Annotated in this window: 97 protein-coding genes and 1 riboswitch (2 of these 98 running past the window's edge); of the genes, 59 read left to right on the forward strand and 38 right to left on the reverse strand. The window is 45.6% G+C overall.

Annotated elements, in window-relative coordinates; genetic code table 11:
• The 23 genes from HRU69_10375 to HRU69_10485 all read left to right on the forward strand — a co-directional run.
• A protein-coding gene (locus HRU69_10375; protein ID QOI97863.1) for a lipopolysaccharide biosynthesis protein crosses the window boundary here: on the forward strand, positions 1-374 show its final stretch. It extends 1,108 nt beyond the left edge of the window; only the last 374 of its 1,482 coding nucleotides appear in the window; its start codon lies beyond the left edge, outside the window; it ends in the stop codon at positions 372-374.
• Between the two features lie 5 nt (positions 375-379).
• Positions 380-1,453 carry a DegT/DnrJ/EryC1/StrS family aminotransferase gene (locus HRU69_10380; GenBank protein ID QOI97864.1) on the forward strand — a complete coding sequence of 358 codons (1,074 nt, stop codon included), beginning with the start codon at positions 380-382 and terminating at the stop codon, positions 1,451-1,453.
• 8 nt (positions 1,454-1,461) lie between these two features.
• Positions 1,462-2,163: a WbqC family protein gene (locus tag HRU69_10385; GenBank protein ID QOI97865.1), complete on the forward strand. Its 702-nt coding sequence runs from the start codon at positions 1,462-1,464 to the stop codon at positions 2,161-2,163.
• A gap of 3 nt (positions 2,164-2,166) precedes the next feature.
• Positions 2,167-3,126: a glycosylase gene (locus tag HRU69_10390; GenBank protein ID QOI97866.1), complete on the forward strand. Its 960-nt coding sequence runs from the start codon at positions 2,167-2,169 to the stop codon at positions 3,124-3,126.
• 2 nt (positions 3,127-3,128) lie between these two features.
• Positions 3,129-4,085, forward strand: coding sequence for a hypothetical protein (locus HRU69_10395; protein ID QOI97867.1), 957 nt, complete (start codon positions 3,129-3,131; stop codon positions 4,083-4,085).
• 5 nt (positions 4,086-4,090) lie between these two features.
• On the forward strand, positions 4,091-4,537 hold the full coding sequence (locus HRU69_10400; GenBank protein ID QOI97868.1) for a GNAT family N-acetyltransferase: 447 nt from the start codon (positions 4,091-4,093) through the stop codon (positions 4,535-4,537).
• A 9-nt stretch (positions 4,538-4,546) separates the two neighbouring features.
• Positions 4,547-5,299 carry a class I SAM-dependent methyltransferase gene (locus HRU69_10405; protein ID QOI97869.1) on the forward strand — a complete coding sequence of 251 codons (753 nt, stop codon included), beginning with the start codon at positions 4,547-4,549 and terminating at the stop codon, positions 5,297-5,299.
• Positions 5,296-6,210 (forward strand): glycosyltransferase, encoded by a 915-nt coding sequence (locus HRU69_10410; protein ID QOI97870.1) that lies wholly within the window; start codon positions 5,296-5,298, stop codon positions 6,208-6,210. The genes HRU69_10405 and HRU69_10410 overlap by 4 nt, the downstream gene beginning before the upstream one ends.
• A gap of 72 nt (positions 6,211-6,282) precedes the next feature.
• Positions 6,283-6,927 (forward strand): class I SAM-dependent methyltransferase, encoded by a 645-nt coding sequence (locus HRU69_10415; protein QOI97871.1) that lies wholly within the window; start codon positions 6,283-6,285, stop codon positions 6,925-6,927.
• Entirely contained in the window at positions 6,924-8,021 is a 1,098-nt protein-coding gene (locus tag HRU69_10420; GenBank protein QOI97872.1) for a glycosyltransferase, read from the forward strand. Before HRU69_10415 ends, HRU69_10420 begins: the two co-directional genes overlap by 4 nt.
• 163 nt (positions 8,022-8,184) lie before the next feature.
• Entirely contained in the window at positions 8,185-9,237 is a 1,053-nt protein-coding gene (locus HRU69_10425) for a glycosyltransferase (protein QOI98897.1), read from the forward strand.
• A gap of 41 nt (positions 9,238-9,278) precedes the next feature.
• Entirely contained in the window at positions 9,279-10,187 is a 909-nt protein-coding gene (locus HRU69_10430) for a GNAT family N-acetyltransferase (protein ID QOI97873.1), read from the forward strand.
• Positions 10,151-11,416 (forward strand): hypothetical protein, encoded by a 1,266-nt coding sequence (locus tag HRU69_10435; GenBank protein ID QOI97874.1) that lies wholly within the window; start codon positions 10,151-10,153, stop codon positions 11,414-11,416. The genes HRU69_10430 and HRU69_10435 overlap by 37 nt, the downstream gene beginning before the upstream one ends.
• A 76-nt stretch (positions 11,417-11,492) precedes the next feature.
• The gene (locus HRU69_10440; protein ID QOI97875.1) at positions 11,493-12,542 is read left to right on the forward strand and encodes a polysaccharide deacetylase family protein; all 1,050 of its coding nucleotides are present in this window, start codon (positions 11,493-11,495) and stop codon (positions 12,540-12,542) included.
• Complete coding sequence (locus tag HRU69_10445; GenBank protein ID QOI97876.1) at positions 12,523-13,680, forward strand: glycosyltransferase family 4 protein; 1,158 nt, start codon at positions 12,523-12,525, stop codon at positions 13,678-13,680. The genes HRU69_10440 and HRU69_10445 overlap by 20 nt, the downstream gene beginning before the upstream one ends.
• A gap of 10 nt (positions 13,681-13,690) precedes the next feature.
• Positions 13,691-14,296: a sugar transferase gene (locus HRU69_10450; protein ID QOI98898.1), complete on the forward strand. Its 606-nt coding sequence runs from the start codon at positions 13,691-13,693 to the stop codon at positions 14,294-14,296.
• An 11-nt stretch (positions 14,297-14,307) separates the two neighbouring features.
• On the forward strand, positions 14,308-14,922 hold the full coding sequence (locus HRU69_10455) for an acetyltransferase (protein QOI97877.1): 615 nt from the start codon (positions 14,308-14,310) through the stop codon (positions 14,920-14,922).
• The gene (locus HRU69_10460; protein QOI97878.1) at positions 14,915-15,538 is read left to right on the forward strand and encodes an acetyltransferase; all 624 of its coding nucleotides are present in this window, start codon (positions 14,915-14,917) and stop codon (positions 15,536-15,538) included. The genes HRU69_10455 and HRU69_10460 overlap by 8 nt, the downstream gene beginning before the upstream one ends.
• A 7-nt stretch (positions 15,539-15,545) precedes the next feature.
• On the forward strand, positions 15,546-16,094 hold the full coding sequence (gene xrtF, locus HRU69_10465; protein QOI97879.1) for an exosortase family protein XrtF: 549 nt from the start codon (positions 15,546-15,548) through the stop codon (positions 16,092-16,094).
• Positions 16,081-16,491, forward strand: coding sequence for an exosortase F system-associated protein (locus tag HRU69_10470; protein ID QOI97880.1), 411 nt, complete (start codon positions 16,081-16,083; stop codon positions 16,489-16,491). The genes xrtF and HRU69_10470 overlap by 14 nt, the downstream gene beginning before the upstream one ends.
• A gap of 33 nt (positions 16,492-16,524) precedes the next feature.
• Complete coding sequence (locus HRU69_10475) at positions 16,525-17,667, forward strand: aminotransferase class I/II-fold pyridoxal phosphate-dependent enzyme (protein ID QOI97881.1); 1,143 nt, start codon at positions 16,525-16,527, stop codon at positions 17,665-17,667.
• Positions 17,668-17,820: 153 nt separating this feature from the next.
• Complete coding sequence (locus HRU69_10480) at positions 17,821-22,554, forward strand: T9SS type A sorting domain-containing protein (GenBank protein ID QOI97882.1); 4,734 nt, start codon at positions 17,821-17,823, stop codon at positions 22,552-22,554.
• A 235-nt stretch (positions 22,555-22,789) separates the two neighbouring features.
• Complete coding sequence (locus tag HRU69_10485; GenBank protein QOI97883.1) at positions 22,790-24,676, forward strand: polysaccharide biosynthesis protein; 1,887 nt, start codon at positions 22,790-22,792, stop codon at positions 24,674-24,676.
• A 2-nt stretch (positions 24,677-24,678) separates the two neighbouring features.
• On the opposite strand, the gene HRU69_10490 is transcribed toward HRU69_10485, so the two are convergent.
• Complete coding sequence (locus HRU69_10490) at positions 24,679-25,548, reverse strand: hypothetical protein (GenBank protein QOI97884.1); 870 nt, start codon at positions 25,546-25,548, stop codon at positions 24,679-24,681.
• Positions 25,549-25,601: 53 nt separating this feature from the next.
• Positions 25,602-26,813, reverse strand: a complete 1,212-nt coding sequence (gene sucC, locus HRU69_10495) for an ADP-forming succinate--CoA ligase subunit beta (protein QOI97885.1) — start codon at positions 26,811-26,813, stop codon at positions 25,602-25,604.
• A gap of 56 nt (positions 26,814-26,869) precedes the next feature.
• Between sucC and HRU69_10500 the strand changes: the two genes are divergently transcribed.
• Complete coding sequence (locus HRU69_10500; protein QOI97886.1) at positions 26,870-27,535, forward strand: ABC transporter ATP-binding protein; 666 nt, start codon at positions 26,870-26,872, stop codon at positions 27,533-27,535.
• 7 nt (positions 27,536-27,542) lie between these two features.
• On the opposite strand, the gene HRU69_10505 is transcribed toward HRU69_10500, so the two are convergent.
• From HRU69_10505 to hppD, 5 genes are all read right to left on the reverse strand, one after another.
• Positions 27,543-27,704 (reverse strand): hypothetical protein, encoded by a 162-nt coding sequence (locus HRU69_10505; GenBank protein QOI97887.1) that lies wholly within the window; start codon positions 27,702-27,704, stop codon positions 27,543-27,545.
• A gap of 336 nt (positions 27,705-28,040) precedes the next feature.
• Complete coding sequence (gene mtaB, locus HRU69_10510) at positions 28,041-29,360, reverse strand: tRNA (N(6)-L-threonylcarbamoyladenosine(37)-C(2))-methylthiotransferase MtaB (protein ID QOI97888.1); 1,320 nt, start codon at positions 29,358-29,360, stop codon at positions 28,041-28,043.
• A gap of 42 nt (positions 29,361-29,402) precedes the next feature.
• On the reverse strand, positions 29,403-29,855 hold the full coding sequence (locus tag HRU69_10515) for a DUF1572 family protein (GenBank protein QOI97889.1): 453 nt from the start codon (positions 29,853-29,855) through the stop codon (positions 29,403-29,405).
• Between the two features lie 4 nt (positions 29,856-29,859).
• Entirely contained in the window at positions 29,860-31,590 is a 1,731-nt protein-coding gene (locus HRU69_10520) for a phospho-sugar mutase (GenBank protein ID QOI97890.1), read from the reverse strand.
• 41 nt (positions 31,591-31,631) lie between these two features.
• Complete coding sequence (hppD, locus tag HRU69_10525) at positions 31,632-32,726, reverse strand: 4-hydroxyphenylpyruvate dioxygenase (GenBank protein ID QOI97891.1); 1,095 nt, start codon at positions 32,724-32,726, stop codon at positions 31,632-31,634.
• Between the two features lie 201 nt (positions 32,727-32,927).
• Here hppD and HRU69_10530 point away from each other — a divergent pair, with 201 nt between their 5' ends.
• Entirely contained in the window at positions 32,928-33,284 is a 357-nt protein-coding gene (locus HRU69_10530; protein ID QOI97892.1) for a hypothetical protein, read from the forward strand.
• Positions 33,285-33,381: 97 nt separating this feature from the next.
• On the opposite strand, the gene trpS is transcribed toward HRU69_10530, so the two are convergent.
• Positions 33,382-34,353: a tryptophan--tRNA ligase gene (gene trpS, locus HRU69_10535; protein ID QOI97893.1), complete on the reverse strand. Its 972-nt coding sequence runs from the start codon at positions 34,351-34,353 to the stop codon at positions 33,382-33,384.
• Positions 34,354-34,421: 68 nt separating this feature from the next.
• Between trpS and HRU69_10540 the strand changes: the two genes are divergently transcribed.
• Complete coding sequence (locus HRU69_10540; protein ID QOI97894.1) at positions 34,422-35,504, forward strand: DUF1573 domain-containing protein; 1,083 nt, start codon at positions 34,422-34,424, stop codon at positions 35,502-35,504.
• 17 nt (positions 35,505-35,521) lie between these two features.
• On the opposite strand, the gene HRU69_10545 is transcribed toward HRU69_10540, so the two are convergent.
• Positions 35,522-36,739, reverse strand: coding sequence for an acyl-CoA dehydrogenase family protein (locus HRU69_10545; GenBank protein QOI97895.1), 1,218 nt, complete (start codon positions 36,737-36,739; stop codon positions 35,522-35,524).
• Positions 36,740-36,883: 144 nt separating this feature from the next.
• Between HRU69_10545 and HRU69_10550 the strand changes: the two genes are divergently transcribed.
• The 4 genes from HRU69_10550 to HRU69_10565 are packed head-to-tail and all read left to right on the forward strand — an operon-like array spanning position 36,884 to position 41,585.
• On the forward strand, positions 36,884-37,756 hold the full coding sequence (locus HRU69_10550; GenBank protein QOI98899.1) for a tryptophan 2,3-dioxygenase: 873 nt from the start codon (positions 36,884-36,886) through the stop codon (positions 37,754-37,756).
• 49 nt (positions 37,757-37,805) lie between these two features.
• The gene (locus HRU69_10555; GenBank protein ID QOI97896.1) at positions 37,806-39,578 is read left to right on the forward strand and encodes a toxin-antitoxin system YwqK family antitoxin; all 1,773 of its coding nucleotides are present in this window, start codon (positions 37,806-37,808) and stop codon (positions 39,576-39,578) included.
• 40 nt (positions 39,579-39,618) lie between these two features.
• Positions 39,619-41,217, forward strand: a complete 1,599-nt coding sequence (locus tag HRU69_10560; GenBank protein QOI97897.1) for an FAD-binding protein — start codon at positions 39,619-39,621, stop codon at positions 41,215-41,217.
• A complete protein-coding gene (locus HRU69_10565; GenBank protein ID QOI97898.1) occupies positions 41,214-41,585 on the forward strand; it encodes a CoA-binding protein in 372 nt (123 codons plus the stop codon). Before HRU69_10560 ends, HRU69_10565 begins: the two co-directional genes overlap by 4 nt.
• Here the strand turns inward: HRU69_10565 and HRU69_10570 are convergent, their stop codons facing one another.
• Entirely contained in the window at positions 41,586-42,086 is a 501-nt protein-coding gene (locus HRU69_10570) for a nuclear transport factor 2 family protein (protein ID QOI97899.1), read from the reverse strand. It lies immediately after the preceding gene.
• A 204-nt stretch (positions 42,087-42,290) separates the two neighbouring features.
• Between HRU69_10570 and HRU69_10575 the strand changes: the two genes are divergently transcribed.
• The gene (locus tag HRU69_10575; GenBank protein QOI97900.1) at positions 42,291-43,286 is read left to right on the forward strand and encodes a polyphosphate kinase 2 family protein; all 996 of its coding nucleotides are present in this window, start codon (positions 42,291-42,293) and stop codon (positions 43,284-43,286) included.
• Positions 43,287-43,289: 3 nt separating this feature from the next.
• On the opposite strand, the gene HRU69_10580 is transcribed toward HRU69_10575, so the two are convergent.
• Positions 43,290-44,654, reverse strand: coding sequence for a leucine-rich repeat domain-containing protein (locus HRU69_10580; GenBank protein ID QOI97901.1), 1,365 nt, complete (start codon positions 44,652-44,654; stop codon positions 43,290-43,292).
• A 140-nt stretch (positions 44,655-44,794) separates the two neighbouring features.
• Here HRU69_10580 and gyrB point away from each other — a divergent pair, with 140 nt between their 5' ends.
• Complete coding sequence (gene gyrB, locus HRU69_10585) at positions 44,795-46,750, forward strand: DNA topoisomerase (ATP-hydrolyzing) subunit B (GenBank protein QOI97902.1); 1,956 nt, start codon at positions 44,795-44,797, stop codon at positions 46,748-46,750.
• Between the two features lie 56 nt (positions 46,751-46,806).
• Positions 46,807-48,933 (forward strand): polyphosphate kinase 1, encoded by a 2,127-nt coding sequence (ppk1, locus tag HRU69_10590; GenBank protein QOI97903.1) that lies wholly within the window; start codon positions 46,807-46,809, stop codon positions 48,931-48,933.
• A gap of 83 nt (positions 48,934-49,016) precedes the next feature.
• On the opposite strand, the gene HRU69_10595 is transcribed toward ppk1, so the two are convergent.
• The 5 genes from HRU69_10595 to HRU69_10615 all read right to left on the reverse strand — a co-directional run bounded on the left by HRU69_10595 (position 49,017) and on the right by HRU69_10615 (position 56,778).
• Entirely contained in the window at positions 49,017-50,246 is a 1,230-nt protein-coding gene (locus HRU69_10595; protein ID QOI97904.1) for a caspase family protein, read from the reverse strand.
• 49 nt (positions 50,247-50,295) lie between these two features.
• On the reverse strand, positions 50,296-51,090 hold the full coding sequence (locus HRU69_10600) for a hypothetical protein (GenBank protein ID QOI97905.1): 795 nt from the start codon (positions 51,088-51,090) through the stop codon (positions 50,296-50,298).
• A 1-nt stretch (position 51,091) separates the two neighbouring features.
• Complete coding sequence (locus HRU69_10605) at positions 51,092-52,969, reverse strand: hypothetical protein (GenBank protein ID QOI97906.1); 1,878 nt, start codon at positions 52,967-52,969, stop codon at positions 51,092-51,094.
• 6 nt (positions 52,970-52,975) lie between these two features.
• Positions 52,976-55,570 carry a tail fiber domain-containing protein gene (locus HRU69_10610; protein ID QOI97907.1) on the reverse strand — a complete coding sequence of 865 codons (2,595 nt, stop codon included), beginning with the start codon at positions 55,568-55,570 and terminating at the stop codon, positions 52,976-52,978.
• Between the two features lie 269 nt (positions 55,571-55,839).
• Positions 55,840-56,778: a phosphatase gene (locus tag HRU69_10615; protein ID QOI97908.1), complete on the reverse strand. Its 939-nt coding sequence runs from the start codon at positions 56,776-56,778 to the stop codon at positions 55,840-55,842.
• A 121-nt stretch (positions 56,779-56,899) separates the two neighbouring features.
• A riboswitch (SAM riboswitch) is annotated at positions 56,900-57,009 on the forward strand.
• A 47-nt stretch (positions 57,010-57,056) separates the two neighbouring features.
• On the opposite strand from HRU69_10615, the gene HRU69_10620 reads away from it, so the two are divergent.
• The 7 genes from HRU69_10620 to HRU69_10650 all read left to right on the forward strand — a co-directional run bounded on the left by HRU69_10620 (position 57,057) and on the right by HRU69_10650 (position 66,747).
• Complete coding sequence (locus tag HRU69_10620) at positions 57,057-58,097, forward strand: homocysteine S-methyltransferase family protein (protein ID QOI97909.1); 1,041 nt, start codon at positions 57,057-57,059, stop codon at positions 58,095-58,097.
• A 19-nt stretch (positions 58,098-58,116) separates the two neighbouring features.
• Positions 58,117-58,470, forward strand: a complete 354-nt coding sequence (locus HRU69_10625) for a four helix bundle protein (GenBank protein ID QOI97910.1) — start codon at positions 58,117-58,119, stop codon at positions 58,468-58,470.
• Between the two features lie 38 nt (positions 58,471-58,508).
• On the forward strand, positions 58,509-61,247 hold the full coding sequence (gene metH / locus HRU69_10630; GenBank protein ID QOI97911.1) for a methionine synthase: 2,739 nt from the start codon (positions 58,509-58,511) through the stop codon (positions 61,245-61,247).
• A gap of 7 nt (positions 61,248-61,254) precedes the next feature.
• Positions 61,255-62,211, forward strand: a complete 957-nt coding sequence (gene metF / locus HRU69_10635; GenBank protein ID QOI97912.1) for a methylenetetrahydrofolate reductase [NAD(P)H] — start codon at positions 61,255-61,257, stop codon at positions 62,209-62,211.
• Positions 62,212-62,932: 721 nt separating this feature from the next.
• A complete protein-coding gene (locus HRU69_10640; protein QOI97913.1) occupies positions 62,933-63,700 on the forward strand; it encodes a DUF1080 domain-containing protein in 768 nt (255 codons plus the stop codon).
• Positions 63,701-63,870: 170 nt separating this feature from the next.
• Positions 63,871-66,324, forward strand: a complete 2,454-nt coding sequence (locus HRU69_10645) for an ABC transporter permease (GenBank protein ID QOI97914.1) — start codon at positions 63,871-63,873, stop codon at positions 66,322-66,324.
• Between the two features lie 33 nt (positions 66,325-66,357).
• Entirely contained in the window at positions 66,358-66,747 is a 390-nt protein-coding gene (locus HRU69_10650) for an acyl-CoA thioesterase (protein QOI97915.1), read from the forward strand.
• A 22-nt stretch (positions 66,748-66,769) separates the two neighbouring features.
• Here the strand turns inward: HRU69_10650 and HRU69_10655 are convergent, their stop codons facing one another.
• Together HRU69_10655 and smc are read right to left on the reverse strand one after the other, a co-directional pair.
• Positions 66,770-67,297 carry a DUF4136 domain-containing protein gene (locus tag HRU69_10655; protein QOI97916.1) on the reverse strand — a complete coding sequence of 176 codons (528 nt, stop codon included), beginning with the start codon at positions 67,295-67,297 and terminating at the stop codon, positions 66,770-66,772.
• A 76-nt stretch (positions 67,298-67,373) separates the two neighbouring features.
• The gene (gene smc, locus HRU69_10660) at positions 67,374-70,910 is read right to left on the reverse strand and encodes a chromosome segregation protein SMC (GenBank protein QOI97917.1); all 3,537 of its coding nucleotides are present in this window, start codon (positions 70,908-70,910) and stop codon (positions 67,374-67,376) included.
• 152 nt (positions 70,911-71,062) lie between these two features.
• Here smc and HRU69_10665 point away from each other — a divergent pair, with 152 nt between their 5' ends.
• The 3 genes from HRU69_10665 to HRU69_10675 all read left to right on the forward strand — a co-directional run bounded on the left by HRU69_10665 (position 71,063) and on the right by HRU69_10675 (position 77,921).
• The gene (locus tag HRU69_10665) at positions 71,063-71,629 is read left to right on the forward strand and encodes a hypothetical protein (GenBank protein ID QOI97918.1); all 567 of its coding nucleotides are present in this window, start codon (positions 71,063-71,065) and stop codon (positions 71,627-71,629) included.
• A 188-nt stretch (positions 71,630-71,817) separates the two neighbouring features.
• Positions 71,818-72,165 carry a hypothetical protein gene (locus HRU69_10670; GenBank protein QOI97919.1) on the forward strand — a complete coding sequence of 116 codons (348 nt, stop codon included), beginning with the start codon at positions 71,818-71,820 and terminating at the stop codon, positions 72,163-72,165.
• A 5-nt stretch (positions 72,166-72,170) separates the two neighbouring features.
• Complete coding sequence (locus HRU69_10675; protein ID QOI97920.1) at positions 72,171-77,921, forward strand: gliding motility-associated C-terminal domain-containing protein; 5,751 nt, start codon at positions 72,171-72,173, stop codon at positions 77,919-77,921.
• On the opposite strand, the gene HRU69_10680 is transcribed toward HRU69_10675, so the two are convergent.
• The gene (locus HRU69_10680; GenBank protein QOI97921.1) at positions 77,918-78,925 is read right to left on the reverse strand and encodes an acyl-CoA reductase; all 1,008 of its coding nucleotides are present in this window, start codon (positions 78,923-78,925) and stop codon (positions 77,918-77,920) included. The two genes, HRU69_10675 and HRU69_10680, sit on opposite strands and share 4 nt — an antisense overlap.
• An 87-nt stretch (positions 78,926-79,012) precedes the next feature.
• On the opposite strand from HRU69_10680, the gene HRU69_10685 reads away from it, so the two are divergent.
• A complete protein-coding gene (locus HRU69_10685) occupies positions 79,013-79,372 on the forward strand; it encodes a 4Fe-4S binding protein (GenBank protein QOI97922.1) in 360 nt (119 codons plus the stop codon).
• A 7-nt stretch (positions 79,373-79,379) separates the two neighbouring features.
• Here HRU69_10685 and HRU69_10690 read toward each other — a convergent pair whose 3' ends face one another.
• Positions 79,380-80,282 (reverse strand): DUF58 domain-containing protein, encoded by a 903-nt coding sequence (locus HRU69_10690; protein QOI97923.1) that lies wholly within the window; start codon positions 80,280-80,282, stop codon positions 79,380-79,382.
• A gap of 127 nt (positions 80,283-80,409) precedes the next feature.
• Between HRU69_10690 and HRU69_10695 the strand changes: the two genes are divergently transcribed.
• From HRU69_10695 to HRU69_10705, 3 genes are all read left to right on the forward strand, one after another.
• Complete coding sequence (locus tag HRU69_10695; GenBank protein ID QOI97924.1) at positions 80,410-80,766, forward strand: DUF3276 family protein; 357 nt, start codon at positions 80,410-80,412, stop codon at positions 80,764-80,766.
• Positions 80,767-80,872: 106 nt separating this feature from the next.
• Positions 80,873-81,970, forward strand: a complete 1,098-nt coding sequence (gene ychF, locus HRU69_10700) for a redox-regulated ATPase YchF (protein QOI97925.1) — start codon at positions 80,873-80,875, stop codon at positions 81,968-81,970.
• Positions 81,971-82,094: 124 nt separating this feature from the next.
• Positions 82,095-82,898: a CRISPR-associated protein Cas6 gene (locus tag HRU69_10705; GenBank protein ID QOI97926.1), complete on the forward strand. Its 804-nt coding sequence runs from the start codon at positions 82,095-82,097 to the stop codon at positions 82,896-82,898.
• Position 82,899: 1 nt separating this feature from the next.
• Here the strand turns inward: HRU69_10705 and HRU69_10710 are convergent, their stop codons facing one another.
• A complete protein-coding gene (locus tag HRU69_10710) occupies positions 82,900-84,174 on the reverse strand; it encodes a DUF5103 domain-containing protein (GenBank protein ID QOI97927.1) in 1,275 nt (424 codons plus the stop codon).
• A 159-nt stretch (positions 84,175-84,333) separates the two neighbouring features.
• On the opposite strand from HRU69_10710, the gene HRU69_10715 reads away from it, so the two are divergent.
• Both HRU69_10715 and HRU69_10720 read left to right on the forward strand, forming a co-directional pair.
• Complete coding sequence (locus HRU69_10715; GenBank protein ID QOI98900.1) at positions 84,334-84,888, forward strand: sigma-70 family RNA polymerase sigma factor; 555 nt, start codon at positions 84,334-84,336, stop codon at positions 84,886-84,888.
• Entirely contained in the window at positions 84,869-86,158 is a 1,290-nt protein-coding gene (locus HRU69_10720; GenBank protein QOI97928.1) for an outer membrane beta-barrel protein, read from the forward strand. The genes HRU69_10715 and HRU69_10720 overlap by 20 nt, the downstream gene beginning before the upstream one ends.
• 120 nt (positions 86,159-86,278) lie before the next feature.
• Here the strand turns inward: HRU69_10720 and HRU69_10725 are convergent, their stop codons facing one another.
• Positions 86,279-88,180, reverse strand: a complete 1,902-nt coding sequence (locus HRU69_10725; protein ID QOI97929.1) for an ABC-F family ATP-binding cassette domain-containing protein — start codon at positions 88,178-88,180, stop codon at positions 86,279-86,281.
• Positions 88,181-88,449: 269 nt separating this feature from the next.
• Between HRU69_10725 and HRU69_10730 the strand changes: the two genes are divergently transcribed.
• The 3 genes from HRU69_10730 to HRU69_10740 all read left to right on the forward strand — a co-directional run bounded on the left by HRU69_10730 (position 88,450) and on the right by HRU69_10740 (position 91,307).
• Positions 88,450-89,625 carry a sorbosone dehydrogenase family protein gene (locus tag HRU69_10730; GenBank protein QOI97930.1) on the forward strand — a complete coding sequence of 392 codons (1,176 nt, stop codon included), beginning with the start codon at positions 88,450-88,452 and terminating at the stop codon, positions 89,623-89,625.
• A 74-nt stretch (positions 89,626-89,699) separates the two neighbouring features.
• Positions 89,700-90,470 (forward strand): prolipoprotein diacylglyceryl transferase, encoded by a 771-nt coding sequence (locus HRU69_10735; protein ID QOI97931.1) that lies wholly within the window; start codon positions 89,700-89,702, stop codon positions 90,468-90,470.
• 219 nt (positions 90,471-90,689) lie between these two features.
• A complete protein-coding gene (locus tag HRU69_10740; protein QOI97932.1) occupies positions 90,690-91,307 on the forward strand; it encodes an outer membrane beta-barrel protein in 618 nt (205 codons plus the stop codon).
• A 6-nt stretch (positions 91,308-91,313) separates the two neighbouring features.
• On the opposite strand, the gene HRU69_10745 is transcribed toward HRU69_10740, so the two are convergent.
• Both HRU69_10745 and HRU69_10750 read right to left on the reverse strand, forming a co-directional pair.
• The gene (locus HRU69_10745; GenBank protein ID QOI97933.1) at positions 91,314-91,835 is read right to left on the reverse strand and encodes a hypothetical protein; all 522 of its coding nucleotides are present in this window, start codon (positions 91,833-91,835) and stop codon (positions 91,314-91,316) included.
• Positions 91,832-92,383, reverse strand: coding sequence for a DUF2911 domain-containing protein (locus HRU69_10750; protein QOI97934.1), 552 nt, complete (start codon positions 92,381-92,383; stop codon positions 91,832-91,834). Before HRU69_10750 ends, HRU69_10745 begins: the two co-directional genes overlap by 4 nt.
• A 41-nt stretch (positions 92,384-92,424) precedes the next feature.
• On the opposite strand from HRU69_10750, the gene HRU69_10755 reads away from it, so the two are divergent.
• On the forward strand, positions 92,425-92,913 hold the full coding sequence (locus tag HRU69_10755) for a dCMP deaminase family protein (GenBank protein ID QOI97935.1): 489 nt from the start codon (positions 92,425-92,427) through the stop codon (positions 92,911-92,913).
• 24 nt (positions 92,914-92,937) lie between these two features.
• Here HRU69_10755 and HRU69_10760 read toward each other — a convergent pair whose 3' ends face one another.
• The 6 genes from HRU69_10760 to HRU69_10785 form a co-directional block, all read right to left on the reverse strand.
• Positions 92,938-93,174 (reverse strand): hypothetical protein, encoded by a 237-nt coding sequence (locus HRU69_10760; GenBank protein ID QOI98901.1) that lies wholly within the window; start codon positions 93,172-93,174, stop codon positions 92,938-92,940.
• A 462-nt stretch (positions 93,175-93,636) separates the two neighbouring features.
• On the reverse strand, positions 93,637-94,659 hold the full coding sequence (murB, locus tag HRU69_10765; protein ID QOI97936.1) for a UDP-N-acetylmuramate dehydrogenase: 1,023 nt from the start codon (positions 94,657-94,659) through the stop codon (positions 93,637-93,639).
• 45 nt (positions 94,660-94,704) lie between these two features.
• Positions 94,705-95,889, reverse strand: a complete 1,185-nt coding sequence (locus tag HRU69_10770; protein ID QOI97937.1) for a hypothetical protein — start codon at positions 95,887-95,889, stop codon at positions 94,705-94,707.
• Positions 95,890-95,894: 5 nt separating this feature from the next.
• Positions 95,895-96,773 (reverse strand): outer membrane beta-barrel protein, encoded by an 879-nt coding sequence (locus HRU69_10775; protein QOI97938.1) that lies wholly within the window; start codon positions 96,771-96,773, stop codon positions 95,895-95,897.
• 3 nt (positions 96,774-96,776) lie between these two features.
• The gene (locus tag HRU69_10780) at positions 96,777-98,486 is read right to left on the reverse strand and encodes a DUF1501 domain-containing protein (protein QOI97939.1); all 1,710 of its coding nucleotides are present in this window, start codon (positions 98,484-98,486) and stop codon (positions 96,777-96,779) included.
• 3 nt (positions 98,487-98,489) lie between these two features.
• A complete protein-coding gene (locus tag HRU69_10785; GenBank protein ID QOI97940.1) occupies positions 98,490-100,265 on the reverse strand; it encodes a DUF1800 family protein in 1,776 nt (591 codons plus the stop codon).
• Between the two features lie 146 nt (positions 100,266-100,411).
• On the opposite strand from HRU69_10785, the gene HRU69_10790 reads away from it, so the two are divergent.
• A complete protein-coding gene (locus HRU69_10790; protein QOI97941.1) occupies positions 100,412-101,263 on the forward strand; it encodes a hydroxymethylglutaryl-CoA lyase in 852 nt (283 codons plus the stop codon).
• 69 nt (positions 101,264-101,332) lie between these two features.
• Positions 101,333-101,953 carry a tetratricopeptide repeat protein gene (locus HRU69_10795; GenBank protein ID QOI97942.1) on the forward strand — a complete coding sequence of 207 codons (621 nt, stop codon included), beginning with the start codon at positions 101,333-101,335 and terminating at the stop codon, positions 101,951-101,953.
• Here HRU69_10795 and dprA read toward each other — a convergent pair whose 3' ends face one another.
• From dprA to HRU69_10820, 5 genes are read right to left on the reverse strand one after another with little or no spacing between them, the layout of a single operon-like run.
• Complete coding sequence (dprA, locus tag HRU69_10800) at positions 101,954-103,060, reverse strand: DNA-protecting protein DprA (GenBank protein QOI97943.1); 1,107 nt, start codon at positions 103,058-103,060, stop codon at positions 101,954-101,956. It lies immediately after the preceding gene.
• Between the two features lie 35 nt (positions 103,061-103,095).
• The gene (locus tag HRU69_10805) at positions 103,096-103,437 is read right to left on the reverse strand and encodes a MerR family transcriptional regulator (protein QOI98902.1); all 342 of its coding nucleotides are present in this window, start codon (positions 103,435-103,437) and stop codon (positions 103,096-103,098) included.
• Between the two features lies 1 nt (position 103,438).
• Positions 103,439-104,479 carry a CapA family protein gene (locus HRU69_10810; GenBank protein ID QOI97944.1) on the reverse strand — a complete coding sequence of 347 codons (1,041 nt, stop codon included), beginning with the start codon at positions 104,477-104,479 and terminating at the stop codon, positions 103,439-103,441.
• A gap of 46 nt (positions 104,480-104,525) precedes the next feature.
• Positions 104,526-105,491: a M23 family metallopeptidase gene (locus tag HRU69_10815; GenBank protein QOI97945.1), complete on the reverse strand. Its 966-nt coding sequence runs from the start codon at positions 105,489-105,491 to the stop codon at positions 104,526-104,528.
• The gene (locus HRU69_10820; protein QOI97946.1) at positions 105,491-106,324 is read right to left on the reverse strand and encodes a M23 family metallopeptidase; all 834 of its coding nucleotides are present in this window, start codon (positions 106,322-106,324) and stop codon (positions 105,491-105,493) included. Before HRU69_10820 ends, HRU69_10815 begins: the two co-directional genes overlap by 1 nt.
• Before the next feature lie 256 nt (positions 106,325-106,580).
• Between HRU69_10820 and alaS the strand changes: the two genes are divergently transcribed.
• From alaS to HRU69_10835, 3 genes are all read left to right on the forward strand, one after another.
• Positions 106,581-109,196 (forward strand): alanine--tRNA ligase, encoded by a 2,616-nt coding sequence (gene alaS / locus HRU69_10825; protein QOI97947.1) that lies wholly within the window; start codon positions 106,581-106,583, stop codon positions 109,194-109,196.
• Between the two features lie 10 nt (positions 109,197-109,206).
• Positions 109,207-110,652, forward strand: coding sequence for an Asp-tRNA(Asn)/Glu-tRNA(Gln) amidotransferase subunit GatB (gene gatB / locus HRU69_10830; GenBank protein QOI97948.1), 1,446 nt, complete (start codon positions 109,207-109,209; stop codon positions 110,650-110,652).
• A gap of 494 nt (positions 110,653-111,146) precedes the next feature.
• Entirely contained in the window at positions 111,147-111,785 is a 639-nt protein-coding gene (locus HRU69_10835) for a TlpA family protein disulfide reductase (protein ID QOI98903.1), read from the forward strand.
• A 111-nt stretch (positions 111,786-111,896) separates the two neighbouring features.
• Here HRU69_10835 and HRU69_10840 read toward each other — a convergent pair whose 3' ends face one another.
• From HRU69_10840 to HRU69_10850, 3 genes are all read right to left on the reverse strand, one after another.
• Entirely contained in the window at positions 111,897-113,372 is a 1,476-nt protein-coding gene (locus tag HRU69_10840; protein QOI97949.1) for a TonB family protein, read from the reverse strand.
• Positions 113,373-113,378: 6 nt separating this feature from the next.
• Complete coding sequence (locus tag HRU69_10845; protein QOI97950.1) at positions 113,379-113,735, reverse strand: BlaI/MecI/CopY family transcriptional regulator; 357 nt, start codon at positions 113,733-113,735, stop codon at positions 113,379-113,381.
• Between the two features lie 116 nt (positions 113,736-113,851).
• Entirely contained in the window at positions 113,852-114,514 is a 663-nt protein-coding gene (locus tag HRU69_10850; protein QOI97951.1) for a DUF4159 domain-containing protein, read from the reverse strand.
• 107 nt (positions 114,515-114,621) lie between these two features.
• On the opposite strand from HRU69_10850, the gene HRU69_10855 reads away from it, so the two are divergent.
• Positions 114,622-115,343 carry the 5' portion of a hypothetical protein gene (locus HRU69_10855; GenBank protein ID QOI97952.1) on the forward strand. The gene runs 181 nt beyond the window's last position, so only the first 722 of its 903 coding nucleotides appear in the window; it begins with the start codon at positions 114,622-114,624; the stop codon falls past the right edge of the window.

Genomic DNA, 115,343 nt, shown 5'->3' on the forward strand with positions numbered 1-115,343 from the left:
TGGTGGTGGCGATTGTATGGGGCTTTACACCATTTTTGTACTCGGTAGTTGTGGCGTCCATTTTAAGTTGGCTATTTTCCAACTGGTCGGTTACGTACTCTTTCCGAATATCCTTTATCCGGCAGTGTAAAATTATCGGTTTATATTTCCTGCTGTTTGCTAGTATCAGTCTTTTCATCTTTATGATTGTGGATTACGTTTTATCTCCGTTTGCGTTTCCGCTTTCTGGTATTCTTACAGGCGGTATATTTGCCGCTATTTATATTAGTGTAAATTTTGCCCTCAAAACCGCGGGTCACCAAACAACAATGGAGTATTTATTACCGGTTTTAAAGCAGGCAGGTAATCGGTTATTTTTTATTAACAAACGGTAAGTATTATGATTCAGGTAACCAAACCTTTTTTACCGCCCCGCGAAGAGTATGAGCGACTGTTGGAAGGCATCTGGCAGCGCAACATCCTTACCAACAACGGCCCGCTGGTGGTTGAACTGGAGCAAAAATTAAAAGAGTACCTCGGTGTACCCTACTTATTATATGTAACCAACGGGACAATAGCATTGCAACTTGCTATTAAAGCCCTGGGCCTGAAAGGCGAAATTATTACCACACCGTTTAGTTATGTAGCCACTACCAGTAGTATTGTGTGGGAAGGATGCCAACCGGTGTTTGTGGATATTGATGAACGTACATTAAATATTAATCCGGCTTTGATCGAGCAGGCCATTACCGAAAAAACATCAGCCATTCTGGCAACACATGTTTATGGTAATCCTTGCGACATTGATACCATTGAGCAGGTGGCCAGGAAGCACAATCTGAAAGTAATTTATGATGCAGCTCATTGTTTTGGCACAAGTTATAAAGGTGAATCAGTCTTTGCTTATGGAGATATAAGCACTACCAGTTTCCATGCCACTAAACTATTTCATACCGTTGAAGGTGGAGCTGTTTTCAGTCGGGATGAGAAGTTGATTAAAAAACTTGATTTCATGCGAAACTTTGGACACAATGGACCAGAAGATTTTGCTGAAGTTGGGATCAACGGTAAAAACTCAGAGTTCCATGCCGCCATGGGATTGGTTAACCTGAATTTCATGCCTTTCGTCTTAAAAAAAAGGAAGCTCCAGTGGGTAATGTATGACAACCTTCTCAACCATGTAAAAGTTCAGGCGTTATCAATAAATAAACTTGCCATATTCAATTATGCCTACTACCCGCTTATCTTGGAGAGTGAAGAGGTAACCCTCAGGATTTTAAACAGGCTGCAGGCCAATCAAATTTTCCCGCGGAGGTATTTTTATCCAGCTTTAAATACAGTAAGACTTTATGCTTCGGGTACTTTGCCGGTTAGTGAATCTGTAAGCAGGCGGATACTTTGCCTTCCAATATTCCATGAGCTTGCAGATGCTGATATTGAACGGATTTGCAAGATGATTTGTAATGCGATTTAACGGATACTATGAAGTTGGCCATTATGCAGCCTTACTTTTTCCCCTACATTGGGTATTTTCAGTTAATGAATGCTGTTGATCAATTTATTATTTATGACAATATTGAGTTCAGTCGCAAGGGATGGATCCATAGAAACAGGATTCTTATAAACAATAGTCCATCTTATATCAGCCTTCCTATTAAAAATGATTCGGATTACCTTTCCGTATGTGACCGCTACCTGGCTGAAAGCTGGCCTGTTGAGAAGAGTAAACTTATTAACCGAATTACAGAGGCTTATAGAAAAGCACCTTACTTTAAACCAGTAATGTCTGTAGTTGAGAGCAGCCTTGATTTTGATGATCACAATCTGTTCCGATTCATTTATCATTCTTTACAACAAATTAGGGCTTATTTGAATATTGTTACCCCAATGCAAATCTCCTCACAAATGGACATTGATCATTCGTTGAAGGCGCAAGATAAGGTCTTAGCATTGTGTAAAGCCAGTAGTACATCGGTTTACATAAATCCTATAGGAGGAGTAGATTTATATAGTCGCAGTCGTTTTGCAGAAGAGGGGATTGAACTTTTATTTCTTAAGGCTGATCCAATAACTTACAAACAGTTTAGCGGTGACTTTATTCCATCCTTGTCTATTATTGATGTGATGATGTTTAACTCTGTTGATGAGGTGCGTAATTTTTTGATGCGGTTTTCTCTAAATTGATTTATGTTTCGTTGGATAAAATTGGGAAGAATTTTTAATCCGCAGGAAGTTAAAGGTATAAATTGGTTGGCCGAGTTTGCCCAGGCGCCAAGTGTGTTGTTGTTTGATGACTTTGTGCGGGTGTATTTCTCGTGCCGGCCACCGGCAGATGAACTGGGAAGGTATGTAAGTTACACCGCCTACGTTGATTTAAAGAGGACTGACTTTTTCAAAGTTGTTGAACTTGCTAAACAGCCAGTAATGTCATTGGGTGAGCGGGGCACGTTTGATGAATTCGGTACTTACCCGTTTTCTGTAATTCGAAATGCAGATGAACTTTGGGGCTATTACGGGGGCTGGACACGTTGCGAATCGGTTCCGTTTAATGTGGCAATTGGGGTTGCCTGTAGTCGCGACAACGGGAAAACTTTTATTCGGCTTGGGAAGGGGCCTGTATTGTCCTATTCTCCAGATGAACCTTTTATTCTCAGCGGGCCAAAAATAAGGCGCTTTAATAATTATTTTGTGCTCTATTATATTGCCGGAAAAAAATGGATTTCTACTGAAAACAGGCCGGAACCTGTTTATAGGATAAGGATGGCAATATCTGATGATGGAATTAACTGGAAAAAACAAAATAGAGATTTAATTGATGTTCGCCTCGAAGAAAACGAGTGCCAGGCAAGTCCGGATGTATTCTATTCAAATGGTAGGTACCACATGTTTTTTTGTTATCGGTACAGTTTGAATTATCGCTCAAAGACCGGAGGTTACCGGATAGGGTATGCCGTTTCAGATGACGGCTTTAACTGGACGCGCGATGATAATAAAGCCGGTATTGCTGTTTCCGAGGAGGGTTGGGACTCTGAAATGATCAGTTACCCACATGTTTTTGAATTAGACGGATCTATTTACATGCTGTACCTCGGTAATCAGGTGGGTCGATATGGTTTTGGTTTGGCCCTGTTGGATGGATGTTTATAGCTATGAAATGGAAGAAAATCGGTAGAATTTTTAATCCCTTTGATCATCCTAGTTTGAACGACTATGCAGGATATGCTCAATCGCCTCAGGCACTTCCGCTCGTTGACCGGGTGAGGATCTATTTTTCTATTCGAAAGAAGGATCAACAAGGCAAATTTACCAGCCACATTCTGTTTGCTGACTTTGATAAAGAGTTTAAAAAGATTTTGCAGATAAGTTCTGAACCCGTACTTGAACCAGGTAAACTCGGTGCCTTTGATGAACACGGAATTTTTCCGTTTAGCCCATTACATGATGGTCAGCGAATTTTAGCCTATACTTGTGGCTGGAGTAGACGGGTATCGGTGTCTGTTGAAACATCAACCGGATTGGCAATAAGTACGGACGGTGGCATTACTTTCAATCGATTGGGTGATGGTCCTATAATGAGTTCATCTTTACATGAACCTTTTCTTGTTGGCGATTCGTTCGTTAGGAAGTACAGTAACCGATACCATATGTGGTATATATTTGGCACTAAATGGGTGCAGTTTGATGCAGGTGAATCCGCTGAAAGAGTTTATAAAATTGGGTATGCAGTATCAGATGATGGTATTAATTTTATGAGGGAGGGAAGAGCAATAATTAAGGATGTGATTAATGCAGATGAGTGCCAGGCACTACCCACGGTTATTCGGCAAAATGGAAATTATCACATGGTATTTTGTTTCAGGCATGTTAGGGGTTTTAGAACAGATAAGACAAAATCTTACCGATTGGGTTATGCAATGTCTACCGATTTAATTAACTGGGATCGAAATGATGATTTGTTGAACTTGCCGGTTACTGAAAACAGTTGGGATTCGGATATGATGTGTTATCCTAATTTGTTTGAATGGCAAGGTAGAACTTACCTCCTCTACAATGGAAACGAATTTGGTAAGTACGGTTTTGGATTGGCTGTGTTGGACGAGAATTGACTAAAATGGATTACGAGTTTACTGAAAATCGTGCAGGCAAAGATGAAGTGTATGAACATTTAGTAAAATGTAACAGATCATTTATCCCTGCTTTGAATTCGCGGGTAGATATTAAGCTTTATACCGAAAAGATTATGAATGGAGCCGTACGGTTTGAGGCGTGGTTTAATGACAGACTGATTGGGCTTGTAGCTGTTTATTTAAATGACAATACCCGTAAAGTTGCTTATGTGACCAATGTTAGCGTTGAGCCTGTCCATACAGGCAAAGGATTAGCAAAGAAACTAGTTATGAGGAGCATTAAAAGGGCTAGCCAAATGTCTTTTGAACAGCTGCAACTTGAAGTAAGTGTAAACAACCAACCCGCGGTTAACTTATATAAAGACCTTGGCTTTAAAAAGATAGAGGATACAACGGATGAATCTTATAAATTGGCGCTTAAACTAAACTGACATTGCAAAATGCCGCAAATAGAACGGGATTACGATAAGGAAATAAAAGACACGAAGGATCACCGGTATGCCTATAACTTTGATTTTGACGTTATGCATCCGTTTATGGTGCGTTCATTTGAGCCTTTTTTTAAGCCTGGTAATGTTTTGGAATTAGGCAGTTTTAAAGGTGACTTTACGCGGAGATTACTTCCATATTTTTCCGATATAACGTGTGTTGAGGCTTCCGGTGAGGCTATTAGTCAGGCAAAAGCCGAATTTGGCGATCACCTTAAGTTTGTACACGCTTTATTCGAAGAGGTAAGGCTTCCTGTAAAATATGAGAATATAATTTTAACCCATGTTCTTGAACACCTTGATGACCCGGTGAGGGTGATGAAGCGTGTTAACAATGAATGGTTAACAGATACCGGTAGGTTATTTTTGGTTTGCCCTAATGCAAATGCGCCCTCAAGACAGATAGCGGTAAAAATGGGATTGATTTCGCATAATAGTGCCATAACACCAGCTGAAAAGGAACATGGACACCGTATTACCTATACGCTTGATACGTTAGAGCGGGATGCCAGGGCAGCTGGCTTAAAAGTTGTGCAAAGGTCCGGTATTTTCTTTAAAGCCCTTGCCAACTTTCAATGGGATCGATTGCTGAATACGGATATTATTTCAAAGGAGTACCTGGAGGGTTGCTATCAGCTCGGGCAAATTTACCCAGATTTGTGTTCTAGTATATTTTTGCTTTGTGAGAAAGGAGATAATAGATGAATGAACCATTGGTTTCTGCATGCTTGATAACCTATAATCAGATAAGGTACATTCGTCAATCCATTGAAGGCATTCTGATGCAGCAAACAAATTTTCCATGGGAGTTAATTATTGCTGATGATTGTTCAACAGACGGAACTCAGGAAATATTGAAGGAATATAAAAATCGCCATTCTGACAAAATTAAATTACTTCTGCAATCAAAGAATAAAGGAGCCATGTTAAACTGGATAGATTTGGTAACTACTCCACGATCCAGATATATTACATTATGCGAAGGAGACGACTATTGGACTGATCCACTTAAGTTGCAGAAGCAGGTTGATTTTCTAGAATCCAACCCGGATTATGTTGCGTGCTTCCACTCGGTTATGGTTGTAGATGCCAATGGAAACGAAGTGCGGAAGTCAAAAAATTCATTTGTGCATAACCGTGATTTAACCAGGGAGGAACTTATCATGGGCAGAGTAATGTCAACTCTTTCGTTGTGCTACCGTAATGTAATTACAGAGTTTCCAGAGGAATTTTACAAGTCTCCAACGGGTGATAACTTTCTTTGTTCGCTGTTGGGTAATTATGGCAAGGCGAAATTTCTGAAGGACATTAAGCCCTCGGCTTATCGTATGCATGCAGGTGGTTCGTGGTCTCTTCAGAATGAGGATAAAAAGAAGATGACTTTGTTGTTATCTTATTTTTGGCTTTGGCAATACTATGCACGTATTGGCAGACCCGAATATGCACAAGGGTACTATCGTAAAATTCTTTTGGAAGGGTTTTACTCAAATCCATTCAAGGTACTGGTACCCGCTTGGCTGGGTCGTGCGGAGTGGCTTACTATCAAAACCATTCGAAGAGTATTCAGATTAGTCAGAAACTTGTTTGGTATGAAGGCTCCCCTGGTGCCGAAGTGAGCCTTATTTCTTGTTCAGACGACAGATGAAAGTAGCGTTTTCATTGCTTAATTTTAACTGATTCATTTTTTTATGCCAACCTCGTTTCTTCAGCCAAGTTGGGTTAAGAGTACAAAGTCTACTCGTTTTCAGCAACTTAAAAAGTTTTTTAATGGAAAAGATGTGCTGGATATTGGGTGTGCCGTAGGCTACCAAAAGGATGACTGGATGCATAAAAATATTGTATCTGTAGCCCGGTCGGTTTATGGTCTTGATTTAGATAATGACAGTGTTGAGGAAATCCGTAGGATGGGGTATGCTGTATGCCAGGGTAATGCCCAAAACTTTAGTTTGGATAGAAAGTTTAACTTGATACATGCTGGAGAGTTGATTGAACATCTGGATAACCCGGGTGGGTTTTTAGAATCTGTAAAGGAACACCTGACTGAGGATGGGGTACTGCTGATTACTACACCCAATGCCCTGCGAGTAAGCAATTTTATTTATGCCGCCACCGGAGGGCTTAAGGTAAACGTGGAGCATACTTGTTGGTTTTGCGAAACAACCATCGCTACGTTACTTGAGCGCAAAGGATTTGAAGTTGTTGAGGTTGGATACCTGAAGCATGAGACATTCAATTGGCTTAGGAGAATGTTGCTTTCATTGCGTGCGTTACTGTTGCCCGATCGGGTAGCCTGGAATACATTGTATGTGGTGGCTAAGATTAAAGCATTTTGAAAATCATCCAGCTAATTCAAAAAAAACAACTCCGCGGAGCTGAGATTTTTGCCAGCCAATTGAGCAATCACCTGACCGCAACCGGACATGACGTATTGCTGGTCAGTCTTTTTCCGGGCGATGCTGAATTGCCGTTTACCGGTAAACATTTTTCACTGAACAGGCCATTGAGTAAACGATTTTGGGATTTTTTTGGATGGAGGTTATTATCTGAACAAGTCTGTAACTTTCAACCCGATGTTGTGCAAGCTAATGCCGGAGATACGTTAAAGTTTGCCGTGATCTCAAAATTATTTTTTGGGTGGAAGGCAAAAATCATTTTTCGTAATGCTAACAAAGTCAGTGATTTTGTTACGTCCGTACCTAAGGTTTTGTTTAACAGGTTTTTGGTAAGGCAGGTTGATCAGGTTATATCGGTGAGCGAATTATGCCGAATGGATTTTATAAAAACCTATGGTTACCCATCACGCAAGGTAACCACAGTTCCTATCGGGTTAAACCTGGAGCCGGTAAGTCAATCTTTACCTCATGATTTGGTTCAGTTCCTTTCATCCGGCAAGGTATTGGTCCACGTAGCCAGTTTTGTTCCTGAGAAGAATCATAAGGGACTTTTACGGGTTATACAAAAGCTTGTTGCTCAGGGAAAAGATGTAAAAGTTATTCTTATAGGTGATGGCAAACTCCGGCCTGAAGTTGAAGAGCAGATCAAAAATATGGCATTAACAGACCGTGTTTTGGTAGCAGGCTATCGCAGCGAGGTGCTTTCAATTATGGCTACTGCGCATATGCTTGTGTTGCCAAGTTTAATTGAAGGTTTGCCCGGGGTAGTCCTTGAAGCCATGTATTGCAGAATTCCCGTAGTGGCTTATAATGTTGGCGGTATCAGCGAGGTGGTGAAGCCGCAGGAAACCGGCTGGTTGGTAGAGAAAAACGATGAGGCCGGTTTTATTGAAGCCGTAGTGGAAGTCTTGGAAGGAAGTAACGTTGAACGGATAACAGATAATGCATTTAATATGGTTGTTAATGATTTTGATAACCGGGTGATCGCAAAACGATTTGAGAAAGTTTATAAGGAAGTGGTGGAGAGGATGTAGCAGACTGCAGATTTGGGCTAACTGCTATTTGAAATAATTTATGAGGAAGTGATCTGGGAAATCAGAAAAAATTTATTCTTGTATAAAGGCTGAAAACTTTTCTGTGCAACAAAAAATTAAAGTCCTTCATCTCATCAAATCCCTGGGCAGGGGCGGAGCAGAGATGCTGTTGCAGGAAACCCTGAAACTGCATGATCAGAATATATTTGAATTTCATTATATCTACTTTTTACCCTGGAAAAACCAGATGGTGGATGCGCTTAAGCAGGCAGGTGGAAAAGTAACTTGCCTCGATGCCGCTAACAATATTCAGATCATCAGAAATGTTAACCAGGTTAAAAAGTACATTGTGCAACACAATATCGTACTGATACATTGCCATCTGCCGTGGGCAGGCTTTGTAGGAAGAATCATTCACCGTCAAATAGGAATACCGGTTGTATATACAGAGCATAATAAGCAGGAACGATATCACTTTGTTACACGCTGCATGAACAGGTTAACCTTCAACTGGCAAACAATGGCTGTGGGCGTCTCGGGCGATGTAACGGAATCGATTCAAAGGAATATTAAACCGCACATCCGGGTTGCAGAAATTCCCAATGGCGTCAATACGGAATTTTTTCAGCGGGATGAAACAGCAAGACGGTTGACGCGGGAGCGCTTAGGCATACCTAACAATGCTATTGTAATAGGAACCCTGGCAGTATTCCGTTTTCAAAAGCGGTTAAAAGAGTGGCTTGATGTTTTTTACCAGGTTTCACAGGATAATCCTAACCTGTATGGGATCATGGTTGGAGACGGCCCATTGAAAGAAGAGTTGTTGGAGCATCGCAGGCGGCTGAACCTTGATAAGAAAGTTGTGATGCCCGGTTTGCAAACAGATGTTAAGCCGTGGTATTCAGCAATGGATATTTTTATGATGACCTCGGTATTTGAAGGTTTGCCTGTTGCCTTACTGGAAGCCATGAGCATGCAATGTGCTATTGCCACCACGAATGCCGGAGGAGTTAAACAGATTGTTTGTAACCACAAAGATGGTATTGTAGTACCTGTGGAGGACTGGAAAGACCTCATAGAAGTGATTGAGCAGTTAGCTGCTAATGACGAAAAACGAATAGCATTAAGTAAAGCTGCCCGAGCACGAGTAACAGAAGCCTTTAATTTAAAACGAATGGTGTGGGAATTGGAAGATTTATACAGGTCGTTAACTTAGTGGTTTTAAGGTTAAGAGTTAATTACATAGGTAATTCAGAAATGGAAATCCGGCCAGCACAGGAGGGTGACATTCCCGCGATAGTTGAGTTACTAAAACTCAGCCTTGGTGAATCACGGATGCCTAAATCCGAGGCATTCTGGCGTTGGAAGCATCTTGAGAATCCTTTTGGTAAATCGCCTGTCTTACTGGCCATAGAGGGTGATAAGTTGATTGGAGTGCGAGCTTTTATTCGCTGGGAATGGAAACAGGGCGACAAAATTTACAAGACTGTACGGGCAGTTGATACAGCAACACATCCAGAACATCAGGGCAAGGGTATATTTAAGAAACTTACGCTTGACTTGGTGCATCAATGTCGTGAGGAAGGTATTGATTTTATTTTCAACACACCCAATACAAACAGTAAACCCGGTTATTTAAAGATGGGCTGGAGTGCATTAGGGCGACTAAACATTAATTTCCGACCTGTGTTCAGATTGTTAACCAGGACAGCGTCAGATTTTGAAGAACAGTTTAGATGGAACGAAGAGGCAGTAAATCGGTTACAGTACTTGTCATCAAGCAATGTTATGGTAACCCATCATAAACCTGGATTTTTTCATTGGCGTTATGGGTCTAATCCGAATGTGCGGTACTACATGGCTGGTAACGAGAAGGTCGGCTTGTATATTATATTCAGGATAAAACCAATCAGGTTAGGTACAGAGTTTAGGGTAGTTAATATGATAACGCCAAATGCAATAACAAAAAAACAGTTTGATGCAGTTCTGATGCCTGCTGTAAAACAAGTCGGCCCCTGTCTGATAACCTATGCAGGTGAGCAAATATTGCCAGGCTTTATTTCAATGAAAGTCGGTCCTGTGGTAACTATACATTCATTAAACATAGATAAACCATTATCTTTCGGTGTTTGGAAACCTTCGCTTGGGGACATGGAGGTGTTTTAATGCTACTAGGAATTATTATCTGGCTCTTGACACTGCTGCTTACCTATTTGTTTTTGGGGGCCAGCAGTCAGCAGCATCCTTCATTAAATAAACGTTTCCTGCTTATTCTGTTTCTCTATCATTCTCTGCTTGCCATTGCTTATTACGCATATGCCTTAGGGAATCCATCCGATTCAAAGGGGTATTATTTTAAGGCAAATACGAAGTTTCTGGGAGACGTCTGGTTCGATTACTTCGGAGTGAGCACATCCTTTATTGATTTTATAGCCTTCTTCCTTGTTAATCGGCTTGGCCTTAACTATGAGGGCAGCATGGTATTGTTTTCATGGTTTGGATATCTGGGCTTTGTTTTTTTCTATATTTTCTTTTCCGAAAGGATTAAAACCCGTCCTCGACTTTTTGGATTTAACGGAATACTAATTCTTTTGCTGCTACCCAATCTGCACTTCTGGTCTTCTTCACTTGGCAAAGGATCATTAATCTTCTTGGGATTTGGAATGTTTTTTTACGGATTGAACAGACCCGGCATGCGTTTTTGGGCTTTGCTATTGGGCGGTTGGATTATCTTTCAAATCAGACCCCACATTTTTTATGTTGTGCTAATTGCGCTGGGCTTGGGTTACACCTTTTCGACTCGGGGGGTAGCTTTTGGTTATCGGGTAATTATACTGATCATAGCAGGATTTCTCTTAAATGCCATTTACCTTGATGTGATTAAACTAACCGGTCTTGAAGATGACTCTATGCTTGATCCGCTAATATCTCACCGGGCCCGGGAACTTACCAAAGCAACTTCCGGTATTGATATTACCAACTATTCATTTCCGGAAAAACTTTTTGCATTTTGGTTCAGACCCCTCTTTTTTGATGCACCGGGAGCACTAGGATGGATAGTGAGTTTTGAAAACCTGTTTTACCTGGTTTTCTTTATGCGATTACTACAGCCCAAAGCACTTGCTTACCTGTTCAGAGCGGATGCCTTTGTAAAAACCTGTCTGTTAACTTTTGCAGGTGTGTCGGCCGCATTGGCTCAAATCAGCGGCAACCTCGGCCTTGCCATGCGGCAAAAAAGCCAGGTTATGATACTTATGCTATTTGTTATTCTGAAATACATGGATGAACGAAAAATAGTTGAGATGAAACTGATAACTCAACGTAAAAAATTGATAGCTAGCAGGAAGCAAAAACTTGAGTTGACTCAGACGTTAGACATAAGGCTTAAGACTTAAGACATCAGACGTATGATGTAAGACGAGAGGCATAAGGCTCGGGACATCGGAGGATACGTACATCTTACTATTAGGAATGAAGGGGATATTCACCATATCACTTGACTTTGAACTACATTGGGGTGGCTTTGAGAAATGGCCCTTGCGGGGTCGTCAGTTATCGGTTGCTGGTAACCGGCTACCGACCACTGGTAGCTATGAGAAATATTTTCTCAATACCCGAAACGTAATACCCCGTATGCTTGAATTGTTTGAAAAATATGGAGTGCATGTTACATGGGCCGGAGTAGGAATGTTAATGCATACGAATCGGCAGCAACTCGAAGGAAATTTTCCTGCACTAAAACCAGGGTACAGTCTTAATACGTTGTCAGCCTATCATTACATTGACCACGTGGGGATAGGTAACAATGAAGAAGAGGATCCGTTTCATTATGCACATTCACTTGTTCTGCAAATTCTCAAAACGCCACACCAGGAGTTAGGGTCACATACATTTGCTCATTTTTATTGTAATGAAGAAGGTCAGACACTGGCTCAATTCCGTGAAGATTTGATGTCTGCCCAAAAAGCTGCTTCGGCTTATGGAGTTAAACTACGTTCACTGGTATTTCCCCGGAACCAATTCAATGATGCATACCTGAAGATATGTTTTGAAGCAGGATTTAACAGCGTGAGGTCAAATCCATCTGATTGGTTCTGGAAAATTGACAGTACACTGGATGAGGGTAAATGGAAACGGTTAACGAGGGGTATGGATGCTTATTTTCCAATTGGGAACAAGAACACCTATCCGATCTCTGCGCTCAAGGTTCGTTTCGGTTTTCCTATCTGTATTCCGGCCAGCAGGCTATTACGGCCCTACCGTCCAGAAGAATTATTTCTTAATGAAATGAAAATAAATCGAGTGTTGACTGAGTTGAAGTACGCTGCCCGGAAAAATGAGATATATCATTTATGGTGGCATCCACATAATTTTGGCAATTATCCGGAAGAGAGTTTAAGGGGATTAGAAAAAATTCTTGCCGGATATGATTATTGCAGGCGTGAATTTGGTATGGCTTCCATGACAATGGGTGAGTTGACAGAGATGGTAATGGCATTACATGCGAATCAAATTGCTTAGAATAACTACCGTTCCTGAGTCCCTTCATGTGTTACTGAAGGGTCAGCTTGAATACATGCAACACCATGGGTTTGACGTGCTCGCTGTGAGTAGTAAGGGCATACAGGTTGAAAATATTATAAAAGCAGGCATTAACCATCGTTCTGTTTTATTTACACGCAGAATAACTCCTTTTACCGATCTTATTGCGCTTCTACAACTTGTCTGGATTATTATCCGTTTTAATCCGACAATCGTTCATACCCACACGCCCAAAGCCGGATTGTTGGGTATGATGGCCGCCTTGATTTGTCGCGTGCCCGTTCGCATGCACACGGTTGCCGGGTTGCCGTTGATGGAGGCTAAGGGAGCAAAACGATGGTTATTATACTTGTCAGAGAGAGTAACCTATTGTTGTGCGCACAAAATCTATCCTAATTCTAAAGGATTGATGGATTACATCAACTTGCAATTCAAAGTTCAAGATTCAAAAATGAAAATCATCGGCCATGGCAGCAGCAACGGCATTGATGCACGGTACTTCAGTAAAACACCGGAATTAGAAAGGGAAGCAAAAAAGATCAGGGAGCAGTTGAATGTTGATCCTAATGGAATGGTTTTCGGATTTGTGGGAAGGATTGTAAGAGATAAAGGATTGAAAGAATTAATAGCTGCTTTTCGGAATTTAAATAACAACCGGAATAAGCTCTATCTTCTTTTAGTTGGGCAGATGGAGGTTGACTTGGATCCGTTAGACGAAGTTGACAGGAGATACATTGATTCGGCTAACAATGTTTTTTTAGTTGGTTATCAAACAGATGTACGGCCTTGGATGATTGCCATGGATGTATTTGTATTTCCAAGCTACAGAGAAGGATTTCCCAACGTGGTAATGCAGGCAGCCTGTCTGGAGTTGCCCTGCATTGTTTCGGATATCAATGGTTGTAACGAAATCATTCAGCATCAGGTAACCGGCATTGTTGTTCCAGTAAAGAATGTGGATGCACTGATTAAGCGGATGACAGACTTTATAAACTCCTCAGGCCTCTGGCATCAATTTGGCGTAAGGGCAAGGGAATTTGTAGTCCAACACTTTGAACAAAGGTTGGTCTGGGATAATTTGTTGAAAGAATACAAATATCTGCTGGGCAATAAGTGAACTTTTTATGATGTATGTCATTTTTGTAAAGCCATTTTTCGACAAAATAGCCGCTTTAATTATCTTATTAATAACAAGCCCTGTTATGTTGGTTGTTATTTCGGCATTAGCAATTGCCAACAAAGGGAAAGTGTGGTTTGTGCAGGAACGACCCGGAAAGGATGAGCGAATATTCAAGCTGATTAAATTCAAAACGATGCACGATGCCGTGGATGCTTCGGGTGTTCCATTGCCTGATGAATATCGGCTGACTTCACTCGGTAAATGGGTAAGGAAAACCTCCATTGATGAGTTACCTCAATTAGTTAATGTCCTTTTGGGCGATATGTCAATTGTCGGGCCACGTCCTTTACTGACAGAATATTTGCCCTTGTATAATGCTTCGCAACGAAGGCGGCATAAAGTTAAACCCGGTATAACCGGCTGGGCACAGGTGCATGGGAGAAACAGAGTGGTATGGCCCGACCGATTCAACTACGATGTTTGGTATGTCGATCATCAATCCTTTTGGTTAGATTTGAAAATCCTGGCAATGACAATTATCAAAGTTTTAAAATCGGAAGGTATTGGAAGTGGTACATCCGACACAATGGAGAAATTCAAGGGTAACAATTGAATCAGACTGCTATGGCCGAGAAGAAAATAATTTTACAAGGCGGAGGCGAACATGCTAGAGTTGTGCTGGATGCTTTGTTATCGGATAAATCAGAGGTTCTTGCGTTGTTTGACCCTAAGTACAATGGCCATTTGTTTGGCATACCACAGTTGGGCAAATATGATCCTGGTTTTGAAACGGATGCCTTGGTAATAGTGGCTATAGGTAATAATAAAATCAGGAAGGAAGTTGCAGCTAAAACAAAACATAATTTTGCCAGGCTTATTCACTCGACCGCGATAGTTTCTCCGTTTGCAGAAATTGGTAATGGTTCAATGGTTTTACATGGTGTTATCATACAAGCACAAACCCGTATAGGGAACCATGTTATTGTTAATACAGGTGCCCGGGTTGACCATGATTGCTTGATTGATAACTACGTGCATCTTGCTCCGGGTTGTGTGCTTTGTGGCACTGTTCAGGTAGGTGAAGGAACATTGGTCGGAGCAGGCAGCACCGTCTTACCTGGAATCAAAATTGGTTCGTGGTCGGTTATTGGAGCAGGCTCGGTGGTGACCAAAAATATACCCGATGGTGTTGTTGTTGCCGGAAATCCAGCAAAAATTCTTAACTGTATTAATGAATAACCTGGTCTTATATGGCGCGGGTGGTCTTGGGCGGGAGATTAAATCGCTGGTTGATGCTTTGCCGGAATGGCAGGTGATGGGTTTTTTCGATGATGGGGTGCCAGGGAGCACCGTGATTAATGGAGTACCCGTACTGGGCGGGTTTGATAGATTAAAGAAGATTAAAGACCTGAATCTTGTTCTTGCTATAGGCTCTCCAAAACTTAAATCAACTATACTGGTTCGCCTGGCTGGCTTAGATGTAACCTTTCCCATCCTTAAACATCCCTCTGTAATTATTCAGGATGTTGACCGGGTTAAAATCGGGACGGGCTGTGTTCTTACAGCGGGAGTTGTAGTAACTACGGATGTCGAAATTGGCCGGCATGTTCTGCTTAATCTAAATTGTACAATAGGTCATGATGTAAGAATTGGCGACTGCTCATCTATTATGCCGGGTGTAAATATTGCTGGCAATGTTGTAATTGGTAATAATGTACTGATTGGTTCAGGGGCAAATATTCTGAACGGTGTTCAGATAGACGATAATGCAACTGTTGGTGCCGGGGCAGTTGTTACACAAAATGTACCTGCGGGTAAAACAGTGGTTGGAGTGCCGGCCAAACCAATTAATTAAACAGTTTGTGCATAGAATCAAAGAAATGGTGAATGAATTCAAACCCGCAATTCTGTTTCTGGCAAAATTTGTCGGTATTTATCTGCTAGGTAATCTGCTTTACGGTTGGTACATAACTTCGTGGTATCCTGCACCTGACCCGGTGACCAGTTGGGTCACCCATCAGAGTGCAGATATTTTGAAACTTTTCGGCTGGGATACATCCACTTACAACCATATTGTTAAACCGACAACCTACATCGTGTATGATCAAAAATCAATCATTGCTGTATATGAGGGGTGTAATGGATTGAACGTGGTCATTATTTTTCTTGCTTTTCTGATTGCTTTCGGCCCAATATCGAAGAAGCTCATTTGGTTTGTTCCACTTGGTATATTTATCATTCATATCAGCAACCTTGCAAGAATCATTTTGCTTTTCCTGGTCTCCCTTAAACTCCCTGATTTCCTCTATTTTACCCATAAATATTTGTTCACTGCATTTATTTTTCTGTTTGTTTTCCTTCTCTGGTTGTGGTGGATTTTTAAACTGAGCAAAAGCCGTGAACAAGTCTAAGTCAATCCGCATACTTAAGATTGCAATGGCGCTGTTAGGTTTACTCGTTGTTTTCCTTTTTCAACGTATTGAAATTGCCGGTGCTTTGGGTGTCCATGATAAGATGTGGCAATTCATCACCAACCGGTCCATTCGGTTCGTACTAAATGATTTGCTTTCATTGTTGCTGATTTACGCCTTATTTCCGAAAAGAAAATATGTTTTGTTTGCTTTGGCTGTACAGTTATTCGGAGTAATATTCATATTGCTGCCATACTTCTTCCTTAAACTTCAACATCCCTCCTATAACGGACCGCTGATTTCTTTTCTGCACAGATTAGTATTGAACCCATTGCTTATGCTGTTGCTCATACCTGCATTTTATTTGCAGGAAGAAAATAACCGGAGAGTCCGGTGATGTTTTGCTCTGGAATTCTATCTTTGAATGGGTATGGATAAATCGAAAATCTGGCTGTCACCACCTCACATGGGCGGGGAGGAAATTAAGTTTGTTCAGGAAGCCTTTGATACAAACTGGGTCTCACCGGTAGGTCCGCATATCACCGCCTTCGAATCGGAGTTAAGTTCATACCTTGGTATTGCTGATTGTGCTGCCTTGAGTTCAGGAACAGCGGCTATTCATCTGGCACTGATTATTCTTGGTATACAGCGTGATGATGAAGTTATTTGCTCAACTTTTACTTTTTCGGGAAGTTGTAATCCGGTGGTTTACCTTGGTGCAAAACCTGTGTTTGTTGATTCGGAATCCTTGACATGGAACATGGATCCGGATCTACTGGAAGAAGCCATCAGGCATCGGATAAGTAAAACCGGTAAAAAACCTAAGGCAATTATCCTGGTTCACCTCTATGGAATGCCGGCACAGCTTGATCGGATTATGAACATTGCAAAACAGTATGAAATCCCAGTAATTGAAGATGCGGCCGAAGCGTTGGGTGCGGAGTACAAGGGTAAGAAAGTCGGCACTTTTGGCGACATCGGCATCCTGTCATTTAACGGAAACAAGATCATCACAACTTCAGGAGGGGGAGCATTGGTGTCTGATAATATTGGCTATGTAAAACGCGCCCGCTTTCTGGCAACCCAGGCCCGAGAACCGGTATTACATTACGAGCACAAGGAAATCGGGTATAACTACCGGCTGAGTAACATCTCTGCTGGAATCGGCCGCGGTCAGCTAAAGTTTTTAGATCAACGGGTTAGAAGACGCAGGGAAATCTTTGAATTTTATTCTGATAAGCTGTCACCCTATTTTGATTTTATACCGGAGCCAGCCGGACATTATTCCAACCGGTGGCTAACCACGGCAGTTCTGAAAGAGGTGCGGTTAAAATCAGTGGTACAATTGCAGCGGGCATTGGAAATTGAACAAATCGAGTGTAGGCCGTTATGGAAGCCGATGCATTTGCAGCCTGTTTATGCGCAAACTGCACACTATAGCAATGGTACGGCAGAATCATTATTCAACAAAGGAATCTGTCTTCCGTCCGGAAGTAACCTGATAATCAATGACTTAAATAGAATTTGTGAAGTATTGTCCGTTTTTTTGATCAAACAAATCGGCAGTTTCTGAGTAATCTGTCAATCCGCTTTTTCAAATCCTTGCCGGCTTAAATTTTTAAGTTGGAATACTGAAATCCTACAAGGTTACAAATGGATGATTTTAGTGATAAAATGCTGGGAATGCCATAAAACCATTGAAAATTTAATAAATTTGAGTTTTGCTATGAGAATTAAACGGTTGTTAATTATAACAGTTCTAGTGCACGGTGCGGTGTGTTTTGCTTTGGCTCAAAATGATTTCCGTTCAAGGCAATCAGGTGACTGGAATCAGGCTTCAACTTGGGAAGAATTTATTGGTGGAACCTGGCAGCTTACAAGTAACACCCCAACCTCCGCTGCTGGAGCAATTACAATTCAAAGCCCACATATCGTTACTGTAACAGCAGGGGTAACAATCGACCAAACCGTTATTAACAGCGGAAGTACCCTTGTTGTAAATGATGGTATTGACCTGGTAATTAATAACGGTGCAGGTAATGACCTGACCATTAATGGCACTGTTGACTTGCTGGGTGAATCATTTTTGTCAGGTGCTGGCAATATGGTTTTAAACGGCATATTAGGCACAGGTTCCCTTAATTCAACCGGGGCTTTGGTTACCGGTACATCAGTTGGTAATTTGCGTATTACCGGAACGCGCACATTTGCATCTGGTTCCCGCGTAGTATATGAAGGAACTGGTCCGCAGTTTATCGGCAGTGGTCACCCTGGTAATTTTACTTCAGGGGTTATTACTGAAGTGGATAATACTAATGGGATTACATTTAACCCATTTTGTGGTTCGAACTTCTCCGGAGGAGGGTCTTTGTATATCCCTGGTGATTTAATTCTTACCGCAGGCAATCTGAGCATTGTAAGTGATGCAGTAACTGTAAGGACCTTAATTTTAACAGGTAATATAACATCAGGCTCAAATTTTATTTCTCTTGTCGGTCCTAATGTGAATATTACCCTCAGTGGTAGTGGTGATTACACCTTTCCATCACCAACTGGTACTCAAACAGTAGGAAACTTAACCATAAACAAGCCTTCAAATACTGTGACGTTTCCTAGCCCATTTAATATTATCACCCGTTTAACAGTATCGGGAAATGTTGTGTTTAATAATACAGGAAATACGGTTAGGGATCTTGTTTTGAATTCGGGTTCGATTGATTTTAATGGGTCGGTTTCCATCACAGGTCCGATTACACAGCAAAACGCTACCATTATCTTTTTTGAAGGGAACTCATTAACAATGGCGGCCAACTATACCTCTGCAGGAGGTGTTTTGTCCTCCAATGCTTCGTCTGTCCTTAACCTGACCGGTTCAGTTGCCCATACTTCACCTTTAACATTTGAAGTTGGTAGCCAGTTGAACACACTTACTTTGAATAAATCAAGTGTTGGAATCTCAGCCACAATTAATTCAGCTGTTACAGTAACAAATGCATTGAATCTTACAGCAGGTACTTTAAGTATAGTTGCCGGGAATCTTGCAATGAGCAGCGGTTCAACCATTACAAAATCCAATTCAGCCTCCATAAGCACTTCAAGTCCGTCTGGAGGGCCGTGGAACCTTATTTATACCGGTACCTCCCAATCAACCGGACTTGAAATCCCGGCATCAGGAATACTGAATGCGCTTACAGTTAATACTAACTCAAGTACAACTGTTACACTTAATCAGGATATTACCGTTTTGAACGCCTTTTCAATTCCTAATAATGCACGTACATTTTTAAGTGGCAGTAATAATGTTACAGTGGGCTCCTTTTCCTGCACGGGAATTTTTAGTGCTCCAACTTCGGCAGCTACATCCGGCTTAACGGTAGGCGGTAATTTTTCTTTGGATGGAACATTTAACCATAATAACGGTACAACAATTTTTAGCGGTTCTTCATTGCTAACCGGTAGCGCAATAAATACAGCTATATTTAATAATGTAGTAATTAATTCTAGTGGGTTAGTTACCGCCCCGGCAACGCTTAATATAAACGGGAACTTTACAAATAACGGATCTTTTACTGCGGGCTCGGGTACAGTTGTATTCAGAGGACCATCTTGCACGTTATCCGGAACAACAATGGATGCTACAAGTTTCAATCACGTAACAATAAATTCGGGCACTACGCTTGTACCATCAGCTACCTTTATTTTGACAGGCAACCTGACTGTTAATGGAACATTTAATGCAGGAAGTGGCACAATAATCTTTAATGGCACCACTTCATTAAGTGGCACAAATATCAATACAACGGTATTTAATCACATCCGGATAAATGCTGCACGAACGCTTACAGCCAGCAATATTAATTTGGGTGTTTCGGGTAATTTCATAAATAATGGCAGTTTCTTTCCGGGCACCACCGGAACCATGAATTTTGTTGGTAATACTGTGCTCTCCGGCACAGCCATTAACACTACGGATTTTGTAAATATTGTTATTAACGGAGGTGCATCCCTGACGGGGTCCGCGGTTTTGCGAGTACAGGGTAATTATACAAACAACGGCACTTTTAATGCTGGTTCAGGGGTGGTTTACTTTTCTGGTAACACAGGATCACGCGTGCTTACAGGAACTACTAATACGTTGTTTTATGACATAACTTTAGATAAGACCAATGGTGGTACTTCTCTTACGGTGAGTTCACCTCAAACAGTAACAAACTCCTTAACATTAACACGGGGGATTTTAAGTAACCCATCAAGTAATCTCGCTGTGAGTTCGGGAGGCACGGTTACCCGATCCAGTAATGCCTCAATAACCTCCTCATCACCAGCCGGGGGACCTTGGAATCTAGTTTATTTAACTGGTAATCAAACCACAGGTCTTGAAATCCCAAGTTCCGGGATTTTATCTAACCTTACAATTGATTTAAACAGTGGCGCAACCGTTTCGTTAAGTCAATCTATTACTGTTTTAAATACATTAACTATTCCAAACAGTGGAAGAAGTCTTGCTTGTGGAAGCCATAATGTTACGACCAACTCCTTTAATAGTTCTGGTACGTTTAGTGCGCCCAATTCATCAGCAACAACCGGTCTTACAGTTACGGGTAATTTTATCAATAATGGTACATTTAACAACAATAGTGGGACCACAATATTTAGTGGTGTAACAAATCTTACAGGTTCGAGTATTACGACATTTGCTAATTTGGTGATTTCGGGTACACTTAATGCAGGGGTCAGCTTAGCTGTTAATAGAAATTTTACCAATAATGGCTCATTTAGTGCCGGCACATCCACGGTTTCATTTACTGGAGCAGTGTTGCAAACTATTTCGGGAAGTTCAATAACTACTTTTAATAATTTAACAGTGACAAATGGAACCTCACCTGTTTCAGTAACCATAGAAAGTAATGTGAATATTGTGGGTATTCTTACCTTAGGCACATCAGCAAAACTCGATGCAGATGGGAGTTCGGATACGTCTGTACTTACACTTCTTTCTACAAATGATTCACCTGCACAGGATGCAAGTATTGCCGAATTGCCAGCCTCTGCCCAGATTTTGGGTAGCGTAACAGTACAACGATTTTTCAGACCAGCTGATAATTTCGACAGGTTTATCTCAACACCTGTATCCAACGGCCCAGTATCACAACTTCAAGCTGCTGTGCCACTAGGTACTTTTCCTGTTACAGGTGGTTTTACAGGAACTTCATTTCCATGTACTGGTTGTGTTAATAATGGTCATAACCTTCGGTATTACCGTGAGGCTGATCCTGGAATTATTAATCAGGGATATAAGGCATGGATAGTTTCATCAAATGCAGAAACACTTGTCCCTGGAGTCGGCTATGATGCCTATATGTGGAATGGTGTCTCTAATACCACCGTAAGTTTCAGAGGCACAATTAATCGGGGAAGTATTAATTTAGGAATCGTTACAACACCAGCCAGCAACTCAATCACACATACATCTAATGGGGTTCCATCGGCAGATGGATGGAACTTGGTAGGTAATCCATACCCCTCGGCAATTCAGTGGAATAACGGCCCGGGATGGAACAGAACCAATATTGATCCAACGGTTTGGGTATGGGATGTTGTTGGAAGAGTGTGGCATTCTTATAATGCCAACACCATGGTTGGAGATTTAACCAATGGCGTGATTGCGTTGGGACAGGGATTCTGGGTGTATGCTTCAACACCAGGGTCAGCATCCATCACCATTAACGAACAGGCAAAATCAGTATCGGGTAGCGGAAGTTATTACAGACAAGCAATAACCTTACCTTCTTTAAAAATCACCTTATCACAAGACGGATTTGCTGATAATTCTTTTATTCTGTTTGATGAGAACGCCACAGAGGCATTTGATCCGGGCATGGATGCACCGAAACTTCAGCTAGGCATTGAGAGGATTTCTGTATCCGTAACGCCTGAAATAGATGTTAAACTTGGCCACTTTGCAATTCGTGAAGAACAATTCAACGATGTTTCAATCTATGTTTTTGGCGAGAAGTCCGGTGAGTACGAACTGAGTGTTGAACCAATTGGAGCAATTTCAGCCATCGATGAATATTACCTGGTCGATAATAAACTAGGAATTGTGAAAAAAATCACCGATGGAAATTATAAGTTTGAAATGGAAGAAGGCGTTGCTGGTACCTTTTCACGGTTTAAACTTTCCAAACAACCGATACCCCAAACTGAAAATACTATAGTAAATGTGGATTGTTATCCTAACCCTGTTTATGATGTGCTGAAATTAGCGATTAATTCATTGCAGGTGCAGAGCATAACCTTATTGGATTATTCAGGACGTGTAGTGAAGCAGGTACCTTTTAAGGTAAACGAACTTAAAACCTATGCTGAGGCGGATGTAAGTATTTTTAAAAGCGGAGTTTATCTGGTAAAAATTTTAACAAAACAAGGCGTTTTAACCCATAAAGTGATCAAGCACTGAACTGATTGTGTTGGCTTATTTTTTTGTAATCAATGACAGGCACTAAAATATTCATTTATTCTGCAATTCTGCTATTGATCTGCCATACTGTACACGCTCAGCCTGGTGGTGGGGGAGATCCGGGAGGCGGCCAACCTGTACCTATTGGTGGGATGGAATTCCTACTTGGACTTGGAGCAGCTTTAGGTGTAAAAAAAATTCTTGGTTTGCGGAATAAGAATAAATCGCTGTAACCGTGCTGGCCCGGTTTATTAATCGTCTGACCATATTACCACGCTGGATAATTATTATCATTGATATCTTTGTTATAGCTATTGCTACCGCATTAGGGTATTTTTTACGTTTTAACTTTGATCTTAAGGAGGTTATTGAGTTCAGGCCATTTTACGGTCTTCTACTTACTTCAGTATGCGGTTTTCTTGCGACCATGGTAACCCGCAGCTATGCGGGCATTGTTCGGTATACCGGAGTGGAGGATGGGTTAAGGATCATGTATGCTTCTGTTCTCAGTTTATTTCTTGCTGCACTTGTCAATTTGCTCTATTATTACAATGTCGGTAAAAATGTAATACCATATTCAGTTCTATTTATTACTTTTTTCACTTCGTTTTTGTTTCTCTTCTATTACCGACTTCTGGTAAAAACTATCTTCGGCTACTATAAGGGTGAAATCATTAAAAAATCAAATGTTATCATCTTCGGTGCTGGTTCTTTGGGAATGATTACCCGAACCGTGATTGAAACGGATAGTGAAAGCAAGTTTAAAGTTGTTGGTTTTTTTGAAGATGACAGCAATAAGACCAATAAAGTCATTAATGGCGTAAGGATTTATCATTGGTCAGAATTTGAAGAGGTAATCGAAAAGCTAAATGTGCAGCAACTTATTATTGCTGTTAAGGAAATTTCCAATGATCGCAAAAATGAAATTGTAGAAGCTTGTCTTTCCAGTCAGATAAAAGTTCGGATTGTGCCGGCAGCGGAAAAATGGGTAAAGGGTGAATTTCGAATCCATCAACTAAAAGAGGTTAATATTGATGATTTGCTTGGACGGGATGTAATTAAGATTGGGGAGGACTCATTGATGTCTTCTCTATTTAATAAACGAATTTGTGTCACCGGTGCCGCAGGCTCTATAGGCGGTGAATTAGCTCGGCAATTAATACAATATCATCCCCAATCGCTGGTTCTTATTGACCAGGCGGAGACTCCTCTATATGAACTTGAACGTGAATTACGGGATCTTAATCTTAATGTTAAGCTTTATTTTTTTGTAGCCGATATCACGAATCAATCGCGGATTGAAAACCTTTTTCAATTAACGACCCCTCAGCTAATTTTTCATGCAGCGGCCTATAAGCATGTCCCCGTTATGGAGTCAAATCCCTCCGAGGCAATTATTACAAATGTTTTTGGAACGCGTATAATTGCTGACCTTGCGGTGGCCGTAAAAGCAGAGAAATTTGTTATGGTTTCAACCGATAAGGCTGTAAATCCTTCCAGTGTTATGGGCTGCTCAAAACGAATCGCGGAGATTTATGTCCAGGCATTTTCGAATAAGATGGCAGGAGAAAGTCAGCATCATACACAGTTTATCACTACCCGGTTTGGCAACGTGCTTGGGTCAAATGGTTCGGTAATCCCTATGTTCAGAAGGCAGATTGAAGAAGGTGGGCCTGTTACGGTTACACACCCTGAGATTACCCGGTACTTTATGACTATCCCAGAAGCCTGTCGGTTGGTTTTGGAAGCCGGTGTGATGGGGAAGGGCGGAGAAATTTATATATTCGATATGGGGCAACCTATACGGATTGTTGATTTAGCTAAAAAGATGATCCGGTTATCAGGTTTTGAGCCAGGGAAAGATATAGAGATTGTTTACTCTGGCCTTCGTGATGGTGAGAAGCTTTATGAAGAGTTGCTAAACAATGAAGAAGATACAATACCAACTCATCATCCTAAAATTCTAAAAGCTCGCGTAAAAGAATATGACTATGCTTATATTCTATCTATGATAGAACTTTTTGCAGAACTGATCAATGATAGAAATGAAATAAAGATTCTTGCTTTGATGAAAGATATTGTGCCTGAGTACAAAAGTAATTTATACGAGCTACCTCGGTAAATTTATCTGCGTCTCTTGTAATACGCTTTTCGCTTCCTATTATAAAGTTTTCGTTGATCTTGTCTAAACTGATAAGGCAAGTAATACTGAACTTTAACGTTCATGAGGAAATACCCATCATTATTTTCCGGGTTTCCTCGTTTCCCTAGCCCAGGTAAAACTGGATAATCCGGATCGCGCTCCCTTCTCCGGTCTGACATTTCCCGTGATAGATCGCTTTTCAATAATGAAGGATCAGGATAGCGTTCAATACTAACATCATCAAGATAATCGGTAAAAGTAGTACGGTAACCGCCCTCAATAATAATATTGAAAAAGGGGTCAACCATGTATTTTACCCCAAGTCCATAAGGGATTACAGGTTGAAAGCGGCTGTAGTTGATCCCCTCGGTTTGAAGAGGCTGTAACGCAACTGGTTCACCATTTTGTCTCTTAGCTTTTGGATTCATATATAATAGACCAATCCCCGCATAAGCAAAAACATTTAATTTTGGACGTTGGTAAAATCGCTGTCCCATTGGAAATAAGCTAATGGTTCCTACAGTACTTAATTCCAAATTGCCTGAAAAAAAAGATAGATTTCTTTCCACTCGGTCATCATCAGCAAGAGCATCACTTCCTGCAATTCTGAAGTAAGATAATTCAGCGCGACCACTGATACGATTAGTAAAATAGTACTCAGCGCCAATTACAATATTGTACCGGATTTTTCCATATTCTTGAGGATTAACCATTTCGCCAAAATAGTTTGCAGTACCAGTGCCAACAGTTGCAATAAGGCTACGCTCTTTCCGGATGGCATAGAAACTTTGAGCGCAAACAAGACCAGGGAGCAGCGTAATAACTAAAGGGATGGTCTTTAAAAACTTCATTCCGGGCTATTTATTCCCCTAAAATAGAAATTATAACCGTGTCGTAAAAACCTTTATTTCAGTACGTCTTTCACCTTCTGGGCGGCATCTTTCAATAAAATGGCCGAATATACCTTTAAACCCGATTGTTCGATGATTTTAGCCCCTTCTTCCGCATTGGTGCCCTGCAGGCGTACAATAATAGGTACGTTAATGTTGCCTATCTTTTTATAGGCTTCCACAACTCCGTTAGCAACCCGATCGCAGCGTACAATACCCCCGAAAATGTTAATCAGAATGGCCTTTACGTTAGGGTCTTTCAGGATAATCCGGAAACCGGCTTCCACTGTTTCAGCATTGGCTCCGCCACCCACGTCAAGGAAATTTGCAGGCTCACCACCCGAAAGCTTAATAATATCCATGGTAGCCATGGCTAGTCCCGCGCCATTAACCATACAACCAACGTTTCCATCAAGTTTTACATAGTTTAGTCCGGCTTTGCCGGCCTCTACTTCCAGCGGATCTTCCTCTGTTATGTCACGTAACTCAGCTAAATCTTTATGTCGGTAAAGCGCATTGTCATCCAGGTTTACCTTGGAGTCAACTGCCAGGATTTTGTTATCGGAGGTTTTTAGAAGCGGGTTGATTTCAAACATGGAAGCATCGAGGCCAACATAGGCATTGTATAACGAGTGGATAAACTTAACGCCTTCTTTAAATGCATTACCGCTCCAGCCCATGGCGAAAGCAATCTTGCGGGCCTGAAAGGGCTGCAGGCCGATGGTCGGGTCAACCCATTCTTTTATAATCTTTTCAGGATGCGTTTCGGCCACTTCTTCAATGTTCATACCGCCTTCGGTTGACGCCATAATAACAGGTACGCCTTTCGACCTGTCAAGCAAAATGCTCATGTAGTATTCTTTGGGTTCTGACTCACCCGGATAATACACATCCTCGGCAATCAGCACTTTATTAACCTTCTTACCTTCCGGGCCGGTTTGCAATGTTACCAGTGTGCCGCCCAAAATAGCTTTAACTTTATCGGGTACCTCCTGAATGCTTTTGGCAACTACTACACCTTTGGACCCCGTCTCTTTTATAGTTCCCTTGCCTCTTCCACCAGCATGGATCTGCGATTTGACAACAAACCATTTTGTACCGGTTTCGGCCTCCAGTTCTTTAGCTGCCTGGATGGCTCCGTCCAGTGTGTCGGCAACAATACCGCGCTGTACGGCTACTCCGTATTTTTTCAGGATTTCTTTGCCCTGGTATTCGTGTATGTTCATGAAGTTGTATTTTGGAGCAAAATACCGTATTTACCTTTTAATTCAAACCCGCCCTGGTGAGTAACGCGCTTGTTTCAGTTTCCGGTATTTATAAATCCTATGGCTCCCTCGAGGTGCTTAAAGGAATTAATCTTTCTATAAACAGGGGAGAAGTTGTGGCTGTTGTAGGGGCTTCGGGAGCTGGTAAGAGTACCTTGTTGCACATTATCGGTACGCTGGATACACCTGATAAAGGCAAAGTTCTGATTGATGATGTTGACGTCTTTGCTTATTCGGCAGCCGATCTGGCTGCTTTCCGAAACCGCTCAGTGGGGTTTGTATTTCAGTTTCATAACCTGCTACCGGAGTTTTCAGCTTTGGAAAATGTGATGATACCCGCACTGATTGCCAGGCAGCAGGTTGAAAATGCAAAAGCACGGTCTAGGGAATTGCTTGAACTGTTGGGCATTGCTGGTCGATTGCATCATAAACCTTCCGAACTTTCGGGCGGGGAGCAGCAACGGGTAGCCGTTGCACGGGCGTTGGTTAATTACCCCACCCTGGTTTTAGCCGATGAACCGAGCGGGAACCTGGATTCGAAAAATGCCAGGGAGTTGCACCAGTTATTTTTTGATTTGCGCAAACGGTTTAATCAGACTTTCATTATTGTAACCCATAATGAAGAATTTGCTTCTATGGCCGACCGGAAACTGGTAATCCGCGATGGTATTATTGCTTCCTGAAAAAAGATCAGATTCTGCGCTTGGTGTACTTTAACTGGGCCTTTTCTCCATAGGGCGTTAGTTTATTCTGGTGCGAATAAGCCGGGCACATGCTGGATGTGAAGCTGCACGAAGAGAGCAGCGTTCCGAGAAGGAGTACGAGTGCGATAAGGATAACGATGCGTTTCATAATTCTTTACTGTTTTGGTTTAGAATGATGGCTCAAAAGTAGGGGGGTGAACGCACCGGCATTTTGCCTTGTTTGCAGAAGGCTGTTATGTGTAAGAGTATAGCCCGACTTGGTAAAATCCATGTTAGTTTCAGGGCGATTTTGCCATTATCACACCTGGCCTTACAAGGGGGTTTACTTAAAACAGGCTTTTTACAGATCGTTTTAATTAGTTGTATTACTGCACATTAACAGGTACCGGATTGCCTGAAATCGTTTAAAAATGCCCAATGACTTACAAATCGGTTTACCCCGCAAATTGATGGAAGATTTTAAACCGGTGCGTGAAAAAAGGACTTAATGCAACAAAACAGGGGTGTTAACCTCTTCAGCTTCCATCAATCCGGTGGCATTGATGCCCGTAAGGCGCACGGTTTTCAGCTCATTTATCAGAATAGGATCGTAAGTGGCTGCCACGCGGATGTAGTTTTCGGTAAAACCGTGCATCCGCCCGTTTTCAATATCGTTTTCAAAAAGTACGGTAGCCTGGCGGCCGACATTCTCTTCGTAAAATCGCCTGCGCTTTTTATCGGAAAGTATATGAAGCATTTTTGAACGTTCCGCCCGCTCTTTTTCGGGCACCCGACCGGGCAGGGTTGCGGCCAGCGTGTTATCCCGTTCGGAATAGGTGAAAACGTGCAGGTAGGAGATATTCAGTTCGTTCAGGAAATTGTAGGTTTCGAGGAAGTCCTCATGCGTTTCTCCGGGAAACCCGACAATCACATCCACTCCGATACAGCCATGCGGCATTGCTGATTTGATCTTATCAACCCGGCTCTGATAGACCTGGCGCAGGTACCGCCTGCGCATCAGTTTTAAAATTTTATCGGAGCCGGATTGGAGTGGAATATGAAAGTGCGGCACAAAGCGTTTGCTGGTTGCCACAAATTCGATAATCTCATCGGTGAGGAGGTTGGGTTCAATGGAAGAAATCCGAAACCGGTCTATTCCCTCCACATCATCCAATGCACGTATCAGGTCAATAAACTGTTCTTTACGCTGGCCCGCCTGAATGCCGAAATCACCGGTGTTCACCCCGGTAAGCACAATTTCCTTCACTTCAGTTTTAGCCAGGCTGCGTGCTGCCTTTACTATGTTCTCGATGGTATCGCTGCGGCTGCTGCCGCGGGCAAGCGGAATAGTACAGAATGAACAGGAGTAATCGCAGCCGTCCTGCACCTTTAAAAAAGTTCGGGTACGGTCGTGCAGCGAATAAGATGTATTAAACGTGTTTACCGATTCTATATCAGAAGCATATACTTCGGCCCTGGGTTTGCGCACAAATCCATCCAGCAGTTCAATAAGCCTGAATTTTTCGGCCGCCCCCAGTACAGCATCCACTCCCGGTATTTCGGCAATTTCCTGTGGTTTAAGCTGTGCATAGCACCCGATGATGGCGATATAAGCCTCGGGCGAAATGGCCCGGGCTTCACGCACTACTTTGCGGCATTTCTTATCGGCATTTTCGGTAACGCTGCAGGTATTGATAATGAAGATATCCGGCTTATCGGTGAAGTCGGCTTTTATATAGCCCTTCTGCTCGAACATCCGCGAAATGGTGGATGTTTCGGAATAGTTAAGCTTGCAACCCAGGGTATAAAACGCGACTTTTTTCATTACCGGAGTGCAAAGGTACACTACCGCCCGCGGATGAAAAAATCAGGCAATGAGCCTGCGGTGGTAGTTGATTTGGCCTAAATGATAATTCAGGTGACCGTATAGGTGTACCAGGAAGTACGAGGTCGTCATAGGATAACCTAATGTTTGCAACGGATACTCCTTTTGGAGTATGGCTTCATCTAGTTTTGTAAGGGTTGATTTAACAACTTCTCGGGTGGTTTGAACTTCACGGAGCAAGTGCTCACGGGTTAAACTGCGGGCGGCAAATTCATAATCGCGGTTGCGCACGTACCCTGAGTGACCCAATACCGTGCCGATAAAGTGCTGCAAGTTGCCGCACAGGTGCAGGCACAGGTTGCCGGCTGTGTTTTTTATCTCACCGCCTAGTTTCCAAATGTTTTCTTCGGATGGATACAGGTTAATCTCCTTTTCCAAGGTGGTGAGTTCGCGATCGAAAAGTTTTATCAACGAGGCAAGAAAGTCTTTTTCCATAAAGTTAAATTTTCAGTAAAAATTGTTCGATGGACTGAATCTGCTGGTCAAGCTGGCGACTAACTGCATCATATTCCTTCGGAGACTTGAGCCTTGTATTTACGCTGATGTAGTACTTGATTTTTGGTTCCGTACCCGATGGCCTCACGGAAATTTTGGTGCCGTCTTCCAGGTAAAACTGCAGCACATCGGACTCGGGGAAGTCTAACCGCTTTATTTCACCGCTTACCCGGTTGGTTTCTTTTAACACCTTATAATCAAGTATGCGAACGATTTTACTACCGGCTATGGAATCAGGCGGGTTCTTGCGGAAGTGTTCCATCATGGCTTTTATTTCCTGTTCACCCTGCTGACCCTTTTTGGTGATGTTGATTAACCCTTCTTTATAAAAGGCGTGCTCCGCATACATGTCAATCAGCCAGTCGTACAACGATTTGCCTTCATCAGCCGCACAAGCCGCCATAGCCGCGAAGAAGGCACAGGCTGAAACGGCATCTTTATCGCGCACAAAATCGCCCACCATGTAACCGTAACTTTCTTCGCCAGCGGCAATAAATTTCTTATGGCCTTCCAGGTTGCGCATCAGTTCAGCAATGTATTTGAATCCTGTTAAGGTATTGTAGCATTCGATGCCGTAGTTTTTAGCCATGGTGTCCACCAGTTCGCTGGTAACAATGGTTTTAACTACATATGCATTGGTTTTATCGGACAGGTTTTTCATGATAAACCACATCATCAGGCTAAAAGCCTGGTTGCCATTCAGCAAGATAAATTCACCGTCAGGTTTGCGTACGCCTATGCCAACACGGTCGGTGTCCGGGTCGGTGGCCATTACCACGCTGGCGCCAACAGCCCGTCCTTTTTGGATAGCCATTTCCATGGCCGAGCGTTCTTCGGGGTTAGGCGATTTTACCGTAGGAAAATTGCCATCAGGTTTTTGTTGCTCTTCTACGATGTGAACGTTGGTAAAACCCATCTGGTGTAAACACTCCGGTATCATGGTAATTCCGGAACCATGCAAACTGGAATAAACAATGGGGATATTCCGGTTTTGCTCAACAATTTCCTTGCGGGGTATAAGTTTGCTGACCTCTTTGTAATAAGCAGTTTCAACTTCAGAACCGATGGTGTGAATTTTTTCGGGTCTTCCGTTAAACTTAACCTCTTCAAACCCGCGAATGGCCTTTACTTCGGCAATGATGTTTTTGTCGTGCGGGGGAACTACCTGTGCCCCGTCATTCCAATATGCTTTGTACCCGTTGTATTCTTTCGGGTTGTGCGATGCGGTAACCACTACACCTGAATCACATCGCAGGTACCGGATGGCATAAGAGAGGATAGGCGTAGGGCGTAAATCCGGAAACAGGTACACATCAATGCCGTTTGCCGAAAATACGTGGGCAGCCACTTCGCTAAAATACCGGCTGTTGTTGCGGCAGTCGTGGGCGATAGCCACTTTTATAGTTTTTCCTGGAAAACGTTTAAGCAGGTAGTTACTCAACCCCTGGGTGGCCACGCCTACGGTGTATTTGTTCATGCAATTTGAACCAACACCCATAATACCCCGTAAGCCCCCGGTTCCAAACTCCAGGTCTTTATAGAAATTATCGATCAGTTCACGCGGGTCGGGGCGGCTCAGCAAATCGGCCACGAGGTTTTTGGTTTCCTGATCAATAACAGGGCTATCCAGCCATTGCCGGGCTTTCTGTTTTACAGTTGTTAGCAGTTCAGTCATTGTTCAATGCTGATAAATTTGGTGTTTTGACGATGCAGTTTTCAGAGATTCCCCCGCAACGCCTGCTCACGTTCAATGGATTCAAACAAGGCTTTGAAGTTACCCTTACCGAATGATTTGGCCCCATTGCGTTCAATGATTTCAAAGAACACGGTAGGCCTGTCCTGTACGGGTTTGGTAAATATCTGCAACAGATACCCTTCTTCATCCCGGTCGATGAGGATATTCAGCTTCTTAAGTTCCTCCAGACTCTCATTTATTTTTCCGACCCTGTCGAGCACATCCTCGTAATAGGTTTCCGGCACATACAGAAACTCAACCCCGCGCCTCCGCAATTCGCCAACGGTGTGGATGATGTCATCGGTAGCGATGGCAATGTGCTGCACTCCGGGTCCTTTGTAATAATCAAGATACTCTTCTATCTGCGACTTTTTCTTGCCCTGGGCAGGTTCGTTAATCGGAAACTTAATGTACCCGTTTCCGTTCGAAACCACTTTTGACATAAGTGCGCTGTACTCGGTGGAAATGTCTTTATCATCAAACGTTACCAGCAGGCTGAAGCCCATTACTTTTTCATAAAACTCCACCCAGGTGTTCATCTTGCCCAATTCCACATTGCCCACGCAGTGGTCAACATATTTTAACCCGATAGGCTGTGCCTTGTAATTGCTTTGCCGCGGTTTGTATCCGGGCAGGAAGGGGCCTTTGTAATTCTTGCGTTCCACAAACGTGTGAATGGTTTCGCCATAGGTTTTTATTGATGAAACCACTACCTCACCGAATTCATCGGTAAGCACTTCGGGTTTGCGGGCGATTTCGGCTCCCCGCATTACGGTTTCTTCAAACGATTTGCGGGCATCGTCTACCCACAAGGCGAGTACTTTTACACCATCGCCATGTTTGCGCACGTGCTCGGAGATTTCCGAATCAGGCTGTAGCGAGGTAGTCAGCACCAGCGTAATCTTACCCTGCCGCAACACGTACGAGGCCCGGTCGCGCACACCGGTTTCAGGGCCGGCATAGGCTATCAGGTTGAATCCGAAGGCATACTGATAATACAAGGCTGATTGTTTGGCATTGCCTACATAAAATTCAATGTGGTCGGTGCCGTTAATGGGTAGAAAATCGGTTGCCATAACTACAAAGGTTTGCTTGCTGTAAAGTTAAGGGTAAACCGGTAAGGTTATTACCGTAAACAGGAATTTCGGGCAATCAGTATAGGAGAAAATATTGTTTTAGCCTATGGCTTTATTTATGCTTTCTGCCTTATAAAATTTTGCATTTGAGAATTGCCATTTAACTTCTTAAGATTGTTGCCAAAACAGGTATAGCTGATTATGGACATTAAAGCGCTGGATAAAGCCCTGCAGGAAATTGTAAAAGCCCGGGCCGAACTGAAGAAGATTGACTATAACAATCCTCAATACGATGATTTGGAGGAAAAACTGCATGATATGGAAGACGACTTTCAGGATGCGTATGGCGAATACCTTGAAGGCGTATTGCAGAAAGTGCACGATGAGCATTGCCCCGACAGCGATGTGCTGATGCCCATTGCTTACCTGGGCGATGGTGTGCCGGTTGAACTGGAAAAATTGCCCGGCAAGGATGTTCGGCTTGCGCTGGAGGTAAACCCGCTTCGTATTTATTTGAAGCTAAAAGATAAACAGCAACTGGTGTGGGAAGGGAGGTAGTAGTTGTTGGTTGTTAGTTCTTAGTTCTTGGTTCTTGGTTGCCAGGGTTATAATACGAGCAATCAGTAACCACCAACTAACAACCATCAACTATTAACTAACTATAGCCTAGCTTTTTTCTTACCCGGTTAAGCACTTCCCGTGCAATTACCCGCGCTTTCTCTTCGCCCTGAACAAGTTTCTTCTCCAGTTCATCCGGGTTGGCGTAGTAGTAGTTGAAAGCCTTTCGTTCTTCGGCAAACTTTTGTAGTATCAGTTCATACAATTCCTGTTTGGCATGCCCGTATCCGTAATTTCCGGCCAGGTATTTTTTTCTCATTGCCTCGCGTTGCTCGGGTGTTGCCAGCAGGCTATAAATCGCAAAGGTTGTGTCTTTGCCCGGGTCTTTAGGTTGTTCCAGCGGAGTGCTGTCGGAAATAATAGATTTGATCTGTTTTAGTAATTCTTTATCGGGCAGGAAAATGTCAATAATATTTCCGTACGATTTGCTCATCTTCTGTCCGTCCGTACCCGGGATGGTCATGACCTGCTCCTCAATTTTTGCTTCAGGTACTACAAAAGTTTCTCCATACTGATTATTGAATGCCGTGGCAATGTCGCGGGTCATTTCAAGGTGTTGTTTCTGATCCTTTCCTACAGGCACGATTTCGGCATCATACAAAATGATATCCGCGGTCATCAGCACGGGGTAGGTAAATAATCCGGCATTCACATCTGCCAGGCGGTCGGCCTTATCTTTAAACGAGTGCGCATTGGCCAGCATCGGGTAAGGGGTAAAGCAGTTGAGGTACCAGGTAAGTTCGCACACTTCGGGTATGCGCGACTGGCGGTAAAGGAAATTTTTATCTGTATCAAACCCAAAAGCCAGCCAGGCGGCTGCCACAGCCCGTACATTATCTATGCGTGTTTGGGTATCCTTTATCGAGGTAAGGGAATGTAAATCGGCAATAAAAAAGAAGGACTCATTTTCCGGTTTCTTTGAAAGATGAATGGCCGGAATAATGGCCCCCAGCAGGTTGCCAAGGTGGGGCCTGCCGCTGCTTTGTATGCCGGTTAGAATGCGTGTCATAATTCTGCAAATAAATGAAATAAAGCGGTAATGATTTAAGTTTTACTTTTGTAAACTAAAAGTTTGAAATGAGCAGAGTTGGTTTGATAGGATTAATGGTTTTGTTCACCGCATCGCTAGTTGCCCAAATAGCAAAGCCGGTGCGGTTTACTGAAGAAATATTTGACTTTGGCAACATTATAGAGGAAGACGGGCCGGTAACACACGCCTTTTCGCTCACGAATTCTTCCGATAAACCCGTGATGATACTTTCGGTAAAACCGTCCTGCGGGTGCACAACACCGGAGTGGTCGAAAGAGCCAATCCTGCCCGGTAAAACCGGCATGGTAAAAGCACAGTACGACCCCAAGGGGCGGCCCGGGTATTTTCATAAATCCTTAACCGTTACTACTGATTATGATGGGCAGCCGATAACCCTTTACATCAAAGGCCAGGTTGTTTCACGAAACGTATCATCCACCTCTTCAGAGTACCAGGCGGTCAGCGGCATGCTGCGTTTCAGAAGTTTATCGGTTAACCTGGGAAAGGTTTTCAGGAAGGATGAGTTTACCCAGCGCAATGTTGATTTTGTGAATGCTGGCGATAAAACCATAACCTACCTAGATAAATTTGATGCCCCTGCACACATTCGTGTGGAAGTTGTTCCGAAAACCATTCAGCCGGGACAGCGGGGCGAGATCCGGATGGGGTATAACGGATTGAAGAAGGGGCTGTACGGTTTTCATCAGGATAAGATTACGCTTTACACGGATGATGAAACGCAGCCGGCCAAATCGTTTACCGTGTATGCCACACTGGAGGATTACTTTGTTCCGCTTTCAGCGAAAGAACTGGCCAATGCCCCGCAACTATACATCACCGAACTGAATGTGGATGTGGGCAACATCCGGTTCAAACAATCGGCTGTAAAAGAAATTGTGTTTACCAATGTGGGAAAGTCGGTTTTGGAGATACGCAACATCCAGGGTAATTGTTCGTGTCTGGAGGCCGTAGTTGATAAAGAAAACCTGAAGCCGGGCGAGAGCGGTACGATAAAAATTACGTTTACTCCGGAAGATCGGAAAGGAACCCAAACCAAAGCCGTAACGGTGTATTCCAACGACCCGCAAAATCCGGTGCAACGGATTATGGTGGCGGGGTATGCAGAGTAAGTAATGTATTGTAATGCTTACACAAACGCCTGAATGCCCGTAATCTCCTTGCCTAAAATCAACAAGTGAATGTCGTGCGTGCCCTCGTAGGTAATTACCGATTCGAGGTTGGCCATGTGGCGCATGATGGGGTATTCACCGGTAATGCCCATACCACCATGTATCTGGCGTGCCTCGCGAGCAATTTCGAGCGCAACGTGTACATTGTTCCGTTTCGCTAACGATATCTGCGCGGTGGTGGCTTTGCCTTCATTCATTAACGTTCCCAGTCGCCAGTTCAATAATTGTGCTTTGGTGATTTCGGTAAGCATCTCGGCCAGTTTTTTCTGAACAAGCTGGAAAGAGGCAATCGGTTTGCCGAACTGGATGCGCTCCAGTGCATACTTCCGTGCCGACTCATAACAATCCATAGCTGCACCAATGGCTCCCCACGCAATGCCGTAGCGGGCCGAGTCGAGGCACATCATCGGTGCGCCCAGGCCGTTCTTGCCGGGCAGCAGGTTATCCTTCGGCACTTTTACATTATCAAAAACCAGTTCACCGGTAGTGCTGGCCCGCAGCGACCACTTGCCGTGTGTTTCGGGTGTGGTAAATCCGGGCATGCCGCGTTCAACAATCAAACCGTGGATGCGGCCCTGTTCGTTCTTGGCCCAAACTACCGCAATGTCAGCCTTGGGTGAATTGGAAATCCACATCTTGGCGCCATTCAGCAGGTAATGGTCGCCCATGTCTTTAAAGTTGGTTACCATGCCCGATGGGTTGGAACCATGGTCGGGTTCGGTCAACCCGAAACATCCGAGCCATTCGCCTGAAGCGAGTTTTGGTAGATATTTCTTTCGCTGTTGTTCATTGCCAAACTTGTAAATGGGATACATTACCAGCGAGCCCTGCACCGATGCGGTTGACCGCATGCCGCTGTCGCCACGCTCAATCTCCTGCATAATGAGCCCATAGGAGATGTAATCCAGTCCGCCACAGCCATATTCCACCGGCAGGGTAGGGCCAAATGCGCCAATCTCCCCGAATTTCTTCACGATTTCGTACGGAAAATGCGCACGTTGCGCCCAGTCTTCGATATACGGACTGATTTCGCGTTTTACGAAATCGCGTATGGAACTGCGAATGAGCTTATGCTCTTCGGTAAGCAATGAATCAAGTGCATAAAAATCGGGGTGGTCGAACGTATCCTGTTTCAGGGATTTCCTGGCTTTTGCTTCGGCAGTATGCGATACCATAGGTTTTTAGTTATTTAGTGCCTGCGTCCGCAGGCAGGCGCAATTTAATGAAACCCATCGATAACCGTGAATCCGCACCAGAAGCCAGCTACCCAAACCGACCTGAACGAGCAACTGAAAAAACTCAAGGAAAAGTATGATGTAATGGGCCAGGATTTATCGGCCTACCTGGATGGCCTGCTCTATTCGGATTACCTTACCTATTGGGATTACATCCACCTCGATACCCTGCTAAGCCTGCAAAACCCCAAGACCCGGTTTAAAGATGAAACCGTCTTTATCGTCTACCACCAGATTACCGAATTGTATTTCCGCCTGGTGTTGTGGGAGATTGAGCAAATTGCTTCAGCAGCAAACCTGAATGAAAAATTTTTTACCGAACGCCTGGATCGCATCATCCGCTATTTCCGCCACCTGGAAAACTCCTTCGATATTATGGTTGACGGCATGGAGAAGGATCAGTTTTTGAAGTTCCGCATGGCGCTCCTTCCGGCAAGTGGCTTCCAATCGGCCCAATACCGGTTTATCGAAATCTGTTCAACCGATATGATAAACCTGGTGAGCATTGCCGACCGGCCAACTGTTAAAAACCCTGAAGATGTTGAGGAGGTAGTTAAAAAATTATACTGGCGCAGCGGTGCTACCGAACTGGCCACCGGAAAGAAGACTTTAACCCTGCGGCAATTCGAAGAAAAGTACATGAATGAGTTTCGCAGACTTGGCGATCAGTACCGCAACACTAATTTACTGAAACTTTATCAGCGCAACTTTAAAGGCAATACCGAGGTGATTAATCGCCTGCGCGACTTTGATACGCTGGCCAATGTGTTGTGGCCGCTGGCCCATATGAAATCAGCCGGTCGTTACCTGCAAAAAGATCCGGAGGATATTAAAGCTACCGGTGGCACCAACTGGCAAAAATACCTTCCACCCCGGTTTCAAAAGATCATATTCTTCCCTGAATTATGGACCGAACAAGAGAAAGCCGAGTGGGGCAAGGCAGCTTTTGTGCGGTAGCTGACAGGTTAGCAGAATTTCGTACCTTGGATATGAAAATCCGCGTACCGTGAAGGCGTTGATCTTACTTAAGGTGTTGCTGGTACTATCGGCCGGTGCTTTTGCCCAGGGCTTTACGCGGCAAACCTGGCACGACCCGGAGAAAAAGAACCTGAAAGAAGTGTTTGTGGTAAAAGATACCGTGCGTAATGTGATGCACGGACGCTATACCTCGTACTTCGTTAATGGCAATATTGAATCGAAAGGGTTTTTTGCCAATAACGAAACTACAGGAGTTTGGGAATTCTTTTATGAATCGGGCAACCTTAAAATGCGCGGGGCTTTGCGAAACAATACCAACTTTGGGCATTGGGAGTATTTTTATGAAAGCGGCACCAAAAGCATGGAAGGCACCGTAAACGGAAAAAGTCGTGAAGGCGACTGGACGATGTATTATGAAAACGGGTCGATAAAAGATACAGGAAGTTATAAAAACAACCAGCGTACCGGGGTATGGAAATCATTTTATGAAGATGGTGTTCTGAAAAGCGAAGGCGATTATACCGATGATTACGGTCGCTGTACGGAATACTACCATTCCGGAAAAGTAGCCGGTGAAGGACCCAAGTCGGGCACCAAACCGGTTGGGCACTGGCGCTATTATTCTGAGAAGGATGGTACACTGCAAAGTGAAGGCGATTATGAAAACGGCAAGAAGCAGGGCTTGTGGATTACATACTTTCCTTCAGGAAGAATTGCCGCACAAGGAACGTATACCGATGGCGAACCCGAGGGTCAGTGGGAATATTATTTCGAAGATGGAAGCGTAAGTTCATCGGGCGAGTTTGTTGGCGGGCAAAAAAACGGATACTGGGTCTCGCAGGCGAAAGATGGAAAGAAGATCAGCGAAGTAACCTTTGTCAGCGGAAGGGGAGAATACCGGGAATATTACCCCAGCGGGAAATTAAAAGTTACCGGACTGGTAGTAGATAATAAACGCGAGGGGCTATGGAATTTTTTTTATGAAGACGGTAAAAAAGAAGGTGAATGCGAGTACCTAAATAGCAAAGGAATATACAAAGGCTATTATCCCAATGGGGCACTTCAAACAAAAGGCGAACTGAACGATGACGTGCGGGTGGGCACCTGGGAAATTTATGAACCCGATGGTACGCTTACGGGATACTATAAACCTTTTTACGACCAGAAAAAGTTAAGCAACGAGATTGTTTCTTTAAGCCAGCGTAAAACAGTAGCCCGCAAGGCAAACCGCTTTACCTACTTTGATGAACGTACCAACGAATTTCGCGGGGTAATCATTGGCGGAAACCCAATGTTTATGTTTGCCGGGCGGCTGCCGCTGGCTGTGGAATTTTATTCGCAGGAACGCCTGGGGCACGAATTTGAGTTTGTAGGCATTCGCGATCCATTCTTTACGGCTGACGATAAAATTGCACCCAATAAATTGTTTGAACGGGGCTATTCCATGGCTATCCGCCAGAAATTCTATAATCCTATAAAAGCCGGAATGTGGTATTTCGGTCATGAAATCCGGTTTACCAATGTAGGCCACTTTATAAATCAGGAAGTAGCACCCGGCAGCATCGTCACATTCAGTTCATCGGAACAACGCATTCAGTATGGTATTGTTTTGGGCTACCGGGTTATGCAGCGCAATAATGCGGGTGGGTTTACATTAGATGTTTTTCTTTCCGGCAATCTGGGCTACCGCAACTTTGATGCTCCCCCCGGTAATGAACAATACTTCAGTGATGTCAATCAGCAATCGCTGGCCGGCACGCTTAACGTTGGTCTCAATTTCGGTAACATTTTCTCGCAGTGATAACCTATCTTTGCAGGCCTGAAGGTTAACTCCCTTCCTCATGCAAACCAACGAGCTTATCCTTACCCCGGAAGAGGCCTTTCGGCCCGAACTTTTTCAACAGGTGTTGTATGATCGATTGGGTATTCAACCGGGTGGTGAGTTTTGGGTACGTCCTGTAAAGCGTTCCATCGATGCGCGTGGAAAAAAAGTGGTTGTGCGGGTGGTGTGTGAGATTATACCAACAACCCGTAAAGAAGAAAAATTTCATCCGGATTATCCTGATGTTCGAAAAGCCGGGCAGGTGGTCATCGTAGGTTCCGGACCGGCCGGGCTCTTTGCGGCCTTACGGTTGATTGAATTGGGAATAAAGCCCGTGGTGATCGAACGGGGAAGCGATGTACGCAAACGCAGAAGGGATTTAGCCGCCATTAACAAAAACCATATTGTTAACCCCGAGTCGAACTATTGTTTTGGCGAAGGCGGTGCCGGCACTTACTCCGATGGTAAACTGTACACCCGCTCAAAAAAGCGCGGTGATGTGCAGCGTATCCTGAAGATCCTTGTTGCCCATGGCGCCCGTAACGATATTCTTTTTGATGCCCATCCGCACATTGGCACAAATAAACTTCCTGCGTTGGTAGAGGCCATCCGCAAAACCATTATACAGGCCGGTGGTGAAATTCATTTTGATACGAAGGCGGTGGACTTTACTATTTCAGGTGATACAATTAAAGGTGTCGTTTTGGCTTCGCAGGAAGTGGTAAAGGGAGAGGCAGTTATTCTTGCTACCGGCCATTCCGCCCGCGACATTTACGAGTTACTTCACAGAAGGAAAATTGCCCTGGAAGTTAAACCCTTTGCCCTGGGTGTACGGATTGAGCATCCGCAGGAGTTGATCGATCAGATACAATATCATTGTAGTGGTGTACGTGATCCGTATTTGCCGGCAAGTTCCTATTCGTTGGTGCATCAGGCCGTAGTAAATGGCAAACAGCGGGGTGTATTCTCGTTTTGCATGTGCCCGGGAGGTTTTATTGTACCGGCAGCCACAACACCAGGTGAAGTAGTAGTAAACGGGATGAGTCCCTCCAGGCGCGATTCGCGGTTTGCCAATTCGGGTATAGTGGTGGCAGTTGAACCACCGGATTTCAGGCGGTATGCCTCATTCGGGCCTTTGGCGGGTATGTACTTTCAGGCTGAAATCGAAAAGCAAGCCTGTCAGGTAGCCGGCAATACCCAAACTGCCCCGGCACAGCGGCTTTTGGATTTTCTGAATGGAAGAGTTTCAGACACATTAAATGACACTTCGTATCAACCCGGTCTTGCAGCGGTTGATCTCAAAGCCGTATTACCCGATTTTATTTCGGAAGCCCTGAAACAAGGCTTGAAAAATTTTGGAGCAAAAATGAAAGGCTACCTGACCAACGGGGCACAACTGGTAGGTGTGGAGAGTCGTACATCAGCACCGGTGCGTATTCCGCGCAACGAACTCTTTCAGCATCCACAGGTAAAGGGTTTGTACCCTTGTGGCGAAGGGGCCGGTTATGCAGGGGGCATTATTTCGGCAGCAATGGATGGCGAGCGGTGTGCCGAAGCGATTTACCAGGCGCTGAATGGAACAAACCGAATGTATCAACCAGATAACTTTACGGCATGAACAGCAAGAAAACCGTTATCATCGGGGCTTCAACAAATCCTTCGCGGTATGCCTACCTGGCAGCCGAAATGCTTACGGAATATGGCCATGAAATTGTTCCGGTTGGAATTAAAAAGGGCGAGGTTTTCGGCAAGCAAATCCTTGACATTCGCCAGCAGCCAAAGGTGCCGGATGTTGATACCATAACCCTTTATATTGGTCCGCAGCATCAGCCGGAATGGTACAGCTATATTTTGGCGTTAAAACCAGCCCGGGTAATTTTTAATCCGGGTACTGAAAACACCGAACTCGAAAAACTGTTAACGCAGCAGGGTATTCACCCTGTTTATGGATGCACGCTGGTTATGTTGCGCACAGGGCAATATTAATCACCGGACGGGCTGGTTTTCTTTCTGCACGGCAATTACCGAAACGCAAACAATCTTCCATTGTCCGTTTATTTTTTCCAGCACCCGCACTTCTTCCTGTGGTGGTCTTTCGGTATCATCGCTTACGTGTTGGGTAAAGCGGGCATAGGCGCCATTCCCATAAATGCGGATATCCCGCCACGTTCTCTCAATCTTTGCCTTTGATGGTTTTGAGGTTTTAAAATAGTTGGCAAAGCCTTTGTTAATCGCTTCCCAGCCGGTAAATGAATTTACATCGGTAGTGTCGGCAAACGACCAGAAGGCGTAAGGTGCCTTTATCCAGCAATCGGCCCAGGTGGTGTAATCAATTTCAAAAAAGGCCTTCGTCTCCTTTTCAATCAGCGACTTGATAACCAATTCATCATTGGCAGATGCGGAACTTTTGCTTTTGCTCTTGCCCTGGCTAAGTGCCGGATTGAAGGCAAGGGTAATAATCAGAAAAACCAGAATTGCTTTGTTCATAGGCATGCAGTTTATAGGTTAAGGCAGCAAATCCGATTCAGACCCTGAATACCTTTAAAACTAATTGTCCGAATCAGTATTCAGGGATGAGGGAAGTTACTAAATTTTTACAACGATTGCTTAAAAAGACACCTGAAATTATGATCTTCGTCATGTGCCCGGAAGCGGTAATCCCGTACCTTACTTTCATTAAACCCTACACCTATGCTGTCAGATGATAAGCTGCTAAAAATCAAGGATTTTTTAGTAAAACCCGGAAAAAAGGTAAAACTGAAGGACTGGAGTACGAAATATAGGGGCAAGGAATTAAATAAGCGCGATGCCGAAGCCTTGCTTGATTTCGGCCGCAGGCACCTGGCCGAAATACAGGATAAGCTCTATGCCCACAATCAATACAGTGTGCTCATCATTTTCCAGGCTATGGATGCGGCCGGAAAAGACGGTGCCGTAAAACACATTATGTCGGGTTTTAACCCGCTGGGTGTAAAAGTGTATAGTTTTAAGGCCCCCAATTCTACCGAACTTGATCATGATTTTTTCTGGCGCCATAACCTGGCCATGCCGGCACGGGGTGAAATAGCCATCCATAACCGGTCGCACTACGAAAATGTGCTGGTAACCAAGGTGCATCCGGAGTGGATATTAAATGAAAATATACCGGGGGTCGATTCGATTAAAGACATCGATAAAAAATTCTGGGAAAACCGGTATAAACAAATCAACCGGTTTGAAAAAAACCTGGCGCAAAACGGCACCATCATCATGAAGTTCTTTCTGCATGTTTCCAAGAAAGAGCAGAAGAAACGATTTATGGAGCGGATTGATGATCCGTCAAAGAACTGGAAATTTTCGCTCTCTGATTTAAAAGAACGGGCCTTCTGGGATGATTACCAGCAGGCTTATGAAGATGTGTTTAATAACACATCAAAAGAACATGCACCCTGGTATATCATTCCTGCTGATGATAAGTGGTATGCCCGGTTGGCTATAGCTTTTATTATCTATCGCCAGTTTGAACAACTTAAGTTGAGTTACCCCACGGTTACGGAAGCGCAGAAGCAGGAACTGCAGAAAGCCAAAATGCACCTGATGGCCGAGAACGGAGCGGGCGGTAATGGCAAAGAGAAGAAAAAGGGTACGGGTAAAGAAAACAGGAAGAAGGAAATTTATAAGAAAACCAAGGCCGAGGCAACGGCCTGATGGTTACTGATGAATGATCGTTCCCTGCGAGGCAAGGGTTTTACAAACCAATTCCATATCAGCGGGGTTTTCCCAATGATTATTTATCAGAACCAGTATTTTCAGTTTAGAAAAGTGCTGCAATTCAAGAGGAAACTGCCTTAGGGTATTACCGGATAAATCCAGGTTTTCAAGTTGAGTTAAAGCCAGCACGGGTTCCGGAAAAGTGGTGAACAGGTTATCGTTTATCCGCAGCACCTGTAATTGTCTTAGTTCTTTTGTCTGCTCAGGCAGGTAGCTCAATCGGTTGTTATGTAGATAGAGTTCCTGCAGGTTTTTTAACTGCCCGATGGTTTCGGGTAGTGAGGTTATCCGGTTGTTTGAAAGATACAGTATTTGCAGGTTGGTTAAGTTTCCTAAATCAGGCGGAATTTTTTCGATCTGATTGAAATATAAATCAATAACCCGCAGGTTTTTTAAGTTGAATATACCGGCTGGGATTTCGGTCAAATCGTTCTGATAAAAGGAGATTTCCTCCAGGTTTTTCAATTGGCCGATGGCCTGATCAACTTCCGTAATCGGATTGTAGTTGAATAAAAGCTTTTGCAAACCGGTAAAACGGCCTACCGTGGCCGGAACGTTGCCAATAGCATTTCGTTGCAGGTATAGCTCGCGTAGAGCAGGGTTTGTTTTGCTGGCTTTCAGATCGGTCAGCGTAATCCGGTTTTCAATCAAAAGTAATTTTCTTAATTGCTTGTTCCGGCTCACATCCGGAAATCTGTTAAGCCCGATGTTCTTTGATAAATCAAGTGAATCGAGTGCCGTAAGTTTTTTGAAGGATGTTGGTATAAATCTTCCTTCCGTACCGCGAATCAACAGGCCGGTAATGGTAGTATTACGAGCCAGTTTAAGTTTAGCGCTGTTGTTATACACATAAACAGTTTGTAGCTTTTTAAGTTTGCGCAAGCGGGCCGGTAGCTTTGTTATGGATGAATTAAGAATCTCCAGCTTAGTAAGGCTGGTACAACGGGTAATTACGGCCGGCAATTTTCTGCTCTTTTTTGTGTAGCTAAGTTTTACAATCCTTTCAGGCGAGGTATTACCATTTTCCAGTTCTGAATAATCAATAAAGTCCGGATGCTTCAGGTAAGTGGTCTTATAGCCTATTATTCTTGAACGGAGTTCTGCGTGTTTGGTCAACAGACTGTCAAGTGTACGTTGATCCCGTGGTTCCAGGTTTCTGGCGGGCGTAAAGTAGCTGTTAATTAAGTTCTGCAGGGTGGCATACTTTACGGAGTCAGCCTTCGATTGAAATACCGGGTAGGAAGGCTGGCCGGCCAGAGATAAACACAGGGTATTGATAACAACTATAAGCAGGTACCTGAGCATATTCAAGCTGCGTTATAAGGGCTTTTTTAATGGCTAAATCAGCCTGAAAATACAATGAACTTTATCGTGTATAAACGCGACAATTCATACGTTTTCAGGGCAAAATTCCGTATTTTTGTCGGTTCATTAGAAGCTAAGGAATGAGTGCTACCAAAGAGCGGAAACCCGCCAATTATTCAGCCAGTAATATACAGGTTTTAGAGGGTCTGGAGGCCGTACGCAAGCGGCCGGCCATGTACATAGGTGATGTGAGTGTTAAGGGCCTTCACCACCTCATTTGGGAGGTGGTGGATAACTCGATTGATGAGGCCCTGGCCGGCTATTGCGATGACATCCGGGTAACGGTTAATGAAGACAATTCCGTAACGGTTGAAGATAACGGCCGGGGTATCCCCACCGATATGCATGAAAAGGAGAAGCGGTCGGCCCTGGAAGTGGTTATGACCGTGCTTCATGCCGGTGGTAAGTTTGATAAAAACACGTACAAGGTTTCAGGCGGACTTCACGGGGTTGGGGTTTCGTGTGTGAATGCGCTTTCTGAAGTATTGCATGCCACCGTTTACCGCGATGGAAAAATCTGGGAACAGGAATACCACCGCGGAGTACCGCAATATCCCGTCAAAGTAACCGGTGAATCGGAAAGACGGGGAACTACAGTGCGGTTTTTACCCGACAAGCAAATTTTTACAGTTACTGAATACAATTACGAAACCATCGCCACACGTCTGCGCGAACTGGCCTTCTTAAATCCGGGAATCCGGATAACCCTTACGGATTTACGCGAAAAGGATGAAAACGGCAATCCGCGCACCAGCGAATTTTTATCGCAAGGAGGCTTGCCGGAGTTTGTGGAATACATTGATGCCACCCGCGATAAACTAATTCCGAAACCCATCTACATCGAAAGCGATCGGGGCGGCATACCGGTTCAGGTAGCGTTAAGTTATAACACCTCATTCAGCGAAAACCTCGTATCGTATGTAAACAACATCAATACACATGAAGGGGGTACCCATGTTGCCGGTTTTCGAAGGGCACTAACCCGTACACTAAAGGCTTATGCCGATAAATCGGGTTTGTTGGATAAAGTTAAGATTGACATCAGCGGAGACGATTTCCGGGAAGGGTTAACAGCCGTAATTTCGGTTAAAGTGGCCGAGCCGCAGTTCGAGGGCCAGACCAAAACCAAGTTGGGCAACTCCGAAGCTATGGGCGTTGTTGACCAATCGGTGGGCGAGGTGCTTCAGTATTACCTTGAAGAACATCCAAAAGAAGCCAAACTTATCGTAAGTAAAGTCATTTTGGCGGCTCAGGCGCGCCATGCAGCCCGCAAAGCCCGCGAAATGGTGCAGCGCAAAAATGTACTAACCGGTACCGGCCTTCCCGGTAAACTGGCCGACTGCTCCAGTACTGATCCAGGTATATCGGAGCTCTACCTCGTAGAGGGCGATTCGGCCGGAGGTTCTGCCAAACAGGGGCGCGATCGGACCTTCCAGGCTATTCTTCCGCTTCGCGGTAAAATTCTGAATGTGGAAAAAGCCCAGGAGCACAAAATTTATGAGAATGAAGAAATCAAGAATATTATCACGGCACTGGGTGTTTCTTTCGGAACAGCCGAGGACGGCAAGGCATTGAATTTGTCAAAACTCCGTTACCACAAAGTCATCATCATGACCGATGCCGATGTGGACGGCAGTCACATCCGTACACTTATTCTCACCTTCTTTTTCAGGTACATGAAGGAACTTATCGAAAACGGTTATGTGTACATAGCGTTACCGCCTTTATACCTTGTTAAAAAAGGCAAAGAAGAGCGTTACTGCTGGACCGAAGAAGAGCGCGAAGCAACTGTAAAGGAACTTAGCGGTGGCAAGGAAGATTCGGTAAATGTACAGCGGTACAAAGGCTTGGGCGAAATGAATCCCGAGCAACTGTGGACAACCACGATGGATCCTTCGAAACGCACCCTTAAACAGGTAAGCATTGAATCGGCAGCGGAGGCCGACCACCTGTTTTCAATGCTGATGGGCGATGAAGTGGCTCCACGAAGAGAGTTTATTGAAAAAAACGCCCGGTACGCACGGATTGATATATAACATTTTTTTAACGAAAAGCCGGTAAGGCTGCCGGCTATTTTTAGTAATCTCACGGTATGGAAGCGGTAACATCAGTTCATGATCGGATTGCGAGCACCATTGAGGAGAGCCGCTACATCAGCCGCGATTTAAGCTGGCTGCAGTTTAACTACCGTGTGCTCGACCAGGCCAAGCACACTGAGCGCAGCATCTTTGACAGGCTAAAGTTTCTGTGTATCACCGCTTCAAACCTTGATGAGTTCTGTACCATCCGCCTGGGCAGTTTATATAATTACCTGGATTACGGCAAAGAACGTTTCGATTACAGCGGTCTGCGTGAAGAGCCGTTCCGCAGATTGCTGCTCAATGCCATCCGTAATTTTGTTCAGGATCAGAACGAATATTACCTGCTGAAACTCAAGCCCTTATTTCAGGAAAACGGGTTTTGCATACGGGCATATGCTGATCTCTCCGTTGAGCATACCGCATTGGCCAACCACTACTTCAGCCGCACTATCTTCCCGATGCTCACCCCGATGGCGTTCGACAGCTACCATGCATTTCCCATCCTGAAAAACAACCGGCTGTTGTTTGGCGTGGTAACCAAAGTGGCACACGATGGGCAACAGCAGAACCGGATATCATTTATCCAGATACCCAGTAACATTCCAAGGTTCTTCGAAATCCAGGAAAACGGCATGCTGGTATTCGTACCGGTAGAAGATATTGTGCGGCATAACATCCACAACCTCTTCCGCAACGTGGATATTCAAAGTGTAAACCTGTTCCGCATTAACCGCAATGGTGATTTCGCGCTTGATGAAAGCGATGATATTGAATCAAACTTTCTCGAAGACCTCAAGCAAAAGTTAAAAACACGCAGAACGGGCCGCGTGGTGCGCATGGAAGTGCAGGGTACACCCGACCCGTGGATGATCCGGCTATTGAAAATTCAGTGGGACATTGATGACCATAATATTTTCCATATCCCCCAACAAAGCCTGCTCGACTTTGGCGGATTAAACCAGGTGGTCGGTCATAAGGAATTTAAAGCCCGCAGAACAAGATTTCCCGACCCCATTAAGCCGCTCAATTACCCTGATGAAGAATCGCCTGATTTGTTTGAAGTACTGAAACATCGTGATATCCTGCTTCATCATCCGTACAATTCAATGGACCCCGTACTGGAATTGCTGGAAAAGGCGGCTGATGATCCACTGGTACTTTCGATTAAAATTACGATTTACCGTGTAGCAAAAGAGTCGCGTGTAACCAATGCCCTGTATCGTGCGGCCGAAAACGGGAAGCATGTTGCTGTGCTGTTCGAAGTTAAAGCCCGGTTTGATGAAGAAAACAACTTGCGCGAGGCCCAACGGCTGCAAAAGGCCGGTTGCTTTGTTATTTATGGTGTAGGCAGTTTAAAAACACACACCAAGTTACTCCTAATTGTGCGCAAAGAGCCTGATGATAAAGTGTACCGGTATGTTCACCTGGCCAGCGGCAACTACAACGAAACCACGGCTCGGCTCTATACCGATATCGGGTTGCTGACTACCAAGGAAATTTATGCGCACGATGTATCAGAATTCTTTAACGTTATAACGGGCCACTCACAGCCGTCAGCCTATCGCAATCTGATTACCTCGCCCCGCGACATGCGCATCCAGTTATGCAACCTGGTAAAACGGGAAGCCGAAAATGCCCGAAACGGGCTGCCCAGCGGAATTGTGATTAAAATGAATTCATTGCAGGATAAGGAATTTATTGACGAACTATATGCAGCCTCCCAGGCCGGGGTACCCATTAAACTTATTGTGCGCGGCATGTGCTGCCTCAGGCCGGGGCGCACGGGCCTGAGCGAAAATATTGAAGTCATCAGCATCGTAGGCGAGTACCTGGAACATTCACGGATTTATTATTTTCATAATGCAGGCCAGCCGAAAGTTTATATTGGTAGTGCCGATGCCATGGTGCGCAGTTTTGACCGGAGGATTGAATCGTTGTTTATGCTCGATGAAGAGATTCTGAAGAAACAGGCCATGAATATACTCCGGTTTAACCTGATGGATAATGTTAATGCCTACGTGATGAAAGAAGACGGAACGTATGCCTTAAAAGAATCCAATGGGGAGCCTCCGTTTAATGTTCACAAGCAATTTTATACGGTGAGCAAGGAAACGGTACTGAACGTAAGTTTATTTTAACTACACCTTTATTTGCAGTTGTCTATCAACTAACAAATAAAAAAGCCCGGAGTGCTCCGGGCTTTAACTATTCGCCTCTTTAATCACTTAACCACAAATACAAACTCGCTGCCGGGCGCATCGTTACCAAATTTACCGAACTTTGGTTCGGGATTAAGTTTTTCAACGTACGTAAGTAATTCGTTAAGGCTAAGTATACCATCGTTACCGCCACGGCTCTTCAAAGCGGCAATAACGCGAGAAGCAAAAGGAGAGTGGTGACCGGGTGTACCATCGGAAACATACTCCTTACCACCGCTGGTTAAATACTTACGGGTTTTGTAGGCCAGCTTGCGGGTAATGAATTCGCTTTGCGAAATTTCCTTATAGGGTGATTCCATCGCTCCGCGGGAGGAGGCAATGGCATCATCAAAGGTGCCACCGAAACAAACGTCCATGGTTAAGAAAATATGTTCGCACGGAATGTTGTTGATGTTGTTGCGCAACCGGTTGTGCGAAATGTAGCTGGAGTTACCGGCATCATTAATCAGCGATTCCTTCACCACCAGGTAGCCTTCTTTGAAGGTGTCGTCAAAATGGCCGTGGCCGGCAACAAAAATAAAGAGTTGGTCAAGGGGCATGTATTTCTTTTCGGCATACTCACGCAACTTGGCCCAAATCTGGTCTTGGGTAGGATTCTCAACAATATCCACTTTAAATCCGAAAGCCGTTTCCAACTCGCGGCCAATGGTGCGGCCGTCAAATACCGGATTGGTAAGTTTAGGCCAGTTTTCGTACTTATCGGTAACGATAATAAGCGCATAGTCCGTACGCTGGAGTTTTCCGGCATCGGCTGTAAGGGTTTCGCCCACGTGCACAAAACGCGAACTGGAGGCTTTAACGCCCTGCTGGTTTTCTGCAATGATCTCCACTTCGTTAACGCCATCAAGCAGGGTGATTTTGCGTTCCACCAGCATGTTGTACTTGTCGCCTTCCTTTACTTCCACGGGCATCGATCCGCGCAGGGCGCCCTGGGTAGCCGTAGTGCCACCCCGGAGCGAAGGGGAGGAGTCTTTCTCGCGAACATTTACGGTTACTTTCACGAGCGGATCGCGCGATTCGATATTGAATTTCACTTCGAACTTAGCATCCTTCTGAAATACCGTTTCGTTTACCGGGGTTATCCAGTTTATCTTCGGGAACGAAGAGTTGGTATCATTCTTTGCATTCGTAAAATCAACCGATACCTTGTTGGTTTTTGCGCTGATCGTTTGCCCGTATAGGGCTGGTGTAGCGATCAGAAACACAAGCGAGAGGGCGATTAATTTTTTCATCGGTGTTTGTTTGTTATTAGTCAGGTTAGTTTACGTATTAACAAAATCGTTAGTTACCCGGAAGGGGAGGCGGACCCGGTAAATCAGTAGTGGTGGTTCCTCCACCTCCGCCACCGCCACCGGCCATTAAAGCACCCGCTATACCACCCGCTGCGGCTACACCAATAAGTACTTTGGCGGGCATGGGCATTTTGGGTACTATTTTAAACTCTTTGGTATAAATCACTTCCTCACGGTTTTTTGTATCGGTAAATTTAAGCCGGTAATTGCTTCCGGGTTTTACACTGCCCGGGATTACCCACTCAAACTTGCCGCTGTTGGCCACGTTCCGGTCGCTGTGTACGCGGGTCTGGCCATCGTACAATTCGATGTCAATCTGGCCTCCCATATTTCCCGAGGTCCACGTCAGCGGGTAGCTTTTGCCCTTTTTATACTTTTTCTCGGTGTCGAAATTCGTAAGCTTCATGAAAGGTACGAAAATTTTGCCGCGTACTTCAAGTTCCAGATCGCCCTTAAAACTTCCCAATTCGGCCACTACGTCCCAGATTATCTTTTTGTCCTTTCCGGGTTTAATCTCGTTACCCACATCTCCGGTAACCTTGGTAAGGGGGGCCGAGAAATTATCTTTTGATGAAAAAAGACTGATGGTAAACTCGTGATTAGGGTTGCTGGTTTCCAGATCGTAGTGTACAATAATCTTTGTTCCGGCTATTTCTACCCATGAAATGGCTACGGTTTGGGCGATGGAATTAAAAGATAAAATAACCAGGCTGGCTAAAAACACCCCCCTCAGTCCCCCCTTGAGGGGGGATGTAATTGGGTTAGTATATTGTAAGAGTTTCATATTAATGGCTGTTTAGGAAGAGGATTTTGCCGGTAAAGGTGCGGTTGCCGGCTTTAACCGAGTACACATAAAAGCCCTGGGCATTGGCTTCGCCATCGGGCCTGCGGCCATCCCAGGTAATAGCATGAATACCCGGATTTAACTGATCGCCATAGGTAAATACAGGCTGGCCCATACTGTTGCGGATGACCAGGTTAACAGCATATTTTCTGCTGCCCGGGTTTTCAGGCAACCCGATGGAAAACGTTACCGGCTGCTTTAAGGCAAACGGGTTCGGGTAGGGCTCCAGTACCTGTATTTCGTCCGGACCGATGCGCTCGCGGATGTCAACTCCGTAATAAATCTTGAATTGTTTAGACTGTGCGGGACTAAACGCATACCGGTTGTCTTCGCGCATGTTGATGATGCGGTTAGTCTGTACATCATAGAGATACAACTCAAGATTGTTATTTCCGAAGTGTTGGTTATTCCACGACAACTCGGCATCATCGGGCCGGCTTACATCGGCATTGAAGCGCCACACATACTCCGGCTGCGGGTTAACAATGTCGGTAGCAAAGGCACCAAGCTGGTGCTCGGGGTGAGGGAAGTTAATCTCCACAAAATCGAACAGCGGTGGCGGGTTGAAGTCGTCTGTTTCATCGGCCTGCACGGAGGCTACCGGGTGCATACCAAACTCGCTCAGTTGGTTGGTGAGATCGCCCTGGCTGATGGTAAGGCCTGCTTTCCAGTTAGGTTGACTGATATCCGTTACAAACTCCGGTTTTTCGCGACCACCGGGTGTGGTTTGCCCGAGGAACGGAATGGTAACGGTCTGGTTTCCGGTAACATTCACAAACGCCCCCTGGAAGGCCTCCAGTTGCGTAGCATTTGTGTATCCACCGGATCCGTACACCTTTAACTGACCGAGCGCTGAGCCGTTATTACCGGTATAGGCTTTTACGTTATCCCAGTTGATGGGAACCGTATATGGGTTACCGATCAGGTTCCAGCCGTTGTGCAGGCTCATCTGGTAAAGGCTGCTCCGGTTGTTGTTCGGGGCCTGTTGTGAACCCATTTTAAGAACAACATTGCTTCGGTTAGCTGCCTGAATGATGAAATATCCTTTACCGCGATCGATGGTGTTAAAATCACCAGGCCCCTCTACATAACTCTGCGAACTCTCATACCTGAAAATACGATACTTGGATTTATCAGCAGGACCAATATCCGTAAACACCTCAGCGATGGCACCACTAAGGGTATAAGGAATGCCAATGATGCGGTAGTTGGTCTGCTGGTTGCCATAAGAGAGTAGTGCTGCGGGTACTTTGGCATCCGGGTCCGTCATCCTGCCAAACAGTGTCCCGGTTGTAGGATGCCGCGCAACATTAGGCCTCGAATCAAATGCTTTCAGGTAATACTCAATACCCATATTGTCGTATTCGTCTGTGTTTAACGTGCTGAGATCCAACGTGAACGGGCCTACCCCGGTGAGTTGAGTAGAGTCGTATGTGCCGCCACCGGCAATGGGGCGGTGGTACATGTACACGCGGGGAGTACTTTCGGCATCCGTAGCATTTGCTGAAAGGGTACCGGTAATACCGCCAGATGATTTGGTAACCGTAACGGTTGGCGTACCGACAAATGCAGGCGGATTATTATCGATAGCCACATCAGAAAACATCAGGTCGGCTGCAACGGCAACCCCGCCACCGGAACTGTTGGCGGTTATACGGGGAAATATTAATGGTTGTCCGACTGCTCCAAACGAGGCTACCGCACCCGTTTGGAAGGTGCCTGTGCCTCCGGAGATGAAGGTTTGCATGGGTATTTGCACCTGCGCAAGTGCGTGCCACCCTCCGGCCAGGAAAATGAAAATAAGAATGAGGTTTCTCATGGCTTCTTATTCTTTACCTATTGAGGCGGTAGATGTGGTTCCTTCCTTGGGTTGCTGCGCCATTATCATTTTACGGAGTTCGGCCAGTTCAGCTTTCATGTCTGCAATGGCTGAATTCTGGTTGGTAATCAATGCCTGTTGTTCATGGATAGCTTTGATAAGTACAGGAACCAGTTTGGTATAGTCTAAACTCCATAAATCATTAGTTTCATCAGAAGGTTTGTATACAACCTCCGGAATTAGTGGATAAACCTCCTGAGCAATTAAACCAACAGTCGCTGTGCCATCAAGCAGTTTTAATGAACCCGATTCAAAAGTTGAACTATGGTGAACATATTTTTTAGGGTTAAGCATCATAATTTCCTTTAAACCATAATTTAAAGGTTGTTGATTGGTTTTTACTCTGTTATCAGAATAGGTTACCCATGAATTTGACCGTCCTCTTCCGCCAGCATCTGTTGCTGTATTAGGTAAATCAAGTTTAAATGTTGGCGTAGTTAGCCCTATACCTACTGTTCCCGTTGGGCTTATTACAAAACGATAGGCTCCACCTGTATTATCCCAGATTCCAAACGATCCAGCCCCCATGCTGGCACCAGTTCCGGTAGAACCAATGATATCATAAACCCTACCACCAACGTCAGGAGCTGAAAATCTAAGTGTAGCTCCCGCGTTGCCACTAGTAGATGTTAAAAGCAGGGGTGAAATTGACCAATCAGCACCCGCTACGTGTAGTTTACTTCCTGGGTTTGTGGTTCCTATGCCAACATTTCCGCTATTGTTAATAACCATGCGCGGTGTTACGGTTGCAGAAGTCCCTGCGGACCCACTTGGGGCCGTATTAAATGAAAATCCTCCGGAAACCTCCTGATTAAAGGTGATGATCCCTCCAAAATTATTAGAATGGTATGTGTAACCTGAGCCCCAAAAAATATTAAACCCAACCATAGGGGCGTTGGCTACTAGGCAGACCGGATTTGAAGCGCCAAATTTAGCAGTGGAAGCACCTACTGCAAAATTAACATCAAGGGGGAACTCAGGACTGGCTGTTCCAATACCCAGCCTTCCGTTACTGGTCAATCTCATTTTTTCACTGGTAGTGGAGAAGCCGGCTGTAGTTGTAGAAAATACTATCCGACCGGGCACGCTGGTGCCCGAAACAGTTCCGTCAACTTCAAACTGGATTCCGCTGCTGATGTTATAAGCTGATGTAGTTCTTCCTAAAGCGCCAACTCCGCCAAGGTAATCGCCATCAGTAACTGCGGTTGGCGTTGCTACGCTGCCTTTTGACCGTAAAAATGTAATGCCCGGTCCGCGACTTGAGGTTCCCGAATGTCCTTCCATTGTCGCCACGGAAGTACCTGTAACATCTGCCGCAACATGCAGAAAGTTACCGGCTGTTGCCGGGCCTATGCCAAAGTTGGTACCATTCCAGGTGAGGGTAGAAGATGAACTCAGGGCGCTGGTGCCCGACCAGAACGCTACGCGGTTGGCTGCACCGCTGCCGGAAAGGGTAGAGCCCGCGGCTAATTTGGCTGCGGTAATAGCGCCATCGGCAATATCGGCCGTGGCTATTGTTCCATCAACAATTTTGGCACTTGTTACAGAGTTATCTCCAAGTTTAGCCGTTGTAATCAGTCCATCAGCAAGATCAGTTGTAGCAATAGTGGCATCCACAATTTTAGCGCTGGTTACGGAGTTATCAGCAAGCAAGGTTGAAGTTACACCTCCGGTGGCAATACTGATTGTACCGGTGGTTGTAATTGGGCCTCCCGTAAGGCCGGTGCCAGTGGCCACGTTGGTAACTGTACCGCCTGCTGCCGGGGTTGTCCATGTGGGTACACCGCCTGTGGTGGTTAATACTTGCCCGTTAGTACCAGCAGCCAGTTTGGTTACGGCAATACCGGCTGCGGCATTGATATCGGCATTGGCGATTGTGCCGTCTGCAATTTTGGCTGCGGTAACGGAGTTGTCAGCCAAATCGTTCGTGGCTATTGTGCCATCAACAATTTTTGCCGAGGTTACGGAGTTATCCGCAAGATCAACCGTTGCCACGGAGCCATCAGTAATTTCTGATGAGCCCACTGCACTTAATGTTGAAAGTGAACCAAGTCCCAGATTCGTTCTGGCGGCCGCAGCCGTGGTAGCACCGGTACCACCATTTGCTATGGCAAGGGTAGCGGAAAGGGCGTTTGCAGTTTGCGCCCTAAATGTGTAGGGTGTTGTAGTTAATGGAACACGGGGAGTTAACGTTACTCCATCAGCTTCAATCTCAACATAAAGTTGTTCATTGAAAATACCTGCCGGAATAGGATCGTTGCCCGGTGAACCCGACCCAATAATGAATGAAAACATCCCCTTGTATGTAGTAACCGAGTTACCTGAGCCCGTACCCGTACTTGAATACACGGCAGTTCCTCCGGTTGGAACATTAAAGAGCCGGAATCTGACGAAGTGAGTCCCGTCATCAACCGGCTTACCGGCATCGGCCGGTGGGCTGGTTTTTACCAGAATTCCCTGGTAGGAGAGTGTACTAGGCACCTGCGCAATTGCTGCGGCTGTACCCACCATGATTAAAACCGAGAGTAGAATTTTTTTCATAAGGTTGCTTGTTTTACCTCACCCCCGGCCCCTCTCCAGCGGAGAGGGGAGGAAGCAAGTTTTGGTTAATGGTTGTGTTAATTCAGTTCTTTAATCCTTCTTTACTGGTTAAGGTAAGACTGGATTCAATTTCAAGATAGGTAAAATCCTTAAACCAAGCGAATCCCTGAAAAAGGGGATTTTGTCCGAACCGGTTGTATATAAAATGTTCCATTCAGGCATTAAGTTAAGTTGGGCTTGTAACTCAGTTTAGAATCATTTTTAATATACTAAAACCGAATAATCTTCCGTCCCTGGCTCTGATCCTGCAGGTTGACAAATTCGATCTTCTTCTGGCTGGCGTTTTTCCTGTATAAATGCAGCATAATACCGTCTTTTAGCCCCACCTCAGGCACCTGCATGTACTTGGCCCCGGCCCATTCCATCACCTTTATATATATGTCGCTGGCGGGCACTATCACATCGGCCCGGTCGGGGTTCATCTGCAACTGGTAAATCCGGTCTTCAATGGAGTGCTTTTCTATCATTTTTTTAACCTCCTTCATTTTTTTCAGCGACATCAGCCGGTGGGGCTTTAACTGGGCAAGTTCATACAGCTTGCTGATGTTTCCGCCTGTACCAATGGCGGTTACTTTGCCGTAATCTTTATTTACGTTTTTCTTAACCCATTTTTCCATGTCATCCCACATCAGCGGTGAATCATGATGTTCGAGGACCCGCACAGACCCAACTTTAAAGGAGCGTGTTTTTATTTTCTTTCCGTGGAAATACAGGTTTAGCTCGGTGCTTCCGCCACCTACATCTATATGCAGGTAGGAGGCATCCGACAGGTACGAGATGATGGCCTGGTTAATCAGGTCGGCCTCACGTTTGCCGTCAATAATATGGATAGTCAGACCGATCTCCTTCTCCACCTCTTCAGCCAGTTGTTGGCCGTTTTCCGATTCGCGCATAGCCGAAGTGGCACACACCATGTAGTCGTCAACCTCGTACAGTTCAATCAGCATTTTAAAAACACGCATCAGCTTTTTGAATTTTTCAATGCTGCGGGGACTAATGCTGTTGCTGCTGAATACATCGTGGCCCAGGCGGAGGGGAAACCGGACGTACTCCATTTTTTTGAAGATAACATGCTTGCCGCGATCGAGAACCGATGAAACCTGGAAGCGGATGGCGTTCGAGCCGATGTCAACTGCAGCGAGTTTCATTGGTTGTAAAGGTAGCGTGGTAACAGGCAACCTCCTAATAAATCCGGCTGCCCAATTAAGTTATGTTATCATGAAGCAAGGATTATTTTTCTTTTTGTTGGTGATTGTGTTTCTTTGCGATTGCTTATCCAGAAAGACCGAGGGAATGGGCCCGTTGACGTCTTAGCATCCTGTCCGTAAGGGCGTTGTGCTAAATCCCAGTCTAGCCGATGCGCCAGATAAAGATAAGTAACCCACCCACCGGGCTCTCTGGATAATGGACAACGATTTGGAGAGTCATGAAAATAAACGACATTTTAAAAGAGCGTATTCTGGTACTTGATGGGGCCATGGGCACCATGATTCAGCGCTATACGCTTGATGAACAGGATTTTCGGGGTGAGCGTTTTAAAGATCATGCTCATCCATTAAAAGGCAATAACGATCTGCTTTCGATTACCCGGCCTGATATTATTAAGGCTATTCATCGCCAATACCTTGAAGCCGGTGCCGATATTATTGAAACGAACACCTTCAGCAGCACCCGCGTTGCCCAGGCCGATTACCATCTGGAATCGCTGGCGTACGAACTGAATTTTCAGTCGGCAAAAATTGCCCGCGAAGTTGCTGATGAATTTAGCCGTGCAACCCCGGAAAAGCCACGCTTCGTTTCGGGAGCTCTCGGCCCTACAAATAAAACTGCCTCCATCTCACCCAATGTAAATGACCCGGGTTACCGCGCTATTACGTTTGATGAACTGGTTGAAGCGTATTATGAGCAAACAGCCGGACTTGTTGAAGGCGGTGTTGATTTGCTCTTGGTTGAAACGATTTTTGATACACTCAATGCCAAGGCAGCCTTGTTTGCCATTGAAAAGTATTTTGAGGAACACACCCCCCTCAATCCCCCCTTAAGGGGGGATGTGAACCCGTTACCTATTATGGTTTCGGGTACAATTACCGATGCAAGCGGGCGCACCCTGTCGGGGCAAACTACCGAAGCCTTTATGATTTCTGTTTCGCATGTTCCGTTATTAAGTATTGGACTCAATTGTGCGCTAGGCGCCAATCAGTTGCGCCCGTACCTGCAGGTGATGGCTAAAGAATCGGAAACATTTGTCAGCGCCTATCCGAATGCCGGCTTGCCGAATGAGTTTGGCCATTACGACCAGACTCCCGATGAGATGGCTTTGCAAATAGAAGAGTATCTGAAAGAAGGCCTTGTGAACATTGTGGGTGGCTGCTGTGGTACTACTCCGGATCACATCCGGAAAATTGCGGAGGTGGCTGCGCGCTATAGCCCACGCTCGGTCGATAGCCAGTTAGTCAGTAGTCGATAGTTTGGTAAACGCTAAATTCATGGCATTTAAGTTTGAGAGGTTGAAAGTATGGCAAATGGCAATTGATTTGTCAGGTGAGATTCATGAGTTAACTAAAAAGTTTCCTAAGAAGGAATTGTTTGTACTGACTTCTCAGATTCAGCGCGCGTCAGACTCAGTTGCATTGAATATTGCCGAAGGTTCGACTGGTCAGTCAAATCCGGAGTTTAGAAGGTTTCTTTCCATTGCACTACGGTCGGCAATTGAAGTAGTGTGCTGTTTTTATCTCGCCAAAAGGAGAAAATTGGTGGATGATTCAGAATTCAATTACTTCTATGATAAGTTGACTGAGCTAATAAAAGGTATTCAGGCATTAAAAAATTCAATTAAGTAGGATGACGCCATGGACTGAGGTCCATGGACGAATTAACTATGGACTATCGACTTAAACTAAGTGGCCTTGAGCCCGTTACCGTTACCCCGGCTTCCAATTTCATCAACATTGGAGAGCGAACCAATGTTACCGGTTCAGCTAAGTTCCTCAAGCTCATTAAGGAAGATAAATTTGATGAGGCGCTCGAAGTGGCGCTCGACCAGGTACGTGGCGGGGCACAGGTAATTGATGTGAACATGGATGAGGGTATGCTCGACTCAAAAGCAGCCATGGTGAGATTTCTAAACCTGATGGCTGCGGAGCCGGAAATTGCCCGCGTGCCGGTAATGATTGACTCATCCAAATGGGAAGTGATTGAAGCCGGGCTGAAGTGTTTGCAGGGCAAAGGCATTGTTAACTCCATCAGCCTCAAAGCAGGTGAAGAAGAATTTATCCGCCAGGCGAAACTTGTCAGGCGTTATGGGGCTGCGGTTGTTGTTATGGCTTTTGACGAACAGGGCCAGGCCGATACATTTGAAAGACGTATATCCATCTGCAAACGTGCTTATGACATTCTTATAAACCGGATAAAATTTCCTCCGCAGGATATCATCTTTGATCCGAACATTTTCCCGGTAGCCACCGGCATTGAAGAGCACCGTAATTATGCGCTCGATTTTTTCAAAGCAGCCCGGTGGATACGCGAGAATCTTCCGCATGCGCATGTTAGCGGGGGTGTGAGCAATGTTTCATTTAGTTTCAGGGGTAATCAGAAAGTACGCGAAGCCATGCACGCGGTTTTTCTGTACCACGGCATTCAGCATGGTATGGACATGGGCATTGTAAATCCAACCATGCTCGAGGTGTACGATGAGATTGATAAAGAATTGCTTGAACGGGTTGAAGATGTATTGCTGAACCGAAGGGATGATGCTACGGAGCGGCTGCTCGAATTTGCCGAAACCGTGAAAGGCTCGGCTAAGAAAAAGGAAACCGATGACGCCTGGCGCAATGGCTCGGTTGAAGAGCGCATCACCCATGCACTGGTGAAAGGTATTATTGATTTTATTGATGAGGATACCGAAGAAGCCCGCCAGAAGTACGGCAAACCGCTGGCCGTTATTGAAGGCCCGCTGATGCAAGGCATGAATGTGGTGGGCGATTTGTTTGGGGCCGGTAAAATGTTTTTGCCGCAGGTGGTAAAAAGTGCGCGCGTGATGAAGAAGGCGGTCGCCTACCTGGAGCCGTTTTTGGAAGAAGAGAAAAGTAAAAGCAGACCTCACCCCCCGGCCCCCCCTCCTACGGAGAGGGGGATACCGAACGAAGGTGAGGCAGGGGCAGAGGTCAGACCGAAAATTCTGCTGGCTACCGTAAAAGGCGATGTACACGACATTGGAAAAAATATCGTAGGCGTGGTGTTGGCTTGTAACAACTATGAAGTGGTTGACCTGGGTGTAATGGTACCGGCAGATAAGATTCTGGAAACGGCCCGAAGGGAAAAGGTTGATATCATCGGGCTCAGCGGACTGATTACTCCTTCGCTTGATGAAATGGTGCATGTGGCGAAAGAAATGCAGCGACAGCAGTTCGAAGTTCCCTTGCTGATTGGCGGAGCCACCACCTCGCGGATTCATACGGCTGTTAAAATTGATCCCGTATACGATGGCCCCGTAGTGCATGTGCTGGATGCGTCACGCAGCGTGCCGGTGGCCAGTGAGTTGATTAGTGCGGTTACGCGATTAGGCTTTAAAACAAAAACAAAGGAGGAGTACCGGAAATTACGCGAGGCCCACGAATCGCGTAAGGAACAGAAAAACTATATTCCTTTGGTCGAAGCGAGAAACAACAGGTTGGCAATTAATTGGCATGCCTTCAACCCGCCCAAACCTTCGTTTATTGGAAAAAAAGTATTGCTTGATTTTCCGCTGGATGAATTACGGAAGTACATCGACTGGACACCATTTTTTCAAACCTGGATGCTGGCCGGTCGTTATCCGGCAATATTGAGTGATAGCGTGGTTGGCAGTGAAGCAACTAAATTATACAAGGATGCCCAGCGCATGCTGGATGTAATTATTACGGAAAAGAGTCTACGTGCTAACGGAGTTGTTGCATTTTACCGTGCTGTGAGTACGCCAACCGATGATGTAAAGTTGTTTGATTCCGGGGCAGATCAGCCTTTTGCCACGCTGCACTTCCTCAGGCAACAAAATAAAAAGGCAGCCGGGCTGCCTAATTTTTCGCTGGCAGATTTCATTGCCCCGCAAGAGTCGGGTAAACAGGATTATATCGGTTTGTTTGCCGTTACGGCCGGGATTGGTTTGGAAAGACTGATTGAACAATACAAGGCGGCCCACGATGATTATTCAGAAATTATGGTTAAGGCGCTGGCCGACCGGCTGGCTGAAGCATTTGCCGAATGTTTGCATGAAAAGGTGCGAAAAGAATTTTGGGGCTATGCCCGAACTGAAAACCTGACTAATGAAGAACTGATAGCAGAAAAATATTCAGGTATCCGACCGGCTCCCGGTTATCCGGCCTGCCCCGACCATACGGAGAAGCGCACGATTTTCGAAATCCTGGAGGCAGAACGTGTAACCGGCATCCGGTTAACCGAATCATTCGCCATGTATCCAGCGGCTTCCGTGAGCGGATATTATTTTTCACATCCGGTGGCTCGCTATTTCGGGCTTGGAAAAATCGAGAAGGACCAGGTTGAAGAATATGCTGAACGCAAAGGGATGAAAGTTGCTGACGTAGAAAAATGGCTGGCGCCTAATTTATCGTATGATATTTGAATGAATTATGAAAGTTATCGATCACATTAAGAAAGCAAACGGTAAAACATTATTCACCATTGAAATTCTTCCTCCCCTTAAAGGAGAAAATATCCGGTCGTTATTTGACCACATGGATCCGCTGATGGAGTTCAAACCTCCGTTTATTGATGTTACCTATCACCGGGAAGAGTATGTTTACAAAAAGCAGGAGAACGGCCTTTTGGAAAAACGGTCGGTACGCAAACGGCCCGGCACCGTAGGTATTTGTGCCGCCATTCAGAACCACTACCGGGTAGATACTGTACCGCACATTATCTGCGGAGGCTTCAGCAAAGAAGAAACTGAAAACGCACTCATCGACCTGCACTTTCTGGGTATCGATAACGTGCTGGTGCTGCAAGGCGATGCGATAAAAAACGAAGGAAGATTTACACCCGAACCGGACGGCCACCAGTATGCTTCCGATTTGTTGCAGCAGGTGGTTCGCATGAATAAAGGCATTTATCTCGATGACGAATTACTCAACACTGCCCCGACCGATTTCTGCATAGGAGTGGCCGGCTATCCTGAAAAACATTTTGCGGCACCCAACCTGAAAACCGATTTGAAGTATTTGAAACTGAAAGTCGATCTGGGTGCGGAGTACATCGTTACCCAGATGTTTTTTGATAATGCCAGATTCTTTGATTTTGTAAACCGTTGTCGTGAAGCTGGCATCACGGTTCCCATAATACCCGGCATTAAACCCATCACCACCAAATCGCAAATCAGCGTGTTGCCCACAACCTTTCATATTGATATTCCGGAGGAGTTGGCCGATGAAGTGGAAAAGTGTAAAGACAATGCTGCAGCGAAGGAGGTGGGCATTAAATGGGCGGTGCAACAGTCGCGCGAACTCATTAAGGCGGGCGTGCCCACATTGCATTTTTATTCGATGGGTAAATCAGATCCGATTTATAAGATTGCGAAAGAGTTGTTTTAAATTGACTGGATAATAATTTTTCATTTTGAAAAAATCCACCTAACTTCACTAATCATAAAATAATTTCCTTATGTCAAAATCAATGGATCGCAAAAAGGAAGGCAAAAAGCAGGCGAAGAAGTCGCTGATGGAAAAGCGTGCGGAAAAGCGTGCCAAACGCGAAGAGAAGAACCGTATGTAATACTGCTGAAATAGCCTTTAACTGAACCCCGGCTTTATGAAATCCGGGGTTTTGTTTTTCAGTAAAGTTAAACTTTCACTTCAGGTGATTACCCTAACCGAATGATTTCTTACAGGTTTTATACATGTGAATAACCCGGTTGAAAAGTTGTTCATTACTTTTTAGATAAATATTTTGTGAATGGTATTAGGCAACATACCTTCATACCACTAAGCCGATTATTGACCAGTTGATGCGGTCGTGTCCGTAAACAAAACACCTGTTTCTACGGAAACGTGTGCACAAAAAAGCGGACAAGGCCGGTTGTGCACGTACTACGGATTTCCTCGCGGGAACAACGGGTACGGGTATGAAGTTGAGAACGGCAATCGAACGATAGCCGGGGCAGGTTTTAATTCGGTCAACTTGACTTAGGGTTGCAGGGCAGCTACGGTTGTTTTGCAACAAAACGGGAATACGCAAGCAATTGATGTATTCCCGTTTTTTGTTTTTATGCTTCCAGGTCTTCGTTATCTTGGCTGATAATCAACAAGAATTCATATGACACGGTGGTATGTACTCCTGGTGTTTTTGATCTTAGCCTGTTCGCCTAAAGAAAAGAAGGAAGAATGGGTAAGTTTATTCAACGGTAAAAATCTGGACGGCTGGACACCCAAGATTTCCGGCTATGAAGCCGGGGTGAACTACAAGAACACCTTTCGGGTGGAAGACGGCATTCTGAAAGTTTCGTATGCCGAATACGATTCGTTTACCCGTGAGTTCGGGCACTTGTTTTATAAAGAACCTTTTTCGCATTACCGGTTGCGTGTTGAATATCGCTTCGTAGGCGAACAGCCGAAGGGCGGGCAACAATGGGCTTTTATGAACAGCGGGGTTATGGTTCATTCGCAGTCCGCAGAAAGCATGGGGGTTGATCAGAATTTTCCGGTATCGCTGGAGGCGCAGTTTTTAGGCGGCACACCGGAGCGTGAGCGCCCCACCGGAAACCTTTGCACTCCGGGAATGCACGTGTACATGGCCGATACGTTGGTTACACAACACTGCATCAATGCAAAAACCCGCACCTACCTGCCCGATGAATGGGTAACGGCTGAACTGATTGTATATGGCGACAGCATCATCCATCATGTGATTAATGGCGATACGGTGATGACCTACTCCAGACCGGTTATCGGGGGAGATTATTTACCAGAAAACTATCCGCAGCCCGAAGGAACACCGGTAAAATCCGGTTACATCGCCCTGCAATCCGAAAGCCACCCCATTGAGTTCAGGAGGGTGGAACTATTGGTATTGAAAGCTAAGTAATAAATAAGCACTCGCATCCGAACGCACCGATCAAAAAATTGTTAATTCAATTGTGTTCTGAGCAACTTTTTTGATGTTGACAACATCCCAATGTTAATTAACGTTAACTTTTTTGACACGGCACTTTGCTTCTCATAGATTTGGTAGTCAACTCAAACTAATTCCATCCTATGCTTAGGAACTACCTGAAGATTGCTTTTCGTTCCTTATGGCGAAGTAAAGTACATTCTGTAATAAATGTAGCCGGCCTTAGCCTGGGCATTGCCTGCTGTATGCTGATTGTGTTGTTCGTGAAAGACGAATTGACGTTCGATGCCTTTCATAAAAAAGCAGACCGGATTTACCGCGGGTATGTAAAGGAGAACTACGGAGAGAATCAGGTATTTTTTAACACCGTTACACCCTTTCCGCTTGGCCCCACCCTAAAAGATAATCTTCCGGAAATTGAGCAGCAGGTGCGCATCAATCCTTATGGAACACAGGTAAAGGTAGGAGAGAATCAATTTTCAGAAAGCGTTACCATCGTGGGCGAGCATTTCTTTGATGTGTTTGATTTCAGGATAATTAAAGGCGAGCGGACCAATGTACTAAGTGGTATTAATAATGTGATACTAACGGATCAAATCGCAAAGAAATATTTTGGAAACGATGACCCGATCAACCAGGTTATAACCATTCAAATCAGTGAAAAGGCCGAGGAGTTTATGGTTAAGGCGGTTGTTGAAAATCCTCCGGTTAACTCCAGTATCCAGTTTAAAATTCTTATTTCCGATTTAAATTTTACCAGAATGTTCAGTGAGCAGGTGCTCACTTCCTCGTGGTTTAATGTAAATCCGGAAACATATGTATTGCTAAAACCCGGAGCTAAGGTGGCTGACGTTGTGGAAAAATTTCCACCGATTTTCAAAACAGCGCTCGGTGAGGATGATTATAAACAGAGCAACTATACGGTAGGTTTACAGCCCCTTACCGGCATTCACCTTGACACCAGTTTTCCAGCCGGCATTGCTCCGGTAAGTAATCCACGTTACTCCTATATTCTAAGCGCGGTAGCCTTGTTAATCCTTTTTGTTGCGTGTATCAACTTCGTAACCTTGTCTGTCGGACGGTCGCTTAAACGTGCCAGGGAGGTTGGCATACGTAAAGTGGCGGGTGCGCTTCGTGGCCAACTGGTGGTTCAGTTTATTGGCGAAGCTGTATTGATTACACTTTTGTCACTTGCTGTAGGCTTTATGTTAGCCTTAGTGAGCCTGCCTGTATTTAATACTCTGGCAGCCAAACAACTTTCGCTTGGGCCGGATGTATTCACTTTTTTGGTAGCAACTGTGTTGGTAGTAATTATTGGATTGATAGCCGGGAGCTATCCGGCCTTTGTGCTTTCCAATTTTCGCCCGGTAATGATTTTCAGGGGCACTGTGCAGGGAATAAGCAGTCGTCAGGGTCTTCGTACGATATTGGTAGGCATTCAACTTGTGTTAACTGTTTTTTTGATTTCGAGTACGCTCATTATGCGCAACCAGCTTAACTATCTTCAGAATAAGAATCTGGGATTTAACCGTGAACAACTTGCCGTTATACAACTTAACGTTCCGCGTGAGGGCAGACTGACAGAACGGGTTCAACGTGGATTTGAAATGGTACAACTGTTTAAAGGTGAACTGTCAAAGATTCCCAATGTGGCTGGGGTATGCGGCACATCGCATGATTTTGCCAATGGTAACTGGACGGCCGTAGGGTATACAGACCAGGATGGCGTGTACCGCACTTTCAATCTGAATACTGTTGAACCTGAATACTTCACGGTATTACAAATGCAATTTGCTGCCGGAAGAAATTTCAATAATAACTCAACTGCTGATGTACGAAGAGGAGTAATTGTAAACGAGGCCTTTGTTAAAGAACTGAAATGGGATGAAGCCCTCGGTAAAAAAATTCCGGGGAGAAATTTCGGGGATCATGAAGTAATTGGCGTTGTGAAAGATTTTAACTATGCTTCGCTGTATACCCGGATTGAACCGTTGGTACTGGTCATGGATCCATCTATAATTCTCCAGGGTGTTGAGAACATTTCCATCGGTAATTCCCCGATTCCAAAATTAGTAATCCGGTTAAAGCCCGGTGATATGGCGCAAACCATCAATCAGGTTAAGGAGGTTTGGAATAAGCTAACCGGTAGTCAGGAATTTACTTTTGCATTTGTTGATCAGGCTATTGCAGCACAATATGCCAGTGATCAGAACCTGGGCAGGATTATCCGCATCGCTACAGGGTTGGCCATACTTATTGGAAGCCTGGGGTTATACGGACTGGCTTCACTGGCCATGCAGAGCCGCACAAAGGAAATCGGCATCCGTAAAGTATTAGGTGCAACAGAGCGTTCTTTGTTGCTGCTCTTGTCAAGGGATTATGTTTTGCTGGTGGTTGCTTCCCTGGTGATTTCCATTCCCATAACCTGGTTAGTCATGCGCGATTGGCTTGCGGGGTTTGAATACCGTGTAGCCATAGGTGTTGATGTATTTCTTCTTTCCGGATGTATTGCGCTTGGTATTGCCCTTCTTACGATCAGCTACCAGGCTTTCCGCACGGCATGGACACAACCGGCAGAGACGTTAAAATACGAGTAGTTGCCTGAAATACTTTGATGTGTAAATTGAAGCATGAAAGTATTTGAACAGGTACTTACCGTTAGGCCCGAACATCTTGACGATTTAAATCATGTAAACAATGTAGTGTACCTGCAATGGGTACAGGATGTGGCCTCGGCTCACTGGAATGCAATTGCTGCTGCTGAGATGAAACAACGTTATTCATGGGTAGTACTCAAACATGAAATTGAATATTTTGCCCCGGCTTTTCTGAATGATATAATAAAGGCCCGTACCTGGGTACATCAATCCGAGGGAGTTCGCTCGGAGCGTCATGTGGAGTTATACAATCAACAGACCGGCAAACTGTTGGTGCGTGCAAAAACCAACTGGTGCCTGCTGGATGCGCAAACCATGAAACCCCGCAGGATTGAACGTGATATCCTGAATCTGTTTCATTAACCAGCACCATAACGGCCTAACTTTATTCTTTTGGTTTGGGCGGAAAATCCTGTAACACCTTATTAATGCCGGCCCGGATGTGTTTCTCCGATAAATCAGGAGGCGTTTCCAAAAAACCTTCGGTATGGCTTTCCCATACCAGTTCACCTCGTTGCCGGTCGATCAGGTGAACAACCAGGGTTCCTTTAGTTACATGAATTTCATCGGCACGGGTGAACGGGGTTTTGTAGTAATAGGGCTCGTCTTCCTGGCTGTGGTAGCGGATAACAATAGTATCTTCAATGGTTACATGAAAGTCCACGAGCAGGTCAGGATTGTTGCTGTCAAAGCGAAGGCCTTTGCCGCTCAGGTTATCGATAATAGACTTCCTGATGGCTTCCTGAATCTCGGGCCGGTTAAGGTATTCCGGTCCGGTGTAGAAAAATGAACAGTTTTCCAGCCAGCAAAACGTTTTATATATACTGAAATCAATACCTGACTTGTATTCGGTTTTAACAGGGTCGCAGGCAAAGAAAATGAGTAAACCCAGTATGCCGATAACCTTATTCATGCTGCTAAGTTGTAAACTCTTCAGGTGTTTTTCTGCTGGTGAAGGTCAGCCTTAATGGCTGATCTTTATCAGGCGGTCAGGCCAGTTCACGCAAATCAACGGGCACAACTTTCGAAACGCCCTTTTCGACCATCGTTATCCCGTAGATCACATCGGTAGCCGTCATGGTTCGCTTGTTGTGTGTTACAATTACAAACTGGCTTTCCTTGCTGAAATTGCGGATTATATTATTGAACTTGTCGATGTTGGCATCATCCAGTGGGGCATCCACCTCATCAAAAATACAGAAGGGTGCCGGTTTGAGCAGGTACATCGAAAACAGCAGGGCCGTGGCGGTTAGTGTTTTCTCTCCGCCCGAAAGCTGGTTGATGGTGATTGGCCGTTTGCCTTTGGGCTTGGCGATGATATCAATTTCGGATTCCAGCGGATTGTTGGGATCAATCAGTTTAATATCGCAGTCGTCTTCTTCGTTAAACAGCGATCGGAATACGCGTTTAAAATGATCGCGCACCTGGTTAAAGGCATCCATAAAAGTTTGGCTGGCCACTCCTTCAATTTCGGTTATAGTATTCAGCAGCGATTCCTTGGCTTTAAACAGGTCATCGCGCTGGGCGATAATGAAATCGTTGCGCTCTTTAATTTCAGTATAGGCTTCCATGGCCATGGGGTTAATGGGCCCCATGGTGTCCAGCCGCTCGCGTATGCGGGTTACTTCGTTGCGTAGTTTTTCTTCATCCGCTTCTTTCAGGCGGTGTGCATCTTCTTCATTAGCCGGTTCTCCGAGTGTTTCAAGGTCAACATTAAATTCAACCGAAAGCCTTTCTTTAACCGAATTAAGCTGCAGTTTATTTTCATTTAATTGGTTTTGCAACTCCATCAGCAGGCTGTCGATGTGCTGCCGGGTGTGCTGTACTTCGCGTAATTCTTTTTCTGTCTGGTCAATGTCACCGCGCGACTGGTAATATTGTTTCTCAGCCTCGTTCAGTTCCTTTTCCATGATTTCTTTTTGCGCGTACATGGAAATAAGTTCGGTATCGTGACTTTGTGTTGACTCAACAATCGAACGCGCTTCTTCTTCGTTTTTCTTTAATTCCTCCAGGTTCAGTTCAATCCTCAGGGTGCTTTGCTCCATGGCCTCATGCTTAAAGCGGATTTCCTGTTCGATGCTGGCTACCCGGTTTTGCTGCTGGTGGTAATGGATGTTTTGTTCATTCAGCGCAGCCGATTTCTGGGTAAGGTATTCGTTCTCCTGTGCGAGCAGTTCGGTAAGTTGGGCAATCTGGTTTTCCTGTTCGGCTACCGCATGCTGAAGCAAGTGGGCTTTCGGCTTTAGTTCATCCAGTTCATTCAACAATACATCCACCTTTTCCAATATGTCTTCTCTCCGCAAATCAGCGTTGCTCAGGAATTCAGAAAACTGCTCTCGTTTGGTTCGTACTGATACGTATTCTTCATTTACCTGCCTGATAGTATGTTGCAATTCATCAAGCTGCTGGCGGATGGTAGTTTGGCGCAACCGTTCCAGATCGGTTTGGCGCTGTACCAGGTTATCGCGTATTTCACCCAGTTTAGCAGAAAGTTCTTTAATTTCCTTGTCCAGTTTTTCCAGGTTCTTTGCCCGCCCGATTTTCTTACCTTCAAATAACCCTACCGATCCACCGGAAATACTGAAACGCTTTTTAGTGAGCTTACCGCTCTTGGTAATGAAGGTATTGTCATCATCAGCCGGAATGCCTTTTATGTCACCCTCATACACATATACCTTATCTAATATATAGGCCATAAGTTTCCGGTACTTTGGGTCAAACTCAATTACCTGGGTTGCCGGGTAGGCGTTGTCGTAGATGCGGGTAGGAGTGGGTTCAAATTTTTCAAAAGCATCGAGGATGAAAAAATTGGCTTTACCTTTTGACGCATCACTGAGGATGTTGATGGCTTCGTATGCTTCGGCCTCGTGCTCAACGATATAGTAATTCAGGTACGACTCCAGGTAGTTCTCAATAGCCACGCGGTAATCTTCCGGGCAGGTGAGTACGTCTGATAGGAGCGGAGCATGCTTGGTAATTTTCTTTTTCAGAAACTTGATGGCCTCCGGGAAGCCCTCCAGGTTCTCAACCAGTGATTTGGTCAGGTTATATTCATTCTGCTTGGAGTCCAGTTTCCGGCTGGTGGCCGTCATCTCATCGCGAATCACCTCGATGGTTTTTTCCATGGAAGCAATCCGCTCGATGTTATCGGCCTCTTCTTTGCGCAGTTGTTCGAGTTCAGCGTTCTTTTTTTGAATCTCTTCGTGCAATACGACCAGCTTCTTTTCAAACTCTACTAAGCTGGCGCTTTGCTGACTGGTGTCGGTAGCGGTACGGTCTAATTCCTGCCGGAACGTGGCCACCTGGATTTCGCGTATCTCAACGGCCTTGTTTGTCTGAAAACTTTCTTCCTGTTTCTGCCGAAGGGCCTGACGCTGCAGATCAACCTGGCCCTGCTGGGTGCCGGTTAATTTGCGTTGTTCTTCATACTCAGCCCGCAACTGATTGAGCCGCTGCTCAATTTCGGTAAGCGTTTGCAGGGCGGCATCGCGTTCGTTTTCCAGGCTTTGTATGCTGAAGCGTGCGCGTTCATTACTTTTCCTGTCCTGATCAATCTGCTCACGCAGCGTAGCGGCCCGGTCGTTCAGGTATTTCAGTCGCTCATTTTTTATTTGTTTGTCGCTTTCGTATTGCCTGATTTTGGCTACGAAATCGTTAATCGCCTTTTGCCTTGCCGAAAGTGTTTTTTCTTTTCCAACCAGGTCGGCCTTTGCACTTTCGATGGTGGCCTCCATTTCGGCAACGGATGCATTGAGCGCAATTTTCCGGTCGTTTTCCTGCTGTATACGCTGGCTAAGTGAAATAAATTTCTCTTTTTGCCTGGCAACCACTACCCGGGCAAGGGTGATGCTTTTTTGTTTGTATTCGTCTTTGATTTTGTAATAGTTCTCGGTTTGTTTTGCCTGCTTCTCCAGGCTTTTCATGTTTTTCTCGATCTCGTAAAGAAGGTCCTCCACACGTTCCAGGTCGGCATCCGTATCTTCCAGTTTCTTTAATGTTTCTTTCTTTCGCTTTTTGAATTTTGAAATACCGGCTGCCTCCTCAAAGAGCATCCTGCGCGAGTTGTCTTTATCATTAAGCAGGTCATCAACCATACCCAGTTCAATGATGGCATAGGTATTGGAGGCAACACCTGTGTCGAGAAATAAATTGGTAATGTCTTTCAACCGGCAGAGTACACCGTTAAGCAGGTACTCGCTTTCACCGGAACGGTACAGCCTGCGGGTGATGGTTATCTGCGAATATTCAGTAGGCAGGATATTTTTGGTGTTGTTGATGGTTAAGGATACTTCGGCCATCTGCTGGGCCGAGCGGCCGCTTGTTCCGTTAAAAATCACATTTTCCATCTTTTCCGACCGGAGGGCGCTGGTCTTTTGTTCACCCAATACCCACCGGATGGCATCCACAATATTGGATTTTCCGCTGCCATTTGGGCCTACAACACCGGTAATCCCTTCATCGAAATTGATTACGACTTTATCGGCAAAACTTTTAAAGCCCTTGATCTCAAGCTTGGCTAACTGCATTGAAGTACGTGTGGTTGTTTGAAGTTAAAAAATCTTTCCTTTCCTGCCAGCAGGTGAGAAACGCGGCAAAGATAACTTTATCGGGGTGCCAATTCAAATAAAATTCAGGAAGGTATGAATGCCGAAATGCTTATTTTTGACAACAATTGCCTATGGACGACAGCATTCTTTATTACATCATCATCGGAGCGATTTATCTGATTTATAACTGGCTGAAAGCCAAAAAACAACCTGATCAAAGTCCGACTGATTATGAGCCACCGACAGGTCGGTCAGCCCCGTCACAACCGCAATCAAAACCCAGGCCGTTAACCTTTGAGGAACTTTTAAAGGAAATAACCGAAGCCAAACAGCCGGTGAATGAGCCTGTTGCAGAGTACAAACGCACAGAACCGGTTACCCAGGAGTATGTGGACTATGACGATGAGGTTGCTGATGAAGAGGAATTGGTAGAACAGGAGACTGAACGGGCTTATGATTTCAAAAAAGAATCTACCTACAAGCAATTTGAGGAGGCCAAACAACAGGCTTTCTACCGCAAATCGCTTGAGGAAACCACCCGGCTGGAAGATGTAAAGATGGATTTCGGCCGGTTTAAAGAGTTCAATAAGGCCGACCAGCGCAATTTACTTGAGGAATATACCCGGGACTTACGTGACCCCGAAGGCTTTAAAAAGGCACTTATACTCAGTGAAATCCTTAACAGAAAGCATTTTTAATAGAGAAAAGTTATTTTTTACGCTAAAACTTACATGCATCGGAGATAAACCATTATTACCTGCGCATATTTTTTGAGAGCCGCGCAATAAACATGATCTTTACAAATTGGCTAAAAGGCCTTTTTAGGGTTACTATAATTTTTTGAAGGTTATTTATAATTGCGTAACTTTTTGAACTTATTAATGAGATGGCATTATCTAAGTCACTATTAATCACGTCATTGAGTGTAGTACTATCCTTTTACCACCGTTTTCCTGATCGCTATGACTATGTTGGAGGGTGCAGTGAAATTCAGGTTACATGGAGTAAAAAGGATACCAGCGGAGGCATGAACAACGGCAGTATTGACCTGGCATTCGAAGATGACCGTTCTCAGTTTGCCGTTTATATACTTACTGCTTCCGGCAAGACCAAATTAAAATCAACTGAAATTTCGATACGAAACCTGAAACGGGGTAAGCACACAATCGTGATAACAGGCGAAAAGGAGGGTTCGGATTTCTGTCAGAAATTTTTTGAAGTGGTCATTAACTGAATTGCATGACACGACCTTTACTTTTTAAACTCTCCCTGTCTCTGCTGTTTGCCTTTACAGCATCACTACTCTACGCACAGCCAGTTTTTACCATTCAGAATAAAAAGGATGCCTGTGATGGGTTGGACAACGGTTCATTCGAGATACTGGTGTCGTCAGCTAATCCGCCACCCTTGCGGGCATTTATTTTCGGCCCGCCCGACCAGGGACCTCATAACCTGACGGTGGGAGTCCCCTTTCCAATAACGGGTTTACAGGGAACCGTTGGCGGTAAGACCTACCTTGTCATTGTACAGGATGCCGATGGCAGTTCGGTTCAATTTGTAACGATATTTTCTGTTTCCCCCGATTTATCTGCTTCACTTGCTTCAAGCACTAACAACGGTAGTTGCAGCACTCCAAATGGGTCTATTGACATCACGGTATCCGGTGGAACAGGAAGTTATTCTTACCAGTGGACAGGCCCCTCCGGTTTTGTAGATCCGGGAACACAGGATTTAAGCGGACTCGTTGGGGGAAGCTATTCGGTACTTGTTAGTGATAATGGTACAAATTGTACCCGGTCTGTCGGTCCAATCGTTATTACCGATCCTTCTCCGATTGTCCAGAATGTTACTACACCTTCACCGCAGGTTGTTTGTGCCGGTGATGATGCAACAATAGCACTTGCGGCAACCCAGGCTGCTCCGGTTACCTACCAGATTCTTGTAAACGGCTCACCCATCGGTGCACCGCAAACCAATCCTGCGGCTCCGGGACCGTTTGTTTTAACAGCAGCTTCCGGAACCTTTTCCAATGGCGATGTGCTGACCGTGCAGGCGGTCGATGGATTATGTTCCCCCGTGTTAATGAATGGCTCAGTTACTGTAAACATTCAAACGCTGTCTGTTTCCAGCGTGGTAACACCTAATTCCAGGTGCACTGCACCGTTCAACGGAGCCGTTAACCTTACCGTTACCGGTGCCATTGGCCCTTTAAGCTTTAGCTGGACAGGTCCGGGCGGGCCTTATGCAACAGAAGACTTAACCGCAATTGAACATGGAGCCTACACGGTTACTGTAACTGACCTGACAACAGGTTGCCAGACAGTTGCGGTAGTAAACGTGCCTGATGCACGGCCAACGCTATCACTTTCCAGTGTAGTTACCGACAACAGCCGGTGCGTGGCGCCCTTCAACGGGGCAATTAACCTGACGGTGTCGGGCTCGGCAGGGCCGTTTACGTTTGCGTGGACAGGCCCGGGCGGTCCGTACACGACAGAAGACTTATCGAACATCCAGGACGGCAGTTACAGTGTAACGGTAACCGATGTGCCGAGCGGATGTACAGCCGTTGCGAACATCAACGTGGGCAACACGGCACCGACCCTGACGTTAACGAGCGTAGTTACCGATAACAGCCGGTGCGTGGCGCCCTTCAACGGGGCGATTAACCTGACGGTGTCGGGCTCGGCAGGGCCGTTTACGTTTGCGTGGACAGGCCCGGGCGGACCGTACACGACAGAAGACTTATCGAACCTCCAGGACGGCAGCTACAGCGTAACCGTAACCGATGTGCCGAGCGGATGTACAGCCGTTGCGAACATCAACGTAGGCAACACGGCACCGACCCTGACGTTAACGAGCGTAGTCACCGACAACAGCCGGTGTGTTGCGCCCTTCAACGGAGCAATCAACCTGACGGTGTCGGGCTCAGCAGGACCGTTTACGTTTGCGTGGACAGGCCCGGGCGGTCCGTACACGACAGAAGACTTATCGAACATCCAGGACGGCAGCTACAGTGTAACGGTAACCGATGTGCCGAGCGGATGTACAGCCGTTGCGAACATCACCGTGGGCAACACGGCACCGACCCTGACGTTAACGAGCGTAGTCACCGACAACAGCCGGTGTGTTGCGCCCTTCAACGGGGCGATTAACCTGACGGTGTCGGGCTCGGCAGGACCATTTACGTTTGCGTGGACGGGACCCAGTGGATTTAGCTCTTCATCTGAGGATATTAATAGTCTTCAACCCGGTACATATTCAGTTGATGTTACGGATAATCCATCCGGTTGTACTGCTTCTGCCGTGATAGTTGTCAATGATATTTCAGTAACGCCATTCATCAGCAGTAGTACGGTGGTCGATAACGACCGTTGTAATGCTCCCTTTAACGGGGCAATCCTGATAACGGTGTCACCACCTGGTGCCTATTCGTACAGCTGGACGGGGCCCAGCGGATTTACTTCAACTGCCGAAGACATTACATCACTTGAGAGCGGATTATACCAGGTAACAGCTACTAACATTGTGAGTGGTTGTTTTGTCGTTCAGAGTTTCACGGTTAATAACAACGCCCCGGTTTTAACTGTAACGGCTAATGCCATCAGTGATAATTCTTCCTGTACGGCTCCGTTTAACGGTGCTATATTGATTACGGTAACGCCAGCCGGTCCTTATACATTTTCATGGACTGGTCCTTTTGGTTTTACATCTTCGTTGGAGGATATCTCTGGATTACGGGAAGGTGATTACACCGTTACAGCTACCAATACCGCTTTGAGTTGTTCGGTTGTGGCCACATTTACAGTGGGTGATAATACACCAACTATCAGCATCACCAGTCAGACAATAGTTGATAACGGGAATTGCATTGCACCCTTTAATGGTTCTATTTCAATTACAGCGGGCGGAACCGTTGGGCCATACACCTTCGATTGGACCGGTCCTTCGGGTTTTACAGGTACAGGCTCTTCAATAAGCGGATTGCAATCAGGTGATTATACAGTTACTATAACTGATCAGACGCTGAACTGCCAGGATGTTTTCGTATTAACCGTTGGCGATAACACTCCGCCAATCAATGTCACGCTTGATTCATCCGTTCCGAATACCAACTGCATTGCTCCGTTTACCGGTGCATTGAGCATCTCCGTTTCCGGTACACCGGGGCCATTTGCTTTTGCATGGAGTGGCCCGGGTGGGTTCACATCAACAGCAGAAGATATCACGGCATTGGAGAACGGTGACTATGATGTGACCGTTACCGATACCGGTTTAGGTTGTACAGCTACAGTAACATTTACTGTTGCTGATGGCCGGCCGGTTGTTACCATAACCGGGGTAACCATTGTTGCCAACTCAAATTGTGCGGCACCGTTCACTGGTTCAATAACGCAAAGCGGGGGAGGTACACCCGGCCCGTTTGATTATTCGTGGACGGGCCCGTCAGGGTTTACTTCAACGTTGCAGAATATTTCTGGTTTAGATGCCGGTGATTACACCGTAACCATAACCGACCAGGTGTTGGGTTGCCAGGGTATTTTTACACTGACTGTACCCAGCACAGCTCCGGTAATTACACTTACCCAAACAGTGGTCGGAAATACCAACTGCAATGCGCCCTTTAATGGTTCGATTGATATAACACCTGCCGGAACACCGGGGCCCTTTACATTCCTATGGTCAGGACCAAGTGGTTTTACGGCCACGACCGAAGATGTTATAAATCTGGAGGCAGGCGACTATGATGTAGAGGTTACCGATGCCTTGTTAGGATGCACAGGCTTGTTTACCATTACCGTTCCTCAGAATGCAACTACTGTAACAATCAGCTTGGTTTCAAATACACCTAACGCCAATTGCCTTGCACCATTCAATGGCGCACTGGATGTTACCATAGGTGGAACACCCGGACCATTTAATATTAACTGGTCGGGTCCTGCAGGATTCACGGCTTCAACGGAAGATATTTCAGGATTGCGTCCGGGTACTTATACACTCAATGTGCAGGATGCCCTGTTGGGCTGCACTGCATCTTCGGTGTTCACGGTTGGAAATATTGCAACCGGATGCGGGGGTCTGGGTTGCCTTGCCTTTACGGTAACCAGTGCTGAAACACGTCCTTCATGTGCTGTTCAGGATGACGGACAGATTACCTTTACCATAGCCGGTGGAACACCAAATTATATAGTTACGCTTACCGATAGTGCCGGCTTTACCGTGGCCAAGCCGGGCACTGGCCCTGATTTTACGTTCACCAATCTTTCGCCCGGTAATTATTATTACATTATTCAGGATGCTTCATTCCCGTCACCAAATGTTTGTGCCCTTCCGTATAGTTTGCCGGTTCAGACGAATGTAATTGCTTCAGCCTCAGGATTTGTGGATGCTTCCTGCTTTGGTCAGCCCACCGGTCAGGCAACGATAACAGTGCTTTCGGGTGGCACAGCGCCATTTGAATATTCTATTGATGCCGGGGTAAACTGGAATGTGTTCACCTCACCTCATCTCATTACAGATCTTCCACCTAATGGAACCTACTCAATTTTAGTGCGTGATGATGCAAGTGATCTTTGCCCGGCTTCCGTTCTGGTTACCATAAACAATCTTAATCCGCAGATTCTTCAGGATTTTTCAGTTACACAGGCAACCTGTAACAATAACGATGGTGCGATAACACTGGTTGGTGCACCATCCGGTGGTACAGGCGCTCCATACACCTACCTGCTAAACGGAATCCCTACGGTGCCATCAGGAGGAATTTTTGGGGGTTTGAGTGCGGGGTCGTATACCCTGAGTGTTGTTGATAACTCCGGGTGCCAGCGCGACTTTCCGGTAACTATTACATTCCCCGGATTCATCAGCACGTCAGCGGTTTCCATCACGCCACCCGATTGTATATCGAACGGAGCTAACGGAAGTATTTCGTTTACCATTTTTGATATCGGCACGTTTGAATTTGCCATAACAACCGATCCGCTTTATGTTCCGGTGGCCAGCGACTACCTGCCGACAGGCGGACCGTTTGTGGTTATTCCAAACCTTCCCAACGGTACGTACTTTGTATGGCTGCGGTCGGCCGGTTCACAATGTCCTACCCGGTTAGGCCCGATTGATGTAGTGGGTGTATTTACAGTAAGCTTTACCAGCCTGGCAACGGACGAAATCTGTTTTGGCGATGGCGGTACTATTGTGCTGAACAATATAACCGGTGCCTCGGGGCTTGACTATACCTATGAATTGGTTTCAGGCGGAGTACCAACCGTTAGTCCGATTACGTTCCTGGAGTCGCTGGGGCCTTATACCATCTCGGGATTAGCTCCGGGTAACTACCAAATCCGCTTGTCGCAAGACCAAACGGTATTAAATGGTTGTGTGGCAACCACAGCATTCCAGTCGTTTACAGTTGTCGGACCGGCTGCGTCACTTGGATTTCAGGCTACTGAGAATATTAAGGAATCATTTCCTGATCAGCCAACCGGATCGATGCTGGTAGTTATCCAGGAAAGCATGGAAGAACCTTATCAGCTGAAAGTTGAACTCACCGGCCCGCTGGTGGGTGGGCAGTTCTTCCTTCGCGATTTTCAGAATATGACACGCAATACCGCCAACCTGCGGATTCAGGAACAATTTATTGCCTTGTTTGCCGGAACCTATACACTTACGGTACGCGATGGACTCGGCTGTGAACGTTCCATTGACGTGGATATACCGGTTGATACCGATATATTTATTCCAAACATCTTTACGCCCAATGGCGATGGCGTGAACGATAGCTTTTTTATCCGCAACCTTCCTGAAGGCGCAAAACTTATCATTTCAAATCGCTGGGGTAAAGAAGTGTTTTCATCCAACAATTACCCCATTGCTTTTGATGATCCGAAATTGTGGAATGCCGAAGGCCAATCTGATGGGGTATATTTCTACCGTCTCCAGGCCGGTAATCAGGTGTTTACCGGTTGGGTTGAGATCGTACGTGGTATCCGTCCTTAAAGATTCTTTAAAAACTGCAACGTATCAACGTTATCGGCATATTCCCATACTTCAGGTAGCTGGGCCTTACCAAACGGTACAGCTGCGGGAGTGTTCATGCCTACTACGCACTGAATTTTATTCCGGTGTTTCTCCAAAAGTTCATTTAGTTGTGGTAGCGTACGGTAGGGCTGGTAGTAAACTGTGGCGATTGGTGAAACAATACCCTCATTATCAAACAATAATACAAAACCAGTATCGAGGAAGGGAGTTTTGTTAACCAGCGCGATTGATTTCTGGTAATCGTAATTGTTGGCGTATTTATGATGGTTTATAACTTCACGATAGGGTTCCCAACACTGAAGCAACCGTGCAAGATCAAATGACTCAGGCACTAAAAGTTTAGAAACGTTCCGGCAGCCCAGTCCGAAGTAGCTGAATACATCCTTACCGAGTGCTATGAGTTCTTCGTTGGTTTCATTGCCGGTGAGTATGGCCACAGAAGTACGGTTTTTACGGATGATGTACGGATACTTTTTAAAATAGTATTCGAAATACCGGGCGGAGTTATCGCTACCGGTGGCAATAACGGCATCAATTTTTTTTAGTGGTTCGCTTGTTAAAAGTATGCGCTGGCCGAACTGCGGCTCAATTTCGATTAACTGGCGGGTAACATACTGCATCAGGACAACGTCTTTTGAACTCAGCTTTGCAGTGATTGAGTGCCCGCTTATGAGTACACATAAAAAGTCGTGAAAGCCCACCAGGGGAATGTTGCCCGCCATAACAACACCAATATTTTTTGGGATAGTATGATCAAAATCATACTGCATAACCCACTTGGTCAGTTTATCTTTCTGTAGGAAGTATGTAATTCCCTGCACGGAGAGAGCAACGTTATCCGGAGTGAACCACGGGTTTTCCGCCTGGGCATCGCTGCCGAGCGAGGCCAGTTTTTCCGGGGAGAGTTGCCGGAGTTCATTACCGAGGCTGGCAAAGGCAGTTATCCGTTGAAGGAGATCCATTTAAAACTTTTGAAGTGGTGTGGTTGTTTAAGAACAGGTTTAAACTTTTAATTTTGAACAATTTTAGAACGCGAAAATAACCAAGTCATGGCAATTAAAATTACCGATGAATGCATTAACTGCGGAGCCTGTGAGCCGGAATGTCCAAACACGGCCATCTACGAAGGTGGCCGCGAATGGAACTGGGCTGGGGGCACCAAATTGGAGACCGTAGAGATTGACGGCAATACAATTGATGCCAAGACCATGCAGAAACCGGTTTCGGATGAATTTTATTACATCGTTTCGGGTAAGTGTACCGAGTGTACCGGGTTTCATGAAGAGCCCCAATGCGCAGCCGTGTGCCCGGTTGATTGTTGCGTGCCCGACCCCGATCACGTAGAGTCAAAAGAAGTGCTCATGGCCCGCAAAATATGGCTGCACCAGGAGGGTGTTGTGCAGAATTAATGATTGGTTATTTCATCCGCGCTCGCTTGATGAGGTAAGTTTGGAGAATTGTATTGATATCCATTCGGACATCGGCCGGTACAAAGTCAATCTTATATTGATTGCACCGCATTTTTAAGTCGTTGTAAAATTTTGCAGCCTCTTTATTATAGTGTTCGCGTACATCGGCCGGGTTTAGCTTTACCCGTTGCCCTCCTTCAAGGTCAATAAATTCAGTTGGCCTGTCTTCAAATTCAAACCGGAGTTCAGAACCATGATCCATAACATGAAAAACAATCACTTCGTGCTTGTTATGTTTAAGATGCTGGAGGGCTTTAAACAATTCTTCCGGGTTTTCCGAATCAAACATATCACTAAAGATGACTACCAGCGATCGCCTGTGAATTTTTTCGGCAACCTCGTGCAAAACCGTGGCAACGGCTGAGTGTACAGGCGGCTGGGGCTCTCTTAACAGGTTCTCAAGTGTAATAAGCAGCTTTTCGCGGTGGGTAGGGGTTGATTTAACCGGTGTAAGTGCACGGATTGAATCGGAGAAAAGGCACAGGCCTACTGCATCGCGTTGCCGGTTAAGCAGGGTGATAAGCGCTGCGGAAACAATACTACTGAACCGTATTTTGGCAAGGTTTTCGGTCGGATAAAACATGGATGGCGAGGTATCGATGGCTATCAGGCACCGCATGTTAGTTTCCTCTTCGTAGCGCTTGGTAAAAAGCCGGTCGGTGCGGGCATAAACCTTCCAGTCAATATGACGGGTACTTTCACCATCGTTGTACAGGCGGTGCTCAGCAAATTCTACCGAAAAGCCATGATAGGGTGACTTATGAAGTCCGGTAATAAAGCCTTCCACCAACTGGCGGGCTAACAGTTCCAGGCTGGTCGGCTGGTGTATATCATCCAGGTTTAGCCTCATAACACAAATAGTATGGCGTTTTTATACAGGTATAGATACCTAAAAATCCTGATCAGTTTGCAATAATTGCCCAAAATACTATCTTAACACGAGCATTACCTAACCCTAACCCTAAACCAGAAGGATTGTGGAAGAGCATAAATCGAACGGAAACGGCAGAGATGAGATTTTCTCTACCAAAGTAAAAGCCGGCAAGCGCACCTATTTTTTCGATGTAAAATCCACCCGGTCAAATGATTTTTACCTGACGATCACCGAAAGTAAAAAGCGTTTTAAGGAAGATGGTTTTACCTACGAGAAGCACAAAATCTTTCTTTACAAAGAAGATTTTAACAAGTTTATGGAGGCGCTTACCAACACGGTAAACCATGTTAAAAATGAGTTGATGCCCGGTGTTGATTTCAGCCAGTTTGATCAGGTGCATCCGGAAGAAGTAGCGGCCGGAGTGTCTAAAGCGACCGATGATGAATTGAAATGGGATTAACAGCCTGACCGGTTCAACAAGCTAATCCCGGAGTTATACTCTGGGATTTTTTGTTGCCTCATGCTTTCGGCTATCTTTGCGCCCTTAAAAAAGTCAGTATCCCGGTATGGCCTTGCAATGTGGTATTGTGGGCTTGCCAAACGTTGGCAAGTCAACCCTCTTTAATGCACTCTCGAACAACAAAGCTGAAGCAGCGAACTTTCCGTTTTGTACCATTGAGCCAAACATTGGCATCATCAGTGTTCCTGACGACCGTTTAAAAATCCTTGAAGAACTGGTTAAACCGCAACGGGTTGTACCCACCACCATTGAATTCGTAGATATTGCCGGCCTCGTAAAAGGCGCCAGTAAGGGCGAAGGACTGGGCAATCAGTTTCTGGCTAATATCCGCGAGGTTGACGCCATTGTACATGTGGTTCGCTGTTTTGAAAACGACAACATTGTGCATGTTGACGGCCGGGTAGACCCGGTAGCCGATAAGGAGATCATTGATACCGAGTTGCAATTGAAGGATTTGGAAACGGTGGAAAAGAAGATAAACCGTGTTGAGAAAATTGCGAAGAGCGGTGATGCCAAAGCGAAGAAGGAGTTTACAATCCTGCAACAGTACAAGGACGCCCTGCTATCAGGTAAAAATGCCCGTTCGGTTAAAATTTCAGATGAAGACAAGATAGCGGTTGCCGACCTTCAATTGCTAACTGCCAAACCGGTTATTTATGCTGCCAATGTAGATGAGTCTTCCGTATTAACCGGCAATACCCATGTGGAACGCCTGAAGGAACTGGTGAAAGATGAGGAGGCCGAAGTGGTGGTAATTTGTGCTGCTATTGAAGCTCAGATAGCCGAGTTAGACAATGAGGCCGACCGGCAGGTTTTTCTTAAAGAATACGGTTTGCGGGAGTCGGGCCTGACCCGGCTAATCAGGGCATCATACCACCTGCTGGACCTTATAACCTATTTTACAGCAGGCGAGAAGGAGGTACGAGCATGGACTATTAAAAGAGGCTGGAAAGCCCCCCAGGCAGCCGGGGTCATACATACCGATTTTGAAAAAGGCTTTATTAAAGCAGAAGTGATTAAACTATCTGATTATCAGAAATATAAGACCGAACAAGCATGTAAAGAAGCAGGTAAAATGGCCATTGAGGGTAAGGATTATGTGGTTCAGGATGGCGACATCATGCATTTTCGGTTTAATGTGTAAAATTTCTTACATGGCGTTTCAGCCATCCTGATTTTTTTGTTAGCTTTATAATCCGCTCATTATCAGTATTAAGCGGGGTTTGCAGTTGAAGTATTTTTTAACCCCTTTTTAATTTTTTAAAGGTGTGAGAACCAGGATTATTTTTTCGCTTAAAAACCGGGGCGCTTATGTGCCCTTCCACCATCAGTACCTGCTGGCGCAGTTTATTAAAGGGTTACTAATGTTTGGTCCGGAAAAGTCCTTTCAGTCGTTTACCCACTTTAACTTTTCAGGGCTCAAAGGGCAAACGAAAATCAGCCGGAAAGGGCTGCATTTTTACTCGGCCAAAGTAACGCTGGTCTTCTCCTGTCCCGACCAGGCTTTCCGTAACTATTTTCTTTCACAGGTATTCGGCCAGAAGGACATCATGATTGGAAGCTTGCATTTGGTACCTGATTCTGTTGAAGATGAACCGCCCGTACACATTGGTGACGAATCAAAATTTTTGTGCATTTCGCCTATTGTTCCGTTACAGGCAGGTTTTAATGATGAGCAGAGTAAGAAGTTTATCAACCCTGAGAGTGATGAATTTTCGGATTTACTTTATGATGCTACCCTAAAGCGTATGGAAGAGACCGGGCAGTTTACGGCTGAACAACTGGCTTCTTTTTATAAGTTCCAGGTTGTTCCTGATGCCGACTACTTACAGCGTATTCAGGAAGCACATAAAAAATTTGCGCGCATTTACCCATTATACGATAACGATGTGAAGTTTGAGGTACGGGGCTACACCTTTCCGTTTACCTTGTATGCAGCCCGCGAGGTGCAGCAGTTTGTGTATGAGCACGGCCTGGGTTATTTCTGCCACAAAGGCTTTGGCATGCTGGATGTTGCCCATAACGACCCTGCCCAGCGCACCACCCGGCAGGATGTGGTGTATGCGCGGTAAGCTAGCGCCTGTTTTCTCCCAGCACAAAATATCCAAGTAGTAAATCGGCCTGAGGCTGAAAGGCCCTGTAATACACAAAAATTTCATACAGGTTCTCAGTTTCGTAATGCGTCCCTTCGAAATAATAGGGGGGCAGTGTTTTGGATTTCACCGCGTATTGGTAATCGTACCAGCCCTGTCGGAGCAGGTAGTTTGCGTTATAAGCCCGCTGAGCAGTATCGTAGTGCATTTTAGTTGAGTCATCAAGTTGCCAGTCGGTAAATGCCCCGATAACATAAACCTCACCACTAACCGGTTCACTTAGCAGGGTGAAAGTAACGTTTACGTAATTGGCGGCATTTCTATTACGGAAGTCGAGGTTTTCGAGGATGTAACTTCCATTGTTGTCAGGATGCTGAGAGTAGACATCACCAGCCCGGCTTTGATCAGGCGCGATGTACGCATTTGGTGGTTTTGTTGTGCGGTCGACCCGGGCCACATTCCGACCGGGGTACAACAAGGATCGCAAATCGAAAAACCGGAATTCATTCCCTCCTCTGAAGAAATGTTCGCCACTGAAGAACCGATATTCAAGTTCGCTCTGGTTCTCCCGCAAAAAACTCGGTTTTATCTGTTCGCTCAGGTTATCCCACCGCTGGTTTTGCCTCACGGTAACATTAATGGTTTCCATCGGGTTAATTATGTGTACATTTTTGTAATTGATTTTGAAATTGATTTGCTGGTTGCGTTCAGCCAAAGTACCAGGCCCAATCAGGCTGCCTTCACGTAAAAAGGTAAACTGCGGATCGAACACCATAAACCGCCTGGTTAAAATAATATCACTCCGGTCTGACCCCCGGTACACTACCGCCACATAATTACCCGGTAGTTTCACGGGTGGTATCCGTGTATGGTAATGAACGTAAGGGATTTGCGTATCCAGTGAAAACTCAAAATCGGTAATCGGATACTCGTTATACTCAGGCATGTAGTCCAAATCGAGCAAGGCAGACTTTGTCCAGTTATAATTGCAATGAACAATGCGCAGGTAGTAATTATCGCGCTGGTCTTTAAGGTCATCAAATTCCAACACCAGATTCCAGTTTCCCATCCGGGTAACGGCCGGGTTTAATTCAGGCCGGGTGGCAAAGCCCTCCAGGTTATACAGCCTTACTGTTTTGATTTCAGGTTCATAGGCTTTGTCAGATAATTCAAGAGTTTTTTCCGGAACATCAGTACCTGAAGGTTGAACTGCAACACAGGCTGTAGCCAATAATAAAAAGAATAGAAAACGCATTGCATAAAAATAACAGCCCGGAACGCAATTTTCCGGCCCTAATCCAATTAAATCTTTACCGGTTACTTCATTAATGTTGCAGTAAATTTATTTACCGGGTGCTTCCAACCGGTTGAAGCACGCGTGTGTCTAATTATGCAAAACGGCCGAACAATCCGGATGCTCAGTGAAAGCGAGCTTGTTGAAGGGTGTCGCAACGGGGATAGAGCCTGCCAGAAGGCTTTATACGACCGTTTTTGTAAAAAAATGATGGTGGTTTGCCTTCGTTATTCCAAATCCACCATGGAAGCGGAGGACATACTTCAGGAGGGTTTCGTGCGGGTGTTTCAGGGGTTAAAGGGTTTTAGGCATGCTGCTAAACTTGAAACGTGGATGACGAGAATTATGGTGAACACGGCCCTCAACCACCATCGTAAAAAACTTTACCTCTACCCGATGGTAGACGTTCAGGAATTGGATTTACCTCAACAAGAAATAAGTCTGTCCGGACTGCAGTTTGCACAGCTAATTGACCTGATACAATCGCTGCCGCAGGGCTGCCAGGTGGTGTTTAACCTCTTTGCAATTGAGGGATACAGCCACAAAGAAATTGCTGAAATGCTTGGGATTTCGGAAGGCACATCGAAGAGCCAGTATGCCCGGGCCCGGATGTTGCTGATAAATAAATTAAATAGCGAAGGAATGTATAAACCATATGGCGAAGCGCAGGTTTGAAGAAGAATGGAAGTCGGCCTTCGAGGGTGCTGAGGCTACCCCAACGGAATCGGTGTGGCAAGGGATTGAGTTGGAGTTGGAACGGGCTTCAGGTGCAAAGGCTCGCAGGCAACTTGTTGCTTATCGTTGGTTGGCTGCGGCTTCAGTTACTGTTGCTTTGGGTATAAGTGCTTTGTATTTTCTTACCACTGACCAGCCACCTGGCCCTGCATTGACAACGAAGGAAGGTGCTGTACAAATCATCGAAGATCAAACCAAGGAGACTTCGGTCGCAGATCAACAAACTGATAGGGACCTCCGGCACAAAAAGCAGGTAAATGAGCAGCCTGGCAGGATTGCCAAAAGAAGGGAAAAAGTTTCCTTTTCAGATAACTCTGTATATTCAGATAACCCGTCATTACCCGGTATAGCAATGGGTGATACCGGCATTTCTGATAGTTGGGCTGAAAGAAAATTGCCGGTGCTATATTCCTTTAAGAATACGAAATTGACGTTTCAACAGCCTGAAGCGGTTGCTGATCCGGGCATGGTGCTCCTGGCAAAACTGGCTGATGAAGAGAAAGCACTGAATAAGAAAGAAGATAAAGGCCATAAGGATGAGCAGTTGTGGACCTCCATCGGAGTTGGTGCCGGCACGTTTAACCCTAACGCCAGTGCAGCAGCAACATCCAGTAGTTTTAATGCAACCGGTAATTCATCGGCCGGGATGAGTTACTCATTTGGTGCAGGGGTAGGCGGGCGGTTAAGTAACCGTTTTGTGCTGCAGGGCGGTATTGCATATTTAAGTCAGAGTGCATCCTATACTTCCAGTTCGTTCAGCCTGGAAGCTGCTACCGCAGTTGCTTCGCTGGATGATTACATTGACAGGCAGTCGAACCTGGTGGCTACCAGCCCGTATGAAGTTGTCAGCAACCTTCAGTTTGTTTCGGTGCCGGTACAAGCCGGTTATCTTATACTTGACGGTGATTTTGCTGTTCAGTTAAACGGTGGTATCGCTACCGATTTCTTTATTCAGAACACACTCACTCCGGATAATGATAACGTGGCTAAGGTAACGCAGAAGGCCGGGGACGAGTCTCCTTACCGCTCGGTTAATTTTAGCGGCCTTGTTGGCACGGAACTGAGTTACCGCGTAGGCAGGCATTATCGTATTGCTTTAAACCCCGGCATCCGCTATGCATTTAATTCGATATATAAACCGGATATCAGCCGCGAAATTACCCCGGTAACTTACGATGTGTCGGTGCGGTTCCGGTATATTTTTAATTGATGAATTTTTTAAACGGTTGGCTTATGACATCAATTTCAGACAAACTTATTTCGCGTGTAATTGCCCTTATTATTCTGGTAACCTTACTGGCGTTGAGTTTGGTGTTCGAGGGATGGTGATTCAGCTTGCTTCAATTTTATTGAAAAGTTCTTCCCACTCTTTGTTTAACTGCGCCAGTGTTTTTTCAGCCTTCTCAAATTGCTGCTGAACTTCGTTAAGCCTGTTAAAATTACCATACACCTCGGGCCGGGTTAGTTCGTTTTCCAGTTCCGATTTCTCTTTTGTAGCAGTTTCAATTTTTTCTTCTATCTGGCGCAACTGCCTGGTAAGTTCCTTCCGGGCATTACCCTCAGCAGGTTTATCTGCCGGCTTTTCTTTTTTTACTACAACTTCTTTTTTTGTAGTAGGAAACTGCACGTCTTCCGATTGGCGTTTTTTGTTCCAGTAATCATACTCTTCGTAAGAGCCCGGGTATTCTTTAATCTGCCTGTCTTCGATGTACCATATTTTATTGGCTACCTGGCTGATGAAATGCCGGTTGTGCGACACCACTACAAACGTACCGGCATATTGCTGCAACGCCTGGATGAGAATGTTTTCGGAAATAAAATCGAGGTGGTTGGTGGGTTCGTCCAGCAACAGAAAGTTGGCTTCCGATATTAACGTTTTAGCCAATGCCACCCGCGACTTTTCACCACCCGACAGCACTTTTATTTTTTTGAACTGATCTTCATCGGAAAACAAAAAACAGCCGAGCACATTGCGTAATTGCTGCTCAGTTTTTCCCGAACCCGCCTGTTTTAATTCTTCCAGAACCTCATTGTCAACATGCAGCGCCTCTAACTGGTGCTGGGCATAAAAGCCCTGGATGACGTTGTACCCGATGGTGCGTTCACCTTCAATGGATTCGGTGCCTGCCAGAATTCGCAGCAAAGTTGATTTACCTCTTCCGTTGGCACCAATGAGTGCAATTTTGTCTCCGCGTTCAATGCTTGCTGACGTGTTTTTTAGGATTTCGAGTTCACCGTATGATTTTGAGATAGTATTTAATGTTACGATAAACCTGCCTGGCTGCTGGTTAAAAGTAAACCTGAAGTTTACGGCCGCCACATCGCTCTCCACTTCTTCAACCAGGTCCATCCGTGCAATAGCCTTCTCTTTCGATTTTACCTGTCGCGCTTTGCTCGCCTTGGCTTTGAACCGTTCGATAAACCGCTCGGCCTGCCTGATTTTGGCCTGCTGATTTTCGAATGCGTTTTGCTGTATTTCTTCACGAAGTTCTTTTTCCTTCAGGTAAAAACTGTAGTTGCCTTCGTAGGTAATTAATTGCTGGCGGGTTACTTCAACGGTTTTCGTTATTACATTATCCAGAAAACGCCTGTCGTGCGAAACAATGATTACGGCACCTTCATAGTTTCTTAAATACTCCTCAACCCATTCAATGGAGGGCAGGTCGAGGTGGTTGGTGGGTTCATCCAGCATAAGCAGCGAGGGTTTTTCCAGCAGCAGCTTGGCCAGCATCACACGCATGCGCCATCCGCCCGAAAATTCTTTGAGCGGACGATGAAGGTCTTTGGTTGCAAAGCCGATTCCTTCAAGTACTTCCTCAGCTTTTGATTGAAGGGAATAACCGCCCAGGTGGTCGTACTTCTCCTGGATTTTGGCCAGCTTCTCCACCAAATCATCGCTGTATTCGGTTTCCAGTTTGTGGATAATGGTTTCGATTTGCCGTTCCATATCCACCACTTCTTTAAAAGCCTCCATGGCTACCGTTAAAATGGTGTCTTCGGTTTGGTAGGAGAGCAGGTCCTGGTTCAGAAACCCGATGGTGCAGTCGTTGCTTTTGCTGATGGTGCCGCTGTCGGCCCGAAGATCGCCATTGATCAGTTTCAGCAGGGTTGATTTTCCACGGCCGTTCAACCCGATAAGGCCGATTTTATCATTCGGCCGGATAAACATGTCGGCTTCTTCGTACAGGGCACGCCCGCCAATGAAATACGAAAGGTTGGTAATGGAAATCATGGCCGCAAAGATAGAATTTGAAGATGAATTCTGTTGTTCCTGTTTGTAAAGCCTGATTGTTGGGTATTTCTTGTCTCTTACCAGAGGCCCTTCGCTTTGCTCAGGACGACAATTTTTGATTTGTTTATGCTGAGTGCCGCTGCAGGTGGGATGAAGCATCTTTTAAATTCGGGGCAACACCCCTTCCATCACGGTAAAAATTTGTTGCTTACGGAAATAAGGTTTCAGTTGCCTTCCAAATCCCTTACATTCGCTTAAAACCAGTACCGATGAAAATAGTTAAAACGTTGCTTCCAACCGCCTTGCTGCTAAGTTGTGTGTTACAGTGTAACAACAAGCCGAAAGAGGAACCGATATTACCTGTTGCGAATGACGGGAGCGTGCCGGCATTAACTGAAGCCTCGAAAGATCTTCCGCTGGATAAGGTCAGGATGCCGGCCGGATTTAAAATTGAAGTATATGCCGAGGTGGATAATGCCCGTTCGATGGTGATGAGCCCCTCAGGCACCTTGTTTGTCGGTAACCGCAATGGCGATAAAGTGTATGCCGTTAAAGATACCGATGGCGATAACAAAGCCGATAAAAAATGGGTGATTACATCGGGCAAAAATATGCCCAATGGGGTGGCCTTTAAAGATGGCGACCTGTATGTTGCCGAGGTAAGCCGTATTTTAAAGTTTCCGGCTATTGAATCACGGCTTAACAATCCTCCGCAGCCGGTTATCATCAATGATAAGTATCCCGACAAAACCCATCACGGTTGGAAGTATATAGCGTTTGGTCCTGATGGGAAACTCTATGTACCCGTTGGCGCACCATGCAACATCTGCGAGTCGGATGAGATCTTTGCTACCATCACCCGCATTAATCCGGATGGAAGTGGCCGTGAAATTTTTGCGCGGGGTGTACGCAACACCGTTGGGTTTACCTGGCATCCTGAAACCAATGAAATGTGGTTTACCGATAACGGCCGCGACATGATGGGCGATGATCTGCCTCCCTGTGAACTGAATTATGCGCCCAGGGCTGGTATGAATTTCGGTTACCCGTATTGCCATGGCGGTACGATTAAAGACCCGGAATTCGGCAATAAAAAACCCTGCAGCGACTTTGTTGCACCCGCTCAGAACCTGGGACCACACACTGCGCCACTGGGTTTAAAGTTTTATACAGGCAACATGTTCCCCGCGCAATACAAAAATCAACTCTTTATTGCCGAGCACGGTTCCTGGAACCGCTCGAAAAAAATCGGGTACCGGGTAAGCCTGGTAAAAGTTCAGAACAATACCAAGGCGGTGAGCTACGAAACCTTTGCCGATGGCTGGATGGACGATGCTACTCAAAAGGTATGGGGCCGGCCGGTTGATGTGTTGGTGCTTACTGACGGCTCCATGCTCGTTTCGGATGACTATGCCAACGTGATTTACAGGATTTCTTATAAGTAGATAGTTTCAAAATCAACACCCCCTCCTCTTTCCCCCCTTGAGGGGGGACTAAGGTGGGTGTAAATTATATCAGCATGCACCCCATTCTTATCGATTTCGGAAGTTTTAAAATCTACACCTACGGGTTTATGATTGCGGTGGGTGTGGTGTTTGGTGTTGCCTACCTGGTAATACAGGGAAAGAAAGAAGTTAAGCTAACGTTCGACCAGGCCAACAACCTGTTCCTGATAATTTTTGCGGCCGCGTTTATTGGCGGTAAAGTTTTTTTGTTTTTTGAAGATCCATCGCGCTATGCGCACAACCTGAAGCAGTTGTTTACAGGCAGCGGGTTTGTGTTTTACGGTTCTTTTCTGTTTGCCGTGCCGGCCATGCTGTGGTTTTTTAAGCGAAACAAATTGCCTGTTCACCAGATGCTCGACATTATGGCTGTTGTTACCTGCCTGGTGCACATGTTCGGCAGGGTGGGTTGCTTTATGGCCGGTTGCTGCTACGGCAAACCCACTACCGCTTTTTTTGGCGTTACATTCACCAATCTGGCCTGCCAGGCCCGGCCGCTGAATACACTGCTGTACCCCACTCAACTGATGGAGGCTGGTTTTATTTTCCTGGTTATGCTCGCGTTACTGTGGGTACGGGGGCAGAAACAATTTCACGGGCAATTGTTTCTGCTGTACCTGATGTTGTATGCCGCGGGCCGTTTTGTACTGGAGTATTTCCGTGGCGATGGCTCACGCGGTTTTGTTATAGAAAACTACCTGTCGAACTCCCAGCTGATAGCCCTGGCACTGTTTGGTGCGGCTGCATGGCTTTATGTGCGGTGGAGGAGATACCATCCTGCCCGATAAGGCGAGGCTTCTAAATCATGTAAGGTTTAGGCTGGAATTGTCAAAAAACTCTTCTCTCTCTGCTCTCTCTCTCTTAGTAAATTCTGTTTTTATTGAACTATTGAGATCATGATGACTAACTTTCGTTGTTTTACTATGTAATATCCCAAATGAAAATGAACAGGCTGATTGCGGGGTGTCCGTTAAATTTGGTTTAAATCAAACACATCTTAAATAATTATGAGATACCTTACTATAACTATTCTGACCTTCATCTGTATTCAATCCTTTGGGCAATTTAATAAGGGTGACAAGGCGTTAGGCGGTACGTTAACCTCTTATTTTCAAAGTTCACCGGAAGATCAGGGGGGTATTGTTGCAGATAATTCATTTGGGCTTACTCCAAGTTTTGGAGTATTGGTTTCTGAAAATCTGGAAGTAGGCGGACAAATCGGATGGTCTTCTAATTATTTAAAGTCTATTTCCGGGTCAATAGTTAATGAAAGCCGGTCTAATTACTTCTCGATTGGGATTTACACGCAAAAGTATTTCAAGCTTTCTGAAAGGTTTTTGTTCTCAGTCGGTGGAAATGTTGGATTGGATTTAGGAAAAATGAAACTTAAAGTCACGGATGCTGGTGACCCAATTTCGGAAAGTGAAATGAAGCAAACTGCTATTAGTATTGGTGTTGGCCCGGGTTTCTTGTTTCTTCCTTCTGAAAATTGGGCAATACGTGCCGGTTTTGGTAATATCGGTTACCGTTTTTCAAAACAGGAAGAAGCCAAACGGAACAGATTTACGGTCAGCTACGGCACGATTGGTCTGGGGCTAGTCTATTATTTCCGGCAGGGGAAGTAAGGCACACTAAAAATCATCCGCTATATCGTCAATCTTTTTCTTCTTATCGTCCTTCATCATCTTATGGACTACGTACGAAGTGTACAGCAGTTCCAGTTCGGTTTTTGAAGCCGGCCTAAACGTCAGGCTCAGGTTTTTGCCGGTCCATTTGTAGGTGTCGTTGCGCACATCGTACACGGGTTTGCCCAAGGCAGTTTCCATGCCCTTCATCAGGCGGGTGTCCTTTTCGGTTATCACCAGGATTTCGTAGATGTGGTTTTTGTATGTCTTTACTTCCAGTCGGTTTACTTTTACCTCGCCAATGGTCAGGTAGGAGGGATCGGTTACCTCGTACAGCTTGGCCGGGTGGTTGCCTTTTTCGGTAATGTCCTTCTTGAATTTTGCGCCCCTCACTGAATCAATCGGGTAGGTCATTTTAATATCCTTAAACCCGTTGCGCCTGTCCAGTTCGGTCAGATCGTTTTGGGAATAAGCCGTTGTAACGGCAAGCAGTAAAACGCACGGGGCAGAAAATAAAGTGGCTTTCATAGTTTCGGTTCAATGAATTGAATCGGTATAACAACTTTCACATCATCCCACAGCAGCAAAAGGTCGGCCACGTTATTGCGCTGGTCGAACTGCATGGTAAAGGCTTCCCATGTAACATCAGTTTGCTGAGTTGGCACCTGAAATCGAAAAGCATCCGCTTTCGGGTTGTAATTATAAGCGCCCCAAAGCCCAACATCTTTATTGAAAATGATAGTCCACTTGTCCTTCTCAGGGATGGTAAATAACGTGTAGTTGCCTGCCGGAAGGAGTGTGCCGTTTACGATGATGTCGCGGGTGGTAGTTATTTCAGTAGCTTCGTTGGCCCCGGTGCGCCACACTTCGCCATAAGGCACCAAGTGGCCGAATATTTCGCGGCCGCGCTTGTGGGGCTGCGAGTAGGTAATGCGCACGTAGGTGTCTTTATAGCGCATGGTGATGAGCGCCAGCGGACTGATTCGGGGTTTAACGGCATCCTGCGAATAAAGGGAACCTGAAGTGAGGGTGAGCAGTAAAAAAAATAGGCGTTTTGCCTGTGTCATGTTCGTCATTATCTTGGGCGAAGATAAACGGTTCGGATGGATTATCGGTAATGAAACAAATTCGCCCTGCCTTTGATGATATTTTTATGGAGCTGGCCGTTAACCTGGCCAAGCGGTCGCACTGCATTAAACGGCACGTGGGGGCGGTGCTTACCAAGGACACCCGTATTATTTCCATCGGCTATAACGGGCCGCCTTCAGGTACGCATAACTGCGATGAAGAGTGGCCGGAGGTGGGCTGTCCCCGCGATTCGAAGGGCGGATGTTCGCTGGCCATTCATGCCGAACAGAATGCGATACTCTACGCGGTTAAGAACAAAACATCGGTAGAAGGTTCAACCCTGTATGTAACGCTTTCGCCCTGCCTGGCCTGCGCCAGGATTATTTATTCCATGGGCATTACACGGGTTATTTACCTTAAATCGTATGCCGAGCACAAAGGCCTGCCTGAAGATGAAGGTGTTGAATTTTTAAAACGCTTTGGCGTACGCACCGAAAAATATGCAGGCGAACTGGCCAATGTTACCCATATGATTTGAGTAACAACAGGCAAACCTGAAGGCTTATTTGCTTTTAAGCGCTTTTTCCAGGTCGGCAATCAGTTTGGAGGAAACAGACTTTTTGTTTTTCTCGGCCGCGGCTTTGAGAACAGGCAGTGCTTTGTGGCCCATCTCGTAAAGTCCTACCGGGTTTTTGTCGTACCGGTAGCTGCCAAGGCACCATTGAATGTCGGCCTGCAGGCCGGCTTCAATATTCAGTGTCTGCAGTTTGCTCAGCACCTGTTCACTTACTTTTTCTATAGCGAGCTGCTTAGCGGCTTTTGGTTGAGCCGGCTTAGTGCTTTTACTGGTATCAGATTTTTTGGAAACAGTCTTAGCCATAAAGATTGGGAATTCAGTTAGTTGATGTTGCAAAATTAGATGGCTTACCGGTGTTAAGACAAGCCGGGGAGCGTATTAATTTATGCAACCGAATGAATTAAGGGTGTTTGACGGAACGAACTGAACTAAAAAACGAAAGGGAAGCGATTCTGAACCGCTTCCCTTCGCAAAGTCGTTAGGTTGTTACCTAATTACTTCTTCTTCTTGGCAGCTTTCTTTGCCTTTTTCGCTTTCTTTGCCATAGCGTTTTTGTTTTTTTAGGTTAAAAAGATGTGAAAAGTTATAACAAAAAATTAATTCGCAAAAATTTTTAAAGAAAAATTTTCAGTTGATAAAAATTTTGCAGGTAAAAGTTATCCACATTCGCATCGATAACTTCAATCAAATGATGTTCACCTCTGCCTGAAGTTCGATTCCAAATTTTGCTTTTACGGATGATTGAATTTCACTGGCAAGCTGTAGAACTTCTGCTCCTTTTGCACCGCCAAAGTTTACCAGTACCAGCGCTTGTTGTGCATGAACACCAACGTTTCCCTGTCGTTTACCTTTCCATCCGCATTGTTCAATGAGCCAGGCTGCAGGTATTTTAACTCTCTGATTTTCAGTTTTATACCCCGGTACGTTTGGATAACTTTTTTTAAGTTCAACGTAGGTTGATTCGTGCACTTCAGGATTCTTGAAAAAGCTTCCGGCATTACCGAGTTGCTTCGGATCAGGAAGTTTGGATGAACGTATACTTATCACAGCATCACTTACCGAACGAATGGTTGGGTGTGTAATCTGAAGTTGTTTAAGTGTGTCTTGTAGGGCACCGTAGTCGGTGCGCAGCACATGGTTTTTCTTTGTCAACCTTAAAGTAATGCTTGAAATAAAAAATTTTCCTTTCAGCTCCTGTTTAAAGATACTATCGCGATAACCGAACCGGCATTCCTGCTTGGTGAAGGAACGGTGTTGGCCTGTTTCAACCTCAATCCCATCTACCCGATCCAGTACATCTTTCAGTTCAACACCATATGCACCGATATTCTGGATGGGCGCTGCACCTACTGTACCCGGTATCAGCGACAGGTTTTCAATACCGCCAAAGTTGTTATCCACACAAAACATTACCAGGTTATGCCAGTTTTCGCCTGCTGCCGCAGTAATCAACACATGGTTTTCGGTTTCATGCTCTGTGCGTATGCCTTGCAGGGCAACATGAATTACCAGTCCGCTAAATGGTTTTGTAAATAATAGGTTGCTTCCACCGCCAAGCAGTAACACAGGGTTATTCTGGTAAACCGGTTGAATCAGCAGTTGCCTGAGGTCATCTTCAGCAGTCAGGATAACAAAATACCGGGCCGGTTCGCTAATGCCAAATGTGTTGTATGGCTGTAAATCAACTTCTTCCCGGATTTGGATCATGCAGCAGGGTTCTCTGCAAAAATGTAAAATATTTTGCTTAACCTGTTATAACCGGATGTCGCTTTGCGGAATCTTAACCAGGCAAAAGCGGCCGAATCTTCCGCCAACGAAGGTGGTGGCACAGATAATCAGATCGCCTTCGGTGGTCTGTTTAATGGCGGCTACTTCCAGCGGGTTGGAATACCCGACATACCGGCTCCCCAGGAAAGTTCCGCTCATCTCATCATAAAAATAAAGACCCACCTGGTTTGATTTGGTATTGGCCGCAAAAACCAGAACATTTTGACTGTTATGGGTGGCCCGGATAACCTTTACTGTGGCATTCGGGGTAAGTTCAGGCAATGTAAATCCGCCCAGATCGGTGCTTGACGATGTACCGGATGTGTTCAGACTAACTTTGGGCAGCAGAAAATTGTCGCCAAAATTAAAACGCGCGGCCGCAAACGTATTGCCCGAAACGGGTACGGCTGCGCTAAAGCCTCCGTCATCCTGCTGGCCCTGCACAACACCGTTGGGTACATCCTGGCTGATGTTGGTGAATACCAGCGAAAAGGTGTAGTTGTAAAAGCCGTTGAAGAAATACAAACTACCCGCTTTGCCGGTTTGAAACGGAAATTGGCGGCCCGTACGCAAATAATGGTTGATGATGGGCTCTTCAACCCCTTCGCCTGCGCCTATTGTATAGCCTTTGGATGAGCTTACCGTGCCGGTTGAGGTGATGATGGAAATGACACTCTCCAGGTTAACCGGGTTATAACTCAGGGCAATAATGTTGGTACCATCCAGCGAAGCGGCTGCCGGGTAGGTGAGTATTGTACTAACCGGAGTGGCAGTAAAATTTTCACCGTTGCCATCTACCCGGGCTACATGGGTTTGAAGCGTAAGCGGATCCATGCACAGGAAGTAGTAATCCGCTCCGATTTTCATCAGGTCGCCTACCGGGTTTACAAAGCTTTCGTCAATTTCCTCATCACCAACAAAGTTTCCGAACTTATCGGCTTTAAGCAGGTAAATGCCGGTAAAGGTTGTGGTTGCAAGCCTTCGCCCGCCAAGTATAAGGTAACCACCATCGGAGGTTTGCTGTATATCAATCGGAAAGTACGAGGCGCTGAACTGGTAGTTATCGTAAATTTTGGTAAAGGCTTTTTCATCAAACGATGGGTTGGTTTCTTCCAGGCAAGCCTGCAGCAGCATCATCGAAATAAAAAGGAATGTCTTTATCCGTATCATGTAAATCATCTCAGGTTAATGGAACTGTAGCCTTTAGTAAGAAACCGCAACGGAAACAAGGTGCCGAGGGTAACAATAAATGAATTGATTTTAATGTCATCCATCGCATCGCCAACACCGGCAAGCTGGGCGTTGCCGTACCGGTTCTCGGTTGAATTGGCCAGGCTCATCCCTTTGCGGTATTGCAGGTCGAGGTTAACCCGGATGTTGCCAACATGGTAGTTAACGCCTGCGCCACCAACCAGCGCCCATTGGTAATCGGCAAAAAGTTGGTTTGCGCCAACAATAATGGGTTCGTTTGTAAATTCGTTTTGCCCGCCCGAGGCATAATCAATGCCCGAAATAGTAACCGATTTGGTGGCATCAATCAGCACGGTGTAAACAGCGCCTACTTGCACATAGGGCCGCAGGCGTGTGCTTGTAATATCATACCGGAACAGCAGCGGGAAGTCGGCATAGTCGATTTGCTGTTTCTGATCATAGGTGAGTTCAAGCCGGTTTTCCGGAACTCCTGCATCTTCCCACAGGTACTGGGTACTGTACGAAAAAATAGCGTTGCGGTAAGCCGGCTGAAAACTTACTGAGAAACCCTTGTAGTAAAAACTTACTTCAAGACCGGCCGCAACGCCCGGATGGCCGAAATTATCGTATACTTTGGCCGAAGGGGTGTAGTTTACCGGGCTTAAGGCCGAGTAGGCTGTTACAACATCAGCACCGGAAAAATTAATACCGGCTTTAAAACCAAGCCACCATTGCTTTTCGAGAAATTTAGCATCTTGCGAGTTGCCGGCATTGTATGAGCCGGGGGCCTTTCTGCGTTGCTGGGCATGCAATAAGTGTGTTGCAATTAGCAGACAGGGTATAAGCAGATAGAGTTTATTCATGTGCTAACGAATTATAACCAGTTTTTTTGAGGCTTCGAAGGAGGCTGTCTTCATCCTGAAAATATACATTCCGGGCGAAAGGTACGATACATCGTGGGGAACACGGTGTTCGCCCGGCTCGTACACCTGGTTGGTTATCTGGTTAATGCGATTGCCGCGCTGGTCAAACAAATCAATAGCTACAGTACCTGTTGCATTAATTTTGAATGAAAATGTAGTTGAAGTGCGGGCCGGATTGGGGTAACATTCGTTTAAGGCAAAGCGTGTGGCAATAAAGTTCTCTGTTCCGGTAACTACATCAAGTGCCAGTACAAGCGGTTGGAAAAACGTGCCGGGTTCATCGGGGTTTTCGCCATCAATAAAGTTACCGAAAAAGATGTCGTTGGTGATTTTGGTTTTATCCACCAGCATCCAGTCTTTAAGCAGGTTGGCATATACCTGCCGGTAGTCGTATTGCATTTCTACATTGTCTTTGGTCATGTCGGGAACTACTCCGTTTACTCCGGGCTTTACATGCTTGCCAAAAATCAGGATAGGCCCCCCGGTTCCGTGATCGGTACCGTAACTTCCGTTGGAGTGCACGCGCCTGCCGAACTCAGAGGTGGTAACGGTAAGCACACGCTCTTCCAGGCCACGGGCTTTCAGGTCGTCCTGGAAGGCTTTCATTGCTGTGGCGATATGATACATCAATGCAGCATGTGCGCCCATGGTGGGGTCGTAACTTTCCACTTGCTCTGCATGGGTATCAAACCCGCCTATCTTCACCATAAACACCTTGGTTTTACAGCCTCCGGCCAGCAGGCGGGCCACCAGTTTTAGTTGTGCGCTGAGCGGGTTGCGCTTGCTGCCACGCGGTGCATTGAAGGGATAGATTTCCGGATAGGTAACCGTTGTGCTTCCTCCGGCCAGGTACACCTGGTACAGGCGCTGGGCGTAGTCATCGGTTTTTTTCTCCAGACCGAGTATCCAGTTCATCTCGTGCCAATAAGGCGAGTTCTGGACGGAAAGCGGTGGTCTGCCTCGCGGATCAATATCAATGTCCTGAAAACCCTCCAAATCTTCTACCAGTTGGGCAAAGCCTGCCGGATCGCTTAAGGATATGGAGGTTGGAATGTTTCCCTGCTGATGAAAGATAAGCGACACATCGTTACCCATTTCAATGCCCAGCGGGTCGGGCATATCGGGGTTTGGAAAATCTTCGGGGTAGCTTCCTAAGTCGGCATACTCCTGCTGCAGGTAGCGGCCCACCCATCCGGATGGATAGTAGTCATCAAACCCACCCCCCATAAACCAGATATCCCGACCGCGGAAGTGCGAACCATTATTGTTCTTGTATGAAACCCCCTGCACAAAGGCCATTCGACCGTTGTCGTACATGCCTTTAATTGCTTGCATGTCAGGATGCAGACCGACCTGCTGATTAGCAGGCAGTGTGCTGTCGAGCAGGATGGCTTTGCGCAAACTGTTTTGTTTGGGTATGGCAATGTTGGCCCTGCGGCTGTAGTACAAGTCGTATTGGTCAATAGGTATTAAGGTATTCAGGCCGTCATTCCCTCCGTGCAGTTGCAAAATAATCAGCACCCGGTCGTTATCGCTTTGCTGGGCCAGCATCGAAAGCGGATTCCAGGCCATGGCTTTCATGGGTATGCCGCTGATGGTGAAGGGCAGGCCTGCGGCTACCGGAATTTTCTTTAAAAAATCTCTGCGTCTCATAGGCTACTGGAGTTGGTATTCGGGCGATTGCAACATGGCGTTGAATAAGTTTTCGAGTTGACTGGTCATGGTGCCGATGCCAACCTCATTGGTCCACCGGTTTGTCCAGGCTGCTTCCGGATCGGGATCGATATCCGACAGGAAGGTTACCAGAAAATAATTCAGTCGTTCAGCCGTAATGGTGGCTGTGTCATCGTTGGTTGCGTCAAATGTCAGGTTATCGGTTACAGGCAACAGGTATTTGGCCAGTTCTATAACCAGGTTGCGGGCATTAGCTGCCAGGGCATTGTTAATGTTGTTGCGCACAAACGAATACACATTCACTTTAAGCATGCCGGGTTCGGTAGCGGTTATCAGGCTTCGGATGTAAGAATAGCGATTAGCCAGGTAGTTTACGGTTATCCAACTTCGGTGGTAAATAGGAAATTGGTGATAGGCATCGTAACCGGCCACATCAAAAGGCTGGTAAAAAATCATCCCCTGGTTGTCCATCCGGTTGTTAATCTCACCGGTGATTTCATAGAATCCCTGGGGATCAGTGGCCATGTCGGGGACAGCAATTTGGAAGAACCGCAATGAACCGGTAACCAAATCGAGTGGCGATTTGATAATGCCCCCGAACTTATCATCGGCCACACCGGCAGCGGCTTCGTAGAAGTGCTGGCTGCGCAACAGGTTTTCAATTACCGGCTGCAACTTGTAGTTGTTGGCCCTGAACGTATCGGCCATTACCGAAATGATGTTGGTGTTGATGGTATCGGTAATTTCGTGGTACACAAAGAAGCGATACACTTTTCGGCAAATGTGGCGTGCCGTTTCTTCCTGTGCATAGATCATTTCAATGAGTTGACTGATCTCATCCAGCGCACTCTCCAGAGTGGGTTGGGAGCCGTTCAGCAATAACGGATTAGGTTGAATGATATAGGGCTGACCGGTGTTGATGTCAATAAACCGATCAGAGAATTGTTTAATGCCGTTATCATGACTGGAGGCATTGGTTGCGGAACCGCGAACCCGGCCACGCGGTAAGAGGGTATCCGGATCAATAGTTGAAAATGAATTATCAAAATCAAATCCGGAGAGGACGCGTGCAGCCTGCTGCACATCCTGTTCTTTAAAGTAAATGTAGTCGCCTGCTCCGGTAGGTGGGGGCAAACTGTTTTCGAGCCCCCTGCCGATGGAGTAAAGTTCCAGCAACTCACGGGCGTAGTTTTCGTTGGGGCTTCCGTTTACATTCAGGTTGCCATCGAGCAACCGAAGCATGGCATTATCTACACTAATCTTTTTTGTTAGTTCTTTAAAATTCAGTTTATCAGCAGGAACTACCGGGCTTACCAGGGCATCCAAAGCATATAACCGGAACAGTTCGGTTTGATAATACAGGGCGCGGCTGCTGTTTATTTTTTCGGCAATGGCGGTGAAGTGTGTGTGAAGAAAGAACACCAGTTTTTCGCGGGCCGAGTAGGGCAGGGAGGAGGCAGCCGGAACATCCGCGCTCATCATTTGCCCGATGAACCACCGTTTGAACAACTCCAGGTATTCAAATTCCATCTTATTCGGGTCGGTAACACCGGTAATCACCCAGGCTTCATTCGTATCGGGGTCAACCGGTGGTGGTGTAGCCGGCAGGGGTTGGCGATAGAGTTGCTGTATGGCCTGCCCCGGGTTTAACGCGGCAAATGCATCAACCTGCGCTTTGGTGGCGCCAAAGGTTGCTCTTCTGAGTAAATGGGCGGCCCGCTTGGTGCCCAGCGTTCCAAAAAATTCCGGTAGCGGCATACTTATGTTCTATTCAATGGCATTTTATTCCGAAAAAATCCAAATCTTTTCCAATTTACAGATGAAGTGCATTTTTACCCGACTATTGTAGAAAATATCCTTCAACCGCGTGTTACCGGTATTTTGTTTAATCTTTACGCTCAACAATGAAACTCATTGAATGTCCGCGCGATGCCATGCAGGGCCTTGAGGGTTTTATACCCACGGCACAAAAGGTGAGGTACATCAATACATTACTGGAAGTGGGTTTTGATACGATTGATTTCGGCAGTTTCGTATCATCAAAGGCCATTCCGCAGATGCGCGATACTGCTGAGGTGCTGGCTCAGCTAAACTGGCAACAAAGCCGTTCAAAACTACTTGCCATCGTGGCCAATAAACGTGGTGCTGAAGAAGCCTCGCTGCACGAGGGCATCACGTATCTGGGTTTTCCGCTCTCCATCTCTGAAACCTTTCAGCAGCGCAATACCAATAAGTCCATAGCCGAAGCGCTGAACGCTGTGGCTGAAATACAGGAGTTGTGCGCACAGCGAAATAAGCAGCAGGTGGTATATATCAGCATGGGCTTTGGCAACCCGTATGGCGATCCTTACGATGCCGGTGTTGTTGCCCAATTTGTCGATATACTTTACACCCTGGGAATTGGTATTGTATCGCTTGCCGATACCATTGGCGCGGCTAACCCTGAAAATATTACACACTTGTTTGGTAACCTTACACGGACTTATCCAAATCTTGAGATAGGCGTTCACCTGCATTCCAATCCGGCTACAGCACACGAGAAGATTGAAGCTGCCTGGAAGGCCGGTTGCAGGCGGTTTGACGGGGCTATTAAAGGTTATGGCGGGTGCCCGATGGCGAACGATGAACTGGTGGGCAACCTTGCTACCGAAACCATTATTGCTTTTCTCGACTCGGTTGGGGCCACACCCTATTTAAACCGAAAAGCCCTGGCCGAAGCCTTGCGTATTTCCTCTGAAATTTTCCCAAACCATTGAAAATATTACGTTTGGCTGCTTCCGTCTGAACAATGCTATAAGTTTGCATTGAGTAATAATAATGTGGCGATGAAGAATGTGGTATTGGCAGTTTTAATAGCAACAGGTACCCTTACCTGGGCTCAAACAGCAAAGGAATTCACCAACCGCGGCAGGGAACTGTATGAGAAGGGTGAATACGTTGAGTCGCTGCTTAACCTGAACAAAGCCATTGAAATTGACCCAAACTACGCTGCCGCCTACTACCTGCGTGGTAACATTAAAGATAAATTTGATGATCGCCACGGGTCGATGAAAGACTACAATTTAGCGGTAGAGAAAAACCCCAAATTTGCCGAGGCCTTTTTTGCAAGGGGTAATGTTAAGATGAAGTTGCAGGACTACTACGGGGCCATTGATGACTACACGGCCGCCATAACGATTAACGAAAATTACATTGAGGCTTATTACAACCGCGGCAAAGCCAAGCAATTTTTACAGGCGTATCAGGATGCCATTACCGATTGCACCAAGATTATCCAGATAAACCCCAAAAACAAAGACGCGTATTTTATGCGCGGTATTCTGCGCATTGAGTTTGGCGACATGAAAAACGGCTGCCTGGATTTAAGTAAAGCAGGCGAATTGGGCGACCTGAATGCCTACGAGTTGATTAAAGAAAAATGTAACCAGAAAAGCCCGCACGAATAGTTATTTCGTGATAAGCTGATATTGTTTTCCGGGTAGCGACTTTACCAGTCCTTTAAATTCAAGGTTCAGTAAAACCGATGCCAGTTGGCTTACCGGCAGGTTTGCTTTCCAACTCAACTCGTCAATTGAATCCGGGCTTTTCTTTAGTAATTGTTCAACCACAGTGCGTTCATTTTCTTCTAACTCCTCAAGCGAGGGGCCAGCCTTTTTCTTTTTTACAGGCAGCGCTGTACTCCAGTTCATGATGTACTCAATATCTTTAACCGAAGTAAGCAGGTGTGCACGGTTGGTTTTAATCAGGTTGTTGCACCCTTCGGAATAGGTAACGCCCACACTACCCGGATAGGCAAATACATCGCGGTTATAGCTGTTGGCAATTTCAGCCGTAATTAATGCACCCCCTTTCGCAGCGGCCTCCACCACCACCAGCGCATCGCACAGGCCTGCAATAATGCGGTTTCGTTGCGGAAAGTTGTGTGCATCGGGTTTGGTACCAAATGGATTTTCGGTAATCAACCCCCCGGCAACCAGCATTTTTCTGGCGATTTCTTTATGCGCGGCCGGGTAAATAATATCCATACCGCTGCCCACTACAGCTGCGGTAGGCAACCCGCAGTTTAGAGCCGATTTATGGGCGTGGATGTCAATACCGTAAGCCAGACCACTCAGAATTAAAGCCTGGTGAGGCACCAGCGATGAAACCAATTCTTCTACCCGTTCCTTTCCATACATGGTAGCCTGGCGTGTACCTACAATAGCCACAATTTTATCGGCTTCTAAATTCAGGCTTCCTTTGGTGTAAATAACCGAGGGCGCATCGGGTACCTGCTTTAGCCGTGAGGGGTATTCTTTATCAGTGTAAAACAGAATGGTTACCTGCTCTTTTTCTGCTCTTCGTAATTCCTTCTCGGCCCGGTCGAACGGCTTTCCATTTTGAACAGCCTCAACAGTTTTTGGTCCGATGCCGGGTATCCTCAAAAGTTTTCCTTTTGGAAGCTGGAATACTTTTTCGGCCGAACCGGTATAGCTTACAAGCTGGCGGATGAGGTGATCGCCAACACCGGGAACAAAATGCAAAGCCAGCAGGGATAGTCGTTCCTGATTCATGAAATTATAATAGGGCGAAATCGGGACCGGTTAGGTTATTGGGGGAGCCGGTCGCGCACTTCGACCAAGAATTTCCGCACGGTTTTAAGTGAATCGATCAATTCAAGTTTGTCTTTTACGTCAAACTCGTTGTTGCGGAGCATCTCTTTGGCGCCCTGCAGGGTAAACCCTTTTTCCTTCACCAGGTGGTAAATGGTGCGTACGCTGTCAATATCTTCTTTGGTGAACTGGCGGTTGCCTTTACGGTTCTTTTTTGGTTTGATGATATCGAACTCTGATTCCCAGAAACGAATCAGTGAGGGTGCAACATTGAAGATTTCGGCTACTTCTCCGATGGAGTAGTAGAGTTTTTCGATTTCTTTTTCTTTGTACGCCATCTTATTGAGCAAGGTAAGTAATAAATCCATTTTCGTCAAAGTGCAACGGCACTTCGGGGAAATCTTTTTTTGTGAGCGCAATTATTTTAGCCAGTGCGCGCCCTTCCGGGTCCGGCTTTACCCGGTCGCGGGCCACCTGGTAGGTTGAAGTGATGTGTCCTTTCAGAAATCGTCCGGATTTATCGGTAAAAACTTTAATAATGGGTGCGATGCCATTAATACCCGATACATTGATGCCACCGTAAGTGCAAAAATTGCCCAGGCTGTAGGCAATAAACCGGTCTTTATACACTTCAACAGCACGGGTAACGTGTGGGCCGTGCCCGAAAACCACATCGGCACCCGCATCAATCACCGCATGCGCAAAGGCCCACACATTACCACGGTCTTCTCCATGAAAAATTTCGGTTTGGCGGGTAACGTGCTGATGTTGGGGACCTTCGGCACCACCATGAAAGGATACAATAACAATATCCACCAGCGAGTCAAGGTGAGCTACAAGGGCCTTTGCCCCGGGTACATCATTTAAGGGTACACAATTACTGTTTGGGGCGAAAGCAACAAAGCCGAACCGGGTGCCGTTTTTCCCGAAAGTGACAAATTTTTGTTGTAACTGCCCGGCATGGCGGATGCCGGCCTCTTCCAGTGTTTTCATGCTGCTTTTGCGGCCGGCTTCACCAAAATCACCGGCATGGTTGTTGGCCAGGCTCATTACATTAAAGCCGGCATTCACCAGGTTTTGCACATAGCGGGTGGGGCTTTTAAATACATAACATACTTTCGGGTCGCGGCAGCTTTTTGGTGTGCCGCCTTCGTCAAGCAATACACCTTCCAGATTGCCTATGGTAACATCTGCATCGCGCAAAATCGATTCAACTTCTTTCATCAGGTACTTGCCGTTGTCGGGTGGTAACACCGGTTCCGGGTATGATGAACCCATCATAATATCGCCAACACCAATGATGGTGACTGGCTTGGCCGTCTGGCCGGAGGCCATATACAGTAGAATAAAGTTTAGAACGAGTAAAGCCTGTACGCGCATAGAAAATTTAGTGTAAAGAAAATGAAATTACCGGAAGTGATATAAGTTAATCGAGCGATGATTCGGATTTGCCGGCTGTCTGAATCAGTTTGCGGTATTCCTGGTTGCTCAGGTCGCGTTGGAAGAACTGAATAGGGTTTACGGCCTGGCGTTTATAATACACTTCATAGTGCAGGTGAGGGGATACGGAGATGCCGGTATTGCCTACATAGCCAATCAGTTCACCGCGTTTTACAAATTGACCCGGCCGTACATTAAACTTGTACAGGTGTGCGTACCGGGTTTCATAGTCGAAACCGTGGTCTATAAAAATCACGTTTCCGTACGAACCTGAGAAGTAGGCCATGGATACTCGGCCATCGCCAGTAGCATATACCGGTGCGCCTTTGGGTGCAGTAAAATCCAGACCCTTATGGTCCATTAAAACCTTAAAAATGGGGTGCATGCGTAACCCAAAGGTGGTGTGCAACCGGGTTAGCTCAAGGTTATCAATCGGCTGAATGGCCGGGCGTGATTCCCACATCATGTTTTTAACATCAGCCGTTTCATTAAGCTGATCAAACGATTGTCGTTCAACCTCGGCCTGATGCTTTAAGCGATCCAGCACTTTATAGCTTTCTAAAATCACCGGGTATTTTGTTACTTCCTCTGAATATTTTTTTTCGGCACCGCCAGAACCAGCCAGGCGTTGACTTGAAGAAAGTGCTGGCAAATCGAGAATTACCCGGTAGTTGTGATCATCCTGTTCAGCCAGGTTGGCTAATGTTTTCTGTCGTTTGGTAATCTCGCTTTTCAGTAGCGTCCATTGTGCCAATAGGCTGTATTTTCTGCTTTGCTGCAATTGCTCTTCAATCGGACGGAACCGATTAATGTACCAGGTAAACGAAAGACCTGCAATGATGAGAGAAAGTGTAAAGAAGATAACCGACTTTTTAAGTAACCGTTTGCCTGTAAGGTAAACCGGTTCATACTGGCAGGTGTGCGGATTATATTTAAAGTGCACGTTTGCCATTAGTCGAGCGATTGATTCTTTTTTTCGGCCTGTTGGGTTAATTGGGCGTATGCAGCGCTGGTCAGGCCATCCATCATAAAAAACAAGGGGTTAACCTGCTCGCCATCGCGCAACACCTCATAGTGCAGGTGTGGTGCTGCGGCCCCTCCACTTGTTCCAATAGTGCCTATAATGGTTCCTTTTTGAATAAACTGGCCCGCGTTAACGGTTATATCGTGCAGGTGCGCATAGCGTGTAATTATTCCGTTACCGTGATCAACTTCTACATAGTTTCCATACCCGGCTTCTAAATTGTTCTTGCCGGTATCCATTACCTTGCCAGAGCCGGTAACATAAACCGGGATTCCTTTTGGTGCGACAATGTCAATTCCCTGATGCGGGTATAACCCCTTATGGAAGGGGTGGATTCGCATGCCAAAACCCGATGTGATTTTAAGATGTGTTTTTGAAACAGGTTGCCCTGAAGGCCAACCTGCAATTGTATTTTTATCAGCGGTTGTCAGATTAAGGTTACGTATATACCGGTAATTGTGTTCAGCTGCCTTATGTAACGATAATGAAACCCTATCCTTCAAAGACTTCAGCAAGGCCTTCGCCTCTTTCATACCGGTGGGAAACTCGATAACAGTTTTATTGGTTGAGTTGGTAACAGCACGATCATTGAATAGTTTTTTTTCAACAATTTTTTCTGTGGCGGTAATACCTGCCAAAACAGCATCCAGTGATTTTAATTCTGAACTCAGCAGGGTAAAATGCTTTTGCAAGGCCTTGTTTTCGGCACGCAACCCTAGTGTAGTCTCCGTTGTGAAATAACGGGCTTGTACGTATACCATCAAAGCGAATAACCCCGCACTTAGCAGAAGTGTCATGAAACTGTACAGGAGAACTTGCGCGACCGAAATTTTAACAGGCTCGTACCGGCAGGTAGCAGGGTTGTATCTGTATGTGGTGTTGGCCATTACCTTAAAAATGCAAGCGAAGTCAACCCAATCCCACTATTCTGCTTAATTTTGTCGCTTGGTTTATAAGCGTTTTAATTAACGCGGGCTAAGATACTAAAAATCAGCAGAGTTAAAAGTTACAGAAGTGATGGATTCGGGCGAGATACGGCAGAAATTCCTCGATTTTTTCAAAGGTAAAGGTCATTTGATTGTGCCTTCAGCGCCCCTGGTGCTGAAAAATGATCCCACCCTGTTGTTTACCAACTCGGGCATGGTGCAGTTCAAAGATTATTTTCTGGGGCACGGCACACCAAAAAGTGTTCGCATTGCCGATACCCAAAAATGCCTCCGCGTAAGCGGTAAACATAACGATCTGGAGGAGGTTGGTATTGACACCTACCACCATACCATGTTCGAAATGCTCGGCAACTGGTCGTTTGGCGATTACTTTAAGAAGGAAGCGATTGAATGGGGATGGGAACTGCTTACGGATGTTTACAAGCTGCCGAAAGACCGGCTGTATGCAACAGTTTTTGGTGGCGATAAAGGCGACAACCTTCCGGCCGATGAAGAGGCGCTGATGTACTGGAAAAAAATACTGCCCGAAGAACGCATCCTTTACGGGAAGAAGAAAGATAATTTTTGGGAGATGGGCGATACGGGTCCTTGCGGCCCCTGCTCTGAAATTCACATCGACCTTCGTTCGGAGGAGGAGATAAAAAAGATACCCGGAAGAGAACTTGTTAATGCCGACCATCCGCAGGTGATCGAAATCTGGAATCTCGTGTTCATGGAGTTTAACCGAAAAGCCGATGGGTCGCTCGAAAAACTGCCGGCACAACATGTTGATACCGGTATGGGCTTTGAGCGCCTGTGCATGGCCATCCAGGGCAAAACATCTACCTACGATACTACCGTATTTATGCCCCTGATGGATTTTATTTCAGCCGCTTGTGGTATACAGTACGGGTCGGCTGAAAAAACTGACATTGCTATCCGCGTACTGGCCGATCACATCCGGGCCGTGGCCTTTGCCATTGCCGATGGTCAGTTGCCTTCCAACACAGGGGCCGGCTATGTCATCAGGCGCATTTTGCGCAGGGCCGTCCGGTATGGATTTACTTTTCTCAATTTTAAGGAACCCTTCCTCTACAAGCTGGTACCGGTTTTAAGTCACCAACTTAAGGATGTGTTTCCTGAACTTGAATCGCAGAAAGATTACGTGGGTAAAGTAATTTTTGAAGAAGAGCACGCATTTTTAAAGACATTGGACAAAGGGTTGAAGCGTTTTGAGGGGCTCGCTTCTGAATTTGCCGCAAGGGGAGTTCCGGGCGCAATTGCCTTTGAGTTGTACGATACCTATGGCTTTCCCTTCGATCTCACCTCATTAATTGCGCGCGAGCGGGGCTTTAAAGTTGATGAGCCAGGCTTTCAGGCCGAAATGGAAAAACAAAAGGCCCGCTCTAAATCCGATGCGGTAAAAGAGGCGGGCGACTGGGTACTGGTGGGCGAGGATGCCGTAACCGAGTTTATCGGTTACGAGACCCTGCAGGCGCAGGTGCGTATCATCAAATACCGACAGCTTAAACAAAAAGGAAAAGAAGTATTTCAACTGGTGTTTGATAAAACCCCGTTCTATGCCGAGAGTGGCGGTCAGGTGGGCGATACCGGTTACATCCAATCAAAAGGCGAAAAGATTTCGATTGTTGATACTAAAAAGGAGAACGAGTTGATTGTCCATTTCACCGAAAAACTTCCTGCTGATCTTACTCAGCCGTTTACTGCTGTGGTAGCAGCCGGCAAGCGCAGGCTTACCATGAACAATCACAGTGTTACACACCTGCTGCATGCGGCCCTGCGCCAGGTGCTGGGGAAGCATGTGGAACAGAAGGGCTCTCTTGTTAACGATAAAATCACCCGGTTCGATTTTTCGCACTTTGCCGCCATGACCCCTGAAGAAATCAGCAGGGTGGAAGACCTGGTAAATCAGAAAATCCGTGAAAACATTCTTTTGGATGAAAAACGGAATGTACCTATTGAAAAAGCAAAAGAAATGGGCGCAATGGCCCTGTTTGGCGAAAAGTATGGTGATTTTGTTCGTGTTATAACGTTCGACCCTGCGTTTTCGGTCGAGCTTTGCGGAGGGACTCACGTGCCGGCTACGGGCCACATCGGACTGTTTAAAATTATTTCCGAAAGCTCTGTAGCAGCCGGGGTACGCAGAATTGAGGCAGTAACAGCTGAAGAAGCAGAGAAACTGGTTCGCCACGAATTGCAGTTACTTGAGCAGATACGCGGGCTTTTGAAAAACCCGAAAGATGTCGTTGCCGCAACCAGGGCCCTGCTGGAAGAACGCCATCAGTTTGAGAAAAAACTGGAACAGGTTTATCAGCAACAGGCTAACCGCCTAAAGGATGAACTGGCTAAAAAAGTGATTAAGAAAAACGGATCAAGCCTTATTATCGAGAAGGTTAGCCTTCCGAATGCCGATGTGCTGAAGAATATCGCCTATGCACTCCGCAACCAGTTTGATGACTTATTATTAGTGCTGGCTGCAGAAGTGGAAAGCAAACCGCAGGTGGCTGTTATGATTGGTGAAAAACTGGCTAAAACCAATACCTACCATGCCGGTAACCTGGTTAAAGAGCTGGCCAAGGAAATTGATGGTGGGGGCGGGGGGCAGCCTTTTTTTGCTACGGCCGGGGGTAAAAATCTCCAGGGGCTTGATGCTGTGCTCGTAAAGGCTAGGCAACTTATACAGTAATCTTTTTCCGGTGACCGCCCTTACCTATAAGCCCGTAATTGGTCTGGAAGTTCACGTGCAGTTGTCAGCAAAAAGCAAACTTTTTGCTGACGATTCAGCGGCTTACGGACTTCCCCCGAACACCAGTATCAGCGTTATCACATTGGCGCATCCGGGAACGCTGCCTAAACTAAATCGTGTTGCCGTTGACTATGCAGTTAAGCTGGGCCTGGCCTGTGGGTGTGAAATAGCCCGGGAATTTTATTTTGATCGCAAAAACTATTTTTACCCCGACCTCCCGAAGGGTTATCAGATTACCCAACACCGGACTCCGGTTTGTAAAGGAGGTGCAGTGCCTGTCCGAATGCCCGATGGAACCATTCGAAGCATCCTACTCAACCGAATCCATTTGGAGGAAGATGCCGGCAAGTCCATTCATGATAGTGAGCGCACCGAAACCTTACTCGACTTTAACAGGGCAGGGGTTGCCTTGCTTGAACTGGTAACCGAACCGGTTATTCACTCAGCTGAAGAGGCTGGTGCCTTTTTAAGCGAAATACGCAAACTGGTTCGCTACCTTGAAATCAGCGATGGTAACATGGAGGAAGGCTCCCTGCGTTGCGATGCCAATGTATCGGTAATGCCGGAAGGATCGACACAATTGGGAAAGAAAGTGGAGATAAAAAACCTCAACTCCATCCGGTTTGTTCAGCAAGCCATTTCGGCTGAAATCAAGAGACAGACAACCCTGCTGGAGGCTCGCATGAAAATCAAATCGGAGACACGACTGTATGATCCGGCTTCCGGAAAAACGTTTCCCATGCGAACCAAAGAAGAGTTAAACGATTACCGCTACTTTCCCGAACCTGATTTGAGCCCCGTAATGCTAAGTAATCACTGGGTTCAATCCGTGAAAAGTTCCTTGCCTGAGCTACCCTGGCAACGCGTTGAGAAATTTATGGCACATTACGGGTTGCCCTTATACGATGCTTTGGTTTTAACGGAGACAAGGGAGTTGGCCGATTATTTTGAAACGGTTTGTCGGCAAACTTCAAATTTTAAAGCAGTTTCCAACTGGATAATGGGGCCGATTAAATCACACCGTAATGACAATCCGGGCACGGGGTTTCCTCTTTCCGCTAGCCTGCTGGCTGAACTTATTGGCCTGGTTGAAACTAATCAGGTGAGTTTTTCTGTTGCTTCTCAGAAAATTTTTCCTGAGTTGATTAAGAATCCTTCAAAAACAGCGCAGCAAGTGGCACAGCAATTGAATGTTATGCAGGAGACTAATGCCGAAGTGATTTTGCAGGTTATTTTAGGTGTCCTGAATGATTACTCTCAAAAGGTAAATGAGTATAAAAAAGGAAAGAAAGGAATTATGGCTATGTTTATGGGCGAAGTAATGAAACGGACCCAGGGCAAAGCCGACCCAAAACTGGCTACTGAATTATTACGTAAACAACTTGAAAATCAATGAAACTGCGAATCAACTATTTTTTATTCCTTGTTCTTATCGGGTGCTCAACCAACGGGCAGCAGGCTAAAAACGATGGGAGTTGGACTGTCACCATCAGCGGCCGGGTGGGGCACCCGCAGCAGGGCACCATTACCATTACCGAACTAAAACGAACCGGCACGGGTTGGCAGGATACCATTAAGCTTAAGTCCAATTACTCCTTCACTAAGCAAATTCGGCTGAAGGAGCCCGGTTACTACAAACTTAATTTCTACAACCGCCAGGTTATTGATTTGATTGTGCATAAGAATAACCTCGAGGTGAATGTTGACGGCCACGATCCGTCAGGCTTTTATGAAGTGAAGGGCTCGCCCGAAATTGAACTGATTCAGAAAGTACAAACACTGGTAAGAGGGGTTGACTCTACACCGGAAGCCCAGAAACTGATTGCCGATTTCAATAAGGCACAGGCTGCAAACAACCAGCAAGCTATCCTGGATATTCAAAAGCAATACATGGTATTGGCGCGCAATGCCACCGATAAGGCAGCGCTCGAAATCAAAAATGCTCCCTTATCATTAGGCGCCATCAACCTGATGGAAGGCAACCTGTTCGATAAGGACCAGTATTTTGATCTGTATGTTTCGGTGGCCGACCGTGTGCAGAAAGAATGGCCCAACTACGAGCACGGCAAAGCTTATGTTGATATGGTGAATAAAATGAAAACACTGGCAATCGGCTCGGTAGCGCCTGAAATTTCGCTGCCCAACCCCGAAGGGAAAATTGTTCCGTTATCGTCATTACGCGGCCAGTATGTACTGGTTGATTTCTGGGCCAAGTGGTGCGGGCCGTGCCGGCAGGAAAACCCCAACGTAGTGCGGGCGTATAACAAGTATAAAAGCAAGGGCTTAACGGTTTACGGTGTATCGCTTGATCGATCAAAAGAAGACTGGCTGCAGGCCATCCAGCAGGACGGTTTAACGTGGACGCACGTATCCGATTTAAAATTCTGGCAGTCGGAGGCGGCCAAAACGTATAACATTAATGCGATACCGTTTTCATTGCTGCTCGATCCCAATGGGGTGATTATCGCTAAAAACCTGCGGGGTCCGGCATTGGATCAGAAGCTGGAAGAGATTTTTAACGGGAAGTAGCAATTGATTAATCAACCACTACAACCCAGTGATTTAAATCCGGTTGGCGAAAAGAATATGGGGCTTTTGGAGGCATGAGGTTCCAACCTGAAACCGGGTCCTGCTTCCGTGTTATCGATTGTTATCCGAGCGGAATATAATGGGCATCACAAACTTGGATCGCACCGGCACGCCTCGTTGTTTTGCAGGGTTCCACCTAAGGTTAGTGGCTTTAATAGATCTTACCGCCTCTTCATCGCAGTCCGGGCTTATGCCTCTTAATAGCCGGTAGTTGCTTAATGTGCCGTCACGCTCAACAATGAATTCAACGAATACTTTACCTTCGATGCCCTTTTGTTTTGCTTCGGCCGGATAGGTAAGTTCCTTTAAAATGGCTTCGTAAAAGCCCGTAATCCCGATTAGTGGTGAAGCCGGTTCTTCCGCTACCAGAAAAACCTCATCCTCTGATTTGGTAGCCTCAGCCAGGCTGGTTATCGTGCCTCCTGTACGAACGATCAATCCAACCCGTTCACTTTGCAACGAACCATCTTGTGCGTAATTTTTTTCGTAATGACTAAACATGATATCCTCTTTATTGAGGCTTTTTATTTTTTCCGCGTTAATTGATTCCGCCTCCACGTACATCAGTTTAATACCCGGATTTTCTCTTATAATCCGGTTAACGTGAGCTTTCAGATGATCCGGAAAATCACCTGCGATAGTTGTTGTTTCAGCCACCTGCTCAACTTCTTCCAATAGTTGTTCGCGGCACGAAACAATGGTGAACAGGCCGGTGGTGAACAGGAAGACGAGAGCTATTTTCCACGTGTGGATACTTTTTTTGATAGTTCTAATCATAGCAATTCGTTTAAGGGTTAATGCATTATTAAAATAATTGCCAACGGAATAACCGGCTGATTGTAAAGCCGCTCGGGCTAATAAATTACAATAGGTGTCGGCTTCACGGTTTTTCACGGTTCCTTCATCAGCTTCAAACTCGTGTACCAGCCTCAGTTCCTTTTTGTACAATGGCAATACCGGGTTAAACCAAAATACTGCATGAATTATTTCAGCCAGCAGAATATCCAGCGAATGAAGTTTTTGGCCATGAATGGCTTCGTGTTTTAATATGCTGTGTCTGTCCGGTTCAGATAGCGGACAGGCCGTACTAATGAAAATCTTATTAAAAAATGAAAATGCAATGAAACGCGGGTCATGCACTTCAATAACGTTACCCGGTTTTATTTTATAGGCCAGTACTAAAAGTCTGATGATCCGATAGCTTAAGCGAATCAAGAAAAAACCTGTAACAAACAAATAACCGGCTGTAAAAAGTGTAGAGTAACTGAAGGTGGGGGCGGTACTCGAAATGACTGATGGAATTTTTTCTGTATCAATATTCAGCGGAATGGCTTCACCCAGGCTGGGTACAACCTTAAGCTCAGGAAGTTTAATGAGTGGAAAAACCAGCGAAAGCAGCATGCTGCTGAGCAGATAATACCTCCGGTAAGCAAATTGAGTTTCGTTGTTCAGCCATATTTTATAAACCACAAAAAACAGCAACAGTCCGATGTTTGTTTCAATCAGGTAGTTTAGCAGAGTGTTCATAAGCAACTATTTTTTGTTTAGTTCTTTTACTAATTCAGAAAGTTCTTTTTCACTGAGTTTGTTTTCCTTTACAAAAAAGGATAGTAAGTGTTGAAAGGAGCCATCAAAATATCCTTCCAGCACTTCCTTTAAATAAAACTTTTTATACTGCTCTTTGCTGATAAGCGGGAAGTACTCATGTGTTTTTCCGTATGCCTTATGCCCGACAAACCCCTTTGCTTCCAGAATACGGATGATGGTTGATACGGTGTTGTAGGCTGGCTTCGGTTTGGGCAGGTAGTCTAAAACATCCTTAACGAATGCTTTTTCAAGTTTCCACAGCACCTGCATGATCTGATCTTCGGCTTTGGTAAGTTCTCTCATAGGCTTTACTACTATGTATTTAGGTATAAAACTAATATATTAGTTGATAAATCAAAACTTATGCTAAAAATTTTTTTACCGACAAATTCCGCAAAAAAAACAGAGTATAGCTTAGATTACTGCGCCTGCGTAAAACAATACGCAATAATATTGGCGCCCATGCGCAGGGCCTGCTGGCGCTTTTCTTCCGGGTCGTTGTGTATGCGCCTGTCTTCCCAGCCGTTTCCCAGGTCGGTTTCGTAGGAGTAAAATACCACCAGCCTTCCCTCATAAATCAGCCCAAACCCTTGCGGAGGTTTGCCATCATGCTCATGTATTTTAGGAAGGCCATTCGGAAACTTGAATTTCTGGTGATAAATGGGATGGTCGAATGGCAGTTCTTTTAACTCCAGCTCAGGAAATACTTTTTTAAGTTCAATGCGAATGTATTTATCCAGTCCGTAATTGTCATCTATGTGCAGAAATCCTCCCCCAATGAGGTAATTGCGCAGGTTGCTTGCATCGCTGTCAGAAAAAACCACGTTGCCGTGGCCGGTCATAAATACATAGGGGTAAAGAAAAATGTCTTTGCTGCCGGCTTCCACAATATCTTCTTCGGGGGCCAGGTTCATACCGAGTTCGCGGTTACAGAACTCAATCAGGTTGGGGAGGGCTGTTTTTGCGGCATACCAGTCGCCCCCGCCACTATACTTTAGTTTAGCCAGTTTAACGCGCTGCTGGGCCTGAGTGGTACCAATTATCAGCATTAGAATAATTACAAAGAAGCCCCGTCTATTCATCAAAAACACAGAATTACTACTGCGAGTATATAAATTTTTTATTCCCCGTTAAACCCAGCGGTTACCTGGTGGTCTAAATGCCGTATTTCTGAAAACTTAAACCAATTATGATACGACTGAATTTCTTTAAACGTGCTGCAGCCATAGTGGCTGTAGGTATTTTAGGATTTGCTGTTTCCTGTACAACCGATGAAACTCCTTTGCAGGAAGAGGCCGCTTATGTGGCTGAAGATGTTATTTCGGACTTTGCCTTTGAAGATGCCGATGATTTGGCCGGGTTGGCATTAATGGCTGATGATGCACCTGGCGGTGGCCGTGTTTCGGATGAACCGCGGGTAATTACCATTAACGACCCGCGTTGCAATTGCGAGAATCTTACCGTTACAATTACACTTACCCCTAATTCCACCCCCGAACATCCGGTTGGAAGTATTGTTATTGATTTTGGCGAAGGATGTACTGACCCGCTCGGTAATGTGCGCAAAGGAAAAATTATCGTGAACTTTAATGGAAGGCGTTTCTTACCGGGTTCTACAATAATTACAACCTTTGAAGGCTACTCAATTAACGACATTGTATTGGGTGGTGTGCGTACATTAACAAATGTTAGCGAAAGCACCGAGGATGCACCTGAGTTTGAAGTAGAACTGGAAGATGGTTCTGCAACCTGGCCTGACGGCACGGTGGCAACCCGCGAACATTGCTTCGTACGCAGGTGGGTTCGGGCAGCTAATCCTTTGAATGATCAACTTATTGTGCGCCAGTGTGACGATGCTGACTTTGCAGCTTCGGGTACCAACCGCAGGGGTCGTGCCTATACCATGACCAT

It is taken from the genome of Flammeovirgaceae bacterium (genome assembly GCA_015180985.1).
Taxonomy (GTDB): Bacteria; Bacteroidota; Bacteroidia; order Cytophagales; family Cyclobacteriaceae; genus UBA2336.

Coding starts and splice junctions, on each gene's coding strand:
- HRU69_10455 (QOI97877.1), top strand. CDS start 14,308: ATGGCCGAGAAGAAAATAATTTTACAAGGCGGAGGCGAACATGCTAGA.
- HRU69_10385 (QOI97865.1), top strand. CDS start 1,462: ATGAAGTTGGCCATTATGCAGCCTTACTTTTTCCCCTACATTGGGTAT.
- HRU69_10475 (QOI97881.1), top strand. CDS start 16,525: ATGGATAAATCGAAAATCTGGCTGTCACCACCTCACATGGGCGGGGAG.
- metF (QOI97912.1), top strand. CDS start 61,255: ATGAAAGTTATCGATCACATTAAGAAAGCAAACGGTAAAACATTATTC.
- HRU69_10815 (QOI97945.1), bottom strand. CDS start 105,491: ATGGCAAACGTGCACTTTAAATATAATCCGCACACCTGCCAGTATGAA.
- HRU69_10790 (QOI97941.1), top strand. CDS start 100,412: ATGAAACTCATTGAATGTCCGCGCGATGCCATGCAGGGCCTTGAGGGT.
- HRU69_10570 (QOI97899.1), bottom strand. CDS start 42,086: ATGAACAAAGCAATTCTGGTTTTTCTGATTATTACCCTTGCCTTCAAT.
- HRU69_10835 (QOI98903.1), top strand. CDS start 111,147: ATGGTATTGGCGCGCAATGCCACCGATAAGGCAGCGCTCGAAATCAAA.
- HRU69_10715 (QOI98900.1), top strand. CDS start 84,334: ATGCTCAGTGAAAGCGAGCTTGTTGAAGGGTGTCGCAACGGGGATAGA.
- ppk1 (QOI97903.1), top strand. CDS start 46,807: ATGGAAGCGGTAACATCAGTTCATGATCGGATTGCGAGCACCATTGAG.
- metH (QOI97911.1), top strand. CDS start 58,509: ATGGACTATCGACTTAAACTAAGTGGCCTTGAGCCCGTTACCGTTACC.
- HRU69_10650 (QOI97915.1), top strand. CDS start 66,358: ATGAAAGTATTTGAACAGGTACTTACCGTTAGGCCCGAACATCTTGAC.
- HRU69_10655 (QOI97916.1), bottom strand. CDS start 67,297: ATGAATAAGGTTATCGGCATACTGGGTTTACTCATTTTCTTTGCCTGC.
- HRU69_10395 (QOI97867.1), top strand. CDS start 3,129: ATGAAATGGAAGAAAATCGGTAGAATTTTTAATCCCTTTGATCATCCT.
- HRU69_10775 (QOI97938.1), bottom strand. CDS start 96,773: ATGAATAAACTCTATCTGCTTATACCCTGTCTGCTAATTGCAACACAC.
- HRU69_10850 (QOI97951.1), bottom strand. CDS start 114,514: ATGAATAGACGGGGCTTCTTTGTAATTATTCTAATGCTGATAATTGGT.
- HRU69_10440 (QOI97875.1), top strand. CDS start 11,493: ATGAAGGGGATATTCACCATATCACTTGACTTTGAACTACATTGGGGT.
- HRU69_10795 (QOI97942.1), top strand. CDS start 101,333: ATGAAGAATGTGGTATTGGCAGTTTTAATAGCAACAGGTACCCTTACC.
- hppD (QOI97891.1), bottom strand. CDS start 32,726: ATGGCAACCGATTTTCTACCCATTAACGGCACCGACCACATTGAATTT.
- HRU69_10595 (QOI97904.1), bottom strand. CDS start 50,246: ATGAAAAAATTAATCGCCCTCTCGCTTGTGTTTCTGATCGCTACACCA.
- HRU69_10670 (QOI97919.1), top strand. CDS start 71,818: ATGGCATTATCTAAGTCACTATTAATCACGTCATTGAGTGTAGTACTA.
- HRU69_10550 (QOI98899.1), top strand. CDS start 36,884: ATGGGCCAGGATTTATCGGCCTACCTGGATGGCCTGCTCTATTCGGAT.
- HRU69_10750 (QOI97934.1), bottom strand. CDS start 92,383: ATGACGAACATGACACAGGCAAAACGCCTATTTTTTTTACTGCTCACC.
- HRU69_10575 (QOI97900.1), top strand. CDS start 42,291: ATGCTGTCAGATGATAAGCTGCTAAAAATCAAGGATTTTTTAGTAAAA.
- HRU69_10410 (QOI97870.1), top strand. CDS start 5,296: ATGAATGAACCATTGGTTTCTGCATGCTTGATAACCTATAATCAGATA.
- dprA (QOI97943.1), bottom strand. CDS start 103,060: ATGAATCAGGAACGACTATCCCTGCTGGCTTTGCATTTTGTTCCCGGT.
- HRU69_10735 (QOI97931.1), top strand. CDS start 89,700: ATGCACCCCATTCTTATCGATTTCGGAAGTTTTAAAATCTACACCTAC.
- gyrB (QOI97902.1), top strand. CDS start 44,795: ATGAGTGCTACCAAAGAGCGGAAACCCGCCAATTATTCAGCCAGTAAT.
- HRU69_10675 (QOI97920.1), top strand. CDS start 72,171: ATGACACGACCTTTACTTTTTAAACTCTCCCTGTCTCTGCTGTTTGCC.
- HRU69_10580 (QOI97901.1), bottom strand. CDS start 44,654: ATGCTCAGGTACCTGCTTATAGTTGTTATCAATACCCTGTGTTTATCT.
- HRU69_10605 (QOI97906.1), bottom strand. CDS start 52,969: ATGAGAAACCTCATTCTTATTTTCATTTTCCTGGCCGGAGGGTGGCAC.
- HRU69_10685 (QOI97922.1), top strand. CDS start 79,013: ATGGCAATTAAAATTACCGATGAATGCATTAACTGCGGAGCCTGTGAG.
- HRU69_10400 (QOI97868.1), top strand. CDS start 4,091: ATGGATTACGAGTTTACTGAAAATCGTGCAGGCAAAGATGAAGTGTAT.
- HRU69_10710 (QOI97927.1), bottom strand. CDS start 84,174: ATGCGTTTTCTATTCTTTTTATTATTGGCTACAGCCTGTGTTGCAGTT.
- HRU69_10520 (QOI97890.1), bottom strand. CDS start 31,590: ATGACTGAACTGCTAACAACTGTAAAACAGAAAGCCCGGCAATGGCTG.
- HRU69_10565 (QOI97898.1), top strand. CDS start 41,214: ATGAACAGCAAGAAAACCGTTATCATCGGGGCTTCAACAAATCCTTCG.
- sucC (QOI97885.1), bottom strand. CDS start 26,813: ATGAACATACACGAATACCAGGGCAAAGAAATCCTGAAAAAATACGGA.
- HRU69_10515 (QOI97889.1), bottom strand. CDS start 29,855: ATGGAAAAAGACTTTCTTGCCTCGTTGATAAAACTTTTCGATCGCGAA.
- HRU69_10720 (QOI97928.1), top strand. CDS start 84,869: ATGGCGAAGCGCAGGTTTGAAGAAGAATGGAAGTCGGCCTTCGAGGGT.
- ychF (QOI97925.1), top strand. CDS start 80,873: ATGGCCTTGCAATGTGGTATTGTGGGCTTGCCAAACGTTGGCAAGTCA.
- HRU69_10560 (QOI97897.1), top strand. CDS start 39,619: ATGCAAACCAACGAGCTTATCCTTACCCCGGAAGAGGCCTTTCGGCCC.
- HRU69_10810 (QOI97944.1), bottom strand. CDS start 104,479: ATGCGCGTACAGGCTTTACTCGTTCTAAACTTTATTCTACTGTATATG.
- HRU69_10845 (QOI97950.1), bottom strand. CDS start 113,735: ATGAGAGAACTTACCAAAGCCGAAGATCAGATCATGCAGGTGCTGTGG.
- HRU69_10640 (QOI97913.1), top strand. CDS start 62,933: ATGACACGGTGGTATGTACTCCTGGTGTTTTTGATCTTAGCCTGTTCG.
- HRU69_10805 (QOI98902.1), bottom strand. CDS start 103,437: ATGGCGTACAAAGAAAAAGAAATCGAAAAACTCTACTACTCCATCGGA.
- HRU69_10460 (QOI97878.1), top strand. CDS start 14,915: ATGAATAACCTGGTCTTATATGGCGCGGGTGGTCTTGGGCGGGAGATT.
- HRU69_10610 (QOI97907.1), bottom strand. CDS start 55,570: ATGAAAAAAATTCTACTCTCGGTTTTAATCATGGTGGGTACAGCCGCA.
- murB (QOI97936.1), bottom strand. CDS start 94,659: ATGATCCAAATCCGGGAAGAAGTTGATTTACAGCCATACAACACATTT.
- HRU69_10740 (QOI97932.1), top strand. CDS start 90,690: ATGAGATACCTTACTATAACTATTCTGACCTTCATCTGTATTCAATCC.
- HRU69_10755 (QOI97935.1), top strand. CDS start 92,425: ATGAAACAAATTCGCCCTGCCTTTGATGATATTTTTATGGAGCTGGCC.
- HRU69_10540 (QOI97894.1), top strand. CDS start 34,422: ATGAGCAGAGTTGGTTTGATAGGATTAATGGTTTTGTTCACCGCATCG.
- HRU69_10690 (QOI97923.1), bottom strand. CDS start 80,282: ATGAGGCTAAACCTGGATGATATACACCAGCCGACCAGCCTGGAACTG.
- HRU69_10665 (QOI97918.1), top strand. CDS start 71,063: ATGGACGACAGCATTCTTTATTACATCATCATCGGAGCGATTTATCTG.
- HRU69_10445 (QOI97876.1), top strand. CDS start 12,523: ATGCGAATCAAATTGCTTAGAATAACTACCGTTCCTGAGTCCCTTCAT.
- HRU69_10480 (QOI97882.1), top strand. CDS start 17,821: ATGAGAATTAAACGGTTGTTAATTATAACAGTTCTAGTGCACGGTGCG.
- HRU69_10615 (QOI97908.1), bottom strand. CDS start 56,778: ATGAAACTCGCTGCAGTTGACATCGGCTCGAACGCCATCCGCTTCCAG.
- HRU69_10625 (QOI97910.1), top strand. CDS start 58,117: ATGGCATTTAAGTTTGAGAGGTTGAAAGTATGGCAAATGGCAATTGAT.
- HRU69_10725 (QOI97929.1), bottom strand. CDS start 88,180: ATGATTTCCATTACCAACCTTTCGTATTTCATTGGCGGGCGTGCCCTG.
- HRU69_10820 (QOI97946.1), bottom strand. CDS start 106,324: ATGGTATACGTACAAGCCCGTTATTTCACAACGGAGACTACACTAGGG.
- HRU69_10405 (QOI97869.1), top strand. CDS start 4,547: ATGCCGCAAATAGAACGGGATTACGATAAGGAAATAAAAGACACGAAG.
- HRU69_10415 (QOI97871.1), top strand. CDS start 6,283: ATGCCAACCTCGTTTCTTCAGCCAAGTTGGGTTAAGAGTACAAAGTCT.
- alaS (QOI97947.1), top strand. CDS start 106,581: ATGGATTCGGGCGAGATACGGCAGAAATTCCTCGATTTTTTCAAAGGT.
- HRU69_10430 (QOI97873.1), top strand. CDS start 9,279: ATGGAAATCCGGCCAGCACAGGAGGGTGACATTCCCGCGATAGTTGAG.
- HRU69_10600 (QOI97905.1), bottom strand. CDS start 51,090: ATGAAACTCTTACAATATACTAACCCAATTACATCCCCCCTCAAGGGG.
- HRU69_10730 (QOI97930.1), top strand. CDS start 88,450: ATGAAAATAGTTAAAACGTTGCTTCCAACCGCCTTGCTGCTAAGTTGT.
- HRU69_10505 (QOI97887.1), bottom strand. CDS start 27,704: ATGAAACGCATCGTTATCCTTATCGCACTCGTACTCCTTCTCGGAACG.
- HRU69_10785 (QOI97940.1), bottom strand. CDS start 100,265: ATGCCGCTACCGGAATTTTTTGGAACGCTGGGCACCAAGCGGGCCGCC.
- smc (QOI97917.1), bottom strand. CDS start 70,910: ATGCAGTTAGCCAAGCTTGAGATCAAGGGCTTTAAAAGTTTTGCCGAT.
- HRU69_10530 (QOI97892.1), top strand. CDS start 32,928: ATGGACATTAAAGCGCTGGATAAAGCCCTGCAGGAAATTGTAAAAGCC.
- HRU69_10390 (QOI97866.1), top strand. CDS start 2,167: ATGTTTCGTTGGATAAAATTGGGAAGAATTTTTAATCCGCAGGAAGTT.
- HRU69_10840 (QOI97949.1), bottom strand. CDS start 113,372: ATGAACACTCTGCTAAACTACCTGATTGAAACAAACATCGGACTGTTG.
- HRU69_10780 (QOI97939.1), bottom strand. CDS start 98,486: ATGAGACGCAGAGATTTTTTAAAGAAAATTCCGGTAGCCGCAGGCCTG.
- HRU69_10645 (QOI97914.1), top strand. CDS start 63,871: ATGCTTAGGAACTACCTGAAGATTGCTTTTCGTTCCTTATGGCGAAGT.
- HRU69_10620 (QOI97909.1), top strand. CDS start 57,057: ATGAAAATAAACGACATTTTAAAAGAGCGTATTCTGGTACTTGATGGG.
- mtaB (QOI97888.1), bottom strand. CDS start 29,360: ATGAAAAAAGTCGCGTTTTATACCCTGGGTTGCAAGCTTAACTATTCC.
- HRU69_10380 (QOI97864.1), top strand. CDS start 380: ATGATTCAGGTAACCAAACCTTTTTTACCGCCCCGCGAAGAGTATGAG.
- HRU69_10450 (QOI98898.1), top strand. CDS start 13,691: ATGTATGTCATTTTTGTAAAGCCATTTTTCGACAAAATAGCCGCTTTA.
- trpS (QOI97893.1), bottom strand. CDS start 34,353: ATGACACGCATTCTAACCGGCATACAAAGCAGCGGCAGGCCCCACCTT.
- HRU69_10545 (QOI97895.1), bottom strand. CDS start 36,739: ATGGTATCGCATACTGCCGAAGCAAAAGCCAGGAAATCCCTGAAACAG.
- HRU69_10490 (QOI97884.1), bottom strand. CDS start 25,548: ATGAAGTTTTTAAAGACCATCCCTTTAGTTATTACGCTGCTCCCTGGT.
- HRU69_10770 (QOI97937.1), bottom strand. CDS start 95,889: ATGATACGGATAAAGACATTCCTTTTTATTTCGATGATGCTGCTGCAG.
- HRU69_10745 (QOI97933.1), bottom strand. CDS start 91,835: ATGAAAGCCACTTTATTTTCTGCCCCGTGCGTTTTACTGCTTGCCGTT.
- HRU69_10680 (QOI97921.1), bottom strand. CDS start 78,925: ATGGATCTCCTTCAACGGATAACTGCCTTTGCCAGCCTCGGTAATGAA.
- HRU69_10425 (QOI98897.1), top strand. CDS start 8,185: ATGCTGTTGCAGGAAACCCTGAAACTGCATGATCAGAATATATTTGAA.